Origin of the sequence: Kaistia dalseonensis (assembly GCF_030814715.1) — a bacterium.
GTDB lineage: Bacteria > Pseudomonadota > Alphaproteobacteria > Rhizobiales > Kaistiaceae > Kaistia > Kaistia dalseonensis.
Genome location: NZ_JAUSVO010000002.1, coordinates 627313 through 741734, shown reverse-complemented (window position 1 = coordinate 741734; position 114422 = coordinate 627313). Strand labels below are relative to the sequence as shown.

The 114422-nt window shown below is 65.7% G+C and carries 107 protein-coding genes, 1 tRNA gene and 1 pseudogene (2 of these 109 only partly in view); 52 read left to right on the top strand and 57 right to left on the bottom strand.

Features of this window, described 5'->3' with window-relative positions; translation table 11 throughout:
* Nucleotides 1-10 carry the 5' portion of a bifunctional DNA-formamidopyrimidine glycosylase/DNA-(apurinic or apyrimidinic site) lyase gene (mutM, locus tag QO014_RS09655; protein WP_266348468.1) on the bottom strand. The gene continues 851 nt to the left of window position 1, outside the view, so the window shows 10 of its 861 coding nt (coding positions 1-10); it begins with the start codon at nt 8-10; its stop codon lies off the left edge, out of view.
* A 112-nt stretch (nt 11-122) separates the two neighbouring features.
* On the opposite strand from mutM, the gene ubiE reads away from it, so the two are divergent.
* The 8 genes from ubiE to cysK all read left to right on the top strand — a co-directional run bounded on the left by ubiE (nt 123) and on the right by cysK (nt 7196).
* Nucleotides 123-899, top strand: coding sequence for a bifunctional demethylmenaquinone methyltransferase/2-methoxy-6-polyprenyl-1,4-benzoquinol methylase UbiE (gene ubiE, locus QO014_RS09650; RefSeq protein ID WP_266348467.1), 777 nt, complete (start codon nt 123-125; stop codon nt 897-899).
* Between the two features lie 5 nt (nt 900-904).
* Complete coding sequence (gene ubiB / locus QO014_RS09645) at nt 905-2479, top strand: 2-polyprenylphenol 6-hydroxylase (RefSeq protein WP_266348466.1); 1575 nt, start codon at nt 905-907, stop codon at nt 2477-2479.
* Nucleotides 2480-2539: 60 nt separating this feature from the next.
* Nucleotides 2540-2794, top strand: coding sequence for a hypothetical protein (locus tag QO014_RS09640; protein WP_266348465.1), 255 nt, complete (start codon nt 2540-2542; stop codon nt 2792-2794).
* Nucleotides 2791-3213, top strand: coding sequence for a type II toxin-antitoxin system VapC family toxin (locus QO014_RS09635; protein WP_266348464.1), 423 nt, complete (start codon nt 2791-2793; stop codon nt 3211-3213). Before QO014_RS09640 ends, QO014_RS09635 begins: the two co-directional genes overlap by 4 nt.
* Nucleotides 3201-4433 (top strand): bifunctional phosphopantothenoylcysteine decarboxylase/phosphopantothenate--cysteine ligase CoaBC, encoded by a 1233-nt coding sequence (gene coaBC / locus QO014_RS09630; protein WP_266348463.1) that lies wholly within the window; start codon nt 3201-3203, stop codon nt 4431-4433. The genes QO014_RS09635 and coaBC overlap by 13 nt, the downstream gene beginning before the upstream one ends.
* A 131-nt stretch (nt 4434-4564) precedes the next feature.
* Entirely contained in the window at nt 4565-5602 is a 1038-nt protein-coding gene (locus QO014_RS09625; protein ID WP_266348462.1) for an Lnb N-terminal periplasmic domain-containing protein, read from the top strand.
* A gap of 64 nt (nt 5603-5666) precedes the next feature.
* Nucleotides 5667-6164: a dUTP diphosphatase gene (dut, locus tag QO014_RS09620; RefSeq protein WP_266348461.1), complete on the top strand. Its 498-nt coding sequence runs from the start codon at nt 5667-5669 to the stop codon at nt 6162-6164.
* Between the two features lie 57 nt (nt 6165-6221).
* The gene (cysK, locus tag QO014_RS09615) at nt 6222-7196 is read left to right on the top strand and encodes a cysteine synthase A (RefSeq protein WP_266348460.1); all 975 of its coding nucleotides are present in this window, start codon (nt 6222-6224) and stop codon (nt 7194-7196) included.
* A 123-nt stretch (nt 7197-7319) separates the two neighbouring features.
* On the opposite strand, the gene hisC is transcribed toward cysK, so the two are convergent.
* Both hisC and QO014_RS09605 read right to left on the bottom strand, forming a co-directional pair.
* Entirely contained in the window at nt 7320-8378 is a 1059-nt protein-coding gene (gene hisC, locus QO014_RS09610; RefSeq protein WP_266348459.1) for a histidinol-phosphate transaminase, read from the bottom strand.
* A gap of 120 nt (nt 8379-8498) precedes the next feature.
* A complete protein-coding gene (locus QO014_RS09605) occupies nt 8499-9152 on the bottom strand; it encodes an META domain-containing protein (protein ID WP_266348458.1) in 654 nt (217 codons plus the stop codon).
* 191 nt (nt 9153-9343) lie between these two features.
* Between QO014_RS09605 and QO014_RS09600 the strand changes: the two genes are divergently transcribed.
* The gene (locus QO014_RS09600) at nt 9344-11389 is read left to right on the top strand and encodes an NAD(+) synthase (protein ID WP_266348457.1); all 2046 of its coding nucleotides are present in this window, start codon (nt 9344-9346) and stop codon (nt 11387-11389) included.
* Between the two features lie 9 nt (nt 11390-11398).
* Here QO014_RS09600 and QO014_RS09595 read toward each other — a convergent pair whose 3' ends face one another.
* Nucleotides 11399-12313: a LysR family transcriptional regulator gene (locus tag QO014_RS09595; RefSeq protein ID WP_266348456.1), complete on the bottom strand. Its 915-nt coding sequence runs from the start codon at nt 12311-12313 to the stop codon at nt 11399-11401.
* Nucleotides 12314-12481: 168 nt separating this feature from the next.
* Between QO014_RS09595 and QO014_RS09590 the strand changes: the two genes are divergently transcribed.
* Together QO014_RS09590 and QO014_RS09585 are read left to right on the top strand one after the other, a co-directional pair.
* The gene (locus QO014_RS09590) at nt 12482-13465 is read left to right on the top strand and encodes an amidohydrolase family protein (RefSeq protein WP_266348455.1); all 984 of its coding nucleotides are present in this window, start codon (nt 12482-12484) and stop codon (nt 13463-13465) included.
* 199 nt (nt 13466-13664) lie between these two features.
* A complete protein-coding gene (locus QO014_RS09585) occupies nt 13665-14045 on the top strand; it encodes an SHOCT domain-containing protein (protein WP_266348454.1) in 381 nt (126 codons plus the stop codon).
* Nucleotides 14046-14096: 51 nt separating this feature from the next.
* Here QO014_RS09585 and QO014_RS09580 read toward each other — a convergent pair whose 3' ends face one another.
* The 3 genes from QO014_RS09580 to QO014_RS09570 all read right to left on the bottom strand — a co-directional run bounded on the left by QO014_RS09580 (nt 14097) and on the right by QO014_RS09570 (nt 14942).
* Nucleotides 14097-14438, bottom strand: coding sequence for a response regulator (locus QO014_RS09580; RefSeq protein WP_266348453.1), 342 nt, complete (start codon nt 14436-14438; stop codon nt 14097-14099).
* 214 nt (nt 14439-14652) lie between these two features.
* Complete coding sequence (locus QO014_RS09575) at nt 14653-14820, bottom strand: hypothetical protein (RefSeq protein ID WP_266348452.1); 168 nt, start codon at nt 14818-14820, stop codon at nt 14653-14655.
* Nucleotides 14817-14942 (bottom strand): hypothetical protein, encoded by a 126-nt coding sequence (locus QO014_RS09570; protein ID WP_266348451.1) that lies wholly within the window; start codon nt 14940-14942, stop codon nt 14817-14819. The genes QO014_RS09575 and QO014_RS09570 overlap by 4 nt, the downstream gene beginning before the upstream one ends.
* A 95-nt stretch (nt 14943-15037) precedes the next feature.
* On the opposite strand from QO014_RS09570, the gene QO014_RS09565 reads away from it, so the two are divergent.
* The 6 genes from QO014_RS09565 (at nt 15038) to cobF (ending at nt 20367) form a co-directional block, all read left to right on the top strand.
* Nucleotides 15038-16201, top strand: coding sequence for a substrate-binding protein (locus QO014_RS09565; protein WP_266348450.1), 1164 nt, complete (start codon nt 15038-15040; stop codon nt 16199-16201).
* Between the two features lie 3 nt (nt 16202-16204).
* Nucleotides 16205-16957 carry an ABC transporter ATP-binding protein gene (locus QO014_RS09560; protein ID WP_266348449.1) on the top strand — a complete coding sequence of 251 codons (753 nt, stop codon included), beginning with the start codon at nt 16205-16207 and terminating at the stop codon, nt 16955-16957.
* Nucleotides 16950-17654 carry an ABC transporter ATP-binding protein gene (locus tag QO014_RS09555; protein WP_266348448.1) on the top strand — a complete coding sequence of 235 codons (705 nt, stop codon included), beginning with the start codon at nt 16950-16952 and terminating at the stop codon, nt 17652-17654. Before QO014_RS09560 ends, QO014_RS09555 begins: the two co-directional genes overlap by 8 nt.
* 8 nt (nt 17655-17662) lie before the next feature.
* The gene (locus QO014_RS09550) at nt 17663-18526 is read left to right on the top strand and encodes a branched-chain amino acid ABC transporter permease (RefSeq protein WP_266348447.1); all 864 of its coding nucleotides are present in this window, start codon (nt 17663-17665) and stop codon (nt 18524-18526) included.
* A 2-nt stretch (nt 18527-18528) separates the two neighbouring features.
* Entirely contained in the window at nt 18529-19518 is a 990-nt protein-coding gene (locus tag QO014_RS09545; protein WP_266348446.1) for a branched-chain amino acid ABC transporter permease, read from the top strand.
* Nucleotides 19519-19605: 87 nt separating this feature from the next.
* On the top strand, nt 19606-20367 hold the full coding sequence (cobF, locus tag QO014_RS09540) for a precorrin-6A synthase (deacetylating) (protein WP_266348445.1): 762 nt from the start codon (nt 19606-19608) through the stop codon (nt 20365-20367).
* Here cobF and QO014_RS09535 read toward each other — a convergent pair whose 3' ends face one another.
* A complete protein-coding gene (locus QO014_RS09535) occupies nt 20368-22260 on the bottom strand; it encodes a heavy metal translocating P-type ATPase (protein ID WP_266348444.1) in 1893 nt (630 codons plus the stop codon).
* 199 nt (nt 22261-22459) lie between these two features.
* On the opposite strand from QO014_RS09535, the gene QO014_RS09530 reads away from it, so the two are divergent.
* Both QO014_RS09530 and QO014_RS09525 read left to right on the top strand, forming a co-directional pair.
* Nucleotides 22460-22930: a DUF3833 family protein gene (locus QO014_RS09530; RefSeq protein WP_266348443.1), complete on the top strand. Its 471-nt coding sequence runs from the start codon at nt 22460-22462 to the stop codon at nt 22928-22930.
* A 16-nt stretch (nt 22931-22946) separates the two neighbouring features.
* Complete coding sequence (locus tag QO014_RS09525; RefSeq protein WP_266348442.1) at nt 22947-23336, top strand: hypothetical protein; 390 nt, start codon at nt 22947-22949, stop codon at nt 23334-23336.
* A 162-nt stretch (nt 23337-23498) separates the two neighbouring features.
* Here the strand turns inward: QO014_RS09525 and QO014_RS09520 are convergent.
* A tRNA-Ala gene (locus tag QO014_RS09520) sits at nt 23499-23574 on the bottom strand.
* 114 nt (nt 23575-23688) lie between these two features.
* Nucleotides 23689-24075 (bottom strand): TIGR02300 family protein, encoded by a 387-nt coding sequence (locus QO014_RS09515; RefSeq protein WP_266348441.1) that lies wholly within the window; start codon nt 24073-24075, stop codon nt 23689-23691.
* Between the two features lie 200 nt (nt 24076-24275).
* Between QO014_RS09515 and aroA the strand changes: the two genes are divergently transcribed.
* From aroA to QO014_RS09460, 11 genes are all read left to right on the top strand, one after another.
* Nucleotides 24276-25634 carry a 3-phosphoshikimate 1-carboxyvinyltransferase gene (aroA, locus tag QO014_RS09510; protein ID WP_266348440.1) on the top strand — a complete coding sequence of 453 codons (1359 nt, stop codon included), beginning with the start codon at nt 24276-24278 and terminating at the stop codon, nt 25632-25634.
* On the top strand, nt 25631-26254 hold the full coding sequence (gene cmk, locus QO014_RS09505; protein WP_266348439.1) for a (d)CMP kinase: 624 nt from the start codon (nt 25631-25633) through the stop codon (nt 26252-26254). The genes aroA and cmk overlap by 4 nt, the downstream gene beginning before the upstream one ends.
* Nucleotides 26255-26535: 281 nt before the next feature.
* Entirely contained in the window at nt 26536-28236 is a 1701-nt protein-coding gene (gene rpsA, locus QO014_RS09500; RefSeq protein WP_266348438.1) for a 30S ribosomal protein S1, read from the top strand.
* Nucleotides 28237-28427: 191 nt separating this feature from the next.
* A complete protein-coding gene (sppA, locus tag QO014_RS09495) occupies nt 28428-29432 on the top strand; it encodes a signal peptide peptidase SppA (protein WP_370877121.1) in 1005 nt (334 codons plus the stop codon).
* Nucleotides 29429-29710 carry an integration host factor subunit beta gene (gene ihfB / locus QO014_RS09490; protein WP_266348436.1) on the top strand — a complete coding sequence of 94 codons (282 nt, stop codon included), beginning with the start codon at nt 29429-29431 and terminating at the stop codon, nt 29708-29710. Before sppA ends, ihfB begins: the two co-directional genes overlap by 4 nt.
* Nucleotides 29711-29856: 146 nt before the next feature.
* A complete protein-coding gene (locus tag QO014_RS09485) occupies nt 29857-30204 on the top strand; it encodes a lipopolysaccharide assembly protein LapA domain-containing protein (protein ID WP_266348435.1) in 348 nt (115 codons plus the stop codon).
* 96 nt (nt 30205-30300) lie between these two features.
* On the top strand, nt 30301-30996 hold the full coding sequence (locus QO014_RS09480) for a phosphoribosylanthranilate isomerase (RefSeq protein ID WP_266348434.1): 696 nt from the start codon (nt 30301-30303) through the stop codon (nt 30994-30996).
* The gene (trpB, locus tag QO014_RS09475) at nt 30993-32216 is read left to right on the top strand and encodes a tryptophan synthase subunit beta (RefSeq protein ID WP_266348433.1); all 1224 of its coding nucleotides are present in this window, start codon (nt 30993-30995) and stop codon (nt 32214-32216) included. Before QO014_RS09480 ends, trpB begins: the two co-directional genes overlap by 4 nt.
* Before the next feature lie 16 nt (nt 32217-32232).
* Complete coding sequence (trpA, locus tag QO014_RS09470; protein WP_266348432.1) at nt 32233-33075, top strand: tryptophan synthase subunit alpha; 843 nt, start codon at nt 32233-32235, stop codon at nt 33073-33075.
* Between the two features lie 16 nt (nt 33076-33091).
* A complete protein-coding gene (gene accD / locus QO014_RS09465; protein ID WP_266348431.1) occupies nt 33092-33985 on the top strand; it encodes an acetyl-CoA carboxylase, carboxyltransferase subunit beta in 894 nt (297 codons plus the stop codon).
* A gap of 188 nt (nt 33986-34173) precedes the next feature.
* Complete coding sequence (locus QO014_RS09460) at nt 34174-35490, top strand: bifunctional folylpolyglutamate synthase/dihydrofolate synthase (protein WP_266348430.1); 1317 nt, start codon at nt 34174-34176, stop codon at nt 35488-35490.
* Nucleotides 35491-35556: 66 nt separating this feature from the next.
* Here QO014_RS09460 and trxA read toward each other — a convergent pair whose 3' ends face one another.
* From trxA to QO014_RS09395, 13 genes are all read right to left on the bottom strand, one after another.
* On the bottom strand, nt 35557-35877 hold the full coding sequence (trxA, locus tag QO014_RS09455) for a thioredoxin TrxA (RefSeq protein WP_266348429.1): 321 nt from the start codon (nt 35875-35877) through the stop codon (nt 35557-35559).
* A gap of 115 nt (nt 35878-35992) precedes the next feature.
* On the bottom strand, nt 35993-36391 hold the full coding sequence (locus tag QO014_RS09450; protein WP_266348428.1) for a c-type cytochrome: 399 nt from the start codon (nt 36389-36391) through the stop codon (nt 35993-35995).
* A gap of 145 nt (nt 36392-36536) precedes the next feature.
* Complete coding sequence (gene addA, locus QO014_RS09445; RefSeq protein ID WP_266348427.1) at nt 36537-40037, bottom strand: double-strand break repair helicase AddA; 3501 nt, start codon at nt 40035-40037, stop codon at nt 36537-36539.
* On the bottom strand, nt 40034-43138 hold the full coding sequence (gene addB, locus QO014_RS09440) for a double-strand break repair protein AddB (protein WP_266348426.1): 3105 nt from the start codon (nt 43136-43138) through the stop codon (nt 40034-40036). Before addB ends, addA begins: the two co-directional genes overlap by 4 nt.
* 20 nt (nt 43139-43158) lie before the next feature.
* The gene (locus QO014_RS09435; protein WP_266348425.1) at nt 43159-43908 is read right to left on the bottom strand and encodes a nucleotidyltransferase family protein; all 750 of its coding nucleotides are present in this window, start codon (nt 43906-43908) and stop codon (nt 43159-43161) included.
* A 69-nt stretch (nt 43909-43977) separates the two neighbouring features.
* Complete coding sequence (gene tsaE, locus QO014_RS09430) at nt 43978-45474, bottom strand: tRNA (adenosine(37)-N6)-threonylcarbamoyltransferase complex ATPase subunit type 1 TsaE (protein ID WP_266348424.1); 1497 nt, start codon at nt 45472-45474, stop codon at nt 43978-43980.
* Complete coding sequence (locus QO014_RS09425) at nt 45471-47855, bottom strand: sensor histidine kinase (protein ID WP_266348423.1); 2385 nt, start codon at nt 47853-47855, stop codon at nt 45471-45473. Before QO014_RS09425 ends, tsaE begins: the two co-directional genes overlap by 4 nt.
* Before the next feature lie 415 nt (nt 47856-48270).
* The gene (gene ahcY, locus QO014_RS09420; protein ID WP_266348422.1) at nt 48271-49674 is read right to left on the bottom strand and encodes an adenosylhomocysteinase; all 1404 of its coding nucleotides are present in this window, start codon (nt 49672-49674) and stop codon (nt 48271-48273) included.
* 115 nt (nt 49675-49789) lie between these two features.
* Nucleotides 49790-50077: an HPr family phosphocarrier protein gene (locus QO014_RS09415; RefSeq protein ID WP_266348421.1), complete on the bottom strand. Its 288-nt coding sequence runs from the start codon at nt 50075-50077 to the stop codon at nt 49790-49792.
* Between the two features lie 13 nt (nt 50078-50090).
* On the bottom strand, nt 50091-50492 hold the full coding sequence (locus QO014_RS09410) for a PTS sugar transporter subunit IIA (protein WP_266348624.1): 402 nt from the start codon (nt 50490-50492) through the stop codon (nt 50091-50093).
* Between the two features lie 165 nt (nt 50493-50657).
* Nucleotides 50658-51125 carry an HPr kinase/phosphorylase gene (locus tag QO014_RS09405; protein WP_266348420.1) on the bottom strand — a complete coding sequence of 156 codons (468 nt, stop codon included), beginning with the start codon at nt 51123-51125 and terminating at the stop codon, nt 50658-50660.
* Nucleotides 51122-52912: a sensor histidine kinase gene (locus QO014_RS09400; protein ID WP_266348419.1), complete on the bottom strand. Its 1791-nt coding sequence runs from the start codon at nt 52910-52912 to the stop codon at nt 51122-51124. The genes QO014_RS09405 and QO014_RS09400 overlap by 4 nt, the downstream gene beginning before the upstream one ends.
* A gap of 31 nt (nt 52913-52943) precedes the next feature.
* Complete coding sequence (locus tag QO014_RS09395; protein WP_266348418.1) at nt 52944-53648, bottom strand: response regulator transcription factor; 705 nt, start codon at nt 53646-53648, stop codon at nt 52944-52946.
* 274 nt (nt 53649-53922) lie between these two features.
* Here QO014_RS09395 and QO014_RS09390 point away from each other — a divergent pair, with 274 nt between their 5' ends.
* Together QO014_RS09390 and QO014_RS09385 are read left to right on the top strand one after the other, a co-directional pair.
* Nucleotides 53923-54654, top strand: a complete 732-nt coding sequence (locus tag QO014_RS09390; RefSeq protein ID WP_266348417.1) for a HugZ family pyridoxamine 5'-phosphate oxidase — start codon at nt 53923-53925, stop codon at nt 54652-54654.
* A gap of 260 nt (nt 54655-54914) precedes the next feature.
* The gene (locus QO014_RS09385) at nt 54915-56519 is read left to right on the top strand and encodes a phosphoenolpyruvate carboxykinase (RefSeq protein WP_266348416.1); all 1605 of its coding nucleotides are present in this window, start codon (nt 54915-54917) and stop codon (nt 56517-56519) included.
* Between the two features lie 58 nt (nt 56520-56577).
* Here QO014_RS09385 and QO014_RS09380 read toward each other — a convergent pair whose 3' ends face one another.
* From QO014_RS09380 to mutS, 27 genes and pseudogenes are all read right to left on the bottom strand, one after another.
* On the bottom strand, nt 56578-57519 hold the full coding sequence (locus tag QO014_RS09380) for an Acg family FMN-binding oxidoreductase (RefSeq protein ID WP_307257917.1): 942 nt from the start codon (nt 57517-57519) through the stop codon (nt 56578-56580).
* Between the two features lie 348 nt (nt 57520-57867).
* Nucleotides 57868-60003, bottom strand: coding sequence for a polyribonucleotide nucleotidyltransferase (pnp, locus tag QO014_RS09375; RefSeq protein WP_266348415.1), 2136 nt, complete (start codon nt 60001-60003; stop codon nt 57868-57870).
* A 194-nt stretch (nt 60004-60197) separates the two neighbouring features.
* Nucleotides 60198-60479, bottom strand: a pseudogene (rpsO, locus tag QO014_RS09370) (30S ribosomal protein S15); the annotation flags it as partial.
* A gap of 333 nt (nt 60480-60812) precedes the next feature.
* Entirely contained in the window at nt 60813-61739 is a 927-nt protein-coding gene (gene truB, locus QO014_RS09365; protein ID WP_266348413.1) for a tRNA pseudouridine(55) synthase TruB, read from the bottom strand.
* Nucleotides 61740-61743: 4 nt separating this feature from the next.
* Entirely contained in the window at nt 61744-62178 is a 435-nt protein-coding gene (gene rbfA / locus QO014_RS09360) for a 30S ribosome-binding factor RbfA (protein ID WP_266348412.1), read from the bottom strand.
* A gap of 236 nt (nt 62179-62414) precedes the next feature.
* Nucleotides 62415-65168 (bottom strand): translation initiation factor IF-2, encoded by a 2754-nt coding sequence (infB, locus tag QO014_RS09355; RefSeq protein WP_266348411.1) that lies wholly within the window; start codon nt 65166-65168, stop codon nt 62415-62417.
* Nucleotides 65165-65872, bottom strand: coding sequence for an RNA-binding protein (locus QO014_RS09350; RefSeq protein ID WP_266348410.1), 708 nt, complete (start codon nt 65870-65872; stop codon nt 65165-65167). Before QO014_RS09350 ends, infB begins: the two co-directional genes overlap by 4 nt.
* Before the next feature lie 31 nt (nt 65873-65903).
* Nucleotides 65904-67505 (bottom strand): transcription termination factor NusA, encoded by a 1602-nt coding sequence (gene nusA / locus QO014_RS09345; RefSeq protein ID WP_266348409.1) that lies wholly within the window; start codon nt 67503-67505, stop codon nt 65904-65906.
* 43 nt (nt 67506-67548) lie between these two features.
* Entirely contained in the window at nt 67549-68157 is a 609-nt protein-coding gene (rimP, locus tag QO014_RS09340; RefSeq protein ID WP_266348408.1) for a ribosome maturation factor RimP, read from the bottom strand.
* A gap of 161 nt (nt 68158-68318) precedes the next feature.
* A complete protein-coding gene (trmB, locus tag QO014_RS09335) occupies nt 68319-69017 on the bottom strand; it encodes a tRNA (guanosine(46)-N7)-methyltransferase TrmB (RefSeq protein WP_266348407.1) in 699 nt (232 codons plus the stop codon).
* The gene (gene metK / locus QO014_RS09330) at nt 69014-70204 is read right to left on the bottom strand and encodes a methionine adenosyltransferase (RefSeq protein WP_266348406.1); all 1191 of its coding nucleotides are present in this window, start codon (nt 70202-70204) and stop codon (nt 69014-69016) included. Before metK ends, trmB begins: the two co-directional genes overlap by 4 nt.
* Before the next feature lie 220 nt (nt 70205-70424).
* Nucleotides 70425-70835, bottom strand: a complete 411-nt coding sequence (locus QO014_RS09325; RefSeq protein ID WP_266348622.1) for a helix-turn-helix domain-containing protein — start codon at nt 70833-70835, stop codon at nt 70425-70427.
* Nucleotides 70836-70997: 162 nt separating this feature from the next.
* Nucleotides 70998-72635, bottom strand: coding sequence for an apolipoprotein N-acyltransferase (lnt, locus tag QO014_RS09320; protein ID WP_266348405.1), 1638 nt, complete (start codon nt 72633-72635; stop codon nt 70998-71000).
* 84 nt (nt 72636-72719) lie between these two features.
* On the bottom strand, nt 72720-73700 hold the full coding sequence (locus tag QO014_RS09315) for a hemolysin family protein (RefSeq protein ID WP_266348404.1): 981 nt from the start codon (nt 73698-73700) through the stop codon (nt 72720-72722).
* Nucleotides 73697-74233: an rRNA maturation RNase YbeY gene (ybeY, locus tag QO014_RS09310; protein WP_266348621.1), complete on the bottom strand. Its 537-nt coding sequence runs from the start codon at nt 74231-74233 to the stop codon at nt 73697-73699. The genes QO014_RS09315 and ybeY overlap by 4 nt, the downstream gene beginning before the upstream one ends.
* Nucleotides 74233-75261 carry a PhoH family protein gene (locus QO014_RS09305; RefSeq protein ID WP_266348620.1) on the bottom strand — a complete coding sequence of 343 codons (1029 nt, stop codon included), beginning with the start codon at nt 75259-75261 and terminating at the stop codon, nt 74233-74235. Before QO014_RS09305 ends, ybeY begins: the two co-directional genes overlap by 1 nt.
* Before the next feature lie 50 nt (nt 75262-75311).
* Nucleotides 75312-76724 carry a tRNA (N6-isopentenyl adenosine(37)-C2)-methylthiotransferase MiaB gene (gene miaB / locus QO014_RS09300; protein WP_266348403.1) on the bottom strand — a complete coding sequence of 471 codons (1413 nt, stop codon included), beginning with the start codon at nt 76722-76724 and terminating at the stop codon, nt 75312-75314.
* A 61-nt stretch (nt 76725-76785) separates the two neighbouring features.
* The gene (gene olsA, locus QO014_RS09295) at nt 76786-77631 is read right to left on the bottom strand and encodes a lyso-ornithine lipid O-acyltransferase (RefSeq protein ID WP_266348402.1); all 846 of its coding nucleotides are present in this window, start codon (nt 77629-77631) and stop codon (nt 76786-76788) included.
* Nucleotides 77631-78080, bottom strand: a complete 450-nt coding sequence (locus QO014_RS09290; protein ID WP_266348401.1) for a Fur family transcriptional regulator — start codon at nt 78078-78080, stop codon at nt 77631-77633. The genes olsA and QO014_RS09290 overlap by 1 nt, the downstream gene beginning before the upstream one ends.
* Nucleotides 78081-78116: 36 nt before the next feature.
* Nucleotides 78117-78608 (bottom strand): GNAT family N-acetyltransferase, encoded by a 492-nt coding sequence (locus QO014_RS09285; protein ID WP_266348400.1) that lies wholly within the window; start codon nt 78606-78608, stop codon nt 78117-78119.
* 10 nt (nt 78609-78618) lie between these two features.
* Nucleotides 78619-79284 (bottom strand): tRNA (adenosine(37)-N6)-threonylcarbamoyltransferase complex dimerization subunit type 1 TsaB, encoded by a 666-nt coding sequence (tsaB, locus tag QO014_RS09280; RefSeq protein WP_266348399.1) that lies wholly within the window; start codon nt 79282-79284, stop codon nt 78619-78621.
* A gap of 45 nt (nt 79285-79329) precedes the next feature.
* Nucleotides 79330-79887 carry a NifU family protein gene (locus tag QO014_RS09275; RefSeq protein WP_266348398.1) on the bottom strand — a complete coding sequence of 186 codons (558 nt, stop codon included), beginning with the start codon at nt 79885-79887 and terminating at the stop codon, nt 79330-79332.
* A gap of 120 nt (nt 79888-80007) precedes the next feature.
* Nucleotides 80008-80499 carry a universal stress protein gene (locus tag QO014_RS09270; protein ID WP_266348397.1) on the bottom strand — a complete coding sequence of 164 codons (492 nt, stop codon included), beginning with the start codon at nt 80497-80499 and terminating at the stop codon, nt 80008-80010.
* A gap of 54 nt (nt 80500-80553) precedes the next feature.
* Nucleotides 80554-81594 carry a tryptophan--tRNA ligase gene (trpS, locus tag QO014_RS09265; RefSeq protein ID WP_266348396.1) on the bottom strand — a complete coding sequence of 347 codons (1041 nt, stop codon included), beginning with the start codon at nt 81592-81594 and terminating at the stop codon, nt 80554-80556.
* Nucleotides 81595-81703: 109 nt separating this feature from the next.
* Complete coding sequence (gene murJ, locus QO014_RS09260) at nt 81704-83266, bottom strand: murein biosynthesis integral membrane protein MurJ (RefSeq protein ID WP_266348395.1); 1563 nt, start codon at nt 83264-83266, stop codon at nt 81704-81706.
* Nucleotides 83267-83402: 136 nt separating this feature from the next.
* The gene (locus QO014_RS09255) at nt 83403-86180 is read right to left on the bottom strand and encodes a [protein-PII] uridylyltransferase (RefSeq protein ID WP_266348394.1); all 2778 of its coding nucleotides are present in this window, start codon (nt 86178-86180) and stop codon (nt 83403-83405) included.
* Between the two features lie 90 nt (nt 86181-86270).
* Nucleotides 86271-88991, bottom strand: coding sequence for a DNA mismatch repair protein MutS (gene mutS / locus QO014_RS09250; RefSeq protein ID WP_266348393.1), 2721 nt, complete (start codon nt 88989-88991; stop codon nt 86271-86273).
* Nucleotides 88992-89145: 154 nt separating this feature from the next.
* Between mutS and QO014_RS09245 the strand changes: the two genes are divergently transcribed.
* On the top strand, nt 89146-91428 hold the full coding sequence (locus QO014_RS09245) for an NADP-dependent malic enzyme (protein WP_266348392.1): 2283 nt from the start codon (nt 89146-89148) through the stop codon (nt 91426-91428).
* A 121-nt stretch (nt 91429-91549) separates the two neighbouring features.
* A complete protein-coding gene (locus tag QO014_RS09240; protein ID WP_266348391.1) occupies nt 91550-91936 on the top strand; it encodes a VOC family protein in 387 nt (128 codons plus the stop codon).
* Between the two features lie 16 nt (nt 91937-91952).
* On the opposite strand, the gene pncA is transcribed toward QO014_RS09240, so the two are convergent.
* On the bottom strand, nt 91953-92573 hold the full coding sequence (gene pncA, locus QO014_RS09235; RefSeq protein ID WP_266348390.1) for a bifunctional nicotinamidase/pyrazinamidase: 621 nt from the start codon (nt 92571-92573) through the stop codon (nt 91953-91955).
* 98 nt (nt 92574-92671) lie between these two features.
* Nucleotides 92672-93304 (bottom strand): alpha-ketoglutarate-dependent dioxygenase AlkB, encoded by a 633-nt coding sequence (locus tag QO014_RS09230; RefSeq protein WP_266348389.1) that lies wholly within the window; start codon nt 93302-93304, stop codon nt 92672-92674.
* Between the two features lie 224 nt (nt 93305-93528).
* Between QO014_RS09230 and dnaK the strand changes: the two genes are divergently transcribed.
* From dnaK to QO014_RS09180, 10 genes are all read left to right on the top strand, one after another.
* Nucleotides 93529-95433 carry a molecular chaperone DnaK gene (gene dnaK, locus QO014_RS09225; protein ID WP_266348388.1) on the top strand — a complete coding sequence of 635 codons (1905 nt, stop codon included), beginning with the start codon at nt 93529-93531 and terminating at the stop codon, nt 95431-95433.
* Between the two features lie 127 nt (nt 95434-95560).
* On the top strand, nt 95561-96706 hold the full coding sequence (dnaJ, locus tag QO014_RS09220) for a molecular chaperone DnaJ (RefSeq protein WP_266348387.1): 1146 nt from the start codon (nt 95561-95563) through the stop codon (nt 96704-96706).
* A gap of 71 nt (nt 96707-96777) precedes the next feature.
* Nucleotides 96778-97377, top strand: a complete 600-nt coding sequence (locus QO014_RS09215) for a class I SAM-dependent methyltransferase (RefSeq protein ID WP_266348386.1) — start codon at nt 96778-96780, stop codon at nt 97375-97377.
* A gap of 3 nt (nt 97378-97380) precedes the next feature.
* Nucleotides 97381-97977: a histidine phosphatase family protein gene (locus tag QO014_RS09210; protein WP_266348385.1), complete on the top strand. Its 597-nt coding sequence runs from the start codon at nt 97381-97383 to the stop codon at nt 97975-97977.
* A 60-nt stretch (nt 97978-98037) separates the two neighbouring features.
* On the top strand, nt 98038-98613 hold the full coding sequence (locus tag QO014_RS09205) for an NADPH-dependent FMN reductase (protein WP_266348384.1): 576 nt from the start codon (nt 98038-98040) through the stop codon (nt 98611-98613).
* Nucleotides 98614-98635: 22 nt separating this feature from the next.
* Nucleotides 98636-99343: an orotidine-5'-phosphate decarboxylase gene (gene pyrF / locus QO014_RS09200; RefSeq protein WP_266348383.1), complete on the top strand. Its 708-nt coding sequence runs from the start codon at nt 98636-98638 to the stop codon at nt 99341-99343.
* 66 nt (nt 99344-99409) lie between these two features.
* Nucleotides 99410-100222: a 4-hydroxy-tetrahydrodipicolinate reductase gene (gene dapB / locus QO014_RS09195; protein WP_266348382.1), complete on the top strand. Its 813-nt coding sequence runs from the start codon at nt 99410-99412 to the stop codon at nt 100220-100222.
* Between the two features lie 23 nt (nt 100223-100245).
* Nucleotides 100246-100866, top strand: coding sequence for a 2,3-bisphosphoglycerate-dependent phosphoglycerate mutase (locus tag QO014_RS09190; RefSeq protein ID WP_266348381.1), 621 nt, complete (start codon nt 100246-100248; stop codon nt 100864-100866).
* A 1-nt stretch (nt 100867) separates the two neighbouring features.
* Nucleotides 100868-101110 carry a type II toxin-antitoxin system HicA family toxin gene (locus QO014_RS09185; protein WP_266348380.1) on the top strand — a complete coding sequence of 81 codons (243 nt, stop codon included), beginning with the start codon at nt 100868-100870 and terminating at the stop codon, nt 101108-101110.
* Nucleotides 101107-101331, top strand: a complete 225-nt coding sequence (locus QO014_RS09180) for a type II toxin-antitoxin system HicB family antitoxin (protein ID WP_266348379.1) — start codon at nt 101107-101109, stop codon at nt 101329-101331. Before QO014_RS09185 ends, QO014_RS09180 begins: the two co-directional genes overlap by 4 nt.
* Here the strand turns inward: QO014_RS09180 and queG are convergent.
* On the bottom strand, nt 101328-102548 hold the full coding sequence (gene queG / locus QO014_RS09175; RefSeq protein ID WP_266348378.1) for a tRNA epoxyqueuosine(34) reductase QueG: 1221 nt from the start codon (nt 102546-102548) through the stop codon (nt 101328-101330). The two genes, QO014_RS09180 and queG, sit on opposite strands and share 4 nt — an antisense overlap.
* Complete coding sequence (locus QO014_RS09170) at nt 102446-103138, bottom strand: glutathione S-transferase family protein (protein WP_266348619.1); 693 nt, start codon at nt 103136-103138, stop codon at nt 102446-102448. Before QO014_RS09170 ends, queG begins: the two co-directional genes overlap by 103 nt.
* A gap of 155 nt (nt 103139-103293) precedes the next feature.
* Between QO014_RS09170 and QO014_RS09165 the strand changes: the two genes are divergently transcribed.
* On the top strand, nt 103294-104100 hold the full coding sequence (locus QO014_RS09165; RefSeq protein ID WP_266348377.1) for an undecaprenyl-diphosphate phosphatase: 807 nt from the start codon (nt 103294-103296) through the stop codon (nt 104098-104100).
* Between the two features lie 75 nt (nt 104101-104175).
* Here QO014_RS09165 and QO014_RS09160 read toward each other — a convergent pair whose 3' ends face one another.
* Both QO014_RS09160 and hrcA read right to left on the bottom strand, forming a co-directional pair.
* Complete coding sequence (locus QO014_RS09160; protein WP_266348376.1) at nt 104176-105147, bottom strand: complex I NDUFA9 subunit family protein; 972 nt, start codon at nt 105145-105147, stop codon at nt 104176-104178.
* Nucleotides 105148-105224: 77 nt separating this feature from the next.
* Nucleotides 105225-106310 carry a heat-inducible transcriptional repressor HrcA gene (gene hrcA, locus QO014_RS09155; protein WP_370877114.1) on the bottom strand — a complete coding sequence of 362 codons (1086 nt, stop codon included), beginning with the start codon at nt 106308-106310 and terminating at the stop codon, nt 105225-105227.
* 129 nt (nt 106311-106439) lie between these two features.
* Between hrcA and rph the strand changes: the two genes are divergently transcribed.
* From rph to hemW, 3 genes are read left to right on the top strand one after another with little or no spacing between them, the layout of a single operon-like run.
* Nucleotides 106440-107153 (top strand): ribonuclease PH, encoded by a 714-nt coding sequence (gene rph / locus QO014_RS09150; protein ID WP_266348375.1) that lies wholly within the window; start codon nt 106440-106442, stop codon nt 107151-107153.
* Nucleotides 107154-107159: 6 nt separating this feature from the next.
* A complete protein-coding gene (rdgB, locus tag QO014_RS09145; RefSeq protein ID WP_266348374.1) occupies nt 107160-107801 on the top strand; it encodes an RdgB/HAM1 family non-canonical purine NTP pyrophosphatase in 642 nt (213 codons plus the stop codon).
* A 5-nt stretch (nt 107802-107806) separates the two neighbouring features.
* Nucleotides 107807-108964, top strand: coding sequence for a radical SAM family heme chaperone HemW (gene hemW / locus QO014_RS09140; protein WP_266348373.1), 1158 nt, complete (start codon nt 107807-107809; stop codon nt 108962-108964).
* A gap of 7 nt (nt 108965-108971) precedes the next feature.
* Here hemW and QO014_RS09135 read toward each other — a convergent pair whose 3' ends face one another.
* A complete protein-coding gene (locus QO014_RS09135) occupies nt 108972-110141 on the bottom strand; it encodes a penicillin-binding protein activator (RefSeq protein WP_266348372.1) in 1170 nt (389 codons plus the stop codon).
* 170 nt (nt 110142-110311) lie between these two features.
* On the opposite strand from QO014_RS09135, the gene rsmI reads away from it, so the two are divergent.
* The 4 genes from rsmI to QO014_RS09115 form a co-directional block, all read left to right on the top strand.
* Entirely contained in the window at nt 110312-111262 is a 951-nt protein-coding gene (rsmI, locus tag QO014_RS09130; RefSeq protein ID WP_266348371.1) for a 16S rRNA (cytidine(1402)-2'-O)-methyltransferase, read from the top strand.
* Nucleotides 111243-111647, top strand: coding sequence for a YraN family protein (locus QO014_RS09125; protein ID WP_266348370.1), 405 nt, complete (start codon nt 111243-111245; stop codon nt 111645-111647). Before rsmI ends, QO014_RS09125 begins: the two co-directional genes overlap by 20 nt.
* Before the next feature lie 164 nt (nt 111648-111811).
* A complete protein-coding gene (gshB, locus tag QO014_RS09120) occupies nt 111812-112753 on the top strand; it encodes a glutathione synthase (RefSeq protein WP_266348369.1) in 942 nt (313 codons plus the stop codon).
* A gap of 214 nt (nt 112754-112967) precedes the next feature.
* A protein-coding gene (locus QO014_RS09115) for a YifB family Mg chelatase-like AAA ATPase (RefSeq protein WP_266348368.1) crosses the window boundary here: on the top strand, nt 112968-114422 show its 5' portion. It continues 78 nt past the right edge of the window; 1455 of the gene's 1533 nt are visible here — the first part of the coding sequence; its start codon is at nt 112968-112970; its stop codon lies off the right edge, out of view.

The window sequence follows — 114422 nt, the reverse complement described above, 5'->3', positions numbered from 1 at the left end:
ATTCGGGCATGTGTTCTCGATGCGTCAACGATGCGGTTGGTCTGCCGTGGCGCCATCGCCGCGCTTCGTCTATCAAGGGCGGCAATGAATGCTGGCGTGCGTAATATAAGGAGTGTGGCGTGATGGCGACGGAAACTGTTTCCGACAAGGCAGAACAGCGCGCCTCGTTCGGTTTTCGCGATGTCGAGCTCGACGCCAAGCAGGGCATGGTCGACGCCGTCTTCCACAAGGTGGCGTCGCGCTACGACCTGATGAACGATCTGATGTCGGGCGGCCTGCACCGGATCTGGAAGGATGCGATGGTCTCCTGGTTGTCGCCGCCGTCGAACCGGCCGTTCGAGGTGCTGGATGTCGCGGGCGGCACGGGCGATGTCTCGTTCCGCATCGTCGATCGCTCGCACAAGAACGCCAAGGCCATCGTCTGCGACATCAACACCTCGATGCTCGAGGTCGGCCGCGAACGCGCGGAGAAGCGCGGCCTCGCCGACAACGTCACCTTCGTCGAGGGCAATGCTGAAGAGCTGCCCTTCGAAAGCGGCCGTTTCGACGCCTACACGATCGCCTTCGGCATCCGCAACGTGCCCCGCATCGACCAGGCGCTGAAGGAGGCCTATCGCGTCCTGAAGCCGGGCGGGCGTTTTCTCTGCCTCGAATTCTCCTCCGTCGACGTGCCCGGCCTCGACAAGATCTATGACCTCTATTCCTTCCACCTGATCCCCCAGATGGGCCGCGCGGTCGCGGGCGACGCCGAGAGCTATCGCTATCTGGTCGAATCGATCCGCCGTTTCCCGCATCAGGAGCGCTTCGCGCAGATGATCCGGCAGGCGGGCTTTTCGCAGGTCAGCTACCGCAACCTGACCGGCGGCATCTCGGCGTTGCATTCGGGCTGGAAAACCTGAGACCGATGGCAATCGGCCCCGCCGCTCTCTTCCGCCTCGCGGCGGCCGGATTCGTGCTGGCGCGCGAAGGCGCCTTCTCGATCGTCGATATTGACGACATTCCGCCCGGCGCGGCATTTGGCATCCGCATCGGACGCCTGTTCGAACGCCGCTCCGCGCAGGTTGCCGATCGCGGCGAGCGGATATCGCATGCGCTCAACCGCCTCGGCCCCTCCTATGTGAAGCTCGGCCAGTTCCTGGCGACGCGTGCCGATCTGGTCGGCGATGATGTCGCGGAGGCGCTCGGCAAGCTGCGCGATGAAATCGAACCCTTTGGCGAGGCCGCTGCGCGCGCGACGATCGAGCGCAATTTCGGCCGGCCGGTCGACACGATCTTTTCAGCCTTCTCGCCGCCGATCGCCGCCGCCTCGATCGCCCAGGTCCACAAGGCCGAGGTCACGGATGCCGACGGCACGGTACGCGTCGTCGCGGTCAAGGTCCTGCGTCCCGGCGTGCGCGGACGTTTCCGCCGCGATCTCTCGACCTTCTATGCCGGCGCCGGCCTCGTCGAGAAGCTCGACCCGGCCTCGCGGCGGCTGAAGCCGGTTTCCGTCGTCGACATCCTCGCCCGCTCCGTCTCGATGGAGATGGACCTGCGGCTCGAGGCCGCCGCGCTCTCGGAAATGGCGGAGCGGACAAAGGGCGATCCGGGTTTTCGCGTGCCCACCATCGACTGGGCGCGCACGGCCCGCGACGTGTTGACGCTCGAATGGATCGACGGCGTCAAGCTCTCCGATCCGGCGGGCATCGCCGCGGCCGGCCATGATCCGAAGCTGGTGGCGCGGCACCTGATGCAGGCCTTCCTGCGCCATGCCATGCGCGACGGCTTCTTCCATGCCGACATGCACCAGGGCAATCTCTTCGTCGACGCCAAGGGCGATGTCGTCGCGGTCGATTTCGGCATTATGGGGCGGCTGGGCAAGGCGGAGCGGCGGTTCCTCGCCGAAATCCTCTACGGCTTCATCAAGCGCGACTATCTGCGCATCGCCGAAGTGCATATGGAAGCCGGCTATGTTCCCGCCCGCCATGCGCCGGAGGATTTCGCCCAGGCGCTGCGCGCCATTGGCGAACCGATCCATGGCCAGCCGGCCCGCGACATCTCGATGGCGAAGCTCCTGACGCTGCTCTTCGAGATCACCGAGCTCTTCGACATGCAGACCCGGCCCGAGCTTCTGATGCTGCAGAAGACCATGGTCGTCGTCGAGGGCGTGGCGCGATCGCTCGATCCCGATTTCGACATGTGGGATGCCTCCGAGCCGGTCGTGCGCGGATGGATCGAGCGCAATCTCGGACCGGCCGGCAAGATCGAGGAGGCCGCCGGTGGTCTGTCCGATTTCGGCCGCGCCGCGACGCGCCTGCCCGGCATGGTGGAGCATGGCGCACGCATCGCCGCCCAACTCGACCAGGCGACGCGCAACGGGCTGACGCTCTCGCCCGACACGGTCGAGGCGATCGGCAGGGCCGAGGGACGCGGAAACCGCTGGCTGACCATCGGCATCTGGGTCGTGGCGGCGCTCCTCGCCTGGATCGGCCTCAGGTAGGTCTTTGAATTCGGCCGCTCCGACGTTAAGCTGACGCTACGTCCGGTAGCGGAGGGTTCGATGGCAAGCCCAGCGATTGAAAAGCAGCAGGCCACCAGGGCCCAGGCGATGGGCCCCAAGCCGCAGCAAGGCAAGACCGCGGCCATGCGCATCGCCGAAATTCGAGGCCTGCGCCGTACGCCCGGCGCAGCACGCCCGAATGACAATCTCACCGACGCCATCCGCGCGATCGTCGACCCCGTTGCCGGCGTCGACCTCGATCTGCCGGAGCGGTTAGCCTACCGTGAACCGCCGCGGTTTGACCTAGAATCGTGATCATCCTCGATACGAACGTACTTTCGGAACTCATGAAGCCTGCGGATGCCGCGTCCGAGGCCGTGCTTGACTGGTTCGGCTTTCTGACGGTTGCCGAGGCCTTCACGACCAGCATCACCTTGGCCGAAACGCTCTCGGGCATCGAGCTGATGCCGGGTGGCCGCCGCAAGAACGAAAAAAAGGCGGCGGCAGAGCGGGTCGTCGCGCTCTTCGCGGGCCGCGTCTTTCCCTTCGACGAGCAGGCCGCAACGTACTACGCGCCGCTGCTCTCCGAGCGGCGACGGGCCGGGCGCTCGATAGCGCCTTTCGACATGCAGATAGCCGCCATCGCATTGGCATGCGATATGGGCGTTGCGACGCGCAATGTGAGGGACTTCGAGGATTGCGGCGTCGCTGTCGTCGATCCGTGGGTTCTCTGAACGTGTCATCGCTCTCCTCCACCCGCATCCTGCTCGTCATGTCCGGCGGTATCGCCGCCTACAAGGCGCTCGACTTGATCCGGCGGCTCAAGGAACGCGGCGCCGCTGTCAGTGTCGTCATGACGGAGGGCGCGACCGAATTCGTGACGCCGCTCGCGGCCGGCGCGCTTTCAGGCGGCAAGGTGTTCACCGCGCTTTTTCATCGCGAGGACGAGCACGATATCGGCCATATCCGCCTCGCGCGCGACCATGATCTCGTCATCGTCGCGCCCGCCACCGCCGATCTGCTGGCGAAGATGGCAGCAGGCCTTGTCGACGATCTGGCAACCGCCATTCTCCTCGCCACCAACCGTCCGGTGCTGGTCGCGCCCGCGATGAACCCGCTGATGTGGGCCAATCCCGCGACCGTGCGCAATGTCGCCCGGCTGCAGGCCGACGGCATCCATTTTGTCGGCCCCGAGCGCGGTGAGATGGCAGAGCGCGGCGAGGCCGGAACGGGGCGCATGTCCGAACCGCTGGCGATCGTCGCGGCCGCCGAGGCGCTGCTTTCGCCGGCCGAGAAGCCTCTCGCCGGCCGGCACGTCGTCGTCACGGCAGGGCCGACGCATGAGCCGATCGATCCCGTCCGCTATATCGCCAATCGCTCCTCGGGCCGGCAGGGCTTCGCCATTGCCGAGGCGGCGGCGCGCGCGGGAGCCCGGGTGACCCTGGTCGCGGGGCCCGTTGGCCTGCCCGACCCGCCCGGCGTCACCGTCCGCCGGATCGAGACGGCGCGCGACATGCTCGCCGCCGTGGAAGCGGCGCTCCCTGCTGATATTGCGGTGTTCGCGGCTGCCGTCGCCGATTGGCGGCCGGCGGAAGCCGCCTCCTTGAAGATCAAGAAGGACGGCAGCGGCAAAGTCCCGCCGCTCGCCATGAGCGAAAACCCCGACATCCTCTCGACTATTGCCCACCGGACCGATCTCCGGCCCGGCCTCGTCATCGGCTTCGCGGCCGAGACGAACGACGTGCTGGCGAACGCCGAGGCGAAGCTCGCGCGCAAGGGCTGCGACGTGATCGTCGCCAATGACGTCTCCGCTGGTACGGGTGTCATGGGCGGGACCGAGAATACGGTCCATCTCGTCACCAAAGACGGCATCGAGCATTGGCCGAAGCTGCCCAAGGACGAGGTCGGCACGCGGCTCGTCGGCTGGATCGCGGACCGGATCGGCAAGAGCTAGGCATTTCCGGGCGGCGCGGATCATGATCCACGCGACTCAAATGCGATAAAGCAACGAGATAGAACGCTTATGGCGAGCGTGTCTTCGCCGGAAGACGTTCGGGACTGCGCGGCGGCGCGAAGGAGACGGGGATGCGGGGCGGCTGGCTTGGGCGAATCGGGCGCGGGTTCGTCCATGTGCTTCTGGTGTTCGCGATCGCGCTTTCCGCGCTCTGGATCGGCTTCTGCCTCTATTTCCAGCTGCCGTTCGGCGACGCCGGCCGCACGATCGCAATTGCCGGATGGGCGCTTTTCGCCATCGCCGTGATCGTATTGACCTTCTCGCGGCGCAAATGGCCGGCATCGGCCTGCTATGTCGTCGCGGTCCTCGTCTTCGGCGCCTGGTGGTCGACGATCCTGCCCTCCAACGACCGGGACTGGGCGCCCGATGTCGCCCACAGCGTCTCGGGCACCGTCGATGGCGACATCGTCACGCTGCATAATGTCCGCAATTTCGGCTGGCGCACCGATGAGGATTTCACGCCCCGCTGGGAAACGCGGACCTATGATCTCAGCCAGATCAAGTCCGTCGACCTGATCCTCGCCTATTGGGCCGGCCCGACCATCGCCCACACGATCGTCACCTTCGGCTTCGAAAATGGTGACCACGTCTCCTTCTCCGCCGAGATCCGGCGCGAAAAGACGCAGGCCTTCTCGGCCATTGCCGGGTTCTTCCGTGTCTTCACCCTGGTTCTCGTCGCCGCGGACGAGCGCGATGTCGTGCATCTGCGGACCAATGTCCGCAAGGAGGACGTCTATCTCTATCCGCTCGGCATGCCGAAGGCCGGCATGCGGGCGCTCTTCCTCTCCTATGTCGATGCCGGCAATGCGCTGAACGCGGCGCCGAAATTCTACAATACGTTGACGACCAACTGCACGACCGTGGTCTTCCGACTGATCCGCGCGCTCGATCCGGGCCTGCCGGTCGATTACCGCATCCTGATCTCGGGCCACCTGCCGAGTTATGTGTTCGACCATCAGGGCTACCAGACCGGCCTTTCCTACGAGGAATTCCGCCGCCGTGCCGCGATCAGCGCGCTGGGGCTCGCCGCCGGCGATTCGCCTGATTTCTCGAGTGCGATCCGGCCGCCCACCGGCCTCTTCGTGCCGCGCGATCTGAAATATCCCTGACGGCGCTTGATTTTATTCCCGCGCCGATCGCATCTCCGGACAGATATGCCCGAAGGAGCCTCCCGTGCCGCATGAGCCGATCGTCGAACTGAAGATCCTCGATCCCCGCCTCAGGGAATGGGGGCTTCCCGCCTATCAGAGCGACATGGCCGCGGCGATCGACCTTCATGCCTGCCTCGATGTGCCGCTTCTCGTTGAAGCCGGCGCGCCGGCCGTGCTCGTGCCGGCGGGCTTCTCGCTCTTCATGAACAACCCCTTCATGGCGGCGACGATCCTGCCGCGCTCCGGCCTCGGCCACAAGAAGGGGCTCGTGCTCGGCAATCTGACCGGGCTGATCGACGCCGATTATCTCGGCCCGATCATGGTCAGCGTCTGGAACCGCAATCCCGCCGGCTCCGCGCCGGTCGAGATCATGCCGGGCGAGCGGATCGCGCAGATGATGTTCGTTCCCGTGCTGCGGCCGAGCTTCGCCGTGGTCGACGCGTTCTCGGCCGAGACCACGCGTGGGGCGGGCGGCTTCGGCTCGACCGGCGCAGCCATCTCGACCAAGGTGGCTGGCTGAACTAATTTCACGGCAATCGGGCGCGGTCCTGCGCCCCCAAAGGATGAGGAGACCGATATGGCGGATGGCGGCGAGACGCGGGTGCCCGGGCGGGGCCGGATCTATGAATCGATCACCGATACGATCGGCGATACGCCGATCGTCCGTCTGAAGCGGATCGCGGCGGAGAAGGGCGTGAAGGCGAACCTTCTCGCCAAGCTCGAATTCTTCAATCCGATTTCGAGCGTCAAGGACCGCATCGGCGTCGCCATGATCGATGCGCTCGAGGCCGAGGGCAAGATCACGCCCGGCAAGACGACCCTGATCGAGCCGACCTCCGGCAATACCGGCATTGCGCTCGCCTTCGTCGCGGCCGCGCGCGGCTACCGGCTGATCCTCGTCATGCCGGAGACCATGTCGATCGAACGGCGCAAGATGCTGAAGCTGCTCGGCGCGGAGCTCGTGCTGACCGAAGGCCCGAAGGGCATGAAGGGCGCGATCGCGCGCGCCGAAGAGCTCGTCGCCGAGATCGGCGATGCGATCATCCCGCAGCAGTTCCAGAACCCGGCCAATCCCGAGATCCATCGCAAGACGACGGCCGAGGAGATCTGGAACGACACGCAGGGCCATGTCGACGTCATCATCTCCGGCGTCGGCACGGGCGGCACGATCACCGGCATCGGCCAGGTGCTGAAGCCGCGCAAGCCCTCGCTCAAGATGATCGCCGTCGAGCCGAAGGAGAGCCCCGTTCTCTCCGGCGGCGCGCCCGGCCCGCACAAGATCCAGGGCATCGGCGCCGGCTTCGTTCCGCCCGTTCTCGATACGTCGATCTATGACGAGGTGGTGCAGGTCGAGAGCGCCGAGGCGCTGGCGACGGCCCGCCTTGTGGCGCGCCTCGAAGGCGTGCCGGTCGGCATTTCCTCGGGCGCCGCGATCGCAGCCGCGATCAAGGTCGGCAGCCGGCCGCATATGGAGGGCAAGAACATCGTCATCATCATCCCCTCCTTCGCCGAGCGCTATCTTTCGACGGCGCTGTTCGAGGGGCTGGACTAGCACAGGGCCGAGCGGAGCCTTTTGGGGCGTTTCCGAGCGAAGGTGGGACCGGGAAGGAAACGCACCACATCAAATCGCTCGATCATTTCAGTGTTTCCCGTGAAACGATGACATGATCGAGCGCTATGCGACCAGCGTCTTCAGCGCCGCGATCAGCCGGTCGCACTGCGCGTCCGTGCCGATGCTGATCCTCAGGAAATCCTCGATCCGCGGCTTCGCGAAATGCCGCACGATGACGGATTGCGCGCGGAGCCCCTTGGCGAGGTCGGCGCCGCGATGGGCCGGGTGGCGGGCGAAGACGAAATTGGCCGCCGACGGCAGGATCTCGAAGCCGAGCTCATTGAGCGCCTCGAAGAGCCGCTGCCGGCTTGCCATCACGCGGCCGCGTGTTTCCTCGAACCAGCCCGTATCCTCATAGGAGGCCACCGCGCCGACAATGGCGAGGCGGTCGAGCGGATAGGAATTGAAGCTGTCCTTGACGCGCTCCAGCGCCTCGATCAGGTGCCGCTGGCCGATGGCGAACCCGACGCGAAGCCCCGCCAGCGAGCGCGACTTCGAAAAGGTCTGGATCACGAGCAGGTTCGGATGGTCCGCCACCAGCGGCACGGCGCTTTCGCCGCCGAAATCGACATAGGCCTCGTCGACCACGACGACCTGATCCGGGTGCGCTTCCACCAGCCGGCGGATCGCGCTGAGCGGCAGCGCGCTGCCGGTCGGGGCATTGGGGTTCGGCAGGATGATCGCGCCGCACGGCCCGGCATAATCATCGACATCGACCTGCATGGCGGCGTCGATCGGGATCTCGCGATAGGCGATGCCGTAGAGGCCGCAATAGACGGGATAGAAGCTATAGGTGATGTCGGGAAAGAGCAGCGGGCCGTCATGGTTGAGCAGGCCCTGGAAGGCATGCGCCAGCACTTCGTCCGAGCCATTGCCGACAAAGACCTGATCGGCCTGCACGCCGAGACCCACGGCGATCGCCTGGCGCAATATCGTCGCGTGCGGATCGGGATAGAGCCGCAGCCCGTCACCGGCCTCGGCCCTGATCGCCGCGATCGCGCGCGGCGAGGGACCATAGGGGTTCTCGTTCGTGTTCAGCTTGACGAGATCCTGCACGACGGGCTGCTCGCCCGCGACATAGGGCGTCAGGCGGTGGACGAGCGGACTCCAGAAACGGCTCACGGCTAGGCTCCGGGCAGGCTGGCCGGCGCGGGCAGGCCAAGGGGACAAGGCCGTCTATGTGCCAGCCGTTCGCGATCGCCGCCATAGGAAATCCGCGGGCGACGACCAGGGACGCGCGACCTATTTGGCGACGGGCGCAAACGAGGCGAGCGACTTGCCGGCTGCATCGAGCAGGATCAGCGTCCCGCCCTCGCGGCGCCACGCCTTGGTCGCGCCTAGCGCCTTCAGGAAGGCTTGCTCCTGCGCCATGGCGGGCTCGGGACAGGCCATCATCGTGGCGGAGGCAGGCTCGAAGGTGATCGTGCTGCCGTCGATCTTCGCCATGGTCGAGATCCTGTTGCAGCCGCCCGTGCCGGACACGGCGCCATCCTTGACGATCGTGATCCGCGTCTTGACGGTGGCCACCGACGGCTTTCCGCCGATCTCCGTCAGCAGCCATGCCCCGGCCGGGCTCTTGGCCTCGGCCTTGGCGGGTACGGCGTGACAGTCGGTCGGCGCCCGGCGGCCGATCGTCCAGGTCGCGTCGTCGCCCTTGCCGCGGAACTCGTGCCGGGGCGAGGCGTACCACATGCCCGAGGCCGGTCTCTGGTTGGCGAGCGGGATCGTATCGCCATTGATCTTCACCACGGCATCGCCGGATCCGTCCATGCCCTTGAAGATGATCGTGAAGACGGTGCCGTCCTGGCAGACATAATCGACGGGCTTGTCCGCAGCCGCCGCATGACCGAGGCCGGCCGCGACGAAAAGGACTGCGAGAGTGGCGAGACGCTTCATGAACGGGCCCCCGAAAGCTGGCTGGAGCGGCGAGACTCGCCCGCGAAGAAGGCGGCGCTGTGGCCGATCGCCTGCCGCGCGACGCAATCGTCATCCGGCGCTGGCTGAATGCCGCGCAAGACTGTAAGGGTTTGGAATGGCTTGCAAAGGCGAGCGCGCAATCTCCAGGACGACGAGAATCGAGTTTGGCGATGAAGGCATTCAACTCACTCTACAGTCATGATTTCATCCGCATCGCCGCCTGCGTGCCGCGCGCCTCCGTCGCGGATCCCGATTTTGCGGTCGAGGAGACGCTGGCGCTGGCGCGGCAGGGCGACGCCAACGGCACGGCCGTGATGCTCTATCCCGAGCTCGGCATCTCGTCCTATGCGATCGACGATCTCGTGCTGCAGGATGCCCTGCTCGAAAAGGTCGAGGCGTCGCTCATCCGCATTGCCGAGGCATCGCAGGAACTGCTGCCGGTGCTCGTGGTCGGCGCGCCGCTCAGGCAGGGCGGACGGTTGTTCAATACGGCCGTCGTGATCCATCGCGGGCAGATCTGCGGCGTGGTGCCGAAGAGCTATCCGCCGAACTACCGCGAATTCTACGAGCGCCGCCATTTCGCGACCGGCCTCGGCGAAGTTGGCGGCGAAATCACGATTGCGGGGCGCGTGGTGCCCTTTGGCGTCGATCTCATGTTCCGCTCGACGGGAACGGTACCCTTCACCTTCCATGTCGAGATCTGCGAGGACATCTGGGTGCCGCTGCCGCCCTCGACGCGGGCCGCGCTGGCCGGCGCCGAGGTGCTGCTCAACCTTTCCGCCAGCAACATCACCATTGGCAAGGCCGATACGCGGCGGCTGCTCTGTGCCAGCCACTCGTCGCGCACGATCGCGGCCTACGCCTATTCGGCGGCCGGTCCGGGTGAATCGACCACCGACCTCGCTTGGGACGGCCAGGCCGCGATCTTCGAATATGGCGAGCGCCTCGCCGAGACCGAGCGCTTCCCGCGCGGCGCGGTTGCCGCCACCGCCGACGTCGATCTCGGCCGGCTGCGCCAGGAGCGCATGCGGGTAAACACCTTCGGCGAATGCGTGCGCGAGGAGCGGGGGCGCATCCCACCCTTCCGCATCGTGTCGCTGACGCTGGATGCGCCAGAGCGGCCGATCGCGCTCGACCGGGTCGTCGAGCGCTTCCCCTATGTGCCGGTCGATCCGTCCCGGCTCCGGGAGGATTGCTACGAGGCCTATAACATCCAGGTCCAGGGGCTCGCCAAGCGGCTCGCGGCGACGGGACTGAAGCATGCCGTGATCGGTGTTTCGGGCGGCCTTGATTCGACGCAGGCGCTGATCGTCACCTGCCGCGCCATGGACCTGCTCGGCATCGACCGCAAGAACGTGCTCGCCTACACTTTGCCCGGCTTTGCGACTTCCGACGAGACCAAGATCAATGCCTGGGCGCTGATGAACGCGCTCGGCGTGACCGGCGAGGAAATCGACATCCGCCCGACGGCGCGGCAGATGTTGACCGATCTCGGCCACCCCTTCGCCAAGGGAGAGCCGATCTACGACGTGACGTTCGAGAATGTGCAGGCGGGCCTGCGCACGGATTATCTCTTCCGTCTCGCCAACCTCAATCGCGGCCTCGTCGTCGGCACGGGCGATCTGTCCGAGCTCGGCCTCGGCTGGTGCACCTATGGCGTCGGCGATCACATGTCGCATTACAACGTCAACGCCTCGGTCTCGAAGACGCTGATCCAGCACCTGATCCGCTTCGTCGCCGCATCCGGCGATGTGAGCGACGAGACGGCGCAGGTGCTCTATTCCATCCTCGCGACCGAGATCTCGCCGGAGCTGGTGCCGCGCACCGAAGGCAAGACGATCCAGTCGACCCAGCAGATCGTCGGTCCCTATGTGCTGCAGGACTTCAATCTCTATTACCTGACGCGCTACGGCTTCCGCCCGTCCAAGATCGCCTTCCTCTCCCATCACGCCTGGAGCGCGGCGGACAAGGGCGCCTGGCCGGTCGACATGCCGGAAGGCGACAAGCGCGCCTATACGCTGGCCGAGATCAAGCACTGGATGGACGTGTTCCTGAAGCGCTTCTTCACCAACCAGTTCAAGCGCTCGACACTGCCGAACGGGCCCAAGATCTCGTCGGGCGGCTCGCTGTCGCCGCGCGGCGACTGGCGCGCGCCGTCGGATGGCGATGCCAAGCTCTGGCTGGCGGAGCTGCACGACAACGTCCCGGACGCCTGAACCCTCGCCTCAGGCGCCCGGCGCCGGCGCCTCCGGCCGGCACACCGCCATGACGATCTCGCGCAGCCAGCGATGGGCCGGATCGGCGTCCATGCGCGGATGCCACATCGCCGATATCGCAATCTCGGGCGTCTGGACCGGCAGGGCGAAGCCGATAACGCCCTGCGCGAGCGGGTCGCCGAGGCAGGAGCGCGGCACCAGCGCGACCAGCTCCGATTGCCGCGCAATGCGCAGCGCCTCTGGAAAGCCGGGCACGATCACGACGACCTCCCGCTTGAGCCCGAGCGCCGCCAGCGCATCGTCCACTGGCCCCGAAAGAGCGCCCTTGCGCGATGCCACGACGTGGCGGCACGCCGCATAGCGTTCGGGCGTCATGGTGCCCGCGAGCACCGGATGTCCGATCCGCGCCGCGCCGATGAAGCCGTCGCGGAAGAGAAGTCGGGTGCGAACCTCCGGCGCGGACGCGCCGAGCACCCCGACCTCGAGATCGATCTGCCCATCGCGGAGCCGAAATAGGTCCTTTTCCGGCTTGGGCGCGAAGCGCAGGCGCACATGCGGCGCAGCCTCGATGACACGGGCGACCAGGGGCGCGTAGAACAGTTCCACGAACCCTTCGCTCGCCCGGATGGTGAAGAGGCGGTCGAGCGAGGCAAGGTCGAGCGTGTCGATCCGCGGGCTCAGGACCGCGCGGACGTCACGGGCAAGCTCATGAACCTGGTCGCGCAGTTCGGCGGCGCGCGGTGTCGGCACGAGCCCGCGCCCAGCGCGGACGAGGAGCGGATCACCTGTCGCGGATCGAAGCCGCGCCAGCGTGCGGCTCATGGCGGATGCGCTCAATCCGAGGCGACGGGCCGCCCCGGTCACGCTCCCTTCGGCAAGCAGCGCATCCAGCGCCGGAAGCAGGTTCAGGTCCAGATCGTCCATGGCCGAACACTATCGCATTGCCTGCTCCAGACCTAGCGTCTGGCGCAACTACACTGTGTGCTCCATGCGTCTGGCGCCTGTCGACGTCACCGCGCATAGTGATGGGCAATCCGATGGGCGATGAACGCCGCACGTGATGACCGTGCTCCCGGCATAGGAGGCGACCCGATGAAACTGATCGGTATCGAAGAGCACTTCCTGACGACCGAAATCGGCGCAGCCTGGCATGCTATCGGGCTGGACGCGGTGGATCCGAGCGTGGCGTTTCATGCGGGGAAGATCGAAGGGCGTTTGCTCGATCTGGCCGATGACCGGCTGGCCCTGATGGACGAAGCGGGGCTCGATGTTCAGGTGCTATCGCTGACGACGCCCATGCTGCACGATCTCGGGCCGGCGAGCGTCGACCTGGCGCGGCGGACCAATGATGCGCTGGCGGCGGCGGTTGCGCGCCATCCGACCCGTTTTCAGGCGCTGGCCACATTGCCCGTAGCGATACCGGAGGAAGCGGCGCTGGAACTCGAGCGCTGCGTCCGGACGCTCGGCTTCAAGGGCACGATGCTGTGCGGGAGGGTCGGCGATCGCCACCTCGACGATGCTGCTTTCTCGCCGATTCTCCACTGCGCCGAGTCCTTGGGCGCGCCGATCCTGCTCCATCCGCGCACACCCCCGGCGGCTGTCAGGGAGGCCTATTATTCGGGCATCGGCCCCGTGGTCGACGCGGCCTTCGCCACCTTCGGCCTGGGTTGGCACTATGATGCGGGCATTCAGTTCATCCGCCTGGTTCTGGCCGGCACCTTCGATCGCATGCCGGGCCTGCAGGTGATCCTGGGCCATTGGGGCGAACTGGTGCTGTTCTATGCCGAGCGCCTCGCCGCCATGGACCGCGTGTCCGGGCTGGACCAGCCGATCGCGACCTATCTGCGCCGGAACCTCTGGGTGACTGCGAGCGGCATGTTCCTGCCGCATTACCTCGAACGCGCCGCCGCGATCGTCGGGGCGGATCGTCTGCTCTTCTCCACCGACTTCCCCTACCAGTATCGCCCCGGCGGCGATGCGCGGCGATTTCTGGAGACTTGCGGTCTCGACGAACCGGCCAGGGCCGGCTTCGCCCATGGCAATTGGGAGCGCCTGACCGGGCAAGGCGCGGACTAGGGGTGCTCTGCCCCGGCCATCGGTCGAGATTTGGTGCAGCCTTTTCGGGGCGGAGCGGATGCCGCTTCTGGTTGAAGCCTCGGTCTATGAAACCGGGCAAAGCTGGCTTATTGATCGACAACTTGCGTTCCGGCTGCCAACTCCGGCGGCATCGAGCAATCAACCCGCTCGAAACGGCGCAATATTGGGGAACACGATCATGATTTTCGAAGGCGGCTTCACCTTCAGCAATTTCATCGCAGATATCTTTGCGATCTTCATCTTCATTCTATGGTTCTGGCTGCTGATCACCGTCACGAGTGATCTGTTTCGCCGCCACGACGTGTCCGGCTTCGGCAAGGTCCTGTGGGTGATCTTCCTGATCATCCTGCCCTATATCGGCATCTTCGCCTATCTGCTGACGCAGGGACGCGGCATGGCCGAGCGCAATGAATCGCGCGCCAAGCAGGCGCAGGAGCAGCTCCGCCACATTGTCGGCTACAGCGTCGCCGACGAGATCGAGAAGCTCGACAAGTTGAAGGCTTCGGGCTCGATCACGGAGCAGGAATACACCCGCCTGCGCGCACGGGTCGTGCAGTAATCCACGATCGGACGCCGTCCTCTGGGGCGGCGTCCTTCTGCCTGTCCCGCGTCAGAGCATGCGCTTCAGTGTCTCGGCGACGGCTTCGATCTCGTAGGGCTTGGTGAAGAACACGCTGCCGCGCGGGAGTTCCGCTTCCGGAGGGCGGCGATGTCCCGAGACCACGACCAGCCGCACGGGCGGCCAGCGATCGCGCACGGCATGGGCGAGCCGCACGCCGTCCATCGAACCCGGCATGTCGATATCCGTCAGCAGGATATCGATCTGGGGCTTCGTCTCCAGCACGGCCAACGCCTCGTCGGCATTTCCGGCCTCCAATATCTGAAAACCGGCATCCTGAAGCGCATCGGCCGTCACCAGCCGAAGGAACGGCTCGTCTTCAACGACGAGCACGGTCGGTTCGCTTGGGAGCCTTTGGGGTATCATTTGCCGTATCTGCCTCACTCACAATGCACGGCGACCACAAGGGCTGGCCACCGGTCAGGTTCACTCAACACGCGAGGGACGATCTCGTTCCAGGAGGTCCCCGCGGCACATTGCCGGCTTGGTCGACGGCGGGGTCGACGCGCGCTTTCGCGACACGGTTTGGCCCGATCCCTCGGCCGTCCTAGCCGGCTCCGGGATCGACATCGCGCTCCTTGACCGTCCGATCCGGCAGCGCGCCCGTACCGGGTGTGAGCTCCGGATTGGTGAGTTCGGGCTTGTCGTGCGGGCCGGCGGGCGAGGGGCGCTTTTCCAGAGGATCGACGGGCAGGACGGGCTCGGTGCTGGTCATGAATTCTCCTCTTCGGCCATCTCGTGCGAGAGATAACGACCGGACGGGCCGTGGGTTGCCTCCGGACGGGACCAGTCGCGCATCGGCAGCATGAACGATCGGTCGCGAATCTTGTTGCGCAAGGGCTTTGGCCTCCCTTAATCATTAGTAGGCCAACGAGTTTATCGGTCGCGCGCAGCTCTTGCGCTCCAGAGAATTTCGATCAGAGGGGGTTCGAATGACGTCGCTTACGCGTCGCACGCTTCTCAAGACCGGCGCCGGTGCCGCGCTTGCCGCCACGCTGCCCATGCCCGCGCTGCTCGCGGCCGAGCCGATCAAGATCGGCGTGGTCCAGCCATTCTCCGGCGGACTCGAATTGTTCGGCGGCCAGGCCAAGATCGGCCTCGATCTCGCCGCCGCCGAGATCAATGCCGCCGGCGGCATTCTCGGCCGCAATGTCGAGCTCATCTATGAGGACGACAAGACCGATCCCAAGACCGCGGTGGAGCGCACCACCTCGCTGATCCGCCGCGACAAGGTCATCGCCGTCTCCGGCCCGATCACCTCCAACAATCGCGACGCCATGATGCCGACGCTGTCGCGCGCCAAGGTGCCGCTGCTCTACGCGACCAATTACGAGGGCGGCGGCTGCGACCGCTATCTCTTCTCCTTCAACACCGTTCCGAACCAGGAACTCGAGAAGCTCCTGCCGATCATGAAGGATCAGGCCGGTTCGAGCTTCTATCTCTTCGGCGCCGATTATGTCTGGCCGCAGAAGATGTTCGAGACGGCCACCACGATCATTGGCGGTATTGGCGGCACGGTCGCCGGCAAGGAATTCACGCCCTTCGGCGTCAAGGATTTCGCGCCGGTCATCCGCCGCATCCAGGATTCCGGCGCCAAGGTGCTGGTGTTCGCGCTTCCCGGCGCCGACGGCATCACGTTCATCCGCCAGGCGGAGGAACTGGGCCTGCTGAAGACGGTGAAGGTCGCCTTCCTCGGCTTCGGCGAGCTCTATCTCGGCGCCTTCGGCGCGGGCAAGGCGCAGGACATGTGGGTGGCGCTTCCGTTCACCCAGGCGATCCAGACCGACGCGGCCAAGGAGTTCGTCGCCAAGGTGCGCAAGCAGTCGGGCGCCGATACGCCGGTCTCGCAATATGTCTTCACCCATTACGTCTCGCTGATCGCCGCCAAGGCTGCCTTCGAGAAGTCCGGGGCGATCGACAGCGAGGCGCTGGTCAACGGCCTTGAAGGCATCGTCGTCGACAGCCCGACCGGCAAGGTCACAGTCGGCAAGGACCATCACGTCACGCTCGAAATGTTCACGGCCAAGACCGAAGGCGACGGCATGGTCGTCGTCGACGATCTCGGCCAGATCGCGCCGAAGTCCGGCTGCGCCTAAGCGATGCAGGACGCCGCCGAAGGGAACGCGACCTCTGGCGGCGCTCCCTTCCTCGAAATCATTTCGCTGGTGAAGAGCTTCGGCGGCGTTCGCGCCGTCGATCATGTCGATCTCGTGCTCGATACGGGTGCGATGCGCTGCATCATCGGGCCGAACGGCTGTGGCAAGACCACGCTCTTCAACCTGATCACCGGCTACCTGCCGCCCTCATCGGGCGACATCCGCTATCGCGGGCAATCCATCGTCGGGCGGCCGCTGCACAAAATTGCGGCCGACGGCATCGTGCGGAAGTTCCAGGTTCCCTCGGTGTTTCCGGAAATGACGGTTGAGGACAATATTCGCGCGGCCGCCGGTGTCCGGCATGGACGCAGCGTGGCCTCGCCCGCCGAACTCCTCGACATGGTCGGGTTGACGAAGAACCGCCGTCACATGGCCGGGACGCTCTCACATGGCGAGAAGCAGTGGCTGGAGCTCGCCATGGTGCTTTCGACCGCGCCGCGCCTGATCCTGCTCGACGAGCCGGCGGCGGGCATGACACGCACCGAGAAGACCGAAACCGTCCGCCTGATCCATGAGATCCGCCGCGAGACCAATGTCGCGGCGCTGGTGATCGAGCACGACATGGCCTTCGTCGCCGCGCTCGATTGCCCGATTTCCGTGATGATGCTCGGCCGCATCGTCGCCTCGGGCGACTATGACACGGTGCGTCGCGACCCGCTGGTGCGCGAAGCCTATCTCGGGGCGGTGAATGGCTGATCGCGCGGATGGGCTCGTCATCGAGGGGCTGGTCGCCGGCTATGGCGGCGGCATCGTGCTCGACGGGATCTCGCTGGCGATCGCGCCCGGCGAGGCCGTGGCCCTGCTTGGGCGCAACGGCGTCGGCAAGACGACCTTGCTCAAGACCATCATGGGGCTGATCCGCCCGAGCGCGGGAGCGATCTATTTCGCCGGCAAACGAATCGATCGCCGCGCCCCCTTCGAGATCGCCCGGGCGGGGATCGGCTATGTGCCGCAGGGCCGCGAGGTCTTCCCCGATCTGACCGTCGAGGAGAATCTCTTCCTCGGCGACCTCACGGCGAAGAATGCCGATGCGGTCTATGCCCATTTTCCGGCGCTGGCGGAAAAGCGGCGCGAGCCCGGCGGGCGGCTCTCGGGCGGGCAGCAACAGCAGCTCGCCATCGGCCGGACGCTGATGGCCAAGCCGCGCCTGCTCCTGCTCGACGAACCGTCGGAGGGTATCCAGCCCTCGATCGTCGCCGAGATCGGCCAGATCCTGGCCGGCATCGTCGCCGCGACCGGCATGGGGCTGATCCTCGTGGAACAGAATCTGGACATGGCGACGCGGCTCTGCAGCCGCGCGCTCTTCGTCGATCACGGCCATGTCGTCGGCGAGGAGCCCACCGCGGCGCTCAAGGCCGATCCGCGCCGCGTCGATCCCTATCTCGCGCTCTGAGGACAGCCATGGAACGTCTCGCCATCGTCCTGCTCGACAGTTCCAACGCCGTGCTGGTGCTGATGCTGGTCTCGCTCGGGCTCGCCATCATCTTCGGGCTCATGAACGTCATCAACATGGCGCATGGCGAGTTCCTTATGCTCGGCTGCTACGCGCTCCTCGCGCTCACCGAGGCCGGCCTGCCCTTCTTCCTGGCGCTCGCCCTCGCGCCCTTCATCGTCGCGGGAATCGGGCTCGTCGCCGAGGAATTGCTGATCCGACGAACCTATGCCCGGCTGCTCGACACAATCCTCGCCACCTGGGGCCTGTCGCTCTTCCTGCGCCAGGGCATGGTGCTGCTCTATGGTCCCGGATCGCATGCCGTCGCCGTGCCGGATGTCGGTTCCGTCGATCTCTTCGGCACGCCCTATCCGGTCTATCGGCTGATCGTGATGGCGATCAGCATCGTGACCATCATCGCCACCTTCTACGTCTTCTTCCGCACGCGCTTCGGCCTCGCCGCGCGTGCCGTCATCGCCAACCGCACCATGGCGTCCTGCCTCGGCATCGATACGCGGCGGCTCGACCGCATCACCTTCGCCTTCGGCTCGGGTCTGGCGGGCCTTGCCGGCGCCGCCATGGCGCCCCTGATCTCGATCGATCCCAATGCCGGCCTCGGCTGGATGGTGCCCGCCTTCCTGTCGATCCTCGTCGGCGGTCTCGGCACGATCTCGGGGCCGCTCGCGGGCGCGGCCGGCGTCGGCGCCGTCGACAGCCTGACGGCGGCCTTCACCTCGCCTGTCTGGGCGCAGCTCGTCGTCTTCACGGCCGCGATCCTGGTGATCCGCCTGTTCCCGAACGGCCTCGTCTCGCGCGCCAAGCGGGAGGCATGACGATGAAGCTCTCCTCGGCCACACTGGTCGGCCTCGTCGCGCTGATCTTCTTCGTGGTGCTGCCCTTCATCGTCTCGGACTGGGTGGCGGCCGATTTCGGCATCTATTTCGCCTATGCCCTCTTCGCCGTCAGCCTCTGCTTCGTCTGGGGCCATGCCGGGCTGCTCTCGCTCGGCCATGCGGTCTATTTCGGCATCGGCGCCTATGCGATGAGCCTCGTCACGCTCGGCATGGTGCCGGGCCTGCCGGAGCTGCACTCGACGTGGGTTGGTCTTGCGGCGGCGATCGTGCTGTCCACCGTCGCGGCTGCGGTGGTCGGCTGGTTCTTCTTCGCCAATCGCGGCCTCAAGGGCGCCTTTCTCGGCATCGTCACGGTGGCGCTCGCCGTCATCGTCGAGCGGCTCGCGATCAACTCGTCCTATCTGGGTGGGATGAACGGGCTGATGAGCGTGCCGCCGATCACGCTCGGCCTCAATGGCGACGGTCCCGAGATCTACGATCCGCTGCCGATCTATTATATAGGCCTCACCCTGCTCGCCGTCGCAATCGCGGCGATGATGCGCGTCTCCGCGTCACGCTTCGGCGTCTCGCTCGCGGCGCTGCGCGAGAACGAACTGCGCCTCTGGACGCTCGGCCATGATGTCGCAAAGCTCAAGATCGCGGCCTTTGCGCTGTCGGGCGGGCTCGCCGGGCTCGCCGGCGCCTTCTTCGTCGTGCAGTTCGGCTTTGCCGCACCCTCGCTGATCGGCTTCTCGCTCTCGGCCGACGTGTTGATCTGGGTCGCGCTCGGCGGCCGCAACGCGCTCATCGCGGCAGCCCTTGGCGCTGTCGCCGTGCGCTTCCTCGAAAGCCGCCTCTCCAACCTGATGGGCGCGACCTGGCCGCTGGTGCTCGGCATGGTCTTCATGGCCTCGGTGATCTTCTTCCCCAAGGGCATCTTCGGCGAACTGATCGACCGGCTCGATCGCTGGCGCGACCGCGCCAATGGCTGATGCCGCGTGCATCGGCCCGCGACGCGCGCTAAGCCTGTCGCGCGGCCGGGATCGACCGGCCCGCGACAGACGCGGATCCTCGACCACATGCGCAAGCTCCTGATCATCGGCATCGGCGCCGGCAATCCCGATTTCGTCACCATCCAGGCGATCAAGGCGCTGAACCGCGCCGACGTCTTCTTCATTCCCAACAAGGGGGCGGAGAAAGCCGAGCTGCAGCAACTGCGCCTGGAGATCTGTGAGCGCTTCATCGATGATCGCGACTATCGCTTCGTCGACGTGCCGATGCCGAAGCGCGAGGCCGCCGGCAGCGACTATCTCGGCGTGGTGCGCGACTGGCACGAGCGCATCGAGGCGAGCTATCGCGAGGCGCTGACGCGCGAGCTCGACGAGGACCAGTGTGGCGCCTTCCTCGTATGGGGCGATCCCGGCCTCTATGACAGCACGATCCGCATCATCGACGCGCTCCGCGCCAACGGGTTTGCGCTCGAATACGAGGTCATTCCCGGCATCAGCAGCATCCAGGCGCTGACGGCGAGCCATCGCATTCCGCTCAACATGATCGGCGAGCCGGTGCTCATCACCACCGGGCGGAAGCTCGCCGAGGGCATGCCGGCCGATATCGGCACGGCGGTCGTCATGCTCGATGGCGAGCAGACCTTCGCCCGGCTGGCAGCCGAGGACCTCGACATCTATTGGGGCGCCTATCTCGGAGCCGAGGGTGAGACGATCATTGCCGGCAAGCTCGCCGAGGTCGCCGACGAGATCGCGGCCACGCGCGAGAGGCTGCGGCAGGCGCATGGCTGGATCATGGACACCTATCTGCTGCGCCGGCCGAAATCGGGCTGATCACGCGGCCAGATCGGTTCGCTTGTCGGAGGCCTGCGCCGCCGTCGGGGTGGAACCCCATCCGTCGCTGCGGGCGCGCAGCGCGTTCAGGATCACCGCGACGTCGATGACCTCCTGCAGCAGCGCGCCGGCGACGGGCGGGATCAGGCCGAACGCGGCGGCGACCATCGCCAGGCCGGACAGAGTGAGGCCCACGACGATGCTCTGCAGGGCGATCGACCTTGCCCGGCGGGCGATCAGCACGGCATCAGCGGCGAGTTCCAGCCGGTCGGCGAGGATGACCACATCGGCCGCTTCCGACGAAGCCGTCGCCCCGCGGGCGCCCATTGCGACGCCGACGGTCGCCGCCGCCAGAGCCGGCGCATCATTGATGCCGTCGCCGACCATCATCGTCGGCGCCAGCCGCTTCTCGGCCGCGATCGCCTCGACCTTCTGCGCCGGGCTGCAATCGGCGATGATGGCATCGATATCGAGGCCCGACCCGATCGCCTGCGCCGCCGCGTCGTCATCGCCCGTCACCATCAGCGTGCGAGTGACGCCAGCCGCCCGCAATCTCGCGATCGCGGTTGGCGCATCCGGCCGGATCGCATCGCCCATGACGAGGATGGCGGAGGGGACGCCGTCGATCGCGACGAAGACCGTCAGGATCGGCTGATCGTGAAAGGGCGTGAGGAACTGTTCCGCCCAGCTCGGCAGTTCCGTCGACCCGGCGATGAGCGCGCGTGAACCGGCGCGGATGGCACGTCCATCCACCTCACCCTCGAGGCCCGAGCCGCGATATTCCTTGACCCGCGCCGGGTGGCTGAGCGGCGTCCCCTTGACGTGCGCGGTCTCGACCAGGGCCGCCGCGAGCACATGATGCGAGGCCTGTTCCAGCGACGCGACGAGACGGAACGCCTCCTGCGCATCGACATCGGGCGCCGCGCCGATCGCGATCAGCCGCGCGCCGCCCTCCGTCAGCGTGCCCGTCTTGTCGAAGATGACGGTGCGCACCTGGGCCAGCGCCTCCAGCGCCGCGCCGCCCTTCATCAGCACGCCCACCCGCGCCGCGCGCGAGACGCCGCCGATCAGCGCCACCGGGGCCGCGAGGATCAGCGGACAGGGCGTCGCCACGACGAGGACGGCCAATGCGCGCACCGGATCGCCCGAGACGAGCCAGGCGAGGCCGGCAATGAGCAGCGTCGCCGGCAGGAGCAGCAGCGCGAAACGATCCGCCATGCGGATGAACGGCGCCTTCGCCGTCTGCGCGGCACGCACCATGCGGACAATACCGGCATAGGTGCTCTCGTCCGCCGTCGCGGTCGCCCGAAGCTGGAACGCCTCGCCGGCATTGACCGTGCCGCTGCGCACGAGCTCACCTTCGCTGCGCCTGACCGGTATGGGCTCGCCCGTCACGGCGGATTCGTCGATCAGCGCCCCGTCGGCGATGATCTTGCCGTCCACGGGCAGGAGCTCGCCGGCCCTGACCAGCAGATGATCGCCGATCGCCACGTCGGCGACGGGAATGTCGCGGACCTGATGGTCCTCGCGCCGATGGGCGATGCGCGGCGTGCGATCGGTCAGCGCCTTCAGATCGCGCTCGGCACGGCCGCGGGCGTAATCCTCCAGGAGATTGCCGCCGGAATACATGATTGCGACGACGACGCCGGCGAGTGGCTCGCCCAGCGCGAGCGCCGCTGTCATCGCGACGAAGGCGATCGCATCGACGCCGACCCGGCCCACCAGGAAATCGTGCACCATCGAATAGAGCAGCGCGACGATGACCGGCGCGGTGGCGACAAACCACGAGCGATCAGCGCCGACAGGAGAGCCCGTCAGGAACAGGACGAGCCCGGCGGCAAGGCCGGCGATCGCCAGGATGAACAGGGCCCGGTGCAGCAATGTCTCGTTCAAGCGCGGTCCTCGATTCCTGGTCGGCGCCCCCGTCGCGGAGCATTGTTACAGCATCTGAGCCCTATCAGACGATCGCACCATGCGGCGGATCAAGTCCGCTGATCCAAAGCCGTGCTCGCGCCGTATCGAATCCGAACGCACATCAGGCTTCGGGAGGTGTCGCATGCGCCGTGCACGGATCTTACTGATCGGATTCATCATGACCCTGATCGCAGGGACGACGTCCGCCCTGGCGCGGGACTTCACCCTGGAAGGCTATTTCACCGGCAGGACATCGGCCGTCGGCTGGTTCAGCGCCATCAACGGCGTCAAGCGCGGGTTCAAGGTCGACCTGCACGGGACATGGAACGGCAAGACGCTGACGCTGGTCGAGGACTTCGTCTATGACGATGGCGAACGCGACCGGAAGACCTGGCGCTTCCGCAAGACCGGCCCCGGCCAATATAGCGGCACGCGCGAAGACGTCGTCGGCGAGACGCAGGTGACGATCACGGGCGATACGGCGCGCTTCAGCTATCTCGTCGATCTGGATTCCAAGGCGAAGAAGAACCGCGTCCGTTTCCACGATACGATGAAGCTCCAGGACGACGGGACGCTGGTCAACACGGCCTCAGTGACCAAGTTCGGCTTCCCTGTGGCCAAGACCCGCGTCGTGTTTCACCGCCCGTGACGAGGAGGAACCGATCATGCGGACACAAGCGATCTCCGCCCTCGCCCTCGGGCTCGCCGCCATCGCCATCGAGCCCGCCGCCGCGCGAGAGTTGAGCGGCGCCGAGATCAGGGAACTGATCCGCGGCCGCGTCGTTCGGCTCAACACGCCCTTCGGCGTCGCGCTGCCGCTGCATTATCGCAATGACGGCACGGTCGTGGGCGACGTTTCGCGCTTTTCAGCGGCAAGGATGCTCGCGCCAAAGGAAGAAGGGCGCTGGTGGATCCAGGGCGACGCGATGTGCCAGCAATGGCCCAGTTGGTACAATGGCCGCCGCTTCTGCTTCGAAATCCGTTCGCTGGCGCCCGACAAGATCGCCTGGACCCGCGACGATGGCGCGAAGGGAACCGCGGTCATCGACCCCTAGCCGCGGCATGCCGCGCTGATCGGTCAATCCGCGCCAGCCATCTGGCGTGACATTGAGCTGTGGGGTCTCGCGGGAAACCCCGCCGGCCGGCCGCGCAAGGCTGCAAAAAGAAAAAGGCACCGTACACGGTGCCCTTCAATCGTCTTGCGCACTGAGGAAGACTGGTGGAGCCAATCGGAATCGAACCGACGACCTCTTGAATGCCATTCAAGCGCTCTCCCAACTGAGCTATGGCCCCGCCGTCTTCAGCGGAGGAGTTGGGACCCCTCCGGCGCGGCGGATACTTATGCCGCGCCCATTTTCAAATCAAGTGCCAATCGACGTTTTCGATCGGAGCCTGTGGATAGCCGCCTTACGGCTCCTCGTCCTCGACGCCGCCGATGATGTCGGCCACGTCGTCGCCTTCCTCTTCCTCTTCCTCGATGAAGACGTCGGCCTCGTCGTCGACGATCTCGACATCCTCGTCGTCGACTTCCGTCGTCACGACGCCGCCGGCGGTATCGTCATCGGCCTCTTCCAGGCTGATGAACTCGGCGCCCTCGGGCAGCTCGTCCTCAACCTCGTCTTCCTCGACCGCCTTCGCCGGAGCCGGGCGCGCCTTTGCAGGCCCCGTCTCGAAGAAGGAGCGAGGGTAGGATTGTCCCGTGAAGGGCGAGACAATGGGGTCCTTGTTCAGGTCGTAGAACTTCTTGCCCGTCTCCGGGTCGACCCGCTTTGTGCCGAGTTCCGCTTTCGCCACGTCGTGCCTCGTCGGTTAAAAGAGCCGGCCTCCCATAATGACTCGGATCGGCTCTGTCAAAAGCAATTGTCGGGCCGCATTCTGTGTGCTGTGGCGGCGATGCAGTCGCCGTGCTATCCGACGGCCCATCCGGATCGTGCGCCACGTGCTGAGCGTAGCCTAGATTCGCGCGAAACCCGAGCGCCGCGAGGAGCCAGATCATGTCGTCCGACGCCCGCCGGTCCACCGCTCTGAAAGCGCACGCGGCGCCCCCGCTCACCGGGCGCATCCGCGTTCCCGGCGACAAGTCGATCTCGCACCGCGCCCTGATGCTCGGCGCGCTCGCAATCGGCGAAACCACGATCGAGGGCCTGCTGGAGGGCGGCGACGTGCTGGCCACGGCGGCCGCGATGCGCGCCTTCGGCGCCAGCGTGGTTCAGCGCTCGCCCGGATCCTGGACCGTCAGGGGTCTCGGCGTCGGCGGCTTTCTGGAACCCGAGGACATCATCGATTTCGGCAATGCCGGAACGGGCGTGCGCCTCGCCATGGGGCTCGTCGGAAGCCAGGCGATCGCGGCGACCTTCACGGGCGATGCCTCGCTGCTGCGCCGGCCCATGGGCCGCATCCTGGACCCGCTGCGCCGCATGGGCGTGCAGGTCATTGCCCGCTCGAAAGACAGGCTTCCCCTGACGATCAAGGGCCCCGACGTGCCGCTGCCGATCGAATATCGCCTGCCCGTGCCGTCGGCGCAGGTGAAATCGGCCGTGCTGCTCGCCGGGCTGAACACGCCCGGCACCACCACCATCATCGAGCCGGTACGCAGCCGCGACCATACCGAGCGCATGCTGGCCGCCTTTGGCGCCGCAATCGAGATCGACCAGAATGACGAGGGCGACCGCCTGATCCGCATCGAGGGCCGGCGCGATCTGAAGCCGCAATCGATCGTCGTGCCGGGCGACCCGAGCTCGGCCGCCTTCCCGATCGTCGCGGCCCTGCTGGTTCCGGGATCCGACATCACGATCGAGGCTGTCCTGCTCAACCCGATGCGCACGGGCCTCATCGAGACGCTGATCGAGATGGGGGGCGACATCGCCATCGAGAACCGCCGGACGGTCGGCGGCGAGACCGTGGGCGATATTCGCGTCAGGGCGAGCCGCCTCAAGGGCGTGGTGGTGCCGGCCGCGCGCGCACCCGCCATGATCGACGAATATCCGGTACTCGCGATCGCCGCGGCCTTTGCCGAGGGGCAGACGGTGATGGAAGGCCTGAACGAATTGCGCGTGAAAGAATCCGACCGCATCGCCGCCGTCGCCGCCGGGCTCGCCGCCAACGGCATCAGTTTCGAGGAGGGGCCGGAATCGCTCGCCGTGACGGGCGGTGGTGATTCGATCGGCGGCGGAACGGTCTCGACCGCGCTCGATCACCGCATCGCCATGAGCTTTCTGGTGCTCGGCCTCGCCGCGGGCAAGCCGGTCACGATTGACGATGCCGCCCCGATCGCGACGAGCTTCCCGGAATTCCGGGCGCTGATGACGGGCCTCGGCGCCCATTTCGAGGATGTGGAAGAGAACGACGCATGATCATCGCGATCGACGGACCGGCGGCCGCCGGCAAGGGCACGCTCGCGCTCAGGCTCGCAGACCATTACCGGCTCAATCATCTCGATACGGGGCTGCTCTATCGCGCGATCGGGCGGATCATGGCCGATCGCGGTCTCGATCTCGACGACCCGGTAGCGGCCGGCGCCGTCGCGCGGACGCTCGACCCGGCCGATCTCGGCCATGCCGACCTGCGCGGCCGCGAGGCGGGCGAGCTCGCCTCGCGCGTTGCGGTTCATCCCGAAGTGCGGTCGGCGCTCGTGGCCTTCCAGCGCGATTTCGCGCGCCGGGCCCCCGGCGCCGTCCTCGATGGCCGCGATATCGGCACGGCGATCTGTCCCGATGCCGAGGTCAAGATCTTCGTCACCGCCTCGCCGGAGGTCCGCGCCCGTCGCCGCACCGACGAATTGCGCGCCAAGGGCCGCAATGTCGACTATGAGCGCATCCTCGCCGAAATCCGCGAGCGCGATGCGCGCGACAGCGGCCGCTCCTCCGCGCCTCTGAAACAGGCGCCGGATGCCGCAGTGCTCGATACCAGTGCACTCGACATCGACAGCGCCTTCGAGGCCGCTATTGCGATCGTCGAGGCAAAACGCGCTTAAAATCGCGCAAAATCGGCTCCGGAACGGCAGAATCCGGCCCGTTTAACCTTGTCGCGCCAGAAGAGTCCCTATATAGACGCCCAAGTCTGAAGGGACCCTCGCCTGGCGCGCCTGTTTTCGCGCCCGATCATGGTCCCTTTGGTCAAGCAATCGAGATCCGATCCGGAAGCGTCGGTCCGCCCCAAGCGGCAGCCCCGATTATCTATCGCCGGGCAGGATGGGATTTCGATCAACGCAACACGAACCGCCGACGCACGCCAGACATGGCACCAGGAGCTTTCATGGCAGTTACCAATCCCACTCGTGACGATTTCGCCGCCCTGCTCGAGGAATCGTTCCAGAACGAAGACCTCTTCGAAGGCAGCGTCGTCAAGGGTACGATCGTCGCGATCGAAAAGGACCTCGCCGTCATCGACGTCGGGCTGAAGACCGAGGGCCGCGTCGCTCTCAAGGAATTCTCCGGCCCCGGCCGGGACACGCCGCTGAAGGTTGGCGACGTCGTCGAAGTTTATCTCGAGCGCGTTGAAAACGCCCTCGGCGAAGCCGTTCTCTCGCGCGACAAGGCGCGCCGCGAAGAGAGCTGGGTCCGTCTCGAGGAGCAGTTCAACAAGAACGAGAAGGTCACGGGCGTCATCTTCAACCAGGTCAAGGGTGGCTTCACCGTCGACCTCGACGGCGCCGTTGCCTTCCTGCCGCGTTCGCAGGTCGATATCCGCCCGGTGCGCGACGTCGGCCCGCTCATGCACACGCCGCAGCCCTTCCAGATCCTCAAGATGGACAAGCGCCGCGGCAATATCGTCGTTTCGCGCCGTACCGTTCTTGAAGAGACCCGCGCCGAGCAGCGTTCGGAGCTCGTGCAGAGCCTCGAAGAGGGTCAGATCATCGAGGGCGTCGTCAAGAACATTACCGATTACGGTGCGTTCGTTGACCTCGGCGGCATCGACGGCCTGCTGCATGTCACCGACATTGCATGGCGCCGCATCAACCATCCGACCGAGGTGCTCTCGATCGGCCAGACCGTCCGCGTGCAGATCATCCGCGTCAATCACGAGACGCACCGTATCTCGCTCGGCATGAAGCAGCTCGAGGCCGATCCGTGGTCGGGTATCGAGGCGAAGTATCCGGTCGGCGCCAAGTTCTCGGGCCGCGTCACGAACATCACCGATTACGGCGCGTTCGTGGAGCTGGAGCCGGGCATCGAAGGCCTGATCCACGTCTCGGAAATGTCCTGGACCAAGAAGAACGTCCATCCCGGCAAGATCGTCTCGACCTCGCAGGAAGTCGAAGTGGTCATCCTCGAGGTGGATCCGGTCAAGCGCCGCATCTCGCTCGGTCTCAAGCAGACGCTCGCCAATCCGTGGGAGAGCTTCTCGGAGAAGTATCCGATCGGCTCGATCGTCGAAGGCGAAGTCAAGAACAAGACCGAATTCGGCCTGTTCATCGGCCTCGACGGCGATGTGGACGGCATGGTCCATCTTTCGGATCTCGACTGGAACCGTCCGGGCGAGCAGGTCATCGACGAGTACAATCGCGGTGACATGGTCAAGGCCCAGGTTCTCGACGTCGACATCGAGAAGGAGCGCATCTCGCTCGGCATCAAGCAGGTCGGCGGCGATCCGTTCGTCGAGGCTTCGGGCGATATCCGCAAGGGCGCCGTGGTCACCTGCGAGATCCTCGCGGTCACCGAAGGCGGCCTCGAGGTCAAGATCGTCGACAGCGACCTGACGACCTTCATCCGTCGCGCCGATCTTTCGCGCGATCGGTCGGAGCAGCGTCCGGAGCGCTTCGCGGCTGGCGAGAAGGTCGACGCCCGCGTCACCAACTTCGACAAGAAGGCCCGCAAGATCGCCGTCTCCATCAAGGCGCTTGAAATCGCCGAAGAGAAGGAAGCGGTCGCGCAGTTCGGCTCGTCGGATTCGGGTGCTTCGCTCGGCGACATCCTCGGCGCAGCGCTCAAGGCGCGTCAGGGCGACGGCGAGTAATCGCCTCTCCCCGCTGAAGCGGTAAATCGAGAACGCCCCGGCTGGTCCGGGGCGTTTTCTTTTTCGCGCCTCAAAATCGCAAGTCGCGCCAACCATTTGGCTGACTGCGCGTTTGATTTCGGCCGCCAAAGCGGCTAACCCCATGACGCGGGGTCTCGGGCGGGTTCTGGATCGACGCGAAGACGGAGGCCATCGGCATGGACGCCGAAGACATCATCGACCGGCGACGACTGCGACGGAAGCTCTCCTTCTGGCGCGTGCTCGGGCTCATCGCCATTGTCGCGGCGGTCGCCGGCGGCATCGTGATCGCGATCGGCCCCGACAAGATCGGCGAGCGCTCGCGTCCGCATATCGCCCGCCTCTCCATCAACGGCTTCATCGCGCAGGATCAGGCGGAGCTCGATTTGATCCAGAGCATCGCCGACAGCGATGCCGTGCGCGGGGTCATCGTCTCGATCGATTCCGGCGGCGGCGCCACGGTCGGAGGCGAGTCGCTCTATGACGCGATCCGCAAGCTCGCCGCCAAGAAGCCGACCGTCGCCTCGATCAAGACCGTCGGTGCCTCGGCCGCCTACATGACGGCGATCGCGACGGATCATGTCGTCGCCTACAGGAGTTCGATCACCGGCTCGATCGGCGTGCTGTTCCAGTCGCCGGAGATTTCCGAGGCGATGGCGAAGCTCGGCATCAAGCTGACCGAGATCAAGTCGTCACCGTTGAAGGCCGCGCCCTCGCCCTTCGCGCCCGCCTCACCCGAGGCCACTGCCGTGATCGAGGGGCTGATCCGCGATTCCTATGACTGGTTCGTCGATATCGTCGCCGAGCGCCGCAAGCTCGATCGCCCGACGGCCGTGCGGCTCGCCGATGGCCGGATCTATTCCGGCCGGCAGGCGCTGGCCGCAGGCCTCGTCGACGAGATTGGCGGCGAGGACCAGGCTGTCGCCTGGCTCGCCAAGGCCAAGAGCGTCAATGCGAGCCTCCCGATCGTCGACTGGAAGAAGGAAGAGCCCTCGCGCGCCTTCTCCTTCGCGCATGCGGCAGTGACCTGGCTCGCCGTCCAGGCCGGGCTCCCTCCCGAATTCGTACGGGCGAGCGGGATCTCCGACCTGATCCCCGCACGGCTTAACCTTGACGGGCTCATGTCGGTTTGGCAGGCTCCCGTCCCTCTGAATGACGCTGGGGGGTTGCAGCGGTGATCAAGTCCGAACTGGTACAGAAAATCGCTGAGCAGAACCCGCATCTCTATCAGCGGGATGTCGAGCACATCGTGAATTCGATCCTCGACGAGATCATCGACGCGCTGGCGCGCGGCGACCGGGTCGAACTGCGCGGCTTCGGCGCGTTTTCGGTCAAGAACCGACCGGCGCGCCAGGGCCGCAATCCGCGCACCGGCTCCAAGGTCGAGGTGACGGAAAAATACGTGCCCTTCTTCAAGACGGGCAAGGAGATGCGTGAGCGTCTCAACGACGCCTGATTTCGGCGCTAGAGCCGGGACCGGGTCGCTAGAGCATCGGACCGAAAAGTGGAATCCGGTTTTCGGGTCGATCCGATGCGAAGACAAAGAGATAGATCGCCTTTGCGTCCGGCAGGACACGTGGCGATCTAGAACAGGACCATGCGATGAAACGGCTGATTGCCATTCTGATCCTCGTGCCGCTGGCGATTATCGTCGTGGCGCTTTCGGTCGCCAATCGCCACGCCGTGACGCTGTCGCTCGATCCGTTCAATGGCGAGGCGCCGGTGCTGGCGCTGACCATGCCGCTCTTCGTGCTGATCTTCGCGACTCTCGCAGTCGGCACGATCATCGGTGGGGTCGCCACATGGTTAGGCCAGGGTCGATGGCGTCGCCAGGCGCGCGCGATGAAGCGCGAGGCCAGGACGGTCCGGCGTGAGAACGAGCAGTTCAGGACCGTCACCAAGGCCAGCCCGGCGACCACCCTGCCGACGGTGCGCAGCAACGCTGCCTGATCAGGCGGCAACGCAAATGCAACGCAGGGTGAACAGGCGGGCAATGTTGGACTTCGCAGTCCTTTCGTGCCAAACCCTTTGCCCATGCAGGATGCCATGACTCAATCCGTGATCGTGAAGATCTGCGGTCTTTCGACCGAAGACACGCTTGATGCCGCGCTCGATGCCGGCGTCGACATGGTCGGCTTCAACTTCTTTCCGAAAAGCCCGCGCTTCGTCACCGTGGAGCGCGCTCGCGAGCTCGCCGCCCGCGTGCGCGGCCGCGCCGAAATCGTCGCGCTCACCGTCAATATGGACGTTGCCGGCATCGAAGCGATCGTCCAGGCCGTCCGCCCGGACTGGCTGCAATTCCATGGTGCCGAGACCCCGGCAGAGGTTGCTTCCGCGCAGTCGCGGTTCGGCCTCGGCGTCATCAAGGCGCTCGGGATCAGTAGCGCCGAGGATCTCGCCCCGATCGCTGATTTTTCCGTCGCCGATCGGCTGCTGCTCGACGCAAAGCCCCCCAAGGGCGCGACGCTCCCCGGCGGCAATGGCGTACCGTTCGATTGGCGCCTGCTCGAGGCGCTTGACCCTGCGCTTTCCTATATGCTCTCGGGTGGCCTCGACGCCGGCAATGTCGCCGAGGCTGTTCGTCTGACCCGTGCGCCGGGCGTCGATGTCTCGTCCGGCGTGGAGAGCGCGCCCGGCATCAAGGATCCAGACCGCATCCGCGCCTTCACGGCCGCGGCACGCGGCAGTTCAAAGACACCAGAAGAAGGCCGGGAACAAGCCGGCGAAAGGATCATGTCGTGACCGCTCCCGCGCTGCCCAATTCCTTCAAGACCGGCCCGGACGAGCGGGGCCATTTCGGCATCTATGGCGGCCGCTTCGTCGCCGAGACGCTGATGCCGCTGATCCTGGAGCTCGAAAAGGCCTATGACGACGCCAAATACGATCCGGCTTTCCATGCCGAATTGTCGGCCCTGTCCAATTTCTACGCCGGCCGGCCGTCGAAGCTCTATTTCGCCGAAGGCCTGACCAACCATCTCGGCGGCGCGCGCGTCTTCTTCAAGCGCGAGGACCTGAACCACACCGGCAGCCACAAGATCAACAACTGCCTCGGCCAGATCCTGCTCGCCAAGCGCATGGGCAAGACCCGCATCATCGCCGAGACGGGCGCCGGCCAGCATGGCGTCGCCTCAGCGACGGTCTCCGCCCGCTTCGGCCTGCCCTGCGTCGTCTATATGGGCGCCACGGATGTCGAGCGGCAGGCGCCCAACGTGTTCCGCATGAAGCTGCTCGGCGCCACGGTCAATCCAGTGACCGCCGGCAATGGCACGCTCAAGGACGCCATGAACGAGGCGCTCCGCGACTGGGTCACCAATGTCGAGGACACCTATTACCTGATCGGTACGGCGGCCGGCCCGCATCCCTATCCGGAGATGGTGCGTGACTTCCAGTCGGTGATCGGCAAGGAAGCCCGCGCCCAGATCCTGGAGCAGGAAGGCCGCCTCCCCGACATGATCGTCGCGGCCGTCGGCGGCGGTTCGAACGCGATCGGCCTCTTCCACCCCTTCCTGGACGACCAGGATGTCGAAATCATCGGCGTCGAGGCGGGTGGGCACGGCCTCGATATCGAGAATGGTCATGCCGCCTCGATGAGCGGCGGCCGCCCGGGCGTACTGCACGGCAACCGCACCTATCTGCTGCAGGATGCCGATGGCCAGATTCTCGAGGGCCATTCGGTTTCGGCCGGCCTCGATTATCCCGGCGTCGGCCCGGAGCACAGCTGGCTGCGCGATACCGGCCGGGTCAAGTATGTGCCGATCATCGACGACGAGGCGCTCGATGCCTTCAAGGTCTGCACGCGGACCGAAGGCATCATCCCGGCGCTTGAATCAGCGCATGCCATCGCACATGTGATCAAGATCGCGCCGAGCATGTCGAAGGACAAGATCATCATCGTCAACCTCTCCGGCCGCGGCGACAAGGACGTCCACACCGTGGGCAAGCTGCTCGGTATGGACATCTAGGTCGAAGGCCGTTCACATGACTGAAACTCGCATCGACCGCCGTTTTGCCGCGCTCAAGGCCGAGGGCCGTCCGGCTCTCGTCACCTTCATGACCGCCGGCGACCCTGATCCCGAGACGACGCTCGCTTTGCTCAAGGCCCTGCCGGAAGCCGGCGCCGACGTGATCGAGCTCGGCATGCCCTTTTCCGACCCGATGGCCGACGGCCCCGCCATCCAGGCGGCTGGCCTTCGCGCCCTGAAGGGCGGGCAGACGCTGGCCAAGACGCTCAACCTCGTGCGGGCGTTCCGCAAGAGCGACGACACGACGCCGATCGTGCTGATGGGCTATTACAACCCGATCTATTCGCATGGTTCCGAGGCGTTCGTCGTCGAGGCGAAGGCTGCGGGCGTCGACGGGCTGATCATCGTCGACCTGCCGCCGGAGGCCGATGACGAGCTTTGCATTCCCGCGCTCGACGCCGGTCTCAATTTCATCCGCCTTGCCACGCCGACGACCGACGACAAGCGCCTGCCGACGGTGCTGACCAACACCTCCGGCTTCGTCTATTACGTCTCGATCAACGGCATCACCGGCTCGGCCGCGCCGGATAATTCACGCGTCGCCGAAGCCGTCCAGCGCATCAAGCGCCACACCAAGCTGCCGGTTTCGGTCGGCTTCGGCGTGCGCAGCGCCGAACAGGCCGCCGCGATCGGCGCCCATGCCGACGGCGTGGTCGTCGGATCGGCGATCGTCGCGGCCATTGCCGCCTCGCTCGATGGCGAAGGCCGCGCGACCGGCGCGACCGTCCCGGCGGTCGTCACGCTCGTCTCCGAGCTTGCCTCGGGCGTGCGCGCGGCGCGCGCCTCGGTCGCAGCCTGATTTCAAGGAGATCCGAATGAACTGGATCAACGACGTCGTTCGCCCGAAGATCAAAAGCCTGCTGAACAAGCGCGAGGTTCCCGAGAATCTCTGGATCAAGGATCCGGAGACCGGCGAAATGGTCTTCCTGCGCGATCTCGAAGCCAATCACTATGTGGTGCCGAATTCCGGCTACCACATGCGCATGAGCGCCCCGAAGCGGCTTGCCTTCTTCTTCGATGAAGGCCGCTACGAGACGATCGCCTCCCCCGATGTCGCGATCGATCCGCTCAAGTTCCGCGACGAGCGGCGCTATACGGATCGCCTCAAGGACGCCAGGACCAAGACCGGCCTGCAGGACGCCGTTCTCACGGGCGCCGGAACCGTCGAGGGCGTGCCTTTGGTCGCCTCCGTGCAGGATTTCGACTTCATGGGCGGCTCGCTCGGCATGGCGGCCGGCGAGGCGGTGATCGCCGGCATGGAAGCAGCGGTCAATCGGCGCCTGCCCTTCGTCATGTTCGCCGCATCGGGCGGCGCGCGCATGCAGGAGGGCATCCTCTCGCTCATGCAATTGCCGCGCACCACGCTCGGCGTCATGGCGCTGCGCGAAGCGAAGCTGCCCTATATCGTCGTGCTGACCAATCCCACGACCGGTGGCGTGACCGCATCCTATGCCATGCTCGGCGACATCCAGATCGCGGAGCCCGGCGCGCTGATCGGCTTTGCCGGTCCCCGCGTGATCGAGCAGACGATCCGCGAAAAGCTGCCCGAAGGCTTCCAGCGCGCCGAATATCTGCATGAGCACGGCATGGTCGATCTGGTCGTCCATCGCCATGAATTGCGCCCGACGATCGCGCGGCTTTGCAGTCTGCTGGGCCCGAACGTCGCGCTGCCCGCGAGCGCCGAACAGTCGCTCGCGCTGGCCTCGTAAGCGGCCTATCGGACCTTGAGTCGGCACCGCCGGCTGTCCTCGCCAAGGATGGCGAGGTCGGACCCGACACAGGTCAGGAAGGGGACCCGTCCCCTCCGCACTATCCCGCCGACAGCGCCGTCGACCTCTCCCCGCGGGAGAGGTAAAGAGCATTGTTCCCACTTTCCGGATTCGAATTCGGTTTTTCCATGGACAGTACCGCGATCCTGGAGCGGCTCTTCAAGCTCCATCCGAAGGAGATCGATCTCTCCCTCGACCGGCTGAAGCCGCTCATGGCCAAGCTCGGTCATCCGGAGGAAAAGCTCGGCCCGGTGATCCACATCGCCGGCACCAACGGCAAGGGCTCGACCACGGCATTCCTCCGCGCGATCCTCGAAGCCTCCGGCCGGACCGTCCATGTCTATACTTCGCCCCATCTGGTCAAGTTCCACGAGCGCATTCGCCTCGGCCAGCCGGGCGGTGGACGCTATGTCACCGAGGACGAACTGGTGGCGACGCTGGTCGAACTGGAGCGGGTCAATGACGGCGCCCCGATCACCCATTTCGAGATCACCACGGCGGCGGCGTTCAAGCTGTTCGCCGATCATCCGGCCGATGTGACATTGCTCGAGGTCGGCCTCGGCGGGCGCTATGACGCGACCAATATCATCGAGCGGCCGGATGTCTCCGTCATCACCTCGATTTCGCTCGATCATGAGAAGTTCCTCGGCAGCACGCTGACCGAGATCGCCGGCGAGAAGGCCGGCATCATCAAGCGCGGCTGTCCCGTCGTCGCCTCGCCGCAGGTCGAGGTCGTGCTCGATGTCATAGAGCGCGAAGCCGCACGCCTGCGTGCACCTCTTTATGTCGGCAATCGCGACTGGATCGCCCATCCGGAGCGTGGCCGGCTGGTGTTCCAGGACGAGGACGGCCTGCTCGACCTTCCGGCGCCCCGTCTGCCGGGCCGCCACCAATATGTGAATGCTGGCGCTGCGATCGCCGCGATCCGCCGTTCGAGCCTCGACGTGCCGCAGGCGGCCATCGCCGCCGGGCTGCAATCGGTCGACTGGCCAGCCCGGATGCAGCGCCTGACCAGCGGCGCGCTCATCGCGCACGCCCCGGCCGAATCGGAGATCTGGCTCGATGGCGGGCATAATCCCGGGGCTGGCGCGGTCATTTCCGAGGCGGTCGCCGATCTGGAAGAGCGGGTCTCGCATCCCCTCTACCTGATCGCGGGCATGCTGATCACCAAGGACCCGGTCGGCTTCTTCAAGCCTTTCTCCGGGTTGGCGCGCCACGTCTATACGGTGCCGATCGCCAGTTCCGATGCCGGGCGCGATCCGGGCGAGCTGGCGGCAGCGGCGATCGAGGCAGGCCTGACTGCCGAGCCGGTTGGCAGCGTCGAGGCGGCTCTCGATCTCATGAAGCGGACATTGCCGCCCAATGTCGTGCCACGGATCCTGATCTGCGGCTCGCTCTATCTGGCCGGGACCGTGCTGGAGGCGAACGGCACGCCGCCGCGATAATCCGCGGCAGCAAGCAGACATGAAAACGGGGCCCGAAGGCCCCGCATCAAGCTCACACAGAACGAATCAGATGCCGTTCTTGATCCATTCCGCGAGCCGGCCCTTCGGCGCGGCGCCAACCTGGATCGAGGTCGGCTCGCCATCCTTGAACATGATGAGCGTCGGGATCGAGCGGACGCCATAACGCACCGCGATCTCGGGATTCTCGTCGATGTTCAGCTTGGCAATCGTCACCTTGCCGTTGAGTTCGCTCTGAATTTCCTCGAGCGCCGGGGCGATCATGCGGCACGGACCGCACCATTCAGCCCAGAAATCCACGACGACCGGGCCGGCAGCGCCCAGAACATCGGTGTCGAAGGAAGAGTCCGTTACCTTGGCAGTGGCCATGAGAAGCCTCGATTGAGTGGCAGGAAGTTGGACCTGAAAGTAGGTAGGCGTTACCGGTCGGTCAAGGCTCGCCGAGCCCGACCGGTTCACGACCGCGTCACTGCCTGGGGATGAGCTATTTCGGCATCTGCGGCGGCGCGAAGACGATATAGGGCGTCTTCGGCTCCTGCCCCGGCGGCACATAATCCGGCGCCGGATCACCCGGCTCGCCGAGCGAGGCGATATACAGATAGAGCGAGCGAACGTCGCTCTCTTCCATCGCGTTAACGTTGAACCAGGGCATGGGCGGGCGTGCCTGGAAAGTCTTCGCGAGATGCACGAAGTCCTTTTCGGAGAGCTTCTCCGCCAGGATGCGCAGATTGCTGGGGTAGGTCGTACCCCATGGCCCCTGATAGCCCACCGCTGCCCCCTTCAGCGCGGTGGCCGGGTCGATCTTGCCACCGCTCTCGGCATAGCCCGAGGAATGGCAGTCATGGCAACCGCCGGTGATGGCGACCAGCGCGCCACGCTTCACGGAAACCTCCCCGGCTGATGCAACAACCGGAACTGCGCAGAGCGCAGCACAAAATATGGCAGCTATCCTCATGTTTCCCCTCCGCTCGTCGATCTGACGCGACGGAGCAATCTACCATGGGTTGCTCATTCGGCACCGCCGATTCTCATGCCGCCACTATGGCCGCGAGTCTCTCGTCGAGCCATTCGCCCGGTATCGGCATCAGCGTCGGAACCTCTGTCCAGAGCAGCGCCGTCTCGATCGGAAGGTCGGGATAAAGCGCGCGCAGGATGGCGCGGTAGAGCGCAAGCTGGGCGAAATAGGTTTCCGGCACCGCCTCCAGCGTGGTCGGCGCGGGACGGTTTGTTTTGTAGTCGACGATCATCACCCGTCCGTGGCTCACGACGAGCCGGTCGATGCGGCCCGAGACCGAAGCCGGTCCGCTGCGCGTCTCGACGACACCGGCGATCGGCACCTCGGCACGGCTTCCGGGTCCGAAGAGCGGAGCAAAATCACCAGAATGGATGACACCGAGAACGCTGTCGGCGAGTGCCTCGCGCATGGCGGCGGGCCAGTCGGGCACGACGGCGTCGAGATAGGACACCGCGACATCGAGACGGGCCTCCGGTGGATGATCGGGCAAGGCCTGCAGCAGCCGATGCACCAATCGTCCCCGATCGAGCGCCGACTTGGCCATCGGATCGAGCCGGGCATCGAGCGCGGTCACCGGGGGAAATGCCGGCTCGGCTTCGGCAAAGCCGACAGCCGTCGACGGCGTCAACCGGCGCATCACCTTTGCCGGCTCCGGCGGCAGGCGCCCGAGCCAAGCTGGCAGGGCCGTGGCGGCTGTGACTTCGGGTTGCTCCTCGAGTGCGGGCACCGCCGTCGATGTCGTACCGATGCGCCATTCGAGGCTTTCGAAGACATCATCGCCGAGCGTCACCTCGACCCTGTGACCGTCGACCTCGAGAGCCGACTGGACGAGATCGTGCCAGATCCGCTCGCCACCCAGATTGGCCTTGGCCGTGCCGCAGACGATCAGGCGGTCGCGCGCGCGCGTCAGCCCGACATAGAGCAGCCGCCTGTATTCCTCCCGCGCCTTGTCGCGCAGCGTTGCGAGCGCCGTCTCGACGGCCGCGGGGCGGCGCGCCCCGGGGGCGACCCAGACCAGCGGCGCGCCCTCCGAGTCGTCCGGATCATCAGCCAGCGCCACGATCTTCGGATCATGGCTGGCGTGAACCGGCTTGGAGCCGGTATCGACGAGAAAGACAATCTCCGCTTCGAGACCCTTGGCACCGTGGACCGTCATGACGCGAATCTCGTCACGAGCGAGATCGGCGTCGCGCTTGATCTCGGTCGCAGCCTCCCGCATCCAGGCGGCGAAGCCCTGGAGAGACGGCACCTCGGTCTGCTCATGCGCCAGCGCTTGCGCCAGGAACTCGTCGAGGACGTCATCCGCCTCGGGACCGAGCCGCGCAATGAGACGCCGCCTGCCGCCATCCGGCCCCAATATGCGGGCGAAGAAGGCATAGGGGCTCATGAAGTCGGCCCGGTCGCGCCATTCGGCCAGGAGCGCTGCCGCTGCGGCAATTTCGGGCGCATCGGCGTCCGCGACCGCCCGCCAGAGCGTGCCACTCCGGCCATGCGCGAGGTCGAACAGCTGCTCTTCGCCGAGGCCGACCAGCGGGCTCTTCAAGAGCGCGGCGAGCGCCAGATCATCGCGGGGCTGCAGCACGATGTCGGCAACGGCGAGCAGATCGAGCACGGCGATGTGGCTGCCGAGCGCGAGTCGATCGGCACCGGCCACCGCAAGCCCCGCGGCTTTCAGCGCGCGATTGATCGCGTCGGTCTGTGCGCCGCGCTTGCGCGTGAGGATCAATATGTTGCCGGGACGGATCTTCCTGCCGGTCGCGTCGATCGTCTCGCCCCGATCCGTCCAGCCCTTGATCGTGCGGGCAATCCGCTCTGCGAGACGCACCTCCGGGCTCTTCTCATCCAGCCTGTCGAGCGGCGTATGCCAATCCTCGGGCTCGGGTGTCTTCTCGGCCGCGATAAGGGGCCAGACCGTGACACGGCCGGGATCACCCCGGCGCGCCGCGACATGCACCGTCGGCTGTGGATCCTGCGTCAGGCCGCGATGGGCATCCGGCGCGCTGAAAACACGATCGACCGCGCCGAGCACATCGGCGGTCGACCGGAAGGAGAGGTTCAGTTCAAGCGCGTCGAACCGAGCCTCGACGTCGGCCGCCTGCTGGCCGATCCGCGCGCGCTGACGGGCAAACCAGGCCGGTACGGCACCCTGGAACGAATAGATCGACTGCTTCTCATCGCCCACAGCGAAGAAGGTGCGCGGGGTGGCGCGGGCGGCGACGCCGGCAAAGAACTCTTCGGCGAGCCCGGTGATGACCTGCCATTGGCGCGGGCTGGTGTCCTGCGCCTCATCGACGAGAATATGTTCGAGCCCGCGATCGAGCTTGTAGTGGACCCAGGCCGACGCCTCGGACCGCGACAGCAGATAGGCCGTCTTGACGACCAGATCCTGAAAATCGAGTGCACCCCGGGCGTGCTTCGCCCGCTCATAGGCCGCGACGACGGCATCGCCCAAGGTCAGCAAGGCTTCTGTCGCGGCAAAGGCTTCGGCAGCGGCTATCCGGTCGAGCAGGTCCGCAATGCGCTCGCGCTCGTCCAGCAGCCGCTCCTCCAGCCCCGGCCACCCATCACGGATCGCCTTGGCGGCGAGGCTCGAAACCTCGCGCATCTTCTTGCCGTCGCCGGTCATCAGGAATGAAAGCCAGGCATCGCCCTCGTCCGCGACGGTCTCCGCCGTCACGAACGGCGCCAGCCGCAGCGCGCCCTTCTTGTCGTTGGCACCGCTTGCCGCGAGCCTTTCGACGAGTTGCGCGATTTCACCTGCCGTGAACGGCATGTCGGAGACGATCTCCGCCCTGAGCTCAGCGGAATCCTCACCCGGCTTCAGCCCCAGCGAACGGCGAAGCGCGGCGAGGCCTCCGGCGAATGAACCGGCCCGGGCCGTCAATTCCCGCAGCGCGTCACGCTGGCCGATGATCGCGGCGAGCGCCGCCTCGATGCCCTGGTCGCTGGCTGCATCGAGCACACGCGCGAAGGCTCGGCCAAGCTCGGTCTCGGGCCCCGAAGCCGCGCGCGCGATCACGTCGCGCTGCGCCGTCTCCGTCAGGATCGCGCTCGCGCGGTCGTCGAGCACCTCGAACGAGCCGGCGACATTGGCCTCGAAGGGAAATTGATGCAGCAACCTCTCACAGAAGGCATGGATCGTCTGGATCTTCAGCCCACCCGGCGTTTCCAGCGCTCGCGCGAACAGCCGTCGCGCGCGAATGCGCATGTCCGCGTTCGTCGCGGCGCCCTGATAGTCCGCGAGGATCGCATCAAGTGCGGCATCGTCGAGCGTCGTCCAATCGGCAAGAATGCTGAAGACGCGGCTCGCCATCTCGGCCGCAGCGGCCTTGGTGAAGGTGAGACAGAGGATAGCTCCCGGATCGGCACCGGCGAGCAGAAGCCGGATGACGCGACGGGCGAGGACGTAGGTCTTGCCGGAGCCCGCATTAGCCGAGACCCAGGCGGATGCCTCCGGGTCGGTGGCCTTGCCCTGCGTCTCTCTCGTATGGGCATCGACGACGATCGCGCTCATTCGCCGTCCTCGCCGACGCCGAGCGCCCATTCGCGAACGCGGGCGAGATGATCATAGGGGCTTTCGAACCGCGTCTCGAACATGGGCCGGGCACGCGAGATATAGGCGCGGTCTGGATCGGCATAGGCTGTGATGAGCGCCACCAGCCGCTCGGCCGCCTCCTGGCCCAACGCATCGGCCGGCAGGTCGCGGATGGCGGAGGCGAATGGCTCGCCCTTGCCGACGCGGCCGAGCCCGATCCAGCCGAGTTCCGCAACCGAGGCACCAGCCGGGATACCCTCGAAGGCGCCCGCCCGCGCCATGGCGACTTCGAGCGCCAATTGCGGCGCAAGCCCGGTCGAAAGCTGCTTGGCGGAAGGTGGTACGCCGGTCTTGAAATCGAGGATCTCCAGCGTGCCGTCACGGCGCTGGTCGATGCGGTCAGCGCGCCCCGTCAGACGAAAACGCTCATTGACCGGCCACGAGCCGCCAATCTCCGCATGCCGCGCAGCAATATCGTGGCGGCTCGCCTCCCAGCCGATGAACCACTGGGCGATCGCGACAAAGCGCGGCCACCAGAGGGCATGGACCGATAGGAAGGGCTCGACCTGAGCGAAAACCGTCCTGCCAACAGCCATGAGGGCTTCCAGCGCATTCGCGTCGAACGGCCCCTGCCATGTCTCGATGAACTGCCCGAGCGCGTCGTGGATCAACGTGCCGCGCAGCGCGACATCCGGCACGATATCGACCGGATCGAGCGGCTGGAGCCTCAGGACATGCCGGGCATAGATCGCATAGGGGTCGCGGATCAGGGTCTCGATCTCGGTGACAGACAGCCGCTTCGGGCGCGCATCGAGCGGCGGTTGCGGGCGCGGTCGGCCAATCGGGGTGACAGTCGCCAGACGGTCGAGGCTGCGTGCCCAATCGACATAACATGATCCACGCCCGACCAGCGCCTTGGCCCCCGGCTTGCCCAGCCGTGCGAGAAGCCTCTGCAGCCAGCGCGCGGCAACGGTCGGCGTGCCACCACGTCGTTCCGCGCGGGTGAGCAGAACCTTCGGCGCGACGAAGGCGGCGGCGAAATCATGGGCGGAAAGACCAAGCCGCCGCTCGGGCGCTTCGAGGCCGAGATCGGTGCGCATGGAACGCGACAGCCACGGGTCGGTGCGGGTCTCGGCCGGCCAGATACCCTCATCGAGGCCCGCCAGCACCACCAGATCGACCGATTGAAGCCGCGCCTCCAGCGTGCCCCAGATGAAGAGGCGCGGGTCGCCTCCGGGCCGGGCTGAAACCGATATGCCGGCCATGGTCGCATCGAAAAAGGCCGGGAACTCGGCGCCCGTCATGGCCAGCGCCGCCGCATGATCGCCGATGAGCCCGGCAAGCAGGGTCGCGAGCGCGTCGCCGGCCTCTGCCTCCCAGAGCGGATCGTCAAGCCCGTTCTCGTCGGCAGAGACGCGCTCCAGCGCCGTCACGAGCGTCCTGATCGCCGTCGCCGCATCAACCGGCGTGCGCTGCGCCATCAGCGTGGTGAGTGGCGAGAGCGCCTCATCCATGGCCGCCGCCAGATCCTGGGCTGCCTGCCAATCGGCCTCGGAGAGGGCACGGACGGCCGGCGCGACATGGCGCCGCGTTGGATCGATCGCATCCTTCTTTGCCGCCAGCACCGCTGCCGGCAGGGCCTGGAGGCCTCCAGACAGAAGCCGCCCGCGAAAGACGGCGAGATCCAGAATTTCGATCGCCCGCCTGCAGAGCGCGCGCGGACGGCCGAAGCGGGCGAGCGGATGCTTGGCGAGCGCCATCAGATCGAGCGGCGCACCGTTCGATCGCGCTGCGGCCACGACCAGTCGCGCCAAGACGCCGGCGGGAGACGTCATCAGCGGCCGGCCGGCGGAATCATCGCTCGAAAGGCCGAAACGCGCCAACTCGATCGCGACGCGGCCGGCCAGTCGTCGGTCCGGCGTGATCAAGGCAGCCGTCGATCCCTCGGTCTCGACCGCCTCGCGCAGCGCCAGCGCGATCGCGACGGCCTCTTCCTGCTCGGTCCGCGCGATGATCAAGCCGACGCCGTCGCTGGCTGAAGGAGGAACCGGCGGCGCGCTCGCCCAATCTTCGGTTGTCTCGGCCGGCCGCAGTGCCTCCGAGATCAGCCGCGCTCGTTGCGCGCCGGCGGGCGGCACGACCCCAAGCGGCTCGACGTCGGCGCGGTCCACACCGATCGTCGCGATCAGTTGCCTCAGGCCATATTGCGGATGACCCGGCGCGGACTTGGGCTGATCCGGCCCGCCGATCGCGCCCCAGGCGACATCGTCCAGCATCGTATCAAGACCGGGAAGAACGACGGCGCCATTCGGCAGGCGCGCGATCGTGGCGAGCAGCGCCGCAGTGGCCGGGATCGAGCCGGTCGAGCCGGCGGCGATCACGAGGCCTGTTGGCGGCGCAGCGGCAAGCCGGGCCGCCTCTTGCCGGATCAGATAATCGCGGCGCACCGCCGGATCGGCAAGGCCGCTCTCCGCCAGGAAAGCGGGCCATTGCTCGCCGACGATCTTCAGGAAATCGAGCGTGATCTGCCAGTAGCGCGCGAGATCGTCCGGCACGAGCGTCGCGAGGCGGTCCCAGGCGACGCCCGACGTTTCGATATCGTCGATCAGGCGGGCGAGGTCTCCGGCGAGATGAAAGGCATCCGCAGCGGAGGCCGGCACGAGCAAGGGATCATCCGGCGCAAGCGCCAGCAGGTCACGCTTCACGGCGCGACCCCAGGCGAGCGTCAGCCGGGTCAGGACCAGCAGGCGGTCGAGCTGCGAGATCGCGGGCGGAAGCACCAGTCGCGCCGCCGGATCCTCGGCCGGCTCGAGCAGAAGGTCTTCCTCGTCGACATCGCCGATCGGCCTGATCGAAGGCAGGATGACGGCGCGGCCACCCACACGCTCGAGGATAGCCGCATGCAGCACGCGCGCCGCGCGGCGGGTCGGCAGGAAGATCGTGACCTCAGCGAGCGCCAGCGGATCCTCGGCCGGATCAGCCAGGGCGCCGAAACGGCCCGTGAAGAGCGCATCGACCAGCGTCGGCAGAAACGGCGCGCCCGGCAGAATCGAAAAGACGCGCGGTGTCCCTCTGTCCATCGCCTCGTGCTATCCCGCCCTCAGGCGGCGCTTTCGGCCACCGAAAGCTCCGCCTCGCGGATCGCCTCGGGCGTGCCGACATGAAGCCAGATGCCGTCCATGCGAATGCCGTAGAGCCGGCCGGCGGCGATCGCCTTGTCGAACAGGAGATTGAGCGAGAACGAGCCCTCGGGCGCTCCCTCGAACAGTCGTGGCGACAGGATGGCAGCGCCGGAATAGACGAACGGCGCAATCGTCCGCTCGACCCGGCGGGCGAGGCGACCTTCCTTGTCCATCTCGAAATCGCCGGGACCAGAATAGCCGATCGAGGCCACGGTAGGGGCCAGCATCAGGATCGCGTCCATGCGCTCGTCGTCCCAGCCGGCGGCGAGCCAGTCGAGATTGGGGCGCGGCCCCTCGATCCAGAAGGAATCGGAATTCATCACATAGAACGGCTTGTCGCCGAGCAGCGGCAGCGCCTTGGTGACGCCCCCGCCGGTTTCGAGCAGGCCGGATCGTTCGTCGGAGACGATAACCCGGGGCGTCTTGCGCTTCTTCACATGGGTTTCGACGAGGTCGGCGAGATAGTGGACGTTGACCACCACCTCCTCGACGCCCGCGACCATCAGCCGGTCAAGCGCCCGGTCGATCAGCGGGCGGCCGGCAACCTCGATCAGCGGTTTCGGAACGGTGGCGGTCACAGGGCGCATGCGCTTGCCGATGCCGGCAGCGAGAATCATGGCGTGCCGGGGTCTCGCGATGGTCTTCAACGGAATTGGATCAGAACTCATGGACATCATTCTCGGACAGTTTCTGTCCGCCTTGCTGGACAGCCCGGTCGCCGGATGCGAGGGCCCCGTTCAATCTTCGAGCGGCAGATATTTCTCATACCAGAGCCGCAGTTCAGACAGAACCGGATGCTCCAGACAACGTCTCAGATAGCCCTTTATACGCGGAATATGACGAAGATATTGGGGCTTGCCCGCCGAACTGGCGAGGCGAGCGAAACCGCCCATGATCTTGGTCGCGCGCTGCGCGCCGGAAATCGCATAGGCCCCTGCAAAGCCGACCGCATCGAAAGGACCGTTGGCGAGCCGCGTGGCGACGTAATGCGCCTTGAGCGCCGATTCGAAGCCCGGATCGATATCGACGCGGACATCCTGTCCGAGCGAAGCGACGTCATAGGCGCTCGGGCCGATCATCGCATCCTGATAGTCGAGGATGCCCATGCGCTGAAGCCCGTTGCGCCCCTCGAGCCAGAGCAGGTTCGGCGAATGGAAATCGCGAAGCAGCCAGCTCTTTTCGGCGCTGTCAAAGACGGAGAAGAGCTCGGTCCAGACGTGGTCGAACGCTGCCTCTGCCTCGGGCGGCAGCGGCCGGTCGACCAGAGGCGCATACCAGCGCGGCATCAGTTCGACCTCGACGGCAACGGCATCGCGATCAAACGGCGGAACCCGATGGATGTCGCCATCCGGCAATGGCAGCCGGTCCGGACGCGGCGCCGCGTGAATATGGGCGAGCACTTCGGTCGCGAGCGCGTAGCGCTCGAAGATCGGGGCACCATCGTCCAGCAAGCCGACCGAGCCCAGATCCTCGAGGAGCAGCATCCCGGCCGGCAAATCGGCGGCGAGAATGGCCGGCGCCGCGAGGCCGATCGCGCGCAGCGCCTCGCCGACCGCGACGAACGGCCTGATACTCGTTGCCCGATGCGCGACCGCGTCATAGCTGCGGCCATCGCGCACGACCCAGCCCGGATTCTGCTCCGGCGCATCCATCAGGATCGCGCTCGGCCCGTCGGGTGCCCGGATCCGCTCATAGGTGCGGCTGGATGCGTCGCCCTGTAGATGGCGCCGCTCCGAATCCAACCAGCCGACGCGATCGAGAAATCGCCGTAGAGCCTCTGTGCGATCCAGCCGCTTGGCCCAATCGCCGCCGCCGGACAAGGAGGCGACACGGCCATCCTCATAGAGGTCGAGGACGATATCCAGCCGGTCAGCCGGCAGGCGGCCTTCGGCGCGCTCCGGCCATTCGACCAGCACCACACTCTCGCTGACGGCTTCATCGAAGCCGATCTCCTCCAGTTCATCGGCTGAACCGAGACGGTAGAGATCGAAATGGGCGATCGGCAGGCGCGCGGCATAGGTCTGGACAATCGTGAAGGTCGGGCTGGGCACCTCAAGAGCGGGGTCACCTGCAACAGCGCGGATGAGGGCACGCGCGAAGGTCGTCTTGCCCGCGCCGAGATCGCCATGGAGCGCGACAACGTCGCCGACCCTGAGCTTGATCGCAATATCTTCGGCAAGGCGCACCGTCGCCGCCTCATCGGGCAGAACCATGCGCATGGCCATCTCGCTCATTCCGCCGCTTCCGCCAGCGTCGTCGGGCTGATGGGAAGGCTCACCTTCACGATCGTGCCGCGCCCTTCCTCCGAATCGATCGACACGCTGCCGCCGTGCAGCTCGACGAAGCTCTTGACGATGGCGAGGCCAAGGCCCGCACCGCCCCGGGCCGAACCCGTCGGCCGGCTCTCGAAACGGTCGAAGACGACCGCGATGAATTCGGGCGGAATGCCGGGGCCCTGGTCGGCCACGGTGAATTCGATCATGTCGCCGCGACGGGTGGCCCTGAGCTCGATCCGCCCGCCCTGCGTCGAAAAACTGACCGCATTGGACAAGAGATTGTAGAGGATCTGGCGCACGCGCTTTTCGTCGGCGATCAGCGTGCCGAGATCGGCCGATATGCGCGTGTCGAGGCGGAGCTTCGCCTCCTGCAGCCGATCGCGCACGCCCTCGGTCGCGGCCGCGATCGTCTCGGCGACATTCACCTCGCCGAGTTCGAGCGTGATGATGCCGGCATCGACCGTGGCGAGATCGAGAATGTCGTTGACGATGGCGAGAAGCGAACCGCTCGACGAGAGGATGTAGCCGGCATATTCGCGCTGCTTCTCGTTCAGCGGACCGATGGTCACGTCGGAGAGCAGTTGCGTGAAGCCGATGATGTTGGTGAGCGGCGAGCGCAGCTCATAGGAAACATGCTGGATGAAGGCATTCTTGAGGCCGTCCGCCGCCTCCAGCGCTTCATTGCGCTCGGTCAGCACGCGCTCGACCTTCACCGTGTCCGTCACATCGACGAAGGTCACCATGGTCTGCCCGTTCGGCAGCGGGATGGTTGCGTAGTCGACCACGCGGCCATCGAGCCGTTCGAGGCGCCCGCGCGTCGGGGCGCGACCCTCGCCGAGACCGGAGACCAGCGCCGTGAACCGCGCCCAGGCATCGGGCCGATCATGCAGACGGCGACAGGCGCGCTCGATCTCGTTGATATGGGGACGCGCCGAGAGGAATTTCTGGTCGAGCTTCCAGATGCGGGCGAAGGCCGGATTGTCGAGCCGGAGCCGTCCATCCGAACCGAAGACCGCAACGCCCTCCGCGAGGTGATCGAGCGTTTCGCCCTGAACGCGGATCAACGAATTATAGCGGCTTTCGAGATCGAGCTTTTCGGTAACGTTCTCGTAGATCCAGGTGATGCCACCCTGCGGATGCGGGTTGGCGAGGACGCGAAGCGTCTGCCCATCGGGCAGATGCCACCAATGCTCCTGCGCATCGAGCGCCTGGTAGGCGGAAAGCAGTTCGTTGCGCCAGCTCTTGAAATCGGCCTGCTCAGGCAGACGGCGGGCCGCGCGCATCCGCTCCAGCACGGCGCTCTCATCCGGCATCGTATCGAGGAAGGTTGCCTCGAGGCCGAAGAGATCGCGGAACGCTGCATTATAGGAGCGCAGCCGACGGTCGGGTCCGAACACGGCGACGGCCGTCGCGAGCTGGTCGAGCGTGCGGGCGTGAAACTCGATCAGCCGCTTCATCTGCGCCTGTACGGTCTCCAGCTCCGTCGCATCGATGGCGATGCCGGCGCTGCCCGATTCGGAGGCGACGTCGATGACGTCGAAGATGCGGCGTGCGCCGGCTACGACGGCCGGCAGCCGACGGGCGACCACGGCGGCCCGCATGTGATCCTGGCGGATCGCGTCGCGGCCGGCGGTATCGAGCAGGTCGAGGCCGCGGGCCTTGGCCTCGTCGGCATTCTGGCTTTCCACAGCCCGCGCAAAGGCCGGATTGATCCAGTCGAGCCCGCCGTCCCGATCACGGATCCAGGCCGGCGTCGGCGCGGCCTCCAGCAGCTCGCGCATGGCCTGGACGTCAGCCGTCAGGCGACGGTGGCGGCTGTCGAGCTCGGCGAGCGCCAGCCGATCACCGGAAAGGTCACGGAAGCGCGCAACCGCGCGACCGCCCGTCGTGCGGCCGATCGCTTCGACGAAATTGCCGGAGCTGGTTTCAAGCGCAAGCGAAAACGGCTCGCCCTGCCCGCGCAAGCGTTCCAGCGCTGCATCGAGCTGGCTCGCCGCGGAGGGAACGAGCCATGTGCCGAAGGCGAGAAAGGCCGCCCGATCCTCCGGCGCACCACAGAGCTTCGGCAGGCGGCCGACGACGAGCGGCGGTTCTTCCGGCGCGCTCCAGGCGACGAGGCGCTGGTCATCCGCATTGACCAGGGCCTCCGCGCGATCGGCGCGGGCCTGGAGGTCCGCCAGATGCAGCCGCAGCGCCAGATTGTCATGCTCGGCCCGGTTGCGGCTGCGCAGCAGCGCGATCACGCTCAGAAGCGAGAAGCCGAGCACGCCGACGAGCGCACTCACCGTCACGATACGATTGGCGTCGAACAGCACCGCCTCAGCGGCAGCAGCCGGCATGCTGGAGGCAATGATGGCGGCAATGGATGTCGTGGCGAAAAGTGAAATGCGCGGCCCGGGGACAAGGAAGCGAGGACGTCCGCCCGCTCGAATCCCTCCCGATTTCCTGCGATGCCAAAGCATGCAACAGGCCCTTCCGCCGTCTGAGTAATGAAATCGACCCGTTCTCGGCGCCGACTACGAACTCCGGCATCTCGCGAATCACCCTAATGTAACGGTTCGGGGATTCGTGTGTGAAGTCGATGACGACGAGAAAAAGGCCATGCGAAGGGGCTCCGCATGGCCTTGGATTGTCAGTCAATCATGGTTAATCGCCAGTTAAGATTGCAAGCGATCAACATGTTGAGTTATGCGCCGTTGGCGGCACGACGGGTTGTAGACAGTGCGCGCGGCACACTGCCCACAGAATCTTCGATCAGTAACGATAATGTTCCGGCTTGAACGGACCAGCCTCGCCGACGCCGATATAGGCCGACTGCTTCTCCGAGAGCTTGGTGAGCTTCACGCCGATCTTGTCGAGATGCAGCGCCGCGACCTTCTCGTCGAGGTGCTTCGGCAGGGTGTAGACCTTGTTCTCGTACTGGCCGGGCTTGGTGAAGAGTTCGATCTGCGCCAGCGTCTGATTCGTGAACGAGGCCGACATGACGAAGCTCGGATGGCCCATGGCATTGCCGAGATTCACCAGACGACCCTCCGAGAGCAGGATCACGCGCTTGCCGTCGGGGAACTCGATCTCGTCGACCTGCGGCTTGACGTTGTGCCACTTGTAATTGCGCAGCGAGGCAACCTGAATCTCGCTGTCGAAATGGCCGATATTGCAGACGATGGCCCGGTCCTTCATCGCGCGGATATGGTCGATCGTGATGACGTCGACATTGCCCGTCGCGGTGACGAAGATGTCGGCGCGGGGCGCGGCGTCTTCCATGGTGACGACTTCATAGCCTTCCATCGCCGCCTGCAGCGCGCAGATCGGATCGACTTCCGACACCATGACACGGCAACCGGCATTGCGGAGCGAGGCCGCCGACCCCTTGCCGACATCGCCGAAGCCGGCGACCATGGCGACCTTGCCGGCCATCATGACATCGGTGCCGCGGCGGATGCCGTCGACGAGCGATTCACGGCAGCCATAGAGATTGTCGAACTTCGACTTGGTGACCGAGTCGTTCACATTGATGGCCGGGAAGAGCAGCGTGCCCTTCTTCTGCATCTCATAGAGGCGATGCACGCCCGTGGTCGTCTCTTCCGTCACGCCCTGGATCGACTTGGCGATCGTCGTGTACCAGCCGGGCTTGTGCTTCAGGCGGCGCTTGATCGCGGCGAAGAGGACTTCCTCCTCCTCGTTCTCGGCCTTGTCGAGGAAGGCGGTATCGCCATTCTCGGCACGAAGGCCAAGGTGAACGAGGACGGTGGCGTCGCCGCCATCATCGAGGATCATGTTGGGAACGCCGCCATCCGCCCATTCGAAGATGCGGTGGGTGTATTCCCAATAATCCTCGAGGCTCTCGCCCTTGATGGCGAAGACCGGGGTGCCGCCATCGGCGATCGCGGCGGCGGCATGGTCCTGCGTCGAATAGATGTTGCACGAGGCCCAGCGGACATCGGCACCCAACGCCTTCAGCGTCTCGATGAGGACGCCGGTCTGAATCGTCATGTGCAGCGAGCCGGCGATGCGTGCGCCCTTCAACGGCTGCGAAGGCCCGAATTCCTTGCGGACGCTCATAAGGCCCGGCATCTCGATCTCGGCGATGTCGAGTTCCTTGCGGCCCCAATCGGCGAGCCCGATATCCTTGACGACGTAATCGTGCGCAGCAGCCATCTGTCCTGATCTCCGTTTCCTTGTGTGTCGCGCTTATAGCGGAGACCAAAAGAGCCGGCAATCAGGATATAAAGATATCTTTATGTGATGGCGGAGCCGGCAAAGAGACCCGGCGCTATTCTTCCTCGCCGAAGCGATCGCCGACGAGCTTCGCGATGGCGGCCAGAGCCGCCTCGGCTTCAGGTCCCGTCGCGGTCACGCGGATCGACGAGCCGATGCCGGCCGCGAGCATCATCAAGCCCATGATCGACGTGCCGCCGACGGTATTCTGGTCCTTTGACACGGTGATCTCCGCGTTGAAGGCGTCGGCGCATTGCACGAACTTCGCCGAGGCGCGCGCATGCAGGCCGCGGCGATTGATGATCGGGAGATCCTGGAAAAGCTCGGCCTCGGTTGCGCTCACGATGCGGACCGCCCTATTGCCCCGCGAGGACCTGGCTCGCGACGTTGATATATTTCCGTCCCGCCTCCTGCGCGCCGGCAATCGCCGCGGCCAAAGGCTTCTCGACGCGCACGCTGGCGAGCTTGATCAGCATCGGCAGGTTCACGCCGGCGATGACCTCGATCCGGCCGGCTTCCATGACGGAAATGGCGAGGTTGGAAGGGGTGCCGCCGAACATGTCGGTCAGCAGGATCACACCACTGCCATCGTCGACGCTTTGAACCGCCTCGACAATATCCTGGCGCCGACGCTCCATGTCGTCTTCGGGGCCGATCGCAATGGTCTCAATCTGGCTTTGACGGCCGACCACATGCTCAAGGGCGGCACGAAACTCGGTAGCGAGTTGGCCATGGGTGACAAGGACGAGCCCGATCATGCCCTTTGAATACCTGTTGTTCTCTTGACCGCCCCAAAAATAAGGCGATGTGGTGATCCGGACCCAGGTTCCCCCGGCGGAAGGGCCAAGCCCCTCCAAGCGGCGCCATCTTGACCGAACAATGCCGCAACGCAAGAAAAAAGCGGAACAGGGATCGCGATAATTTTACCGATCATGAAAATTCCCCGCCCAACTGGCGAGCGCGGCGCGAACGCGAATCCAGCCATCTGCTTGACCGATCGGGAGAATCAGGCGCGGCAGAGCGGCTCCAGCGATGATCGTCTCCATGTCTTCCGCGCCGGGCAGGCGTGGACAGCGCTCGATCGGTTCGAGATCGACGACGAGGCTGATCGGCTCCGGCGAAACATAGGGCAACCGCACAATGCCCTGCCCGCGGATCTCGATCAATCCGGCAATGGTCTCCGGCGCCGCGGCATAGAGCCGGCCGGCCTCGGCGGTCACGATGAGGCGATCGTCGGAAATTAAACGGTTCGTCAGGCGATCGGCCATCAGCAGGGCGAGCACCAGCGAGGATTTGCCACTCCCCGAAGCACCCCGTACCAGGACGCCCGCGCCGTCGACGCGAGCGGCGCTGGCGTGAAGCGTGGCGGGCGGGAGCGAGATAGCGGTCATGCGTTCGATGCTCCCGGCAGGCGGACGGTGAAACGCGCCCCGAGGATGACCGCTCCATCATCCTTGCTGGCCTTCGTCTTCATGCGATTCTCCGCCCAGATGCGGCCGCGATGCGCTTCGACGATCTGCTTCGAGATAGAAAGGCCGAGGCCGGAATTCTGGCCAAAGGCCTCCTGCTCGGGCCGATCGGTATAGAAGCGCTCGAAGATGCGCTCGACCTGTTCCGCGCGAATGCCGGGGCCGTCATCGTCGATGACGACTTCGACCGAAGCGGCGCTGCGCCGCAACATCACCCTGACCGTGCCACCCGGCCGGCAGAACGAACGGGCATTGTCGAGCAGGTTGGTAAAGACCTGGCCGAGACGGCTGTCATGGCCGAGCACGACATAGGCATCGTCCTCATCCGTCTTGGCGATATCGAGCACGATGTTCGGCCCGTCGGCCGGCGCCGTCTCGCGCGCAATGGTGACGACCGCCTCGATAATGCCGGCGACATTGACCGGGACGGCATCCTGGCGCGCGAGTTCCGCGTCGAGTCGCGAAGCATCTGAAATATCACTGATCAGGCGATTGAGCCGCTGCACGTCGTGCTGGATGATCTCCGTCAGCCGTGCCTTCGACGCCGCGCTCTTGGCGAGCGGCAGCGTCTCGACGGCGCTCCTGAGCGAGGTCAGCGGATTTTTCAGTTCGTGACTGACATCGGCGGCGAAGCTCTCGATCGCCTCGATCCTGTTGAACAGCGCCGCCGTCATCTCGCGCAGCGCCAGCGAGAGATGGCCGATCTCGTCCCGGCGCGATGTAAAATCGGGAATCTGCGGGCGCGAGGTGACACCGCGTTTCACCCGGTCCGCGGCGTCGGCGAGACGACGGAGCGGCGCCGCGATCGTGCTCGCGAGCAGGATCGACAGCACGACCACGACGGCGGCCGAAACGAGGAAGACGCGCACGATCGCCATGCGCTCGTTGTGCACGATCGCGTCGATATCGCCGCCCTGCGTCGAGAGCAGCAGCACGCCGAGAACCGAGCGATAGCGCTGGATCGGCACGGCGACGGAGACGATCAGTTCGCCGCGCTCCGTGATGCGCACGATCGAGGACGGCCCGCCATCGAGCGCGGTCGCGACCTCGGGATAGCCCTTGCCATTGGCGCCGGCGAGCTCATGGTAGATCGGCAGGTCGTCGCGCTGCAGGCGCACCTTGATCCACTCCCAGACCCGGTCGAAAAGCGCCGGCTCGTCATCGGTGGGAGAGGGCAGGTCGAAGCGCAGGATCTGGCCGCGCGAATAGAGATGGCGCGAATCGAGCACCAGGCTGCCATCGCGATCATAGATGCGGGCGCGGGTGCGCGTCGGCGAGATCAGGCGGCGCAGGACCGGCGCGACGCGTTCCGGATTGATCGGGAAATCGAGGCCTTCCATGGCGCTGTCGGCCGGGTTGAGGCTCTCGCCGGCCTGAAGCTCCAGGAGCTTGTCGGGATCGATCGAGAGGTTGTTCGTCTCGACGGTCGCAGAGGCAGCGATCGCGCCGGCGATGATCTCGCCCTGGGTCAGCAGGCTTTCCAGCCGCGCGTCGATCAGGCCGGCGCGAAACTGATTCAGATAGAGGATGCCCGAGACGAGGACGATCAGGGCTGCGAGGTTGAGGATGATGATACGACGCGTCAGGCTCGAAAAGGCGTGGATGCCGATCGAACGCAGGCCGCGCGAGGCCAGCCGTCGCAAGTGCCTGAGCCGCGTGCGGCGGGCCCAGCTCCGCGTCGGCTGCTGCTCCTCGATGCTGATCGTCATCCTCTCAACTCGGCCTCGCCCGACGCGTGCGTCAGGCCTCCTTGAAGCGGTAGCCGACGCCGTAGAGCGTCTCGATCATGTCGAAATCATCATCGACCGCTTTGAACTTCTTCCTGAGCCGCTTGATATGGCTGTCGATGGTGCGGTCGTCCACATAGACCTGATCGTCATAGGCCGCATCCATCAGCGCGTTGCGGCTCTTGACGACACCGGGACGCTGCGCGAGCGCGTAGAGGATCAGGAATTCGGTGACCGTCAGCGTCACGGCTTCGCCATTCCAGGTGCAGGTATGGCGCTCCTGGTCCATCGAAAGCGCGCCGCGGTCGAGGTTGCGGGCCGCATCGGGCACCTTTGCGGTGGGCGAGGCGTCGCGCGGCTGGAAGCGGCGGAGCACGGCCTTGACCCGCTCGACCAGCAGGCGCTGCGAGAAGGGCTTCTTGATGAAATCGTCGGCGCCCATCTTGAGGCCGAAGAGTTCATCGATCTCGTCATCCTTGGAGGTCAGGAAAATGACGGGCAGGTCGGTCCGCTGCCTGAGACGGCGCAGCAGCTCCATCCCGTCCATGCGGGGCATCTTGATGTCGAGGATCGCGAGATCCGGCAGCGTCTGCTGGAAGCCATCGAGCGCGGAGGCGCCGTCCGTATAGGTCTGGACGCGATACCCCTCCGATTCGAGCGCTATGGAGACGGACGCGAGAATGTTGCGGTCGTCGTCGACGAGAGCAATCGTCGGCATGAAATGGCATCTCCCGGTTATGGGCGTTCCGCTTCTCTCATCCGGCAGGTGGCGGCGACGCGTCGGCGCGCCACGCATTCTACCGGCTGTCGCCTTAAGGTCGCAGGATTACGCGGAAAATATGGCGCTGATCTTATCGGGTTTCGGCGGGATATGCCAAACATACCGACATGCGGGCTGGGAAGCGGACCGAAAACGGCCATGCGGGGGTGAAGACAGAATAAGTTGATCGTGATAGTCATCTTTAATTTTCCAGCTCCGACGAGGCGATGACATGCTCGACGACAAGCCCTTTGACCCGGTGGCCACCGGCCGTTCCATCATGCGCGGCGCGATCGCGGGCAGCCTCGGCACGCTTGACGCCAACGGCAATCCGTTCGTTACGCTCGCGACGGTCGCTACCATGCCGGACGGCCGCCCCGTCTTCGCCCTCTCCGACCTCGCCGTCCACACGAAGAACCTGAAGAACGATTCCCGCGCCTCGCTGCTGCTGGTGGCGCCGGGTGGCGAAACGGGCAATCCGCTCGCCGGCGCCCGTATCACGCTGACCGGCACGATCGAGCGGACCGAGGACCCGATCGCCCTCTGGCGCTATGACACGCTGCATGGCGGGCCCGGCGGTCATTCGAGCTTCAAGGATTTCAACCACTATCTGATGACGATCACCGGCTCTCATCTCGTCGCCGGCTTCGGCCGCATCGCGCAGATCGCGCCAGAAGACCTGCTGGTCGACATTTCCGATAGCGCCGACCTGCTCGAGAACGAAAAGATGGTCGTCGAGCACATGAACGACGACCATCTCGATGCGATCAGCCTCTATGCGGAGAAACTGCTCGGCCTGCCCGCCAGCGACTGGAAGATGACAGGCTGCGATCCCGACGGGGTCGACCTGATCTCGAAAGCCGGTCGCGCACGGCTCTCCTTTCCCACCCGCGCCACCTCGGTTGCAGCCGCGGGAGGCCACCTGAAGACCTTCGCCAGGGACGCACGATCGGCTGGCGTTTAATATTGATCTAAAACTAAATGCGTTCGGCATTTATTTGACGGTCTAACTATTTGGCTCAATTGCGTTGTTGCTTGGCTGCTTCGATCTAAATCGATTTTAGTCGTCGCGGCCGAGCAATCGGGAACGGTTTGACTTGCGATTCCGAATTCCGATCCTCTAGGCTTAATCCGTCGGGACAGACCCGGCAGATCCGGCGCCATGCGCCAAGAGCCCAGCCGAGGTCCTGCGAGCGACGCGGACCTCTCAGAGGAGAAGACCCTGTGACCGAGACCGGCATTCGGAACCCTGCCCTTGGCGCCGAGCAATTCGGGCTGAAGTGGCTGGCCGCTCTCTATTGGAATTACGGGGCACCAGCGCTCTATGAGGAAGCGCTGCGCCGCGGCGAAGGCGTCGTCACCGCCGACGGTGCACTCTCTGTCGAGACAGGTGTCCACACGGGACGTTCACCACAGGACAAGTTCGTCGTCCGCGATGCGCTGACGGAAGATACGGTCTGGTGGGACAACAACAAGCCGCTGGCGCCGGCCCATTTCGACACGCTCTATGCCGACATGCTCTCGCATGCCGCCAACCGGCAATTGTTCGCGCAGGATCTCTATGGCGGCGCCGATCCGGCTGAGCGGGTCAATGTCCGCGTCTTCACCGAGAAGGCCTGGCATTCGCTGTTCATCCGCAACCTCCTGATCCGCCCGGATGTCGAGGCGCTCAAGAGCTTCGTACCGAAACTGACGATCCTGGACCTGCCGAGCTTCAAGGCGAGCCCGGAGCGGCACGGCGCGCGTACCGAGACCATGATCGCCTGCGATTTCAGCCGCGGCATCGTGCTGATCGCCGGCACGTCCTATGCGGGCGAGATGAAGAAGGCCGTCTTCACCTATCTGAACTTCACGCTGCCGCCCAAGGGCGTCATGCCGATGCATTGCTCGGCCAATGTCGGCCCCGCTGGCGACACGGCGATCTTCTTCGGCCTCTCCGGCACCGGCAAGACCACGCTTTCGGCTGATCCGAAGCGCACGCTGATCGGCGACGATGAGCATGGCTGGGGACCGGACGGCATCTTCAATTTCGAAGGCGGCTGCTACGCCAAGACGATCAAGCTCTCGGCCGAGGCCGAGCCGGAGATCTTCGCGACGACCAAGCGCTTCGGCACCGTGCTCGAGAATGTCGTTCTCGATCCGATGACGCGCATTCCCGATTTCGACAATGGCTCGAAGACGGAGAACACCCGCGCCGCCTACCCGCTCGACTTCATCCCGAATGCGAGCCCGACCGGCCGTGCCGGTCATCCCAAGGCTATCGTCATGCTGACCGCCGACGCATTCGGTGTCATGCCGCCGATCGCCAAGATGACGCCGGCGCAAGCGATGTATCACTTCCTCTCCGGCTACACCGCCAAGGTCGCTGGCACGGAAAAGGGCGTGACCGAGCCGCAGGCGACCTTCTCGACCTGCTTCGGCGCACCCTTCATGCCGCGCCATCCGGCCGAATATGGCAATCTGCTGCGCGAGTTGATCGCCGAGCACGACGTTCCCTGCTGGCTCGTCAATACGGGCTGGACGGGCGGCGCCTTCGGCACCGGCCGCCGCATGCCGATCAAGGCGACGCGCACCCTGCTCGCGGCCGCACTCGACGGCTCGCTGGCCAGCAGCCGCTTCTATACGGATCGCAATTTCGGCTTCCAGGTCCCGACGGACGTCCCGGGCGTCGAGCCGCATCTCCTGCATCCGCGCAAGACCTGGCAGGACAAGCTCGCCTATGACGCGCAGGCGGCCAAGCTCGTCGGCATGTTCGCGAAGAACTTCGAGAAGTTCGAGCGTCATGTCGATCAGGATGTCGTCTCGGCGGCTCCGGGCATGGTGGCCTGATCCAGCGATCTCCCGTAATGCCATCGCCCCTTTCCCCGACAGGCGGAAAGGGGCGATTTCACGTCAGCGCCGAAGGGATGATCACGGCGTCCACGGCGCGGCGCAGTGAGCGCGGCATGTCCGGGCCATAGCCAAACCTGACGACGAGATCGGCGCGACGGTCGCCAAGACCGAGAAGCGATGCCAGTTCGCGTCGCATGGCCGGCACTTCGACGGCCTGGTTGACGAAGGACTGCTTCAGTCCGAGTGCGGTTGCCTGCAGCAGGAAGCGCTGGCACGCGCGGCCAGACTGCGCCCAATGGGCGGGATCGTCCTTCTCCGAAACGAAGATGGCGAGACCGGCGGATGAGCGCATCTGCCGCCTGTATTTCTCATTCTCACCATCGACACCGAACGCCAGATCGAACAGCACCCCGCCGAGCCATGTCGGCAATTGCGGATTTCCGCTCGCTGCACTGAAGAGCCCGTCGCCCGTTGCCATCGCTTGGCGCGGATTGAAGCGCAGCCAATGCTTCAGTTCACGAATGAAGGCCGGATCGGCCATTTGCGCGGTATTGCCGGCAACGACCAGATCCGAGACGGCCGCGACCCGGGCCGGATCGGTCACGAGCATCAACTCGACGCCCGGCAGCCTCGACACCGCCGCCAGCGCGTCCAACGCCTCCGACGAGACTTCGCCGCCGGCGAATTCCGCCCGGGTCGAGCGCCGCCTCGTGATTGCGCCGAAGAGCGATGATTCCGCCGGCGCCGCGTCGACGAAGTCGAACAGCATGCGGCCGTCACCTGTCGCATCAAAACTGACCTGCCCGGGACGACCGGCCTCTGCAGCGCTGATCGCCAGCGTCTCTGCAGCGCAGCCGAGACTGACGAAGAGGTGGTGGTCATCCGGATCGACGACGGGTGTCCGCCTTGAGAAGTCCGGCTGGATCTCGATCCGGCTTGCGCCGAGCAGAAAGCGCCATGGCTGGGTGTTGTGGCCGTTCGGCGCGAGGGTCGCCAAGCGGATGAGTTCCCGTTCTGTGGCCGGAATCGGCAATGGCGCGCGTTGCATCGATGCGGCGGTCTCATAGTCCGCCATGGTCCCCATGCCGACGACGCTGGCCGCTGCGGCGCCACCGGCAGCGACGGCAACACCACCCCCGGCCGCCGCCAACCATTGTCGTCTCGTCAACATCATCCGCCCCCAAGGCCACGCGATTTCGCATCATGCGCGATCAACGCGCGTGATGGCCTTGATATCGGTCAACGGCCGCGCGCCGCCGGCCAATGCCATCTCGAATCCAAGAAAAAAGGCCCGGCGATCACTCGCCGGGCCTTCGATGCTACGAAGCAGACTGAAATCGGCCGATTACTCGGCGACGGCTTCCGCCTTCTCCTGCTTGATCTCTTCGCCGGTCGTCTGGTCGACAACCTTCATCGAGAGGCGAACCTTGCCGCGCTCGTCGAAGCCGAGAAGCTTGACCCAGACCTTGTCGCCTTCCTTGACGACGTCCTGCGTCTTCGCAACACGCTGGTTGGAGAGCTGCGAGATGTGAACGAGGCCGTCCTTGGCGCCGAAGAAGTTCACGAAGGCGCCGAAATCGACGGCCTTCACGACGGTGCCCTGGTAGATCGCGCCGACTTCCGGCTCAGCGGCGATGCCGCGGATCCAGTTCAGCGCGGCGGTGATCGCCTTGCCGTCGGACGAGGCGACCTTGACGGTGCCGTCATCGGAGATGTCGATCTTGGCGCCGGTCTTCTCCACGATCTCGCGGATGACCTTGCCGCCCGAACCGATCACTTCACGGATCTTGTCGGTCGGGATCTGGATCACTTCGATGCGCGGGGCATGCTCGCCGAGCGACGGACGCGCCGAGGTCAGCGCCTTTGCCATCTCGTCGAGGATATGCGCACGGCCGCCCTTGGCCTGCTCCAGCGCGACCTTCATGATCTCCTCGGTGATACCGGCGATCTTGATGTCCATCTGCAGCGAGGTCACGCCTTCCGACGTGCCGGCGACCTTGAAGTCCATGTCGCCGAGATGATCCTCGTCACCGAGAATGTCGGAGAGGACGGCGAAGCGCTCGCCTTCGAGGATCAGGCCCATGGCGATGCCCGCCACCGGCCGCTTCAGCGGCACGCCGGCATCCATCAGCGACAGCGAGGTGCCGCAAACAGTGGCCATCGAGGACGAGCCGTTCGACTCGGTGATCTCCGAGACGACGCGGATCGTGTAGGGGAAGTCGTGATGCAGCGGCAGGACCGGGTGAATGGCCCGCCAGGCCAGCTTGCCGTGGCCGATCTCGCGGCGACCGGGCGAACCCATGCGACCCGTCTCACCGACCGAATAGGGCGGGAAGTTGTAGTGCAGCATGAAGGTCTGCTTGAAGGTGCCCTCGAGCGCGTCGACGAACTGCTCGTCATCGCCCGTGCCGAGCGTCGCGACGGCCAGAGCCTGCGTCTCGCCACGCGTGAAGAGCGACGAACCATGGGCGCGCGGCAGAATGCCGACTTCGGCGACGATCGGACGAACGGTCGTCAGGTCGCGGCCATCGATACGGCTGCCCGTGTCGAGGATGTTCCAGCGCACGATCTTGGCCTGGAGATCCTTGAAGACGCCGGCGACCTTCTCCTTGTCGAAGCGGGGCTCCTGGCCTTCGGGGAACAGCGCAGCCGTGACCTTCGCCTTGGCGGCGTCGACGGCGGCATAGCGATCCTGCTTGACGGTGATCTTGTAGGCTTCGCGCAGGTCCTGCTCGGCGATTTCGAGCACGGCCTTCTCGATTTCCGAGACGTCCTCGGTGACGACGTCGCGCGGCTCCTTGGCGGCCTTCTCGGCCAGCTTGATGATCGCGTCGATCACGGGCTGAAAGCCGCGGTGACCGAACATGACGGCGCCGAGCATGATCTCTTCCGAGAGTTCCTGCGCCTCGGACTCGACCATCAGCACCGCATCCTGCGTGCCGGCGACGACGAGATCGAGCTTGGAATTCTCGCGGCTATCGACCTGCGGGTTCAGGACGTATTCGCCGTCGATATAGCCGACGCGGGCGCCGCCGATCGGGCCCATGAAGGGCAGGCCCGAAATGGTGAGGGCTGCGGAGGCAGCGACCATCGCCAGGATGTCCGGATCGTTCTCGAGATCGTGGCTGAGCACGGTCACGACGACCTGGGTGTCGTTCTTGTAGCCTTCGACGAAGAGCGGACGAATCGGGCGGTCAATGAGGCGCGAGGTCAGCGTCTCGTGCTCGGACGGACGGCCTTCGCGCTTGAAGTAGCCGCCCGGGATCTTGCCGGCGGCAAACGCCTTTTCCTGGTAGTTGACGGTCAGGGGGAAGAAGTCCTGGCCGGGTTTCGGCGACTTGGCGCCGACGACGGTGGCGAGAACGGAGCTTTCGCCGTAGGTGGCGAGCACAGCGCCGTCAGCCTGGCGAGCGACCTTGCCGGTCTCGAGGACGAGCTTGCGGCCGGCCCAATCAATCTCGACGCGTTGAACATCGAACATGGCAGTTCCTTTCATGCGCGGATACGCCAAAGGAGCCATGAGCAAGACGGCGAGAGGCTCTCATCCAAAGCTGGAAAAAGGCATCCGGCGATCCTGCCATGGCTCGACCACAGATCCGCGGCTCTTTGCGCGGCAGCCCCATGCCGCCGCGCCATACGGCGTCTTTCAAGGACAGGCCTTGCGGCCCGCCTTTCTCAGCGACGCAGGCCGAGGCGCTCGATGAGCGACTTGTAGCGCTGCTCGTCGACCTTCTTGACGTAGTCGAGAAGGCTACGACGCTGGCTCACCATCTTCAGCAGGCCGCGACGGGAATGATTGTCCTTCGCGTGGCTCTTGAAGTGCTCGGTGAGATTGGCGATGCGCTCGGAGAGCACAGCAACCTGCACTTCCGGCGAGCCGGTGTCGTTGGCGCCGGTCGCGTATTCCTTGATCAGTTCAGCCTTGCGGGCAGCAGTGATCGACATCGGGGACCCCTTTCATGGGTTTAGGTTCCGGCAACGCGCCGGAGCGCTTGATGATCCGGCCGATCCGCCATCCGGAAACGCCCGAAAGCTCCAGCGCAATGCCGGAGGCTCGAACGGTCACGGCTTTGAGGCAGCTCGACCATTCCTGACGGGGCGGAGTCATCCGCCGCGTTTGCCGTCTCGTCGAAGGCCAATGCCGGGATGTCGTCCAGCAAGGTCTTCGCTCCATACGACTTTGCCCGAAAGATCGACCGATCTTCCGGGAGCGCGCGACATATGCCTCAAGAGCGCGCCAAAGACCAGCGGAAAGTTGCGCCGCCAGCGCATCCGACGGTTGCAGCGCCGTCAGACATCGCCGACAAACACACGCAGCGGCTGGAATTCGCCGCGCTCGACTGCTCCGATAGCGAGCAACGAGCCGCCGACGGTCGCATAACAGGTCTCGCCATGGGCGGGTGCATCCCGGCCGCGCAGCAGCACGCTCTGGCCATTGCGGATCCGGAAGGCATCGTTCTCCGAAAGGCGCAGTTCGGTCAGCTCGGCCAAGGCGCGCTCGACCGGCTGCATCCAGCGGTCGCAGCCCTCGGAGCCCGTTTCCTCGTGCTCGGCGCGCAGATCGTCGAGCTTGACCATGGAGGCCTCGTCGAACGGCCCGACCAGCAGGCGGCGGAGATTGACCACATGCCCTCGGACACCGAGCCGGCGCCCCATATCGCGCGCCAGAGCCCGAACATAGGTGCCCTTGCCGCATTCGGCGGCGAAGACGGCCGTATTCTCGTCGGGCATGTCGACCAGTTCGAGCCGGTGAACCTGGATCGGACGCGCCTCGAGCACGACCTCCTCCCCGTCACGCGCGAGGTCGTAAGCGCGCTCGCCATCGATCTTGATCGCGGAGAAGGCCGGCGGCGTCTGCATGATCTCGCCGGTGAATTCGGGCAACAGCGCCTCGATGGCGGCCCGGGTCGGCCGCGCGTCGGAGAGCGCCACCGTCTGGCCCTCGGCGTCGTCGGTGGTGGTTTCCTCGCCCCAGCGGACGGTGAAGCCATAGATCTTGCGACCGTCCATGACATAGGGAACGGTCTTGGTGGCTTCGCCGAGCGCGATCGGCAGGCAACCGGTGGCGAGCGGGTCCAGCGTGCCGGCATGCCCGGCCTTCTGGGCGCCGAACAGGCGCTTCACGACCGAGACGGCCTGGGTCGACGTCATGCCGAGCGGCTTGTCGAGGATCAGCCAGCCGGAAACGGGCCGGCCCTTCTTCTTGCGCTGGTTCATGGGATCAGTCTTCGTCGGGCTCGTCGGCGACGGGCGGCGTCTCGACATCCTGCCGGACGATCGGGTCGGAGCGGAGCAGCGCGTCGATGCGCGCGCCTTCCTCGAACGAGGTATCGACCCTGAAGCGCAGATCGGGCGCGAATTTCATGTTGATGCGGTGAGCGACCTCACCGCGAAGATATTTGCGGTGCTGGTCGAGTGCGGCGACCACGCCCTCGGCATTCTTGCCGCCGAGCGGCATGACATAGGCCGTCGCGATCTTGAGATCAGGCGAAAGCCGCACTTCAGGCACAGTGACGATCACGCTTTCCAGCGCCGGCTCGCGCAGTTCACCGCGCGCCAGAATTTCGGAAAGCGCATGGCGGACGAGTTCGCCGACGCGCAACTGGCGCTGCCCTGGCGTGCCGATCTTCTTGCCGTTGGAGGCCGTTCTGGCCATGGGAAATTCTCCATCCTGGCCCCGCATGGCGGCAGCCCGCCGGATTCGGACCGGCGCGATTATATTCCGGATCAATCGGCGAGGCGCCCGGTGTCGAAATGTCCCGAGGACACAGGAGAGCCATGCCCAACCCTGCCGACAGCAACCTCAGCCAAAGCGATGGCATCGTCCAAAACTGCTCTTCCCGATCCTGCCCGAAGGGCGAGAAACGGGAAGAGAAAGAACGATAGCCGATCCTAGAGCGACCGCTTGATTTCCTCGACGCGGTAGCACTCGATCGTGTCGCCGGCGCGCATGTCTTCGTATCGCTCGAAGGCCATACCGCATTCCTGGCCCGCCGGCACTTCCTTGACTTCGTCCTTGAAGCGCTTGAGCGTCGACAGCTTGCCCTCGTGAATGACGACATTCTCGCGGATCAGGCGAACATTGGCGCCACGCTCGACCGTGCCATCCGTGACACGGCAACCCGCGACCTTGCCGATCTTGGAAATGTGGAAGATCTCCAGGATCTGCGCATTGCCGAGCATCGTCTCGCGCCGTTCCGGCGTGAGCAGGCCGGACATCGCCGCCTTAACGTCATCCACGAGATCATAGATGATGTTGTAGTAGCGGATCTCGATGCCGTCGCGCTCCGACACGTCGCGCGCCTGCTTGTTGGCGCGAACGTTGAAGCCGATGATCGCCGCATTGGATGCAGCCGCCAGCGTGACGTCGGACTCGGTGACGCCACCGACACCCGAATGGATGATGCGGGCGCGGACCTCGTCGGTGCCGAGTGCGTCCAGCGCGCCGGCGATCGCCTCGACCGAGCCCTGAACGTCACCCTTGATGACGAGCGCGAACTCCTTGAGGCCAGACGACTGACGCTGGTTCATCATTTCCGTCAGCGAACCGCGCGCCGTGGTCTGCCGCGCAACGATCTTCTCGCGCTTCTGGCGGGCACGGTAGTCGGCGATCTCGCGAGCACGCGCTTCCGTCTCGACGACCGCGAAGCGATCGCCGGCATCCGGCGCACCCTGGAAGCCGAGCACCTCGACCGGCATGGACGGCGGCGCCTCGGAGACCGTCTGCCCCCGATCGTTCAGGAGCGCGCGGACGCGGCCCCATTCCGAACCGGCGACGATGATGTCACCCGGATGCAGCGTGCCACGCTGGACGAGAACGGTCGCAACCGGACCGCGGCCCTTATCGAGCTTGGCCTCGATGACCGAACCCTCGGCGACGCGCCGCGGATCAGCCTTGAGGTCCATGACTTCCGACTGCAGCAGGATCGTCTCGAGCAGCTTGTCGAGATTCTCGCCCGTCTTGGCCGAAACCTCGACGTCGAGCGTCTCACCGCCCATCGATTCCACGAAGATCTCGTGCTGAAGCAGTTCGGTCCGCACGCGGGTCGGGTCGGCATCCGGCTTGTCGATCTTGTTGATCGCCACGATCACCGGCACCTTGGCGGCGCGGGCATGGTGGATCGCCTCGATCGTCTGCGGCATGACGCCGTCATCAGCGGCAACGACCAGCACGACGATATCCGTCGACTTCGCACCGCGCGACCGCATCGCCGTGAACGCGGCGTGGCCAGGCGTGTCGATGAAGGTGATCTTCTCGCCGTTCAGCTCGACCTGGTAGGCGCCGATATGCTGCGTGATGCCGCCGGCTTCGCCCGAAACGACATTGGTCTTGCGCAGCGCGTCGAGCAGCGACGTCTTGCCGTGATCGACATGGCCCATGATGGTGACGACCGGCGGACGGCGAACCAGCTCGGAATCGGCCTCGGCCGTCGCGAACAGGCCTTCCTCGACGTCCGAATCCGCCACGCGACGAACCGTATGGCCCATATCCTCGGCGATCAGCTGCGCCATATCGGCGTCGATCACGTCGGTGGCCTTCAGCATCTGTCCCTGCTTCATCAGGAACTTGATGACGTCGACGGCGCGTTCGGCCATGCGGTTGGCGAGATCGCCGATCGAGATCGTCTCCGGCAGGATGACTTCGCGAGAGATCTTCTCACGCGGGCCCTGCGCCATCTGACGAGCGCGTTCACGCTCACGGCGGCGGCGGACCGATGCCAGCGAACGCTCACGCTCGCTATCGTCGAGCGCGTTCGAAAGCGTCAGGCGGCCACGCGGCTTGGCGTCTTCCTTCTTGACCGGCTTGGGATCGACAGCCTTCGGACGCTTGGTCGTCGAAGGACGCAGACCACCCGAGCGATCTTCCTCGTCATCCGGACGGCCGGGCGTGCGGGCCGTAACGCCGGGCGGCGCCGTGCGCGAGGTCGGCTTTTCGGTCGCGTTCGGATCGCGGACATTCGGGGTCTGGCGAGCCGACTCGTTGACGGTCGGCGTCGTCCGAGCCCGTGCGGGTGCCGGCGGCGTGGGATTCTCGGCCTCGCGGCGGCGCGCAGCCGCGTCGGCACGCTCCTTGGCAGCCGCTTCGGCTGCATGGCGGGCGTCTTCCTCGGCCTGGCGAATAGCGGCTTCGGCACGCTCCTTGGCGAGACGAATCTCCTCCTCGGCGCGGCGCTTGGCCTCTTCCTCGGCGCGACGGCGTTCCTCGGCGTCACGGATGCGGGCATCCGCCAGCGCCTTGGCACGGGCATCGAGCTCGTCGCTCGACAGCTGACGCAGAACCATGCCGGAGCGCGACGGCTGAGACCGCTGCTGCTGCGACGGCGCGGGCGTGGGCCGTGTCTGGGTCGGAACCTGGGTCGACTGGATCGTGCGCGTCTGCGACTGCGGATTGGTCGGACGCGGCGCCGGAGCAGCCGGGGCCGTTGCGCCCGCGCTCGACGTTGCCGGTGCAGCCGTGCCGGTCGCCGGCGCGTCAGCCTTGCCGGGGATCATCACCCGCTTCTTCTTCTCGACGACGACGGTATTGGTCCGGCCATGCGAGAAGCTCTGCCGGACGGTTCCGCGCTCGAGGTCGCGGCCCTTCAGGCTCAGCGTTTTCTTGGCGCCGCCAATATCCTTGTCGCCGCTATTGCTCGTATCGTTCATTCGGTCTTCTGTCCTGCGGGTAGTGCGCCGGCATCCGGCGCGTTCGTCTCGGGCACTTCCGGCGGTTCGATCGCGCGGCCGTCGTCGCCAATGCCAACAAGCCCGTCTTCTCCCAGAAAACGGGCGAGCGCGGCGACACGCTCTATCACATTTTCGCTCGCCCGGCCCGCGAGCAGAGCAGCATGTATCACATTTGACCGGCCCAATGCCAAATCCAATTGCTCCGATCGAAAGATACGGATGATCGGCACGGCATCGGCCCTTCCAAAGCGGCGCTTGAGCGCCGCCTCGATCTTTGAACGGCCGTCCCCGGCCGCTTCCGTCGCTTGCACGAGTCCCACAACGGGGTCACGCGCGATCGCTGTCTCAACCTTCGCGAAGCCGGTGACGATCTCACCGGCCTTGCGGGCGAAGGAGATCGCGCCAAGCGCCGCCTCCTCCAGAAGCGTTTCGACCCGCGCCGCCAGTCCGGGCTCGACCTTGACCTCGGCCTTGAAGCCACGCCCAAACAGACGCTTCTTCTCGGCCGTGGCAACCATGTCGGCCCGCGCCGTGACCCAGACACCGCGTCCGGGCAGGCGATGGCGCAAATCGGGAACCACCTGCCCCTCGGGATCGAGGACGAAGCGGATCAATTCATCGGACGGCATCGCCTCGCGGGTGACGATGCAGCTTCGGGTCGTCGGCTCGTTCTTGCGCGGCATGCCTACCTCCGCGACGTCCGAACGCTCAGCCTCAGGCCTCAGCCTCCTCTTGGGCGGCATTCGCCTCGATTTCGGCCTGGGCCTCGTCTTCCGTGATCCAGCCCGCCTTGACGCGAGCGGCCATGATCATGTTCTCGGCATCGCTGCGGGTCAGGCCGAACTTGTCGAGGATGCCCGAGTGACGGGTGGTCTCGCCTTCGTTCCGCTCGGCCCAGCCGACGAGGTCATCCGGCACATAGCCGGCAAAATCCTCGATCGTCTTGATGCCGTCCTTGCCGAGGGCCAACAGCATTGACGTCGTCAGCCCGGAAATCTCCTTCAACTCGTCGGAGACGCCGAGCTTCTTGCGCTCTTCATCGTGCTCGGCCTCGATACGCTCGAGATATTCACGCGCACGCTGCTGCAGTTCCGCCGCCGTCTCCTCGTCGAAACCTTCGATCGAGGCCAACTCTTCCGGATCGACGAAGGCAATTTCCTCCATCGAGGCGAAGCCTTCCGACGCGAGAAGCTGTCCGACGACTTCATCGGCATCGAGCGCCGTATTGAAGAGCGAGGAGCGCTCCTGGAATTCCTTCTGGCGACGCTCGGACTCTTCCTGCTCGGTCAGGATATCGATATCCCAACCCGTCAGCTGCGAGGCGAGGCGGACATTCTGTCCGCGACGGCCAATCGCAAGGGATAGCTGGTCATCCGGGACCACGACTTCAATACGCTCGGCGTCCTCATCGAGCACAACCTTGGCGACTTCGGCCGGCTGAAGCGCGTTGACGATGAACGTCGCCGGGTCCTGCGACCACGGAATGATGTCGATCTTCTCGCCCTGAAGCTCGTTCACGACGGCCTGAACGCGCGAGCCGCGCATACCGACGCAGGCGCCGACCGGATCAATCGAGGAATCGCGCGAGATCACCGCCATCTTGGCGCGCGAGCCGGGATCGCGGGCGACCGACTTGACCTCGATCACGCCGTCATAGATTTCCGGCACTTCCTGCGCGAAGAGCTTCGCCATGAACTGCGGATGGGTACGCGACAGGAAGATCTGCGGACCGCGCTGTTCGCGGCGCACATCATAGACATAGGAGCGGATACGGTCGCCATAGCGGAACGTCTCGCGCGGGATCAGTTCATCCCGGCGCACGATGCCTTCGCCACGGCCAAGATCGACGATGACATTGCCATATTCGACGCGCTTGACCTGACCGTTGACGATCTCGCCGATGCGGTCCTTGTATTCGTCGAACTGCCGGTCACGCTCGGCCTCGCGCACCTTCTGCACGATGACCTGCTTGGCCGACTGGGCGGCGATACGGCCGAAATCCATGGGCGGCAGCGGCTCGGCGATGTAATCACCGATGCGGGCGGCCGGATTCTGGTCCGTCGCGAGTTCCAGCGAAATCTCGGTCGAGGGATTCTCGACATTCTCAACGACCTGAAGCAGGCGCTGCAGACGGATCTCGCCGGTCTTCGGATTGATTTCGGCGCGGACATCGGTCTCCGAGCCATAGCGGGAGCGGGCCGCCTTCTGGATCGCGTCTTCCATCGCCGCGATGACGATCGTGCGATCGATCACCTTCTCGCGGGCGACCGCATCGGCGATCTGCAAAAGCTCTAGGCGGTTGGCGCTGACTGCCATCGTCCTGTCTCCACTATCCTGTCTTCGCGAAACCGACCGGCCTTCAGGCGTCGGAGGTTTCGTCGGTGAGGTCTTCAATATCGATGCCGGCTTCGAGACGGGCTTGCTTGGTCGCGCGCAACGTCTCGTCGATCAGGGCATCGGTCAGAACCAGCTTCGCATCCGTGACCGCCTCGAGCGGCAACAGGACACGGTCCGGCTTGTCGGCCGGGGCATCGTCGAGCTTCAGGATGAGCGCATCGCCCTCCAGGCCCAGCAACTGACCCTTGAAGCGGCGGCGGCCCTCGACCGGAATGCCGGTTTCGATGCGCGCCGAATGGCCGGCCCAGCGCTCGAAATCAGAACGACGCACCAGCGGACGATCGATGCCGGGCGAAGAGACTTCGAGGTGATAGGCCTGCGTGATCGGGTCCTCGACGTCGAGCGCCGGCGACACGTTCCGGCTGATCGCCTCGCAGTCATCGACCGCCATCGTACCATCGGCCTTCTCGGCCATGATCTGCAGCGTCATGCCGTTGCGGCCCGAAATCTTGACGCGCACCAGCCTGTAGCCGAGATCGACGACCACGGGCTCGACAATCTCCGCGACGCGGGCATCGAGCCCCGTCTCGAGAATGATGCGCGGCTCCTGATCCGGCTTGATATCGACCAAGGAATTCTCCGTTCAGCCTTACAGATCGGCGAAGTCCCTCAGGAGCGGGCCCGGAGGTCCACTCTCCAACGAACCGATCGTTTGAGATGAATGACAGCCGTATAGGCCCGAAGGCGCGCCAATGCAAGCAAAAGCGCAGAAACCGACGAAGCTGGCTCAGTTCAGCGGCGCTGGAACGTCAGATAGGTGCCCGTTCGCCCTTCGCGCAGCGCCTTGCGCTCATAGCGCGTCCCGGGCCAGCCATCCCATGGGCGACGCCAGTCATCCGCATCGCGCGCCGTCCAGGCAAATGCCGGATGGGCCGCAACATGCGTCAGCGTCCAATCGACATAGGATTCGATATCGGAGGCAAAGCGGAAAAGCCCGCCCGGCTTCAGGACGCGGGCAAACCGGTCGAGATTCTTCGCGGAGACGAAGCGGCGTTTCCAGTGTCGCGTCTTAGGCCAGGGATCGGGATAGAGCAGGTCGATGGCGGTGACGCTCTCCGATGGCAGCCAGTCGAGCAGTTCGGCGGCATCGCGGTCGAACAGTCGAACGTTTTCAAGGCCCTGCTCGGCGATCGCCCTTGCGGCCTTGGCCATGCCGTTGATGAACGGTTCGACGCCGATCCGCCCCGTGGCCGGCTCGGTCGTGGCGCGGTGGATGAGATGCTCGCCGCCGCCAAACCCGATCTCGAGCACGACGTCGCCGACCGGTGCGGGGAAAAGCTCCACCAGCGCTGCAGGAGCCGGACTATCCGTGTCGATGCTGAGGCGGGCGAGCACCCGCTCCAGCGTCTCGGCCTGGCCGGCACGGAGCGCGTGCCCCTTGCGCCGGCCATAGAAGGAATCGCGACGCGTCTCGGTCTCAGCCGCTGTCACAGCAACCCGCGAAGCGTATCCGCGAGATCGGTGCGCTCCCAGGAGAAGCCGCCATCCTCATCCGGCGCCCGGCCGAAATGGCCATAGGCCGAGGTGCGGGCATAGATCGGGCGGTTGAGCTTCAGGTGCTCGCGAATGCCGCGCGGCGAGAGGTCCATGACCTCGGACAGCGCCTTCTCGACACGCGCCTCGTCGACCTTGCCGGTGCCGTGCAGGTCGACATAGATCGACAGCGGCTGCGACACGCCGATGGCATAGGAGAGCTGGATCGTGCAGCGCTCGGCCGCACCCGAAGCCACAACGTTCTTCGCCAGATAGCGCGCGGCATAGGCGGCCGAACGGTCGACCTTGGTCGGGTCCTTGCCCGAGAAAGCGCCACCGCCATGCGGAGCCGCGCCACCATAGGTGTCGACGATGATCTTGCGGCCGGTGAGGCCCGCGTCGCCATCGGGGCCGCCGATCACGAACTTGCCGGTCGGATTGACGTGCCAGATCGTGCCGGGCGAAATCCAGCCATCCGGCAGCGCTTCGCGGATATAGGGCTCAACGATCGCGCGCACGTCGTGCGAGGAGAGATGCTCGTCGAGATGCTGGGTCGAGAGCACGATCTGCGTCACCTCGACCGGCTTGCCATTCTCGTAGCGAACCGTGACCTGGCTCTTGGCGTCCGGGCCGAGCGCTTCGGTCTCGCGCGAACGGCGAGCCTCCGACAGGCGCTTCAAAATGCGATGGGCGTAGAAGATCGGAGCCGGCATCAGCTCCGGCGTCTCGGAGCAGGCATAGCCGAACATGATGCCCTGGTCGCCGGCGCCTTCATCCTTGTTACCTGCCGAGTCGACGCCAACGGCGATGTCGACCGACTGGGCATGCAGGTGAACGTCGACCTTCGCGGTCTCCCAGTGGAAGCCGTTCTGCTCGTAGCCGATATCCTTGATGGCGAGCCGCGCCACATGGGACACGAAATCACGCGTGATCGTCGCAGGACCGCGCGTCTCGCCGGCAATCACCACCCGATTGGTCGTGGCGAGCGTTTCGCAGGCGACGCGAAGATGGCTCGGATCCCAGCCCTGCTCGGGACCGTGCCGGAAGAATGCGTCGACAACCTCGTCGGAGATCCGATCGCAGACCTTATCGGGATGACCTTCGGAAACAGATTCACTCGTGAAGAGATAGGATGTCCTGGACACCTTGAAGCGACCCCGCGCAAATTTGGCCGGGTGAGAACCCAGGCTGAAACCGACACGCTTTTTAACCCGATCGTGTGAGCGGTCAAGCTGCAACCGGGCCGAATTGCGATAAAGGGGACGGCAGAGAAAGCCGTGCCCCTCGACGCGCCTGGAGCGAAATATCCCCCTCATCCTTGGCTCTATGCCAGGACGGTGCAACCCGGCCGCATGTCAGCGCGGACTAATCCTCGACTTCTTCGCCGGCAATCGAGCGCACGAGATCGACGACGCGGCGGCGAACCTTCGGGTCCTTGATTCGGATGAACGCCTTGTTGAGCTGCAGTCCTTCGGCGCTCGAGAGGAAATCCGTTACGAAGGCCGCGGGGCGCGATTCGGCGAAGCCGCTTTCGGCCGGGCCGCCCGGCGCATCCTCGAAGAAGAAAGAAACCGGAACCTGCAAGACAGATGCTATATGCTGCAGGCGGCTGGCACCGATGCGGTTGGTGCCTTTTTCGTATTTCTGGATCTGCTGGAATGTAATACCGAGGCTTTCGCCAAGCTTTTCCTGGCTCATGCTCTGCATCATTCGGCGGAGCCGAACGCGGCTGCCGACATGGATGTCGATCGGATTAGGCTGCTTCTTGTTAGCCATATCGAGGGGCTCACTTTCTAGACCATGAGACAAGGGTGACGTCCTTCCAAGGCTTGCCCAGCCTTGGTTTCCGCCACATGTCCGCATCAAAAAAATTGGCAGCAAACCGCCACCGATCCGCATGCCCCACGCGACGCAAAATGGATTGCATCGTCCGTGCTGTCAATCACGAGCTTTAGTTTGAGTGAAACAGGCCGCAACGATCGCGATGATCGCTGCCACAATTAAACCGAAATAGAGGCGGTCGCCGAACCTAGAATAGATCGTGGCCCTTACGGTATCGGGCAGCGGCCCATCTACGATGCCGACGCTGCCCACGCTGCGCTGCGATATGATCTTTCCGTAAGCGTCAACGATGCCGGATATGCCGGAATTGGCAGCGCGCACTAGCGGCAGGCCCTCCTCGACGGCTCGTATGACAGCTTGATGAAAATGCTGGCGCGGTCCGGGCGTATCTCCGAACCAGGCATCATTCGTCACATTGACCAGCCAGCGTGGCCGATCGGTGCCGTCGACGGCAGCACCGGGAAATATGATCTCATAGCAAATAAGCGGACCAAACGAAGGCGCGTTCGGGATCGACATCGTCCGCAGCGCGCGCCCTGCGTCAAATCCGCCCGGCAGCGCTACCATCTGGCGAAGGCCCAACCGACTGAACAGAGCCTCGAAGGGCAGATACTCGCCGAACGGCACCAGATGGACCTTGTCATAGGCGTCCCGGATGACCCCGTCGGAATCGATGACAAAGATACTGTTGAACACCCTGGCGGCCAGTTCCTCGCCAAGGACCGGCTCGGCGCGGGCGGCGCCCGTCAGCAGCGTGCTGCCGGGCGGCAGCACGGCCCCGATCGCCGCCAGGGCGTTGGGACGATCAGCCAGAAAGAAGGGGAGCGCCGTCTCCGGCCAGATCAGGACGGTGAAGGGCGCCGGCTTGCCCTCCTCCATGCCCGTCGCACTCAGGCTCAGATAGCGGTCGAGCACCTCGTCGTCGCGGCCGGGCGCCCACTTCTCGTCCTGAGGGATCATGGGCTGCACCAGACGCAGGGCGACCCCAGGCACGGTCGCGCCGTCATCGCCGGCGAGACGCACGACGCCGAAGCCGATATCGGCGAGGAAAAGGGCGACAATCGCCAGGAAGACGCGGCGGTCGGCGACCCGACGCCATGCGCCGCGCCCGATGACAAGCGCAGGGGCAGCGAAGACGAGAAAGGCCAGCAGCGTTACGCCCCAGAGGCCGACGACCGACGCGATCTGCATCATCACCGGGACAGGCATCAGCGTGTAGCCGAACGCATTCCAGGGAAAACCCGTCAGCACATGGCCACGCAGCCACTCTGTCAGGCTGAAGACGACGGCAAAGACCAGGATGCGGCGCCAGCCAGTGAGCCAGAAGAGCCGCGCGATGGCAGCGCCAAAACCCCAGAACAGGGCGAGGCCGGCCGGCAGCAGCAGCACGCCGAACGGCATCAGCCAGACGAATTCGGCGGATTCGGCCAGGAACGCGACGCCGATCCACCAGAGGCCACCGACGAAATAGCCGAAGCCGAAGCCCCAGCCGACGGAAAAGGCCGGCGCGAGCCGCCGGATCGGCCCGGCATCCGGCCGTCCCTGCGCGCCATCCAGCAGCCAGATCAGCACCGGCATGGTGAGCCAAAGGACGGGAAACGCGTTGACCGGGGCCAATGCCAGCGCCGACGCCGCCCCGGCGACGATGGCCACGAGCAGGCGTCGCCAGCCGAGAAGGCCGCCAAGGGCACGATCAGGCGCAAAAAGCGGTGCGGGTACGGAGCGGTCTGTCATGGCGTCCCGGCAATGGCGCCCCGGCGTGCGAATCGCCGGGGACGGTGGGCCAAGCCGAGGGAATGGGCGCGGACGCCCGTCCGGTCAAGCCGCGGCGGCGTCGCTGCGGCGGACGCGCAGGCGCTTCACGCGGCGGGTGTCGGAATCGAGAATCTCGAATTCGAGGCCGCCGGGCAGATCGATCCGCTCGCCGGCGACCGGGATGCGGCCGAGCAGGGTGAAGACGAGACCGCCGAGCGTATCGACGTCGTCATGCTCCGAGCCGAGATCGAGCCGCGTGCCGAGGATCGCTTCCAGATCCTCCAGATCGGCGCGGGCATCGGCGAGATAGGCGCCGTCCGGTTCGCGCGAGATCAGCGGGGCTTCCTCGTCGTCATGTTCGTCCTCGATATCGCCGAAGACGATCTCGACGACGTCCTCGAGCGAAACGAGGCCATCCGTCCCGCCATATTCGTCGATGACGACAGCCATCTGCACGTGGCTCGCCTGCATGGTGGAAAGCAGCGTCGCGGCCGGCATGGAGGGCGGAACGAACAGCACTTCGCGCACGAGCTCGGTCGCGGTGACCTTGACGGCGAGATCGACGCGGCCGAAGTCGAGGCCCGAAGGAGCGGTCGCGGCCGTCGTGATGTAGTCCATCAGATCCTTGATGTGGATCATGCCGATCGGGTCATCGAGCGATTCCCGATAGACGGGCATGCGCGAATGACCGGAATCGCGAAATCCCGCCAGCGCCTCGCCCACGGTCATCGCTTCGTCGAGGGCGAGAATGTCGGCCCTCGGCACCATGACATCGTCGACGCGCACTTCGCGCAGCTTCAGGATGTTGCGGAGCATGCCCCGTTCTTCGGCAGTGAAATCATCCTCTGCCTCATTGGCCTCGAGCGCATCCTCGATCTCCTCGCGGAGCGAATTCGAGGGCTTGAGACCCACGGCCTGCCGAAGCCGGTCGAACCAGCTCTCAGGGGCACGTTCAACCTCCCGCAGTTCTGCTGCAGGGGGCTGGATACTCTGGGGATCGGGGTTCGTTTCGGCGCCCGAACCAGGCGTGTCAGTGTCCGTCATCGTCCGTCATGTTCAGTGTTCGGCTCGCCGCCCGGCCGGTGCATGTGATCGGCATAGGGATCGGCGATGCCAAGGCGCGCTAGAATTTCCGTCTCGAGAGATTCCATCCGCTCGGCCTCGGCATCCTCTAGATGATCATGACCGAAGAGGTGAAGCAAGCCGTGCACAACCAGATGGGTAAGGTGATCGTCAAATGCGATACCCTGGTCGTCCGCCTCGGCGACGACCGTCTCCCGCGCCACGACGATGTCGCCGAGCAGCGGACCGAAGCGTTTGCTGCCCGGCGGACTGCCGGGGAAGGACAGGACGTTGGTCGCCTTGTCCTTCTCGCGATACTGGGCATTCAGCCGGCGGACATGCGCATCGTCCGTGAACACGACGGAAAGCTCCGACCCCGCCACGACGGCGAGCCCGCCGACGGCGAAGCTCGCCTCGACGGCCTGCGCCACGAGGCGCGCCAGTTCTTCATCCGAAGGCCAGTCGCCGGCTTCGACCAATACGTCGATCGCGATCGGCATGGCCGCACGCCCCATCACGCTCCACCTCCACCCGTCCTGCCACGCGCGGACGGCACAATGTTGCGCGGCGCGCTGTCATAGGCGCGGATGATACGGCCGACGAGCGGATGGCGCACGACATCGACATCGGTGAACTTGATCTGGACGATGCCGGGAACGTCGCGCAGCAATTCACTCGCCTCGCCAAGACCGGAGATCTGGCCGGGCGGCAGATCGACCTGTGTCGGATCACCGGTGACGATCATGCGCGATCCCTCGCCCAGGCGGGTGAGGAACATCTTCATCTGCATCGAGGTCGTGTTCTGCGCCTCGTCGAGGATGACGACGGCATTGGCGAGCGTACGGCCGCGCATGAAGGCGAGCGGCGCCACCTCGATCATGCCCGACGTCAGGCCGCGCTCGACCTTGTCGGGCGGCATCATGTCGTACAGCGCGTCGTAGAGCGGGCGGAGATAGGGATCGACCTTCTCCTTCATGTCGCCGGGCAGGAAGCCGAGCCGCTCGCCCGCTTCCACGGCCGGCCGCGACAGGATGAGCCGGGAAACATCGCCACGCTCGATCAAAGCTGCCGCATAGGCGACGGCGAGATAGGTCTTGCCCGTACCCGCCGGACCGATGCCGAAGACCAGCTCGGCGCGATCCATTGCACGGATATAGGCATCCTGCGCCGGGTTGCGCGCCATGATCGTGCGCCGGCGCGTGGAGATCTGCGCCATGGCGAGCCGGCCCTTGGGCTCGAAGCTCGGCAGGCTCAACTGCTCGTCCGCCGCCTCGGCCATGCGGACGGCACCCTCGACATCGGCAGGCCCGATCTCATGGCCCTGCTGCAGGCGCATATAGAGCAGATCGAGCGTCAGCCGCGCCTGGGCGCAGGCGTCGGGTTTGCCGCGTATCGTCACCTGGTTGCCGCGCGCCACCGCCTCGATGCCGAGCTTCTGCTCCAGAATGGCCAGGTTCTGGTCGAACTGGCCGAAGAGCTCGCTCGCCAATCGATTATCGTCGAAGCCGATCACGACATGGGCGATATCCGAAGCATGCGACATCTCGGAAACCCTGCCGCCGGCAGGGCCGTGCGGTGTCGTGGAGCGTGCATTCACGAGGCAACCTCCGTCGGGATTGGGGCAGCGACAGGCCGCCCGGGGATTTCGACCAGTTCACCGAAGAGCGAATTCGCTCCAAGGCCGGATATAGAGACACGTCCGATCGTGCCGATACGGCTCTGGTCGGCATCGACCTGAACCGCCTGCAGGAAGGGCGAACGGCCCATGAGCTGGCCCGGACGCTTGCCGGGCTTCTCGAACAACACATCCATGACCGTGCCGACCTTCGAGCGGTTGAACGCGGTCTGCTGGTCCAGCACGAGCTTCTGCAGTCGCAGCAGCCGCTCCTGCATCAGCGCCTCGGCGACCTGACCATCCCGGTTTGCCGCCGGCGTGCCGGGACGCGGGCTATATTTGAACGAATAGGCGGCGGCGTAGCCGACAGTCTCGATCAGCTTCATCGTCGCTTCGAAATCGGCATCCGTCTCGCCGGGGAAACCGACGATGAAATCGGACGAAAGCGCGATATCCGGCCGCGCGTCGCGGATACGATCGATCAGGCGCAGATAATCGGCCGCCTTGTGCTTGCGATTCATCGCCGCGAGAATCCGGTCCGCGCCGGACTGCACGGGCAGGTGCAGATAGGGCATGAGCGCCGGCAGGTCGCGATGCGCGGCAATCAGCGCATCGTCCATGTCGCGGGGATGGCTGGTCGTATAGCGCAGCCGGTCGAGCCCGGGAATTTCAGCGAGGCGGAACAGCAATTCGCCGAGGCCCCATTCGCGCCCGTCGGAGCCGACACCATGCCAGGCGTTGACGTTCTGGCCGAGCAGGGTCACCTCGCGCACACCGGCCTCGGCCATGCGCGCGGCTTCTTCGACGATCTTTTCGGCCGGACGCGAAACCTCGGCGCCGCGGGTATAGGGCACCACGCAGAAGGTGCAGAACTTGTCACAGCCTTCCTGGATGGTCAGGAAGGCGGTCACGCCGCGCGAGCGGGTCTGCGCACGGGTCGCAGCCGGCAATTGCTCGAACTTCTCGGCGATCGCGAATTCGGTCTCGACGGCGCGCCGCCCTTCGGCGACCTCGCGCAACAGCTTCGGCAGGTGCTGGTAGGATTGGGGCCCGACCACCAGATCGACCACCGGCGCCCGGCGCGCGATCTCCGGCCCTTCCGCCTGCGCCACGCAGCCCGTGACGCCGACCGTGACCTGACGGCCCTGGCGCGCGGCCTCTTCCTTCATCACGCGGATGCGCCCGAGCTCGGAATAAACCTTCTCGGCCGCCTTCTCGCGGATGTGGCAGGTGTTGAGGAGAACGAGATCGGCGCTTTCGACACTATCGGTCGGCTCGTAGCCGTCGCTTGCCAGCGCGTCCGCCATACGATCGGAATCGTAGACGTTCATCTGGCAGCCATAGGTCTTGATAAAGACGCGCTTCTTGGTCTGAATCTGTGTTCCGGTCATAGATCCCGGTTGTCGTAGGGGCGGACAGGGGCGGCGACAGCATAGCCTCCGCTATTCCTTCCTATCCGCTTTCGGAGGCTGTGAGAATAGCACCGCCACGTGACGGACCTGCGACCGCGGCGCTTTTGCCACGCCTGACGCGGATCGCACGCACCATGCGCCGCACTTCGGCCTCCGCCTGCGCCGTCACGACCTTGCGGTCCGCATCGGCGCCGAAGGCGATCGGCGCGCCGAAAGCGACCACGGCATCGATCGATCCCACGCCGAGCAGGCCGACCAGATGCGGCACCAGATCCATGTCGCCATGCCAGGCGACGTCGGCCATGCGCAGCCGGCCGATCGGCAGCCCTTGCAGCGCGGTATAGACGATCGCGACGGGTTGAACCGTGATCTGGCCATTGTCGCCCGCCGCCCCCCGGGCCGAGCCGAGCAAGGCACTGCGGAAGGGCAGCACGGAAATGCCGTCGCCCGTCGTACCTTCGGCGAAGAGCACGATCGCATCGCCGTCGGACAGGCGGTCCGCGATCACCGTGTTCGACGCCGCCGTGGCAGTGCGGCGGTTACGGTCGATGAACACGGTGCGCTGGAGGCGGGCGAGCCATTTGATGACAGGCCATTCCGAGACCTCGTTCTTCGCGATGAACGAGACCGGCAGCACGCTGCCCAGCGTCACGATGTCGAGCCAGGACACATGGTTGGCGACGATCAGGAGCGGCCGGTCCGGGGTCGGCATGCCTTCGACATGCACCGTCAGGCCGGCGAGGCGCCGTGCCACGCGCTGCCAGAGCAGGGGGATGCGCGCGGCATAATGCGGGGAGAAGCGGATGGCGAGAAGCTGGAACGGCAGCAGGATCAGTGTGGTGATCGCCAGGCCTGCGAGAATCAATGCAAGCCGGATGCGGCCCATCAGGAACGTCCTGCTTTTTTATCGTCGATCGGTACGGCGTAGAGCTCGAGCCGGTGATCCACCAGGCGGAAGCCAAGCCGCTTGGCGATCACTTCCTGCAAGGCCTCGATCTCTTCGCTGCGGAACTCGATCACATGCCCGGTCCGCAGATCGATCAGATGATCGTGGTGCTCCTCGGAGACCGTCTCGTAGCGGCTGCGACCATCGCGAAAATCATGGCGCTCGATGATGCCCGCATCCTCGAACAGCTTGACGGTGCGATAGACGGTCGAGATGGAAATCTTGGCGTCCACCGCCGAAGCGCGACGGTAGACTTCCTCGACGTCGGGATGATCGGTGGCGGCATCGAGCACGCGCGCAATGACGCGGCGCTGCTCGGTCATGCGCATGCCCTTGGCGGCACATGCCTCTTCAAGCGTCTGGTGCTGTGCTTCTGACGTCACGCCCATCTCTCATTCTCGCCCGGCTCGAAGGGTGCCAGCCGCTTAGCGGAGTTGCAACCGCAAGACAAGCGCAGTGCTCTCACGGCCCTCTTCGTCGCGATAATAACCCTTCCGGCGGCCAACCTCGACAAATCCCAAGCGGCTGTAGAGCGCGCGCGCGCTCTGGTTCGCCTCGTCGACTTCGAGAAAGATCTCCGGCAGATGGTCGCGATAGAGCTGGCGCAGCGCCTCTTCGAGGATGCGACGGCCATAACCGCGGCCGCGGCGGGCCGGCGCAACGGCGATTGTCAGGACCTCGGCCTGGTCGGCGACCGAACGGATCATCGCGAAGCCCAGAATGCGCCTGACGCCGAACAGCGATTCGCGCCGCAGCACGATGCAGAACACCGTTTCGTCGGCGAGCAGGTTCTCGATTTCGTCCGCATCCCAGCCCCGACGGAAGCCGGCGGCATGGATCGCAACCAGCGCCTCGACGTCGGACGGGTCACGGACGATATCGGTGAAGACGCGCGAACGCGGCAGAAGATCAATCATCGCCAATCCTTCATTGCCGGGCGATCCGGGCACGCGTCTGTGGCTGGGCGTCGGGCGGCTTTACATAAAGCGGCCGGGGCGGATTTTCGGCAGCGTCGAGCGCGAGGCCGAGCGCGATGACGGCGCGGATGTCGGGTGCCGACCGCACGTGCAGCGGCGGGGCGATGCCCTCGTGCTCGATCGCCGCGCCGGCGATATCGAAGCCGCCCTCCAGCACGCGCGCCACGACCGAGTCGAGGCTGGCGACGACGGGCGGCTCGATCGGCTCGGCATCCGCGTTGAAGGCCTGCATGTAGAATTCGTCGTCGCGCGCCCGCATCAGCGCGAGGATCGGCTTTGCCGGCCGACCGAGCCGGTCGCGTTCGATTCTCGCCGCACAGGCATGGGCACGAAGCGTGGAAATGCCGATCACCGGGGCGCCGGTTACGAGACCGAAGCCGCGAGCCGCCGAAATGCCCACCCGCAGCCCGGTGAACGAGCCCGGACCGACCGACACGGCGATCCGGTCGATCTGGGTAGGCTTCACGTCGGCCTCGGCCATCAGGGCCGCGATTTCGGGCATCAGCACTTCGGCATGGCCCTTGCCGATCATCCGCTCGCGCACAATGACGACGCCGTCGATCGAGAGACCGACGGCGCAATTCTCACGGGCCGTGTCGATGGCGAGAAGGATCATGACGCCCCGATAATGCCAAGGCGCCTTCCTGTCGAGCGCCGTTCGTCAGGATACGGACTGAACCTCGGTTACTTCAGGCACGAAATGCCGCAGCAGGTTCTGGATGCCATGCTTCAGCGTCGCCGTCGAGGACGGGCAGCCGGAGCAGGAGCCCCGCATGTTGAGATAGACGACGCCGTCGCGGAACCCCTGGAAGGTGATGTCGCCACCATCCTGCGCCACGGCCGGGCGGACGCGCGTCTCGATCAGTTCCTTGATCGTCTCGACGATCTCCGCGTCATCGGCGTCGAAGAACTCGGTGTCCGGGCCATTCGGCTTGAGCGTCGCCATGACCGGCACGCCGGCCATGAAATGCTCCATGATGGCGCCGAGAAGGGCCGGCTTCAGGTGCTGCCACTCGCCGTCCTTCTTGGTCACGCTGATGAAATCATGGCCGAGGAACACGCCGGAAACGCCGGAAACCGCAAAGAGACGCTCGGCGAGCGGCGAACGCTCCGCCTCGTCGGGATCACGGAATTCGGCCGTGCCATCGGGCAGAACGGGCCGGCCCGGCAGGAATTTGAGGGTCGCCGGATTGGGCGTCGCTTCGGTCTGGATGAACATGATGCGGCCTCCGCACGAACTTCTTTGGAATATTTCTAACTGGATATGTATCGATCGACGCGATCGCATCAAGCGGAATCCGCTTCGCGACACCGCAAATCGTACTTTCGAACTCAGGATTCAAGCGATGGCGGCGATATCGTCGTCCGTCAGTGTCCCCGGCACCACGGTGATCGGCACCGGAAAGGTCGGGGCAAGCTTGCCGGCGATGGAGGAAACCAGCGGGCCAGGGCCTTCCTTGTCGGTTCCCGCCGCCAGCACGAGGATCGCGATATCCTCGTCTTCCTCGATCAGGGCGGTGATCTCGTCGGATTTCGCACCCTCGCGAATCACCAGTTCCGGCTCGACCGAGGAATGCCGCCGGGCGAGATCGGCAAAGCGCGCGAGCACTTCCTCCGCCTCGTCCATCGCTTCGGCACGCATGATGTTCTCGACGCCGATCCAGTGCTGGAACTCCGTCGGCTCGATCACATAGAGCATGACGAGCCCGCCGCTGGTCCGTTCGGCACGGCGCGCCGCATAGATCACGGCGCGCGAGCATTCGGGCGTGTCGTCGATCACCGCAAGGAACTTGCGGCGGTGACCAGCCTCTGTGCTCTTGCGCTTCGACATGGCGTCATGCTGCCATTCGCCCGGATCAGCCGCAAGGCCGCGCCGAGCGCGGCATCACTTCCTGCGAATGAAGCCGACGACATCCTTGACGCCGTCGAGGATCGGCCTGGCGATCGCGTCGGCGCGAAGGGCACCGTTCGCCAGGATCTGGTCGATATGGCCGGGATCGGCCATCAGGCGGCGCATCTCGGCGCCGATCGGCCCGAGCTTTTCGACCGCCAGATCGGCGAGCGCCGGCTTGAAGGCCGAAAACTGCTGGCCACCGAACTGATTCAGCACGTCCTGCTTCGAAAGACCGGAGAGCGCGGCATAGATGCCGACGAGATTGTCGGCTTCCGGCCGGCCCTTCAGACCGTCCGTTTCGCCCGGAAGGGCGTCGGCGTCGGTCTTGGCCTTGCGGATCTTCGTCGCTATCGCCTCGGCATCGTCGGTCAGGTTGATGCGCGAATAATCCGACGGGTCGGACTTCGACATCTTCTTGGTGCCGTCGCGCAAGGACATGATACGGGTCGCAGGTCCGGTGATCAGCGGCTCGGTCAGCGGGAAGAACGCATCGCCAAATCCGTGTTCGGCAATCGATTCGGCATAGTCGTTGTTGAACTTCTGCGCGATGTCGCGCGTCAGCTCGAGGTGCTGCTTCTGGTCCTCGCCAACCGGAACATGCGTCGCCTTGTAGGCGAGGATGTCGGCCGCCATCAGGCTCGGATAGGCGAGCAGGCCGAGGGAGGCGTTTTCCTTGTCCTTGCCGGCCTTGTCCTTGAACTGCGTCATGCGGTTCATCCAGCCGATGCGCGCGACGCAATTAAAGATCCAGGCAAGCTCGGCATGGGCCGAGACCTGGCTCTGATTGAAGACGATGTGCTTGACCGGATCGATGCCGGCCGCGACGAAGGCGGCGGTCACTTCGCGGATCTGGCGCGAAAGCTCCTTGGGATCCTGCCAGACCGTGATCGCATGCATGTCGACGACGCAATAGATGCAGTCATGGCTCTGCTGCAGCGCGACGAAGTTGACGATCGCGCCGAGATAATTGCCGAGATGCAGATTGCCGGTGGGCTGAACGCCCGAAAAGACGCGCGGCTGGAATTCGGTCATGGAGAAACCCCGTTTTTCGGCCGCCTTATCGCGCGGGAGGCCGCGCGGCGCAAGCGCCAAGGCGGCCGAGCGGCGCGCCCGCAAGTCGCTTCGGGCCGGAAGAAGCCGATCAGCGGCGGCGATTGCGCAGCTTGCCGATGATCGCGCCGAAATGGACGACGCCGGTCAACTGGCAGAACAGCGCGAAGAGGGCGAGGCCGACCATGCAGATCGAGAGCATGGTCGCGGCGCGCAAGATGATGCGCCGATCAGCGAAGAAGGGTTCCGCCCACCAGGCCGCCAGGAACACGCCCATCCCCATGGCTGCGGCGGCAACGAGAACCATGGGCAGGTTGCGTTTCACCTTGGCGTCGAAGACGAAATGGCCGCGGCGATGGAGCGAAAGGCCGAGCAGGAAGGCATTGACCCAGCCCGACAGCGTCGTCGCGATCGCGATGCCGACATAGGTCAGCGACGGAAACAGGATGATCGAGCCGATGATGTTGACCGCGACGCCGACGCCTGCGAACCACATCGGCGTCTTCGTGTCCTCGCGGGCGAAGAAGCCGGGCGAGAACACCTTGATCAGCACGAAGGCGGGCAGGCCGACGGCAAAGGCCATCAGCGTGTGGGCGGTCGCCAGCGTATCCGCAGGGCCGAACTCGCCACGCTGGTAGATCACCTGCACGATCGGCTTCGCCAGCACGAACAGGGCGATGGCGGCCGGCAGCGTCAGCGCCATCGCGAATTCGAGGCTGCGGTTCTGCGTGTGGTGGGCGAGGTCGTCACGGCCGCCGCGCAGGTGGCGCGCGAGATCCGGCAGCATGACCACGGCGATCGTGGCCCCGACAATGCCGAGCGGCAGTTGGTAGAGGCGATCGGCATAGCCGAGGATCGCGATCGCGCCGGGCGCGAAGGAGGCGATCATCGTGCCGATGACGATATTGATCTGCGTGACGCCGCCGGCGATGAGGCCGGGAATGGCCAATGCGGTCAGGCGACGGACGCCCGGCGTGATGCGCGGCCAGCGCAGCTTCAGCAGCATGCCGTCGCGCCAGGCGGCGATCATGACGACGCCGAGTTGCAGCACGCCGCCGACCAGAGTCGCCCAGGAGAGCAATATGCCCGCCTCGGCCGTGTTCTCGTGATGCGAGAGCAGAATATAGGCGAGCGCCGACACGAAGACGACATTGAGGAAGGCCGGCGCCATAGCGGCCGCCATGAAGTGCCCGCGCGCATTGAGCACGCCGCTATAAAGCGCGAGCAGCGAGATCAGCGTCAGATATGGAAAGGCGATCCGCGTCAGCAGCACCGTCATGTCGAACTTGGCCGGGTCCGACACGAAGCCGGGCGCCATGATGTACATGAGCGGCACCATGGCGATCAGCGCGACGACGGTGAGCGCGATCAACACGGCGAAGAGGGCGGAAAGCGCTTCGGAGCCGAACTGCTTCGCCTCCTCGACGCCTTCGCCCTCGAGCTTGCGGGCGAAGAGCGGAATGAAGGCGGACGAGAAGGCGCCCTCGGCGAACAGCCGGCGGAACAGGTTCGGAAAGCGGAACGCGACCAGGAAGGCATCGGCCACCGGCCCGGTGCCGAGGGCGGCGGCCATGAACATGTCGCGCACGAAGCCGAGGATTCGGCTCGACGTGGTCGATCCGCCGACGGTGACGAAGTTCTTCAGAAGCGACATGACCGCCCGGAGGGTTGGTATTGCACATGGCCCGCATCGCCGGGGCCGACCCGGCGACCGAGGCCTTCTCGTCGTCTTCGGGACACGACCAGCCCGCCGAAAGTAAGGCCGGAAGGCGGGGGCGTGCGCCGCACCGTCATCCAGCCTTGCGGACCGGGGCTTTTTCCACCGCCGGCACGCCCTCGAAGGCCTGATGCAGGCGCTTGCGGATCGTTGCCTCGCGATTGGCGTTGGACACTTTCCGGCTCATCAGATCGGTCACATAGAAGACGTCGACAGCCCGTTCGCCGAAGGTCGCGATATGGGCCGATGCGATGTTCAGGTTGAGATCAGAAATCGACCGCGTGAGATCATAGAGAAGGCCGGGGCGATCGAGGCCGGATGCCTCGATGACGGTGAACTGATTCGACCATGAATTATCGAACAGGATCTGTGTCTCGACCGTGAAGGCCTTGATCTTGGCGCGCGGCTTGGCCTTCTTCGCGATCGCTTCGGGCAGGGCGACGAGACCGGAAAGCGCCTCCTCGATCAGCGCGCTGACCTTGAGTGCCCGGCGCGTCTCCTCCTCGTCGGTCTCGAATTCGCGCGCGATGAAGATCGTGTCGATCGCGCGACCATCGGTCGTGGTGAAGATCTGCGCGTCGACGATATTGCCGCCGGCCGCCGTGCAGGCGCCGGCGACCATCGAGAGAAGCCGCGGATGATCGGGCGCAAACACGGTGATCTCCGTGACGGCCTCGAAGGCGCGGATCGCGGTTGCCGTCGCCAGCGTCTTGCCGGCCCGGTCAGCCTCGCGGATGAGGGTTGCGTGGGCGATCTTGCGCTGCAGGTCGACCCGCAGCCAATAGGCCGGATAGTGCCGTTCGAGATAGGCGTCGCGCTCGGCTTCCGGCCAGCCGTGCAGCGCATGGGAGAGTTCGGCCTTCGCCGCCGTGACGCGCTTGTCACGCGAGATCTGGCTGTGGCCGCCGGTGAGCAGCGGCTCGGTCTCGTAATAGAGCGTCCTGAGCAACTGGCCCTTCCAGCCGTTCCAGACACCGGGGCCGACGGCCTTGATGTCGGCAATGGTCAGGATCAGCAGCAGCTTCAGCCGCTCGAGGCTCTGCACGACGGCGGCGAAATCCTGGATCGTCTTGCGGTCGCCGAGGTCGCGCGATTGCGCGGTCATGCTCATCAGCAGATGGTTTTCGATCAGCCAGGCGACCGTCTCGGTCTGTGCCGCCGTCAGGCCGAGACGCGGACCGAGCTTGCGCGCCACGCGGGCGCCGGCGATCGAATGATCCTCCGGCCGGCCCTTGGCGACATCGTGCAGCAGCATGGCGACATAGAGGACGGTCCGGTCCTGCAGCGTCGAGATCAGCGAATTGGCGAGCGGATGCTCCTGGCCACGCTCGCCGCGATCAATCTCCGACAGGATGCCGATCGAGCGGATCAGATGCTCGTCCACCGTATAGTGATGGTACATGTTGAATTGCATCATCGCGACGATCTTGCCGAAATCCGGCACGAACTTGCCGAGTACGCCGGCCTCGTTCATGCGGCGCAGCACGATCTCGGGCTGGTTGCGCGAGGCGAGCAGTTCGAGGAACAGCCGGTTCGCCTCGGGATTTTCGCGCAGGTCCGCATCGATCAATTTCAGCGACCGCGTCACTTCCTTCATCGCGTCGGGATGGAAGGCGAGATTGTGCTTGTCGGCGAGCTGGAAGATGCGGATCAGATTGACCGGATCGCGCCTGAAGACATCGGTCGAGGCCATGTTGATGCGGTCGTGCTCGACGACGAAATCGGTCGAGCCCGGGATCTTGCGCAGCCGGCGGCGCGGGGCGATGCCGAAGAAGCGATTGAGCAGCGGCGCCGACTTGGCGTGCTCCTCCTCGAGCGCCGCCACGAAGATCATGGTCAGGTCGCCGACATCCTTGGCGACCAGGAAGTAGTGCTTCATGAAGCGCTCGACATCCTTCATGCCGGGATGCGAGGTGTAGCCGAGCCGCACCGCCATATCGCGCTGGACGTCGAAGGAGAGCCGTTCCTCGGCGCGCCCGGTCAGGAAGTGCAGATGGCAGCGCACCGACCAGAGGAAATCCTCGGCCTTGCGGAACAGGGCGAGTTCGGCGCTCGAGAACACGCCAGCCTCGACCAGAGCATCGCCTGAGCGCACGCGATAGAAATATTTGGCGATCCAGAACAGCGTGTGCAGATCGCGCAGGCCGCCCTTGCCTTCCTTGACGTTCGGCTCGACCAGATAGCGCGAGGCACCCTGGCGCCGATGGCGCTCATCGCGCTCGGCGAGCTTCGCGGCGATGAATTCCGGCCCGGTATTCTTCACCACCTCGAGATCGAAGCGATGTGTCAGCTCCTCGAAGAGCTTCTTGTCGCCCCAGAGAAAGCGCGCCTCCAGGATGGCGGTGCGGATCGTCATGTCGCCGCCGGACAGGCGGATGCACTCGTCGACATTGCGCGTGGCGTGGCCGACCTTCAGCCCGAGATCCCAGAGCATGTAGAGAACGAACTCGACCACGCTCTCGCCCCAGGGCGTCTGCTTGTAGGGCAGCACGAACAGGAGGTCGACATCGGACCCCGGCGCCAGCATGCCGCGTCCATAGCCGCCCACGGCGACGATCGCCATGCGCTCGGCCGCGGACGGGTTCTGCACGGGATAGACATAGGTCGTCGCGATCTCGTGGATGGCGCCGATGATCTGGTCCTGCAGCTCGGACAGCCTGCGGGCGCAGGCGCTGCCGCGGCCACCGGCGACCAATTGCTCCTCGGCCCGGCGACGACCCTCGCGCATCACATCCTTCAGATGAGCGAGGATGGCGGGTCGGAGCGCCGATTTGTCGGAACTCTTGGCGATATCGTTCAGTGCGGTGCGAAGAGCGCGCCCGTCGACGAGCGCGGAATCGGATCGGATCATCAAAGCGATCGGTCCTGAAACAGGAAAAAGCTGGCGGGAACCTAAACTGCTTTGCCGCGCCGCGCTATTCCCTGCTTCAGCGTCTTGCCGTCACGCCTTCTGCGCGCGAACGGCCTTGAGCCGATAAAGCGCTTCCAGTGCCTCGCGCGGCGTCATCTCGTCGGGATTGAGCCCGTCGAGCGCCGGGCCGACCGGGTCCTCAACCGCGGGCGCGACCGATGCCTGCTTCGCCACGGCAGCGGCGAAGAGCGGCAGGTCGTCGATCAGCGTTGCCGCAGGCGACTTCCGATCGGTTTCCTCCAGATGCGACAGCACATCGCGCGCCCGCGCCACGACGGAGGCCGGCAATCCGGCGAGTTTCGCGACCTGGATGCCATAGGAACGGTCGGCCGCGCCCGGCACGATCTCATGCAGGAAGACGACGTCGCCGTTCCATTCCTTGACCCGCACGGTCGCGTTTTCGAGCCGGTCCAGCCGCTGCGAAAGCGCGGTCAGCTCGTGATAATGCGTCGCGAACAGGCCGCGCGAACGGTTCACCTCGTGCAGATGCTCGATCGCCGCCCAGGCGATGGACAGGCCATCGAAGGTCGCCGTGCCGCGACCGATCTCGTCGAGGATGACGAGCGAGCGGTTCGTCGCCTGGTTCAGGATGGCGGCCGTCTCCACCATCTCGACCATGAAGGTCGAACGTCCGCGGGCGAGATCGTCGGCCGCGCCGACACGGCTGAACAGCCGGTCGACAATGCCGATATGGGCGCTCGTCGCCGGAACGAAGGCGCCGATCTGGGCGAGGATGGCGATGAGGCCGTTCTGGCGCAGGAAGGTCGATTTACCCGCCATGTTGGGCCCGGTGATCAGCCAGATCAGCCCCGCATCGCCCTCCCCCGGCGCCGAGAGATCGCTCGCATTCGCGACGAAGGCCGCGCCCCCGTCACGCCGCAGCGCCTGTTCCACCACAGGATGGCGTCCGCCCTCGATCGCAAAGGCGAGCGACCGGTCGACATGGGGGCGGCAGTAATTCTCGCCCTCAGCAAGCACGGCCAGTGCACTCGCGACATCGATCGCCGCCAGCGCGGCGCCGATGGAGCGGATCTGCTCCGATGCGGCGATGACGTGGCCGAGAAGCGCGTCGAAGATCGCCAGTTCGATGGCGAGCGAGCGGTCGCCCGCAGAGGCGATCTTCGCCTCGAGCTCGGCCAGCTCGGTGGTGATGAACCGCATCGCGCCCGCCATGGTCTGGCGGTGGATGTAGCGACCGGCGAATTCGGCGCCGAGCAGGCGTTCGCCATGCTGCTGCGGCACTTCGATGAAATAGCCGAGCACGTTGTTGTGCCGGATCTTCAGCGCCTTGATCTCGGTCTCGGTCGCGTAGGCGCCCTGCAGGCCGGCGATCACCTGCCGGCTCTCGTCGCGCAGCGCCCGCGTCTCGTCGAGATCGGGATCATAGCCGACCCGCACGAAATTGCCGTCGCGTTTCAGCAGCGGCAGTTCGTCGGCGAGGGCGCCCGCAAGCTCACGCGCCAGATCGCGCGGCGCGTCGGCAAGTGCTGCAACCGCATCGGCGAGATCATCGGCCAGCTCGGCATCCGCCGCCGACAGCATGGCGACGAGGCGGCTCGCCGCATCGAGGCCGAAACGGATCGCCGCGAGATCACGCGGGCCGCCGCGATTGAGCGAGAGCCGCGACAGCGCGCGCGCCAGATCCGGTGCGGCGGAAAGAACCTCGCGCACCTTGGTGCGCAGACCGCCCTCCGCCACCATGAAGGCGACGGCATCGAGCCTGCGATCGATCAGGGCGGGATCGGTCGAGGGGCTCGCCAATCGTTCGGCGAGCAGGCGCGAGCCTGGCCCCGTCACGGTCCGGTCGATCGCCGCCAGAAGGCTGCCGCGCCGCTCGCCCGACAGCGTGCGGACGAGTTCGAGATTGGCGCGCGTGGCCGCATCGACCAGCATCACCGCGCCTTCGCTTTCGCGGATCGGGCGGGAGAGCGGCGGGCGTTCGCTGATCTGCGTCTTCTCGACATAGGCGAGCGCTGCGGCAGCGGCGGAAAGCTCGATCCGCGTGAACGAGCCGAGCCCGTCCAACGTACCGACCTTGAAATAGGCGGCGAGGCGGGCCGCTGCCGTCGAGCCATCGAAGAATGCGCCGGGGAGCGGCGTCACCGGCGTCGGCAGGCCACGGAAGAACGGCCCGAGCGCTTCATCGGCAAAGAACGAATCCGGCACCAGTATCTCGCGCGGATCGATGCGGGCGAGGTCGGCGCCGAGGCGCAGCGGCTCGGTCTCGGCCAAACGGAAATCACCCGTCGAAATATCGATCCATGCAATGGCGAGGCGATCGCCGCCATCAGCGCCGACGCCGCGCGCGCGGGCGATCGCAGCCAGGAAGTTGTTGCGCCCGGCCTCGAGCAGCGTCTCCTCGGTCAGCGTGCCGGGCGTCACCAGGCGGACGACGTCGCGGCGGACGACCGATTTGCCGCCACGCTTCTTCGCCTCGGCGGGATCCTCCGTCTGCTCGCAAACGGCGACGCGGTGGCCGAGAGAAATGAGCTTCTGCAAATAATCATTCGCGGCATGAACCGGCACGCCGCACATCGGGATGTCTTCACCCAGATGCTTGCCACGTTTCGTCAACGTGATGCCGAGCGCACGCGATGCGATCTCGGCGTCGTTGAAGAACATCTCGTAGAAATCGCCCATCCGATAGAACAGGAGACTATCGGGATTGGCCGCCTTGATCTCGATATATTGCTCCATCATCGGCGTGGGGCGCGGAGCTGAAATGTCGGGTTCGCGTGCGGTTTCAAGCATGGGCGGAACCTAGCAAAAGGTTAAAGCTCTTTCATCTGCAATGCCGCCTCTATGTGCTTGAGATCACAGATACCGGTGCTATCGTCCTTGTCCGCTCTCAAGGTGGCAATCATAGCCGCCTCCCGGAAACGCCTGACGCCGAGTTTCACCTGATATGACCGAGACCAAACGCCCCGCCAAGAGCGGCCCCGTGCTCACCGACAAGGAAGCGCTGGATTTTCATTCCCAGGGCCGCCCGGGCAAGCTGGAGATCACGCCGACCAAGCCGATGGCGACGCAGCGCGACCTGTCGCTCGCCTATTCGCCGGGCGTCGCGGTTCCGGTGAAGGCCATTGCCGCCGACCCCTCCAAGGCCTTCGACTATACGACGCGCGGCAATCTCGTCGCCGTGATCACCAATGGCACCGCCATTCTCGGCCTCGGCAATCTCGGCGCGCTCGCCTCCAAGCCAGTGATGGAAGGCAAGGCCGTCCTCTTCAAGCGCTTCGCCGACGTCGATTCGATCGATCTTGAAATCGATACCGAGGATGTCGACGCCTTCGTCAATTCCGTCCGCTATCTCGGGCCCTCCTTCGGCGGCATCAACCTCGAAGACATCAAGGCGCCGGACTGCTTCATCATCGAAAGCCGCCTGCGCGAGCTGATGGACATTCCCGTCTTCCATGACGACCAGCACGGCACGGCGATCATCGCCACCGCCGGCATGATCAATGCGCTGCACCTGACGGGCCGCGACATCAAGACGACGCGCCTGGTCTGCAACGGCGCGGGCGCCGCCGGCATCGCCTGCATCGAACTCGTCAAGGCGATGGGCATGCCGAGCGAGAACGTGCTCCTCTGCGACACCAAGGGCGTGGTCTATGAAGGCCGCACCGAGGGCATGAACCAGTGGAAGACGGCGCATGCCACGCGCACCGAGGCGCGGACGCTGGAAGACGCCATGGTCGGCGCCGACATCTTCTTTGGCGTCTCGGCCAAGGGCGCGCTGACGCCCGAGATGGTGCGCTCGATGGCACCGCGGCCGATCATCTTCGCCATGGCCAATCCCGACCCGGAAATCACGCCGGAGGAGGTTGCCGAGGTTCGCGACGACGCGATCATGGCAACCGGCCGTTCGGATTATGCCAACCAGGTCAACAACGTCCTTGGCTTCCCCTACATCTTCCGCGGCGCGCTCGATGTGCGGGCGACGACGATCAACGAGCCGATGAAGATCGCAGCCGCGATGGCGCTGGCTGAGCTCGCCCGCGCCGATGTCCCCGACGAGGTGGCCGCGGCCTATCAGGGCGTCCGGCCGCGCTTCGGGCCGCACTACATCATCCCGGTGCCGTTCGACCCGCGCCTTCTCTCCGAGATTCCGGCTGCCGTCGCCAAGGCCGCGATGGATTCCGGCGTCGCGCAGAAGCCGATCGAGGATATCGAGGCCTACAAGCTGGAGCTTTCGGCGCGCCGCGATCCGATTGTCGGCACGCTCGCCCGCATCTATGAGCGCGTACGCCGCAATCCGAAGCGCGTCGTCTTCGCCGAGGGCGAGGAGGAGCAGGTCATCCGCGCGGCGGCGAGCTTCGTCGCACAGAAGCTCGGCACGGCGATCCTGGTTGGACGCGAGGACATCATCCTCGATACCGCCGCGAAGGCTGGCATCGAGATCAAGGATGGCATGGAAATCCACAATGCCCGCCTCTCGCACCGCAATCCGACCTATATCGAATATCTCTATGCCCGCCTGCAGCGCAGCGGCTATCTGCTGCGCGACTGCCAGCGACTGATCAACACCGACCGCAATTATTTCGGCGCGACCATGGTGGCGCTCGGCGATGCGGACGCGATCATCTCGGGCGTCACGCGCAATTATTCGACCGTGCTCGCCGATATCCGCAAGGTCATCGACACCAAGCCCGGGCATCGCGTCATCGGCGTCTCGCTCGCTCTGGTCCGTGGCCGCACCGTCGTCGTCGCTGACACGGCCGTGCACGACATGCCGTCGGGCGAGGAACTGGCGGATATCGCGGAGGAGGCCGCCGGCGTCGCCAAGCGTCTCGGCTATGAGCCGCGCGTCGCCATGCTCGCCTATTCCACCTTCGGGCAACCCGAAGGCGAGCGTTCGCGCCATGTCCGCGAGGCGGTACAGATCCTCGAACGGCGCCATGTAAAGTTCGAGTTCGATGGCGAGATGGCGGCCGATGTCGCCCTCAACATGAAGGTGATGGGGTCCTATCCGTTCTGCCGCCTCTCCGGTCCGGCCAATGTGCTGGTCATGCCGGCGTTCCACTCGGCCTCGATCTCGACCAAGATGCTGCAGGAACTGGGCGGCGCCACGGTGATCGGACCGCTGCTCGTCGGTCTCGACAAGCCGGCGCAGATCCTCTCGCTCGGCGCGCGCGACAGCGATATCGTCAACATGGCGGCTTTGGCGGCGTTCAACGTCGGCGGATGAGGCGCCTTCCGACGCCGGGTCCGGCCCGGCGTCGCCAAGTCAGGCGTCGCAAAGAGTTGTCATCCGCCCGTGCGCCAAAGGCGCTATTCTCCTTCGGTGGCAACCATCGAGGGAGGATGAGATGGCGGAACACGGCACGTTCTACTGGAACGAACTGATGACGCGCGACACGGCGCGCGCCAAGGATTTCTACGGCAAGACGCTGGGCTGGACTTTCTCGGACATGCCGATGGGCGAACCCTTCGGCACCTATCACGTCGCCATGATCGGCGAGAAGATGGTGGGCGGCATGATGACCATGCCACCGGGCCCGATGTTCGATGGCATTCCGGAGCACTGGTTCTGCTACATCGCCGTCGACGATCTCGACGCGCGTCTCGCCAAGCTGAAGGCCGAGGGTGGCACGGTGATCCGCGAACCGTTCGATGTCGACGGCGTCGGCCGCATCGCCATCGTTTCCGACCCCGGCGGTGCCGCGCAGGGCTGGATGGTCCCCGTACCGATGTAGCGCGGAGGCGGCGGCGTCAGATCGCCCCCGACGTGAGGCGCATGACGCCGACCTTGTCCATCGCCGCCAGCGCCGCGGCGAGCGAACCTGCCGTGTCGATGGCGCGGCAGGCATCCTCGATCACGATCGTCTCGATACCGTGGACGCGCGCGTCCTGCGCGGTCCACGACACGCAGAAATCCGTGGCGAGGCCGACGATGAAGGCGCGCTTGATGCCGCGCTCGGCGAGATAGCCGGAAAGACCCGTCGGCGTCTGGCGATCGGCCTCGTAGAAGGCGGAATAGCTGTCCGCATGGGCGTGATAGCCCTTGCGGATGATGAGTTGCGCATGGGGAATATCGAGACCCGGCGCCAGCTCGGCGCCGCGCGTCCCCTGGATGCAATGGTCCGGCCAAAGCACTTGCGGGCCGTAATGCAGGTCGATCATGTCGAACGGCTTGTGCCCGGGATGGGCGGAGGCGAACGAGATGTGGCCGGCCGGGTGCCAGTCCTGGGTCAGGATGACGTTCTTGAAGGACTTGGCGAGTTCGTTCACCAGCGGCACGATCGCGTCGCCATCGGTAACGGCGAGGGCGCCGCCCGGCAGGAAATCGTTCTGCACGTCGACGACGATGAGAGCGCTGGTCGAATCCGTCAAGGAAGGTTCCTCCGGCTGAGGGCGCGCCGACGCGCGAAACGGCGCGAGCCGGGAGCATGATGGGCTGCGGGCGATAGAGCCCGCCGGGGCGGAGGGCGTCAACCGGCTTTGGTGACGCGCCGAAGCGTGAGGTTGATGCGCCCGCCCTGCGAGAGCAGCGTCGAGGTACCGGGATAGATCCGGTCGACCCCGTGATAGGCCTCGCGCGCGGCCCCGCCCAGCACGACGACGTCGCCTGACGAGAGGCGAAACGATCGCGTCGGGTCACTCCGATCCGGGCCGCCGACACGAAACAGGCAGCTGTCGCCCAGCGAGACCGAGACGACCGGCGCCGCGCGCTCCGCCTCGTCCCCATCGCGATGCAGGCTCATGCGGGCCTCGGGCGCATAGAAGTTCACCAGGCAGGCCTCCGGGGAATCGGGAAAATCGGCAACCTCCTGCCAGAGATCGAGCAGCATGGCCGGAATAGCGGGCCAGGGCCGGCCGGTCGTGGGGTGAAGCGGCTGGTAACGATAGCCGTCCTTGTCGGCGACCCATCCGAGCGACCCGCAATTGGTCATCCGCACCGAAAAGGGCTTTCCGGTCCATGGCATGGCCGGGCGATAGAACGGCGCCTCGGCGGCAATGGCGCGAATCACCTCACGCAGCGTCTCCTGGGCCGCGCGGTCGAATCGGCCCGGCAGCAGGCGCAGCCCGGCGGGAAGCGCCGCTTTGCGGTCATCGGCGGTCATTGCCTCGCTCTCCTCGTTCAAATCAGCCAAACGGTCGCAACATCAGGCTCAGCGCCGCCTTGCGGCCTTTTCGGCATCTTCTTATATACGCCCAGAACCCGCACGACCCGGTCCGCCGAGTTCGCTGCAAATCAAAGTGTTCATGGGGGCCGTTCCGGCGATAGCCGGTACGGCGGAAGCCTCTGAGAGGGTCCGCACGGCCCGCCGACAAGGAGAGAGAAGATATGGCTAAAGTCATCGGCATTGACCTCGGAACGACCAATTCCTGCGTCGCCGTGATGGACGGCAAGACCCCGAAAGTCATCGAGAACGCCGAAGGCGCGCGCACGACACCGTCCATGGTGGCGTTCACCGACGGTGGCGAGAAGCTCGTTGGCCAGCCGGCCAAGCGCCAGGCGGTCACCAATCCGGAACATACGTTCTTCGCGGTGAAGCGCCTTATCGGCCGCCGCTATGACGACCCGATGGTCGAGAAGGACAAGCACCTCGTCCCCTACAACATCGTCAAGGGTCCGAACGGCGATGCGTGGGTCGAGGTCGAGGGCGAGAAATATTCGCCGGCCCAGATTTCGGCCTTCATCCTGCAGAAGATGAAGGAAACCGCCGAGGCTTTCCTCGGCACCAGCGTCGACCAGGCGGTCATCACCGTCCCGGCCTATTTCAACGACGCCCAGCGCCAGGCGACCAAGGATGCCGGCAAGATCGCCGGTCTCGAGGTCCTGCGCATCATCAACGAGCCGACGGCGGCGGCGCTCGCCTATGGCCTCGACAAGAACGAGGGCAAGACGATCGCCGTCTATGACCTCGGCGGCGGCACGTTCGATATTTCGGTGCTCGAGATCGGCGACGGCGTCTTCGAGGTGAAGTCGACGAACGGCGATACGTTCCTCGGCGGCGAAGACTTCGACATGCGTCTCGTCAATTATCTGGCCGACGAGTTCAAGCGCGAGCAGGGCATCGACCTGCGCGGCGACAAGCTCGCCCTCCAGCGCCTGAAGGAAGCGGCCGAGAAGGCCAAGATCGAGCTCTCCTCCTCGCAGCAGACCGAGATCAACCTTCCCTTCATCACCGCCGACGCCAAGGGCCCGAAGCACCTTGCGATCAAGCTGACGCGCTCGAAGTTCGAGGCGCTGGTCGATGATCTCGTGCAGAAGACCGTGGCGCCCTGCAAGGCGGCGCTCAAGGATGCCGGCCTCACCGCCGGCGAGATCGACGAGGTTGTCCTGGTCGGCGGCATGACGCGCATGCCCAAGATCCAGGAAATCGTGAAGCAGTTCTTCGGCAAGGAGCCCCATAAGGGCGTCAACCCGGATGAAGTCGTCGCCATGGGCGCCGCGATCCAGGCCGGCGTGCTTCAGGGCGACGTCAAGGACGTTCTGCTTCTCGACGTGACCCCGCTTTCGCTCGGCATCGAGACGCTGGGCGGCGTGTTCACCCGTCTGATCGAGCGCAACACGACGATCCCGACCAAGAAGAGCCAGGTCTTCTCGACGGCTGAAGACAGCCAGTCCGCCGTGACGATCCGTGTCTTCCAGGGCGAGCGCGAAATGGCCGCCGACAACAAGATGCTCGGCCAGTTCGACCTCGTCGGCCTGCCGCCGGCACCGCGCGGCGTACCGCAGATCGAAGTGACCTTCGACATCGACGCGAACGGCATCGTCAACGTCTCGGCCAAGGACAAGGGCACCGGCAAGGAGCAGCAGATCCGCATCCAGGCCTCGGGTGGTCTTTCCGACGCCGACATCGAGAAGATGGTCAAGGACGCCGAGAGCCACGCGGCCGAGGACAAGAAGCGTCGTGCGGTCGTCGAGGCGAAGAACCAGGGCGAAGCGCTGGTCCATTCGACCGAGAAGTCGCTCGGTGAATATGGCTCCAAGATCGCTGCGGCCGACAAGTCCGCGATCGAGACGGCCATTGCCGATCTGAAGACCGCGCTCGAAGGCGATGATGCCGAAGCGATCCAGCAGAAGACCAACGCTCTGGCGCAGGTCTCCATGAAGCTGGGCGAGGCGATGTACAACGCGTCGCAGTCCGACAATGCCGCCGGCAATCCCGAGGCAACCGGCTCCGACGATGTTGTCGACGCCGACTTCGAGGAAGTCGACGACGACAAGAAGAAATCGGCGTAAGTTTCACGCTGGTCGATTGGAGCCCGGCGCGGCAACGCGCCGGGTTTCATCTATGTGATGCGGCGTTTCTGTCGCTGCCGGCCCATCGCCCGGATTTTTGCGTTCTTACCACCACGAGCTCTGCCGGATGGCCAAACTCGACTTTTACGAAGTGCTGGGCGTCGCACGCGACGCCGACGACAAGGGCCTCAAGACCGCCTTTCGCAAACTCGCCATGCAGTGGCACCCGGACAAGAATCCGGGCGACAACACCGCAGAGGCGAAGTTCAAGGAGATCAACGAGGCCTATGAGACACTGAAGGACCCGCAGAAGCGCGCTGCCTATGACCGCTATGGTCATGCCGCCTTCGAGAATGGCGGACCGGGCGCTGCCGGCTTCTCCGGCGATTTCGCCTCGTCCATGTCCGATATCTTCGACGACATATTCGGCGAGTTCATGGGTGGCGGCCGGCGCGGCGGTGGTGGCCAGCGCGGCAGCAGCGGCGGGCGCGAGCGCGGCGCCGACCTGCGCTACAACATGGAAATCACGCTGGAGGAAGCCTTCGCCGGCAAGACGGCCGAAGTGCGCGTGCCGACCAAGGTGGCCTGCGAGGCCTGCTCCGGTACCGGCGCGAAGCCCGGCTCCCATCCCAAGGTCTGCACCACCTGCGACGGCCATGGCCGCGTGCGGGCGGCGCAGGGCTTCTTCTCGGTCGAACGTACCTGCCCGACCTGCGGCGGGCGCGGCGAGATCATCTCCGACCCGTGCGACAAATGCGGTGGTTCCGGCCGCCGGACCGAGGAGCGCACGCTCCAGGTCAATATCCCGGCCGGCATCGAGGACGGCACCCGCATTCGCCTCTCCGGCGAGGGCGAGGCAGGCCTGCGCGGCGGTCCGACCGGCGACCTCTATCTCTTCCTGTCCGTCAAGCCGCACAGCCTGTTCCAGCGCGAGGGTGCGGACATCTTCTGCCGCGTGCCGATCTCGCTCACCACGGCCGCTCTCGGCGGGCAGTTCGATGTGCCGACCGTCGATGGCGGCAAGACGCGCGTGAAGGTTCCCGAGGGCACGCAGACGGGCAAGCAGTTCCGCCTGAAGGGCAAGGGCATGCCGGTGCTGCGCTCGTCGCAGATGGGCGACATGTACATTCAGGTCGCCGTCGAAACGCCGCAGAACCTTTCCCGCCGGCAGCGTGAGCTGCTCGAGGAATTCGAGACCGTCTCCTCCGAGGAGAACAGCCCCGATTCAGCCGGCTTCTTTGCCCGCATTCGCGATTTCTTCGGCGGCACCTGAGGGATCGTCCGTCACGAGATTGCCGCGAACTCTGCGGCATAGTCCGCCGTGTGGCTGAATCGGGGAAATCAATGGCGTCGGTGAGCAAGCAGGCCCTGAAAACGGGTTCCTTCGCGGATCAGGTCCGCTTTCTCCGGAACTGGGCGGCGAAGCCGCTCACCACCGGCGCCGTCAGCCCCTCGGGGCGGGCGCTGACCAAGCTGATGGCGAGCTTCGTCGATCCGACCGATGACCGGCCGGTGATCGAGCTCGGGCCGGGCACCGGCGTCGTGACCGAGGCGCTTCTCGAGCGCGGCGTCGCGCCCAAGCGCATATTCTCGATCGAATACAATCCCGACTTCTGCAAGCTGCTCGAGGATCGCTTCAAGGGTGTCCGCATCGTGCAGGGCGACGCCTATACGCTGAATGCGACGCTGAAGGGCATCGTCGAGGGCGATGTCAACGCGGTGATCTCGAGCCTGCCGCTGTTCACCCGGCCGCCGGAGACCCGACGCGCGCTGATCGTGGAAGCGCTGGCACGCATGCCCGTCGGCCGTCCCTTCATCCAGTTCTCCTATGCCCTCGTGCCGCCCGTCCCTGCCGAGGCGGGCCGTTTCACGGTCGAGCATACGCATTGGGTGATCAGGAACCTGCCGCCGGCGCGCGTCTGGCTCTATCGCCGCGTTGCCTGACCGGTGACGGTCGTCCTCTATCTGAGCCATCCGCAGGTCGCGATCGATCCCGCTATTCCGGTGCCGGAATGGGGGCTGTCGCCGGTTGGCCGGGCCAGAACCGAGGCGTTTGGCGCGACCGCCATCATGCGCCGCGTCGACCGCGTCGTGACCAGCACCGAGACGAAGGCGATCGAGACCGGCGCCCTCCTTGCCGGAACCATCGGACTCGCCATCGATATCCGCCCGGACCTGCACGAGAACGACCGCTCGGCGACCGGATTCCTGCCGCCGGACCAGTTCGAAGCGATGGCCAATCGCTTCTTCGCCGAACCGGCGGCGAGCATTGGCGGCTGGGAACGGGCGATCGACGCGCAGGCCCGCATCCATCGTGCCGTAACCGTGGCGCTCGACGAGGCGCCCGCGCGTGAACTCACCCTTTTCGTCGGCCATGGCGGCGTCGGTACGCTGCTGATGTCGCGCTGGGGCGGCTTCGCAATCGACAGGAAACACGACCAGCCGGCCGGCGGCGGCAACTGGTTTGCCTACGACACGGCAAGCTCGAGGCTGATATCGTCCTGGCAGCCGATGGAAATCGACCCGATCACGGTTCTCGGATAGGACGCGCTGCCGTATAAGGGCGCGTCGCCCCTATCGCACCGGACCTGTCACCAGCCGGCCATGCCCCAAGCCCGCATCCTCGTCTTCGCCGGATCGACGGCGCCTGCCGCCGCGGCCAGCCGCCTGGCTGCCGCGTTTGCGCGCGAGCTGGCCTTTCTCGACGCCGATGTGACGCTGATTTCGCTTGCCGACTACAGCCTGCCGCTGCACGACCCCGATGCACCACGCCCGCAGGTGCCGATCGCTGCCGCGAAGCTGCGCTCCCTGCTGAAGGGACACCACGCCGCCTTCATCGCCACGCCCGAAATCAACGGCTCCGTCCCCGCTTTGTTGAAGAACGTCGTCGACTGGCTGGAGGAGGAGGAACTCCCCTTCCGCCCGCTTTCGGGACGGATCTTCGCGCTCGGCAGCGTGTCAGCCGATGGATCGGGCGGTCGGCTGGCGCTGGCGCATCTGCGCGCCATGCTCGCCGACGGCCTCGCCGCCACGATCGTCGGGCGCGGGCTCGCCATTGGCGACGCGGATTCGAGCTTCGACGACAAGGGACGGCTCGATGATCCACGACAGGCCGCCGCCATGCAGGCGCTGGCCCGCGAACTCGTCTTCGTTGCCCGCCGCCTCGCGGCCGAACCATGATGACCCATTCGGAGGACCGACCATGCCGCTTCTCGACATTCGCGACCGCCTGATCGTCGGCCTCGACGTTCCGACCGTGGCCGAAGCCGAGGCGATCGTCTCGACCCTCGGCGACACGGTCACCTTCTACAAGGTCGGGCTGCAGCTGCAATTTGCCGGCGGGCTCGACTTCGCCCGCCGCCTGGTCGACCAGGGCAAGAAGGTCTTCCTCGACGTCAAGCTGCTCGATATCGACAACACGGTCGAGCATGCGGTCGAGAACATCGCCAAGCTCGGTTTTCATTTCTGCACGATCCACGCTTATCCGAAGGCGATGCGTGCCGCCGTGAAGGGCAAGGGCATGAGTGACCTTCGCCTGCTCGCCGTGACGGTGCTGACATCGATGGACGAGGCCGATCTCGCCGCCGCCGGCTATGGCGTCGGCACGGCGGAGCTGGTCGCGCGGCGCGCGGCCGATGCGCGGCTCGCCGGCATGGACGGCATCGTCTGCTCGCCGGAAGAAGCGCGCGCCATGCGCGCCATTGTCGGCGCGGGCATGGCGATCGTGACGCCGGGCATACGGCCGGCCGGCTCGGCGGTCGGCGACCAGAAGCGGGTCGCGACCCCCGCCATGGCGATCCGTGCCGGTGCCGACCATCTCGTCGTCGCTCGTCCCATCATCGCGGCGAATGATCCCCGGGCCGCCGCCAAGGCGATCCTTTCCGAGATCGACACGGCGCTTTCGATCTGAGTTCGCCCTTTCCGCGCGCGTGGCCAGCCTGTTATATGCCCTTCTGATATCCGGGGAATTTTCGTCATGACCGATATGGGACTCGTCGTCGTGGGGGCCGCCGGCCGCATGGGCCGCACGCTCATCCGCGTGATCGCGGAGACGCCAGGCGCCAGGCTGGTCGGCGCCATCGAGCATGAGGGCTCGCCCGTCCTCGGCCAGGATGCCGGCGTTCTGGCCGGCCTGCCGGCGCTCGGCGTCCCCGTCACCGACGATCCGCTCACCGCCTTCGCCAAGGCGCAGGGCGTGCTCGATTTCACGATACCCGCCGCCACGATCGGCTTTGCCGAGATCGCCGCGCAGGCGCGCATCGTCCATATCATCGGCACGACCGGCCTTTCCGTCGACGAGGAAGCCAGGATCGATGCGGCGGCGCGCCATGCCGTCATCGTCAAGTCCGGCAATATGAGCCTCGGCGTCAACCTGCTCGCCGCGCTCGTCCGGCAGGCGGCCCGCGCGCTCGATGCCGATTTCGACATCGAAATCGCCGAGATGCACCACAAGCACAAGATCGACGCGCCATCCGGCACGGCGCTCCTGCTCGGCGAGGCGGCGGCGGAAGGACGCGGCGTGGCGCTCGCCGATGTCGCGATCCGCAGCCGCGACGGCCATACCGGTGCGCGCCCGCGCGGCGCGATCGGCTTTGCCGCCCTGCGCGGCGGCTCGGTCGTCGGCGAACATTCGGTTCTCTTTGCCGGCGAGGGCGAAACGATCGGTTTCTCCCACCATGCGGCGGACCGCTCCATCTTTGCCCGCGGTGCCGTCAAGGCGGCGCTGTGGGCGCTCGGCAAGAAGCCGGGCCGCTATTCCATGGCCGATGTGCTCGGCCTTTCCGACTGAACCTCATTGAAGGAATTCACCGCATGGACCGCATTCTCGTGCTCGTGCGCCACGGCCAGAGCGACTGGAACCTGAAGAACCTGTTCACCGGCTGGAAGGATCCCGACCTGACGGAACAGGGCGTGGCCGAGGCCCGCGCCGCCGGCCAGCGCCTCAAGGCGCTGAACCTCTCCTTCGGCGTCGCCTTCACGTCCGAGCTGACGCGTGCACAGCACACGCTGAAACTGATCCTCGACGAGATCGGCCAGCCGGACTTGCAGACGATCCGCGACGTGGCGCTGAACGAGCGCGACTATGGCGACCTCTCCGGCCTCAACAAGGATGACGCCCGCGCCAAATGGGGCGAGGAGCAGGTCCATATCTGGCGTCGCTCCTACGACATCCCACCGCCCGGCGGCGAATCGCTCAAGGACACCGGCGCGCGTGTCTGGCCTTATTACATCTTCAACATCCTGCCGCCGGTCATGCGCGGCGAGAAGGTGCTGGTCGCCGCCCATGGCAATTCGCTGCGCGCGCTGATCATGGCGCTGGAAGGCCTGTCCGGCGAAGAGATCATCCAGCGCGAACTCGATACCGGCGTCCCGATCGTCTACCGCCTCAATGCGGATACGACGGTCGCCGAGAAGAAGGTGCTCAAGGGCTGAGATGAGCAAGCGGCTGGAGCGGATGCGATCTGGTCCGGCCGCCGATTGGACGATCGCCGACGTTGAAGCGGTCTGCCGCGAGTTCGGCATTTTCTGCGAGCCGCCGCGCGGCGGCGGCTCGCATTATAAAGTCGCGCATGCAGCTCTTGACGAAAAGCTGACAATTCCTTCCAAGCGGCCCATCAAGGCCATATATATTCGTCTTCTCGTCGCCTTTATCGATCGTGTGAGACAATCAACGTGACACCGCTTCGATATCCGATCGTCGTTCAACCGCTTTCTATCGAGGATGGGGGCGGTTTTCTCGCATCCGTTCCGGATCTTCCCGGCTGCATGAGCGACGGGGCTACGCCCGAGGAAGCGGTCTCGAACGTTCAGGATGCGATCCTGAGCTGGATTGAAGCCGCTCATGATATGGGCCATGCGGTGCCGGAACCCTCGCGCCATCTGCAGATGGCAGGCTAAGCCACCCATTCCTTCCGCGTTTCTGGATCCGGCTCGCTGGCATGGCGTGCCGTCTTTTGAGCAGCCCATTCCGTCGGGTCCAGTCGCGAAACCGCCCAGACGGCCGCGCCGCGCACGATGGGGGCCGGGTCGTCCAGCAGCGCCAGAACCGAGGGAAGCAATGCCGCATCGGCCGAATTTCCGATGGCGATCAGCACGTTGCGGACGAAGCGGTCGCGGCCGATGCGCTTGATCGGCGAGCCGGCGAAGAGCGCGCGAAAGCCCGAATCATCCAGCGCCGCGAGATCGGCGAGCCGAGGCGCCTCGAGCTCGGGCCGCGACTTCAGCTTCATCTCCGAAGCCGCCTGGGCAAACTTGTTCCACGGGCAGGCGGCGAGGCAATCGTCGCAGCCATAGATCCGGTTTCCCATCGCCGCGCGGAATGCGGCCGGGATCGGGCCGGCATGTTCGATGGTCAGATAGGAGATGCAGCGGCGCGCATCGAGGCGATAGGGCGCGGGAATGGCCTGGGTCGGGCAGGCGTCGAGGCAGGCGCGGCAGGAGCCGCAATGGTCGCGCTCGGGCGCATCGAGGGGGAGTTCCAGCGCCGTGAAGATCGCACCCAGAAACAGCCACGAGCCGAACTCGCGCGAGACGAGATTGGTGTGCTTGCCCTGCCAGCCGAGCCCGGCCGCCTCGGCGAGCGGCTTCTCCATCACGGGCGCCGTATCGACGAACACCTTGACCTCGGCACCGGTCCGCGCGGCGAGGCGCCCGGCGAGCAGCTTCAGCTTGCCCTTGATGATGTCGTGATAGTCGCGATTGCGGGCATAGACCGAGATCGCCCCACGGTCCTTGCGCGCCTGGAGGCCGCGCGGATCGGCGTCCGGACCATAGTTGAGGCCGAGCATGACGATGGAGCGGACATCGGGCCAGAGCACGCGCGGGTCGGCGCGGCGTTCGGCCGTTTCCGCCATCCAGCCCATGGAGGCGTGATGGCCATCATCGAGAAACTGCCGCAGCCGCGCCGGTGCGAGCGGGATGCCGTCCGGCGCCGCGATGCGAACGACATCGAAGCCCTCGGCCTTCGCATCGGCGACGAGGCGCGACTTCTCCTTGTCGAGCGCCGGCGGGCTCAGAAGTCCAGGTCTGCGTAGTGGGTCGCCGCCGGCACGCCCCGGAGCGCGTCGTTCAGCAGCGGGCGGAAGGACGGGCGCGACTTCACCCGCGCATACCACGCCTTCGCCGCTTCGTCCGCGTCCCATGGCACCTCGCCGAGATAGTCGACGCAGGAGATCTCGGCCGCGGCGGCGAAGTCGGCGAGCGACAATTCGCGGCCCGCGAGCCAGTTCCGGCGCGACGCCAGATAGCCGATATACTGGATATGATAGCGGATATTGGCGCGCGCGGCGCGAATGGCCGCCGCGTCCGGCGAATTATTGCCCTCCGCCGTCGTCATGCGGCGCTTGTAGACCTTCTCCGTCACGAGATAGTTCGTCACTTCGCCGTGAAGCTTGTGCGAGAACCAGTCGACCAGCCGCCGCACCTCGGCGCGATCGGCGGCGTGCTCGGGCATCAACCGCATCTCGCCCATGCGCGCACCCTTGGTTTCGACCAGATATTCCGCGATCACCGAGCCGCCGGAGACGACCGTGTCATTGTCGTCGACGAAGATCGGCAACGTGCCGGCGGGGTTCATGACCAGAAGCGCCGGATTGCGGACCCAGGGCTTTTCTTCGACGAACTCGACCGTCTCGTCATACTCGGCCAGCACGAGGCGGACGAAGCGCGAAGCTGCGGAAAAAGGGTGGTGGTGGAGGAGGGACATTGTCACGGCGAACAATTGACGGGGAATCGAAGCGATTTTGCGGCGGTTCGTCCGATTGCAAGCTCGGCTTCAAGGCCCGCATATAGGCGTGCATTGCAACAAGGATCAAGCCGATTCGCGGCTGGTCGCGACGCCCTATATTGACGGGAGCGGTTATGGATACCCAGAGTTTGCTGGATGCGGCGGTGCTCGGCCTGATCGAGGGCCTGACCGAATTTATCCCTGTCTCCTCGACGGGCCATCTCCTTCTCGCCGGCCATTTTCTTGGATTTGAGAGCCCCGGGCGCGCCTTTGAGGTGCTGATCCAGCTCGGCGCCATCCTCGCCATTCTGAGCGTCTATTCGACGCGGCTGATCAAGATGCTGCGCGACCTGCCGACCGATCCCCGCACGCGGCGCTTCGTCGTCGGCATCCTCGTGGCCTTCCTGCCGGCGGTCGTCATCGGTGCTGCAGCGCATGATTTCATCAAGACCGTATTATTCGAGAGCCCGATGCTGATCTGCATCATGCTGATCGTGGGCGGCTTCATCCTGCTGATCGTCGACCGGCTCGACCTGAACCCGCGCTATCGCGACATCATGGATTATCCGATGGCGGTCTATTTCGGGATCGGCGTCGCCCAGTGCCTGGCCATGATCCCGGGTGTCTCGCGGTCGGGCTCGTCGGTCGTCGCCGCGATGGCGTTCGGCAGCGACAAGCGTGCAGCGGCGGAATTCTCGTTCTTCCTCGCCATGCCGACCATGGTCGGCGCCTTCGCCTTCGACCTCTACAAGAACCGCGACGTGATCACGAGCGCGGCCGCGCTCAACATCGTCGTCGGCTTCGTGATGGCCTTCATTGCCGGCGTCTTCGTCGTCCGCCACCTGCTCGACTTCGTCAGCCGGCGCGGCTTCGCGCCGTTCGCCTATTGGCGGATCGTGGTCGGCGCGATCGGCCTTGCTGCCGTGCTCACCTTCGGGTGAGCACACAGTCAAATCCGGCTGACGGTCTTCAGGAGTCAGGTGGAGAGGGTGCGAACCCTCCCCCGGTCAGGATGATCAGGTCGCGCGCTTCTGGTCGAACTGGCCGCGCGGCTTGAAACGCACGAGATAGGACGGAAGCACCGCCTCGAGGCTCGCCGGATTGATGCCGAGCCCCTTCAAGGTCAGTCCGCGATCGATCGCCGCCTGCGAGACGACATTATCGCTCTCCAGCAGCTTGACCTGATCGACCGTCATCAGCGGATTGGGCAGCATCTGCGCGACACTGGCGATGGCGCGCGCCAATCCAAACGGCAGCGACAGCAGCAGGCGCGGGCGCTCGATCTCGGCCAGCAGCAGCTCCAGGCAGGCGCGGAAGGTCTTCACCTCGGGGCCGCCGAGCTCATAGATCTTGCCGCGCTCGACCGTGCCGTCGACGGCACGGGCGATCGCCTCGGCGACGTCGCCGACAAACACCGGCTGCAGCTTGGTCTCGCCGCCGCCGATGAGCGGCAATGCCGGCAGCAGGCGGGCGAGATCGCCGAAGCGATTGAAGAAATCGTCCTCCGGCCCGAACACGATCGACGGCCGCAGCACCACGGCGCCGGGAACCGTCTCGAAGACAGCCGCCTCGCCCTCGGCCTTGGAACGCGCATAGGCCGAAGCCGAATTGGCATCGGCACCGAGCGCCGACTGATGCACCAGCGTCGGAATGCCGGCCGCGCGCGTCGCCTCGGCGACGGCGCGGGCGCCGAAGCTCTGCACGGCGCCAAAGGTCTGGCGGCCGCTTTCGTTCAATATGCCGACGAGGTTAACGACGGCATCGGCGCCTTCAACGGCGCGATCGACCGACCAACGATAGCGCAGATTGGCCTGGACCGGCATGATCTGGCCGACGGCGCCGAGCGGCTGGACATGGCCGGCGAGGTCGGGCCTGCGCACAGCGACGCGCACGCGCCAGCCACGCTTGGCCAGTGCCCGCACCGCATGGCGTCCGACAAAGCCGGATCCGCCGAAGACCGTGACCAGTTTGTCGGTACCCGCCGTCATGCTCGCCTCCAGTTCATTCGAACCGTTCTCATATCGGCTCGCCGCGGAGCTGTACAGGCGCCAAGCGGTCGCGGTTTTCAGCCGATCAGGCGGCCGACGAGCTTGGCCGTATAGTCGACCATCGGCACGATGCGGGCATAGTTGAGGCGGGTCGGCCCGAGCACGCCGAGCACGCCGACCACCCGGCTTTCCGAATCGCGATAGGGCGAGACGACGAGCGAAGAACCGGAGAGAGAGAAGAGCTTGTTTTCCGAGCCGATGAAGATGCGCACGCCGTCGCCTTGTTCGGCCGAACCGAGCAGGCGCACGAGTTCGCGCTGCGTCTCGATATCGTCGAAAAGCAGGCGGATGCGCTCGAGATCGCCGGCAGCGTGCACGTCTTCCAGAAGATTGGCCTGGCCGCGCACGATCAGCGTATCCGGCCGCCCGGCCGCGGCTTCGGCCCAGGAGGCGAGGCCGGCATCGACAAGGCCGGCCGTCAGCTGGTCGAGCTCCGCGCGGGCGCTCTCCTGCCGCCGCAGCAATTCCAGCCGCGCCTCCGAAAGGCTGCGGCCGCGCAGATGCATATTGAGATAGTTAGAGGCTTCGACGAGCGCTGACGGCGTGGTGCCGGGATCGAGTTCGATCAGACGGTTTTCGACCGACCCATCCTCGCCGACCAGAATCACCAGCGCCTTGGTCGGCTCCAGGCGGACGAATTCGATATGCTTGATTCGCTGGTCGACCTTCGAGGCGAGCACGATGCCGGCGCCGCGCGAAAGGCCCGACAGCATGCGGCCAGCCTCGGAGAGCAGCGTATCGACCGTGCGTGCGGTTCCGCCCGCCGCGACACGGCTTTCTATATCGCGACGCTCCTCGGATGTAAGGTCACCCACTTCCAGCATCGCATCGACGAACAGGCGCAGGCCGCTTTCCGTCGGCAGCCGGCCGGCCGAGGTGTGCGGCGCATAGATCAGGCCAAGGCCCTCAAGATCCGACATCACATTGCGGATCGAGGCCGGCGACAGCGCCATGGGCAGGATGCGCGCGAGATTGCGCGAACCGAGCGGCTCGCCGGTCTCGAGGTAGCTGTCGACGATACGGCGGAAGATCTCGCGCGAGCGCCTATCGAGCGCCGCCAGCGCCGATGTCGTCGCTTCCGGTGGAATGCGGTCGCCGCTCAACTCACTTCGGTCCTTCGGCCTGGTTCATATCCTATTAGGTGTCAATTTTTGCGCCGGCTTCAAGCAGGGCTTTGCGTCAGCGGCGCTCGACGGCTACAAGCGGGCGAACGAAACAGTCAGGATTTGCCCATGCGCCCCTCCAAACGCGCCGCCGACGCCATGCGCGCTATCTCGCTCGAACGCGGTGTCGCCAAGCATGCGGAGGGGTCGTGCCTCGTCAAGTTCGGCGATACGCATGTGCTGTGCACGGCGAGCCTCGAGGAAAAGCCGCCGGCATGGCTGCGCGGCACGGGCAAGGGCTGGGTCACCGCCGAATATGGCATGCTGCCCCGCTCGACCGGTGATCGCATGCGCCGCGAGGCGGCGACCGGCAAGCAATCCGGCCGCACCCAGGAAATCCAGCGCCTGATCGGCCGCTCGCTCCGCGCCGTGGTCGATCTCGTCCATCTCGGCGAGAAGCAGATCACCATCGATTGCGACGTGCTGCAGGCCGATGGCGGCACGCGGACCGCTTCCGTCACCGGCGGCTTCATCGCGCTTTATGAATGCATCGAGTGGATGAAAGCCCGGCAGATGGTCGGCCCGAAGGTCATCCGCGATCACGTCGCCGCCGTCTCCGTCGGCATCTATCGCGGCCAGCCCGTGCTCGACCTCGACTATGCCGAGGATTCCGAGGCCGAGACCGATGCGAACTTCGTGATCACCGGCTCCGGCGGCATTGTCGAGATCCAGGGCACGGCCGAAGGCAAGCCCTTCGACGAGGCGGAACTGACCGCCATGCTCGGCCTCGCCAAGAGCGGCATCGCCGAACTCGTCGAACTGCAGAAACTCGCGATCCTCTGAGGCGCCATGACGAACCGACTGAAGCCCGGCGATACGCTGGTCGTCGCCAGCCACAACAAGGGCAAACTGCGCGAATTCGCCGACCTGCTGGCGCCCTTCGGCCTCAAGGTGGTCTCGGCCGGCGAACTCGGCCTGCCCGAACCGCCGGAGACGGGCACGACCTTCGAGGAGAATGCGGCGATCAAGGCCATAGCGTCCACCAAGGGCTCCGGCTTTCCCGCGCTCTCGGATGATTCCGGCGTCTGCGTCGATGCGATCGGCGGCGAGCCCGGCGTCTATTCCGCCGATTGGGCCGGCGCCGACAAGGATTTCGCCCGCGCCATGCGCAATGTCGAGGAGAAGATGCAGCTCGCCGGCGCGCTGACCCCCGACAAGCGCACAGGCCGCTTCGTCTCGGTGCTGTGCCTCGCCTGGCCCGATGGCGAGATCCGCTACTATCGCGGCGAGATCGAGGGCACGATGGTCTGGCCGCCGCGTGGAACGCAGGGCTTCGGCTATGATCCGATGTTCCTGCCCGAGGGGCATGAGCGGACCTTCGGCGAGATGGAAAAAGAAGAAAAGCACGGCTGGTCGGCGGGTCGGAAGGATGCGCTCTCGCATCGTGCCCGCGCCTTCGCCCTTTTCGCCGAAGCGGAACTGGGAGCCTGATCCGCGTGAGCGAGCCGATCGATCCGGGTTTTGGCGTCTATGTGCATTGGCCGTTCTGCGCCGCCAAATGCCCCTATTGCGACTTCAACTCGCATGTCCGCCATCAGGGCGTCGATCAGGATCGCTACGCCAAGGCCTTCATCGCGGAGCTCGAATCGACGGCGGCGCGGGCGCCGGGCCGCACGGTCGATTCGATCTTTCTGGGCGGCGGCACGCCGTCGCTCATGGAGCCACGGACGGTCAGCACGATCCTTGATGCGATCGCTCGCGTCTGGACCGTATCGCCGAATGCTGAAATCTCGATGGAGGCCAATCCTTCCAGCGTCGAGGCGGAGCGCTTCCGCGGCTATCGCGCTGCCGGCGTCAACCGCGTCTCGCTCGGCGTACAGGCGCTCAACGACGTCGATCTGAAGGCGCTCGGCCGGCTGCACAATGCCGAAGAAGCGTTCAAGGCGATCGAGATCGCGCGCTCGACCTTCCCACGCATTTCCTTCGACCTGATCTATGCGCGCCCCGGCCAGACGCCGGCGCTCTGGGCGGCAGAACTCGCCGCCGCCATGGAGCGCGCTTCCGACCATCTGTCGCTCTACCAACTCACCATCGAGCCCGACACGATGTTCGAAAAGCTCTACAAGGCCGGCAAGCTGGTGATCCCGGACGAGGATACGGCAGCGACCCTGTTCGAGATCACGCAGGAGATCTGCGAAAGGCACGGCCGGCCGGCCTATGAGATTTCGAACCATGCCGCGCCGGGCGCGGAATGCCGGCACAATCTCGTCTATTGGCGCTATGGCGAATATGCCGGCATCGGACCGGGCGCGCATGGCCGCCTCGTCGTCGACGGCCGCCGCCATGCAACGGCCACGGCGCGCGAGCCCGAGAAATGGCTCGCCCGCGTCGAATCCTGGGGCGACGGCATCGAGACCGACGACGTACTGACGCCGGAAGAATCAGGCGACGAATTGCTGCTGATGGGGCTGCGCCTCGTCGAGGGCATCGATCTGAGGCGCTACAAGGCGATCTCCGGCCGCAGCCTCGATCATGGCCGCATGGCCGACCTGATCGCCCATGGCATGGTCGAGCGGATCGGCGACCATCACGTCCGCGCCACCCGCTCGGGATCCTTCGTGCTCGACGCGGTCGTCGCCGACCTGGCGGCCTGACGGGAACTCACGCTCCGGCGCGCGAGAATGTCTTCGGTGCCGGATCGATGAGCGTCGCCGTGCCGCTGCCGACTTCATAGACCGCGAGGCCGCGCTGGTTGGTGCCGTCGGGCAGGAATCGGAAGACACCGTCGACGCCCAGGAAGCCGCTCGGATTGGCGATCGTGTCCGCCGTGAAGCGCTTGTCGCCGAAGCGGGCGGCGAGGCCCGCGGCAAGGCTGGTCGCGTCATAGCCGAGCGAGGCGGCCCGGAGCGGCGCCGCTCCGAACGCCGCCTGATAGCGGGCCGCAAAGGCGTTGAAGCCGGACTTGTCCGGTGCCGGATACCAGCCGCCGCGCAGCGCCGATTCCTGCGTGATGCGGGGATCGTCCCATTGGCCGGAGCCGAGCAGCTGAACCTGGCCCTGCCGCACGCCACGCGCCGAAAGGATCTGCGCCAGGAAGGGCGCCGCATCGCCGGCATCCGGCATGAACAGCGCGTCGACCTCGCCCTTCTGGACAATGGCCGCAATCGCTTCGGCCTTTTGCTGCATCGCGACGCGATCGAGCGTGTAGCGCTCGATGGTGACGATGCGGCTGCCGTTCATGGTCACTGATTTCTGCAACGCCGCCTCGACCACCGTGCCGTAGCCATTGGCCGGCAGCAGGGCGGCGATGGCGTGCTTGCCGCGCGAGCCGGCGAACCCGATGATCCGGTCGACATCGGTCTGGGGCAGGAAGCTCAGCAGATAGACGCCCCGCGAGGCGACATTGGTATCCGTCGAGAACGCCACGATCGAGACGCCGGCGGGCCGGGCGACCGCAGCCGCCGCCGTGACCGACGGCGCGAAGAGCGGTCCCATGATCAATTCGGCGCCTTGCGAGATCGCCTCGGCGGCGGCGGCACGGGCGCCTTCCGGCGTTCCCTTGTCGTCCTTGACCAGGATCTGCAGGTTGGCGCCCTGGAACTCGCGCAGCGCCAGCGTCGCGGCGTTCTTGAGGCTCGCGGCGATCAGGCCGGCATTGCCGGTGGCCGAGCTCGGCACCAGGAGCGCGACGCGGACCGTGCCGGTACCAATCGTCTCGCCGGTCGCGGGCTGGCTGGCCGTCGCTGCGGCGGCGCCCGGCGATGCCGATTCCCGCGCCGTAGGCGAACAGGCCGCCAGAAGGCCGGCCGCACTCGCAGCCGAACCCAACATAAAGAACCTGCGATCCAAGCGAACGCCCCCGGGCAACCCCACCGCACCTTCTCCTCAACGGTTCGAAGGGTTAACAATAGAGAAGGGATGTTGACGAATGAGAGGCCAAACCGCGTGTTTTCAGTGTTTTCACAACAGGTGTCACTTCCCCATCACGCTGGCCAAGCGCGATGAGCCCGACCGATGCGCCAACGATCGAGGCGATGGGCCGAAGCTATGCGATCGAAGGCAACGCCTTTCGCGCCCCGCTGATCGAATCCGCGCTTTATATCGTCGCGACCCCGATCGGCAATCTGCGCGATATCACGCTGCGCGCACTGGCGACCCTCGCCGCGGCTGACCTGATCGCCTGTGAGGACACCCGTGTCACGCGCGTGCTGACGCGCCATTTCGCGATCGACACGCCGCTGCTCGCTTATCACGAGCACAATGCCGAGCAGCAGCGGCCGAAGCTCATCGCCGCGCTCGACGCCGGCAAGGTCGTAGCGCTGGTCAGCGACGCCGGCACGCCGCTCGTCTCGGACCCCGGCTTCCGCCTCGTCGGCTCGGTGCTGGAGGCCGGCCACACGGTCGTGCCGATCCCCGGGGCTTCGGCGCTTCTGGCGAGCCTCGTCACATCCGCGCTTCCCACCGACAGCTTCCTCTTCGCCGGCTTCCTGCCGACACGGACCGTCGGGCGCAAGAAGCGGCTCGCCGAGCTCGCCAATGTCCCGGCGACGCTGGTGTTCTACGAATCGCCGCACCGCACCGCCGAGGCACTGGCCGACATGGCGGAAACGCTCGGGCCCGATCGCCCGGCCGTCGTGGCGCGGGAACTGACCAAGACGTTCGAGACCGTGCGCCGCGGCCGGCTCGCGACGCTTGCGGCCGAATTCGCCGCCGAGCCGACGCCGAAGGGCGAGATCGTCATCCTGCTCGGCCCGCCGCTCGCGGTGACGCCCGACGCCGACGACGTCGACAGCCTGCTCGAACGCCTGCTCGCGGACCACCCCGTGCGCGAAGCGGCGCAAATTGCAGCGACGGAGACCGGCCTTGCCCGGCGTGATCTCTACCAGCGCGCGCTGGCGCTCAAATCGGCGGCGGCAGATGACGATGAGGACGATGCCGACGGGGAGTCCTGAGCGCCGGCCACGCGGCCCGAACAGACCCGACCGGCAATCGGCCGAGCGGCGCGGCCGTTTCGCCGAGACGATCGCATCGCTCTTCCTCAACCTGAAGGGCTATCGGCTGGTCGCGCGGCGCTTCAAGACACCGGTCGGCGAAATCGACCTGATCATGCGCCGTGGCGGCACGCTGGTCTTCGTCGAGGTCAAGCAGCGCCGCAGCCGGGACGACGCGCTTCTCGCCATTTCTCCCACGGCAAGGCGAAGGATCCTCCGCGCGGCGGAGGCCTTTCTCGCCCGCAATCCGGATGCGCTCGCGCTCAACCTCCGCTTCGACGTCGTGGCGCTCGCGCCCCGGCGGCTGCCGCACCATCTGATCGATGCTTTTTCGCTCGACCGCTGAGCCGGGATTGCAATTGACCGCCCGCGCGCGAGATAAGGCTAGCCGAAACTACGCGGTACCGCGCCGGCCATGAGGCCGGCACCGGGACTATCGCTTGTCCGATCTCGCATCCGTCTCGCGCCCGCCAAACAGGTCTGGCCGCGAAACGCTCCAAGGGGGCCTTCATGTCGCTTTCCGTCGCCGTCCAGATGGATCACATCTCGAAGATCCATATTCGCGGGGATTCCACCTTCGCCCTGATGCTCGAGGGACAGAAGCGCGGCCACACGCTCTATCACTACACGCCCGACCGGCTGTCGCTGAATGACGGCCGCGTCGAGGCGATGATCGAGCCCGTACAGGTTCGCGACCTGCCCGGCGATCATTTCTCGCTCGGCGAGGCGGAGCGGGCCGATCTCTCCACCTTCGACGCCGTGCTGATGCGCCAGGATCCGCCCTTCGACATGGGCTACATCACGACGACGCATCTGCTGGAGCGCATCCATCCGAAGACCCTCGTCGTCAACGACCCGGCCCATGTGCGCAATGCGCCGGAAAAGATCTTCGTCACCGAATATCCCGCGCTGATGCCGCCGACGCTGATCTCGCGCGATCCCGACGAGATCCGCCGCTTCCGCAACGAGCATGGCGACATCATCATCAAGCCGCTCTTCGGCAATGGCGGCGCCGGCGTGTTCCGTCTCTCCGAGGGAGACCAGAATCTCGGCTCGCTGCTCGAGATCTTCGCCGCCGCCTATCGCGGCGAGCCCTATGTCGTGCAGCGCTACCTTCCCGACGTGCGCGCCGGCGACAAGCGCATCATCCTGGTCGACGGCGTCGCGGTCGGAGCGATCAACCGCGTCCCTGCCGATGGCGAGGCGCGCTCCAACATGCATGTCGGCGGGCGGCCGGAGCCGATCGAGCTCACGCGGCGCGACCGCGAGATCTGCGAGGCGATCGGACCGGAGCTCAAGGCGCGCGGCTTCATCTTCGTCGGCATCGACGTGATCGGCGATTACCTGACCGAGATCAACGTGACCTCGCCGACCGGCATCCGCGAAGTGAAGCGCTTCGGCGGCGCCGATATCGCGGCGCTCGTCTGGGACGCCATCGAGGCCCGCCGCTAGATCGCCATGCGTCCTCGCGGACGCAAAGAGGCGATCTATCTCTTTGTTTGCGCATCGGATCGACCCGAAAACCGGACTCCACTTTTCGGTCCGATGCTCCAGCACCACAACCGCCTACAGCACAAAAACAACCGACAGGCGTATTTTGTTCCCGTCTTGTTCTTGAGTTCGGACCGAAGCTGACCTAAGGTCAGGTTGGTGCGGGGGCAAGATCATGGTTGCGCATGTTACCACTGTGGCATTCCAGGGCGTCGAGGCGGTCGCGGTGGACGTGCAGGTCCAGATCGTGCCTGGGCTGCCCGCCTTCCTGATCGTCGGCCTCGCCGACAAGACCGTGGCCGAGAGCCGGGAGCGCGTGCGCTCGGCGCTGCATGCCTCCGGCCTGGCGCTGCCGCCGAAGCGCGTCATCGTCAATCTCGCGCCGGCGGACCTGCCGAAGGAAGGCAGCCATTACGACCTGCCGATCGCAGCAGCCCTTATGGCCGCGCTCGGCGCGCTGCCCGGCGAGCAGCTCGCGGCCTATGCCGTGCTGGGCGAACTGGCGCTCGACGGCACCATCGCCCCGGTCGCGGGCGTTCTGCCGGCCGCGATCGGCGCCAATGCGATGGGGCGAGGCCTGATCTGCCCCGCCGCGACCGGGCCCGAGGCGGCCTGGGCCAGCGGCGAAATCGACATTCTGGCGCCGCGCAGCCTGATTGCGCTCGCCAATCACTTCAAGGGCACGCAACGTCTGACCCGGCCGGAGCCGGCGCTGATGCGCGAGCCGCCCCTGCTCGCCGATCTCGCCGACATCAAGGGCCAGGAGACGGCGAAGCGCGCGCTCGAAATCGCCGCCGCTGGCTCACATAACCTCCTGATGATGGGCCCTCCCGGCGCGGGCAAATCCATGCTGGCGAGCCGCCTGCCCTCCATCCTGCCGCCGCTCTCGCCGAAGGAGTTGCTCGAGGTCTCGATGGTGGCCTCGATCGGCGGCGAACTGGTCGGCGGCAGGCTGACGGATCGGCGGCCTTTCCGCGCGCCGCATCATTCCGCCTCGATGGCGGCCATGGTCGGCGGCGGGCTGCGCGCGCGGCCGGGCGAAGCCTCGCTCGCCCATCATGGCGTGCTCTTCCTCGACGAATTGCCGGAATTCACGCCGCAAGTGCTCGATTCGCTGCGCCAGCCGCTCGAAACCGGCGAGGCTGTGATCGCGCGTGCCAATCACCGGGTCAGCTATCCCTCGCGCTTCCAGCTGATCGCGGCCATGAATCCGTGCCGCTGCGGCATGGCGGGCGAGCCCGGCCATCAGTGCCGGCGCGGACCGCGCTGCGCCGCCGATTATCAGGCGCGGCTCTCGGGTCCCTTCCTCGACCGGATCGATCTTCGCATCGAGGTTCCAGCCGTCACCGCCGCCGACCTGATCGCGCCGGGGCGCACGGAGGCGAGCGCCGTGGTGGCCGAGCGGGTCGCGGCCGCGCGCGCGGTCCAGGCCGAGCGGTTCCGAGCGCTCGGCCGCGCCGGCATTCTCACCAATGCGCAATGTGCCTCGAGCCTGATCGAGACGATCGCCGCGCCCGACAAGCCCGGGCGCGCGCTGCTCACCGAAGCGGCGAGCGCCATGAAGCTCTCGGCGCGTGGCTATCACCGCGTGCTCAAGGTGGCGCGGACCATCGCCGACCTCGACGGATCG

Excerpts from the sequence above, each read along its gene's own strand:
- ubiE (WP_266348467.1), top strand. The coding sequence starts at position 123 with ATGGCGACGGAAACTGTTTCCGACAAGGCAGAACAGCGCGCCTCGTTC.
- ubiB (WP_266348466.1), top strand. The coding sequence starts at position 905 with ATGGCAATCGGCCCCGCCGCTCTCTTCCGCCTCGCGGCGGCCGGATTC.
- QO014_RS09640 (WP_266348465.1), top strand. The coding sequence starts at position 2,540 with ATGGCAAGCCCAGCGATTGAAAAGCAGCAGGCCACCAGGGCCCAGGCG.
- QO014_RS09625 (WP_266348462.1), top strand. The coding sequence starts at position 4,565 with ATGCGGGGCGGCTGGCTTGGGCGAATCGGGCGCGGGTTCGTCCATGTG.
- cysK (WP_266348460.1), top strand. The coding sequence starts at position 6,222 with ATGGCGGATGGCGGCGAGACGCGGGTGCCCGGGCGGGGCCGGATCTAT.
- QO014_RS09605 (WP_266348458.1), bottom strand. The coding sequence starts at position 9,152 with ATGAAGCGTCTCGCCACTCTCGCAGTCCTTTTCGTCGCGGCCGGCCTC.
- QO014_RS09600 (WP_266348457.1), top strand. The coding sequence starts at position 9,344 with ATGAAGGCATTCAACTCACTCTACAGTCATGATTTCATCCGCATCGCC.
- QO014_RS09595 (WP_266348456.1), bottom strand. The coding sequence starts at position 12,313 with ATGGACGATCTGGACCTGAACCTGCTTCCGGCGCTGGATGCGCTGCTT.
- QO014_RS09590 (WP_266348455.1), top strand. The coding sequence starts at position 12,482 with ATGAAACTGATCGGTATCGAAGAGCACTTCCTGACGACCGAAATCGGC.
- QO014_RS09585 (WP_266348454.1), top strand. The coding sequence starts at position 13,665 with ATGATTTTCGAAGGCGGCTTCACCTTCAGCAATTTCATCGCAGATATC.
- QO014_RS09575 (WP_266348452.1), bottom strand. The coding sequence starts at position 14,820 with ATGACCAGCACCGAGCCCGTCCTGCCCGTCGATCCTCTGGAAAAGCGC.
- QO014_RS09565 (WP_266348450.1), top strand. The coding sequence starts at position 15,038 with ATGACGTCGCTTACGCGTCGCACGCTTCTCAAGACCGGCGCCGGTGCC.
- QO014_RS09560 (WP_266348449.1), top strand. The coding sequence starts at position 16,205 with ATGCAGGACGCCGCCGAAGGGAACGCGACCTCTGGCGGCGCTCCCTTC.
- QO014_RS09555 (WP_266348448.1), top strand. The coding sequence starts at position 16,950 with ATGGCTGATCGCGCGGATGGGCTCGTCATCGAGGGGCTGGTCGCCGGC.
- QO014_RS09550 (WP_266348447.1), top strand. The coding sequence starts at position 17,663 with ATGGAACGTCTCGCCATCGTCCTGCTCGACAGTTCCAACGCCGTGCTG.
- QO014_RS09545 (WP_266348446.1), top strand. The coding sequence starts at position 18,529 with ATGAAGCTCTCCTCGGCCACACTGGTCGGCCTCGTCGCGCTGATCTTC.
- cobF (WP_266348445.1), top strand. The coding sequence starts at position 19,606 with ATGCGCAAGCTCCTGATCATCGGCATCGGCGCCGGCAATCCCGATTTC.
- QO014_RS09530 (WP_266348443.1), top strand. The coding sequence starts at position 22,460 with ATGACCCTGATCGCAGGGACGACGTCCGCCCTGGCGCGGGACTTCACC.
- QO014_RS09525 (WP_266348442.1), top strand. The coding sequence starts at position 22,947 with ATGCGGACACAAGCGATCTCCGCCCTCGCCCTCGGGCTCGCCGCCATC.
- aroA (WP_266348440.1), top strand. The coding sequence starts at position 24,276 with ATGTCGTCCGACGCCCGCCGGTCCACCGCTCTGAAAGCGCACGCGGCG.
- cmk (WP_266348439.1), top strand. The coding sequence starts at position 25,631 with ATGATCATCGCGATCGACGGACCGGCGGCCGCCGGCAAGGGCACGCTC.
- rpsA (WP_266348438.1), top strand. The coding sequence starts at position 26,536 with ATGGCAGTTACCAATCCCACTCGTGACGATTTCGCCGCCCTGCTCGAG.
- QO014_RS09485 (WP_266348435.1), top strand. The coding sequence starts at position 29,857 with ATGAAACGGCTGATTGCCATTCTGATCCTCGTGCCGCTGGCGATTATC.
- QO014_RS09480 (WP_266348434.1), top strand. The coding sequence starts at position 30,301 with ATGACTCAATCCGTGATCGTGAAGATCTGCGGTCTTTCGACCGAAGAC.
- trpA (WP_266348432.1), top strand. The coding sequence starts at position 32,233 with ATGACTGAAACTCGCATCGACCGCCGTTTTGCCGCGCTCAAGGCCGAG.
- accD (WP_266348431.1), top strand. The coding sequence starts at position 33,092 with ATGAACTGGATCAACGACGTCGTTCGCCCGAAGATCAAAAGCCTGCTG.
- QO014_RS09460 (WP_266348430.1), top strand. The coding sequence starts at position 34,174 with ATGGACAGTACCGCGATCCTGGAGCGGCTCTTCAAGCTCCATCCGAAG.
- trxA (WP_266348429.1), bottom strand. The coding sequence starts at position 35,877 with ATGGCCACTGCCAAGGTAACGGACTCTTCCTTCGACACCGATGTTCTG.
- addA (WP_266348427.1), bottom strand. The coding sequence starts at position 40,037 with ATGAGCGCGATCGTCGTCGATGCCCATACGAGAGAGACGCAGGGCAAG.
- addB (WP_266348426.1), bottom strand. The coding sequence starts at position 43,138 with ATGGACAGAGGGACACCGCGCGTCTTTTCGATTCTGCCGGGCGCGCCG.
- QO014_RS09435 (WP_266348425.1), bottom strand. The coding sequence starts at position 43,908 with ATGAGTTCTGATCCAATTCCGTTGAAGACCATCGCGAGACCCCGGCAC.
- tsaE (WP_266348424.1), bottom strand. The coding sequence starts at position 45,474 with ATGAGCGAGATGGCCATGCGCATGGTTCTGCCCGATGAGGCGGCGACG.
- QO014_RS09425 (WP_266348423.1), bottom strand. The coding sequence starts at position 47,855 with ATGCCGGCTGCTGCCGCTGAGGCGGTGCTGTTCGACGCCAATCGTATC.
- ahcY (WP_266348422.1), bottom strand. The coding sequence starts at position 49,674 with ATGGCTGCTGCGCACGATTACGTCGTCAAGGATATCGGGCTCGCCGAT.
- QO014_RS09410 (WP_266348624.1), bottom strand. The coding sequence starts at position 50,492 with ATGATCGGGCTCGTCCTTGTCACCCATGGCCAACTCGCTACCGAGTTT.
- QO014_RS09405 (WP_266348420.1), bottom strand. The coding sequence starts at position 51,125 with ATGACCGCTATCTCGCTCCCGCCCGCCACGCTTCACGCCAGCGCCGCT.
- QO014_RS09400 (WP_266348419.1), bottom strand. The coding sequence starts at position 52,912 with ATGACGATCAGCATCGAGGAGCAGCAGCCGACGCGGAGCTGGGCCCGC.
- QO014_RS09395 (WP_266348418.1), bottom strand. The coding sequence starts at position 53,648 with ATGCCGACGATTGCTCTCGTCGACGACGACCGCAACATTCTCGCGTCC.
- QO014_RS09390 (WP_266348417.1), top strand. The coding sequence starts at position 53,923 with ATGCTCGACGACAAGCCCTTTGACCCGGTGGCCACCGGCCGTTCCATC.
- pnp (WP_266348415.1), bottom strand. The coding sequence starts at position 60,003 with ATGTTCGATGTTCAACGCGTCGAGATTGATTGGGCCGGCCGCAAGCTC.
- truB (WP_266348413.1), bottom strand. The coding sequence starts at position 61,739 with ATGAACCAGCGCAAGAAGAAGGGCCGGCCCGTTTCCGGCTGGCTGATC.
- rbfA (WP_266348412.1), bottom strand. The coding sequence starts at position 62,178 with ATGGCCAGAACGGCCTCCAACGGCAAGAAGATCGGCACGCCAGGGCAG.
- infB (WP_266348411.1), bottom strand. The coding sequence starts at position 65,168 with ATGAACGATACGAGCAATAGCGGCGACAAGGATATTGGCGGCGCCAAG.
- QO014_RS09350 (WP_266348410.1), bottom strand. The coding sequence starts at position 65,872 with ATGCCGCGCAAGAACGAGCCGACGACCCGAAGCTGCATCGTCACCCGC.
- nusA (WP_266348409.1), bottom strand. The coding sequence starts at position 67,505 with ATGGCAGTCAGCGCCAACCGCCTAGAGCTTTTGCAGATCGCCGATGCG.
- QO014_RS09325 (WP_266348622.1), bottom strand. The coding sequence starts at position 70,835 with ATGGCTAACAAGAAGCAGCCTAATCCGATCGACATCCATGTCGGCAGC.
- lnt (WP_266348405.1), bottom strand. The coding sequence starts at position 72,635 with ATGACAGACCGCTCCGTACCCGCACCGCTTTTTGCGCCTGATCGTGCC.
- QO014_RS09315 (WP_266348404.1), bottom strand. The coding sequence starts at position 73,700 with ATGACGGACACTGACACGCCTGGTTCGGGCGCCGAAACGAACCCCGAT.
- ybeY (WP_266348621.1), bottom strand. The coding sequence starts at position 74,233 with ATGGGGCGTGCGGCCATGCCGATCGCGATCGACGTATTGGTCGAAGCC.
- QO014_RS09305 (WP_266348620.1), bottom strand. The coding sequence starts at position 75,261 with ATGTCGCATGCTTCGGATATCGCCCATGTCGTGATCGGCTTCGACGAT.
- miaB (WP_266348403.1), bottom strand. The coding sequence starts at position 76,724 with ATGACCGGAACACAGATTCAGACCAAGAAGCGCGTCTTTATCAAGACC.
- olsA (WP_266348402.1), bottom strand. The coding sequence starts at position 77,631 with ATGGGCCGCATCCGGCTTGCATTGATTCTCGCAGGCCTGGCGATCACC.
- QO014_RS09290 (WP_266348401.1), bottom strand. The coding sequence starts at position 78,080 with ATGGGCGTGACGTCAGAAGCACAGCACCAGACGCTTGAAGAGGCATGT.
- QO014_RS09285 (WP_266348400.1), bottom strand. The coding sequence starts at position 78,608 with ATGATTGATCTTCTGCCGCGTTCGCGCGTCTTCACCGATATCGTCCGT.
- tsaB (WP_266348399.1), bottom strand. The coding sequence starts at position 79,284 with ATGATCCTTCTCGCCATCGACACGGCCCGTGAGAATTGCGCCGTCGGT.
- QO014_RS09275 (WP_266348398.1), bottom strand. The coding sequence starts at position 79,887 with ATGTTCATCCAGACCGAAGCGACGCCCAATCCGGCGACCCTCAAATTC.
- QO014_RS09270 (WP_266348397.1), bottom strand. The coding sequence starts at position 80,499 with ATGTCGAAGCGCAAGAGCACAGAGGCTGGTCACCGCCGCAAGTTCCTT.
- trpS (WP_266348396.1), bottom strand. The coding sequence starts at position 81,594 with ATGACCGAATTCCAGCCGCGCGTCTTTTCGGGCGTTCAGCCCACCGGC.
- murJ (WP_266348395.1), bottom strand. The coding sequence starts at position 83,266 with ATGTCGCTTCTGAAGAACTTCGTCACCGTCGGCGGATCGACCACGTCG.
- QO014_RS09255 (WP_266348394.1), bottom strand. The coding sequence starts at position 86,180 with ATGATCCGATCCGATTCCGCGCTCGTCGACGGGCGCGCTCTTCGCACC.
- mutS (WP_266348393.1), bottom strand. The coding sequence starts at position 88,991 with ATGCTTGAAACCGCACGCGAACCCGACATTTCAGCTCCGCGCCCCACG.
- QO014_RS09245 (WP_266348392.1), top strand. The coding sequence starts at position 89,146 with ATGACCGAGACCAAACGCCCCGCCAAGAGCGGCCCCGTGCTCACCGAC.
- QO014_RS09240 (WP_266348391.1), top strand. The coding sequence starts at position 91,550 with ATGGCGGAACACGGCACGTTCTACTGGAACGAACTGATGACGCGCGAC.
- QO014_RS09230 (WP_266348389.1), bottom strand. The coding sequence starts at position 93,304 with ATGACCGCCGATGACCGCAAAGCGGCGCTTCCCGCCGGGCTGCGCCTG.
- dnaK (WP_266348388.1), top strand. The coding sequence starts at position 93,529 with ATGGCTAAAGTCATCGGCATTGACCTCGGAACGACCAATTCCTGCGTC.
- dnaJ (WP_266348387.1), top strand. The coding sequence starts at position 95,561 with ATGGCCAAACTCGACTTTTACGAAGTGCTGGGCGTCGCACGCGACGCC.
- QO014_RS09215 (WP_266348386.1), top strand. The coding sequence starts at position 96,778 with ATGGCGTCGGTGAGCAAGCAGGCCCTGAAAACGGGTTCCTTCGCGGAT.
- QO014_RS09205 (WP_266348384.1), top strand. The coding sequence starts at position 98,038 with ATGCCCCAAGCCCGCATCCTCGTCTTCGCCGGATCGACGGCGCCTGCC.
- pyrF (WP_266348383.1), top strand. The coding sequence starts at position 98,636 with ATGCCGCTTCTCGACATTCGCGACCGCCTGATCGTCGGCCTCGACGTT.
- dapB (WP_266348382.1), top strand. The coding sequence starts at position 99,410 with ATGACCGATATGGGACTCGTCGTCGTGGGGGCCGCCGGCCGCATGGGC.
- QO014_RS09190 (WP_266348381.1), top strand. The coding sequence starts at position 100,246 with ATGGACCGCATTCTCGTGCTCGTGCGCCACGGCCAGAGCGACTGGAAC.
- QO014_RS09185 (WP_266348380.1), top strand. The coding sequence starts at position 100,868 with ATGAGCAAGCGGCTGGAGCGGATGCGATCTGGTCCGGCCGCCGATTGG.
- QO014_RS09170 (WP_266348619.1), bottom strand. The coding sequence starts at position 103,138 with ATGTCCCTCCTCCACCACCACCCTTTTTCCGCAGCTTCGCGCTTCGTC.
- QO014_RS09165 (WP_266348377.1), top strand. The coding sequence starts at position 103,294 with ATGGATACCCAGAGTTTGCTGGATGCGGCGGTGCTCGGCCTGATCGAG.
- QO014_RS09160 (WP_266348376.1), bottom strand. The coding sequence starts at position 105,147 with ATGACGGCGGGTACCGACAAACTGGTCACGGTCTTCGGCGGATCCGGC.
- rph (WP_266348375.1), top strand. The coding sequence starts at position 106,440 with ATGCGCCCCTCCAAACGCGCCGCCGACGCCATGCGCGCTATCTCGCTC.
- rdgB (WP_266348374.1), top strand. The coding sequence starts at position 107,160 with ATGACGAACCGACTGAAGCCCGGCGATACGCTGGTCGTCGCCAGCCAC.
- QO014_RS09135 (WP_266348372.1), bottom strand. The coding sequence starts at position 110,141 with ATGTTGGGTTCGGCTGCGAGTGCGGCCGGCCTTCTGGCGGCCTGTTCG.
- rsmI (WP_266348371.1), top strand. The coding sequence starts at position 110,312 with ATGAGCCCGACCGATGCGCCAACGATCGAGGCGATGGGCCGAAGCTAT.
- QO014_RS09125 (WP_266348370.1), top strand. The coding sequence starts at position 111,243 with ATGCCGACGGGGAGTCCTGAGCGCCGGCCACGCGGCCCGAACAGACCC.
- gshB (WP_266348369.1), top strand. The coding sequence starts at position 111,812 with ATGTCGCTTTCCGTCGCCGTCCAGATGGATCACATCTCGAAGATCCAT.